Source organism: Alkalihalobacterium elongatum (assembly GCF_019024285.1).
Lineage (GTDB): Bacteria > Bacillota > Bacilli > Bacillales > Bacillaceae_F > Alkalihalobacterium > Alkalihalobacterium elongatum.
The window spans coordinates 1-109,501 of record NZ_WMKZ01000013.1 but is presented as its reverse complement, the minus strand read 5'-3'; the positions used below and the strand labels follow the sequence as shown (position 1 = coordinate 109,501).

108 protein-coding genes, 6 tRNA genes, 1 rRNA gene, 1 other RNA gene, 1 pseudogene and 1 riboswitch are annotated in these 109,501 nt (G+C 36.5%); of the genes and pseudogenes, 98 read left to right on the top strand and 19 right to left on the bottom strand.

The annotated features are described in order from the left end of the window. The first annotated feature begins 393 nt into the window (after window positions 1–393). Together GKP30_RS14105 and GKP30_RS14100 are read left to right on the top strand one after the other, a co-directional pair. Complete coding sequence (locus GKP30_RS14105) at window positions 394–960, top strand: ComE operon protein 2 (RefSeq protein WP_216830081.1); 567 nt, start codon at window positions 394–396, stop codon at window positions 958–960. A gap of 18 nt (window positions 961–978) precedes the next feature. Beyond that, on the top strand, window positions 979–3,324 hold the full coding sequence (locus GKP30_RS14100; RefSeq protein WP_216830080.1) for a DNA internalization-related competence protein ComEC/Rec2: 2,346 nt from the start codon (window positions 979–981) through the stop codon (window positions 3,322–3,324). A 24-nt stretch (window positions 3,325–3,348) separates the two neighbouring features. Here the strand turns inward: GKP30_RS14100 and GKP30_RS14095 are convergent, their stop codons facing one another. After that, window positions 3,349–3,486 (bottom strand): YqzM family protein, encoded by a 138-nt coding sequence (locus GKP30_RS14095; protein ID WP_209122973.1) that lies wholly within the window; start codon window positions 3,484–3,486, stop codon window positions 3,349–3,351. Between the two features lie 467 nt (window positions 3,487–3,953). Here GKP30_RS14095 and holA point away from each other — a divergent pair, with 467 nt between their 5' ends. Next, window positions 3,954–4,973: a DNA polymerase III subunit delta gene (gene holA, locus GKP30_RS14090; protein ID WP_216830079.1), complete on the top strand. Its 1,020-nt coding sequence runs from the start codon at window positions 3,954–3,956 to the stop codon at window positions 4,971–4,973. A 132-nt stretch (window positions 4,974–5,105) separates the two neighbouring features. On the opposite strand, the gene rpsT is transcribed toward holA, so the two are convergent. Continuing rightward, window positions 5,106–5,372, bottom strand: coding sequence for a 30S ribosomal protein S20 (gene rpsT / locus GKP30_RS14085; RefSeq protein ID WP_216830078.1), 267 nt, complete (start codon window positions 5,370–5,372; stop codon window positions 5,106–5,108). Between the two features lie 167 nt (window positions 5,373–5,539). On the opposite strand from rpsT, the gene gpr reads away from it, so the two are divergent. From gpr to deoC, 13 genes are all read left to right on the top strand, one after another. Next, window positions 5,540–6,664, top strand: coding sequence for a GPR endopeptidase (gene gpr / locus GKP30_RS14080; protein WP_216830077.1), 1,125 nt, complete (start codon window positions 5,540–5,542; stop codon window positions 6,662–6,664). A 302-nt stretch (window positions 6,665–6,966) separates the two neighbouring features. Next, window positions 6,967–8,139: a stage II sporulation protein P gene (gene spoIIP / locus GKP30_RS14075; protein WP_216830076.1), complete on the top strand. Its 1,173-nt coding sequence runs from the start codon at window positions 6,967–6,969 to the stop codon at window positions 8,137–8,139. Between the two features lie 43 nt (window positions 8,140–8,182). Then, a complete protein-coding gene (locus GKP30_RS14070) occupies window positions 8,183–8,590 on the top strand; it encodes a DUF3679 domain-containing protein (RefSeq protein ID WP_216830075.1) in 408 nt (135 codons plus the stop codon). 204 nt (window positions 8,591–8,794) lie between these two features. Continuing rightward, the gene (gene lepA / locus GKP30_RS14065; protein ID WP_407928619.1) at window positions 8,795–10,630 is read left to right on the top strand and encodes a translation elongation factor 4; all 1,836 of its coding nucleotides are present in this window, start codon (window positions 8,795–8,797) and stop codon (window positions 10,628–10,630) included. Window positions 10,631–10,823: 193 nt separating this feature from the next. Continuing rightward, the gene (gene hemW, locus GKP30_RS14060; protein ID WP_216830073.1) at window positions 10,824–11,966 is read left to right on the top strand and encodes a radical SAM family heme chaperone HemW; all 1,143 of its coding nucleotides are present in this window, start codon (window positions 10,824–10,826) and stop codon (window positions 11,964–11,966) included. A 92-nt stretch (window positions 11,967–12,058) separates the two neighbouring features. Further along, window positions 12,059–13,090, top strand: coding sequence for a heat-inducible transcriptional repressor HrcA (gene hrcA / locus GKP30_RS14055; protein ID WP_216830072.1), 1,032 nt, complete (start codon window positions 12,059–12,061; stop codon window positions 13,088–13,090). Window positions 13,091–13,163: 73 nt separating this feature from the next. After that, window positions 13,164–13,763, top strand: a complete 600-nt coding sequence (gene grpE, locus GKP30_RS14050; protein WP_216830071.1) for a nucleotide exchange factor GrpE — start codon at window positions 13,164–13,166, stop codon at window positions 13,761–13,763. A 65-nt stretch (window positions 13,764–13,828) separates the two neighbouring features. Beyond that, on the top strand, window positions 13,829–15,673 hold the full coding sequence (gene dnaK, locus GKP30_RS14045; protein ID WP_216830070.1) for a molecular chaperone DnaK: 1,845 nt from the start codon (window positions 13,829–13,831) through the stop codon (window positions 15,671–15,673). A 186-nt stretch (window positions 15,674–15,859) separates the two neighbouring features. Next, window positions 15,860–16,972, top strand: coding sequence for a molecular chaperone DnaJ (dnaJ, locus tag GKP30_RS14040; RefSeq protein WP_216830069.1), 1,113 nt, complete (start codon window positions 15,860–15,862; stop codon window positions 16,970–16,972). A gap of 34 nt (window positions 16,973–17,006) precedes the next feature. After that, the gene (gene prmA / locus GKP30_RS14035; RefSeq protein WP_216830068.1) at window positions 17,007–17,945 is read left to right on the top strand and encodes a 50S ribosomal protein L11 methyltransferase; all 939 of its coding nucleotides are present in this window, start codon (window positions 17,007–17,009) and stop codon (window positions 17,943–17,945) included. A gap of 61 nt (window positions 17,946–18,006) precedes the next feature. Further along, the gene (locus GKP30_RS14030; protein ID WP_216830067.1) at window positions 18,007–18,759 is read left to right on the top strand and encodes a 16S rRNA (uracil(1498)-N(3))-methyltransferase; all 753 of its coding nucleotides are present in this window, start codon (window positions 18,007–18,009) and stop codon (window positions 18,757–18,759) included. Window positions 18,760–18,764: 5 nt separating this feature from the next. After that, on the top strand, window positions 18,765–20,111 hold the full coding sequence (gene mtaB / locus GKP30_RS14025) for a tRNA (N(6)-L-threonylcarbamoyladenosine(37)-C(2))-methylthiotransferase MtaB (RefSeq protein ID WP_216830066.1): 1,347 nt from the start codon (window positions 18,765–18,767) through the stop codon (window positions 20,109–20,111). A gap of 231 nt (window positions 20,112–20,342) precedes the next feature. Continuing rightward, on the top strand, window positions 20,343–21,017 hold the full coding sequence (deoC, locus tag GKP30_RS14020; RefSeq protein ID WP_216830065.1) for a deoxyribose-phosphate aldolase: 675 nt from the start codon (window positions 20,343–20,345) through the stop codon (window positions 21,015–21,017). A 38-nt stretch (window positions 21,018–21,055) separates the two neighbouring features. On the opposite strand, the gene GKP30_RS14015 is transcribed toward deoC, so the two are convergent. After that, entirely contained in the window at window positions 21,056–21,994 is a 939-nt protein-coding gene (locus GKP30_RS14015) for a Na/Pi symporter (RefSeq protein WP_216830064.1), read from the bottom strand. 312 nt (window positions 21,995–22,306) lie between these two features. Here GKP30_RS14015 and GKP30_RS14010 point away from each other — a divergent pair, with 312 nt between their 5' ends. From GKP30_RS14010 to GKP30_RS13845, 34 genes are all read left to right on the top strand, one after another. Next, window positions 22,307–23,080 (top strand): SDR family oxidoreductase, encoded by a 774-nt coding sequence (locus tag GKP30_RS14010; RefSeq protein WP_216830063.1) that lies wholly within the window; start codon window positions 22,307–22,309, stop codon window positions 23,078–23,080. A 99-nt stretch (window positions 23,081–23,179) separates the two neighbouring features. Continuing rightward, entirely contained in the window at window positions 23,180–23,746 is a 567-nt protein-coding gene (locus GKP30_RS14005) for a TetR/AcrR family transcriptional regulator (RefSeq protein ID WP_216830062.1), read from the top strand. A gap of 66 nt (window positions 23,747–23,812) precedes the next feature. Continuing rightward, window positions 23,813–24,697: a 3-hydroxyacyl-CoA dehydrogenase family protein gene (locus tag GKP30_RS14000; protein WP_216830061.1), complete on the top strand. Its 885-nt coding sequence runs from the start codon at window positions 23,813–23,815 to the stop codon at window positions 24,695–24,697. Window positions 24,698–24,716: 19 nt separating this feature from the next. After that, complete coding sequence (locus GKP30_RS13995) at window positions 24,717–25,130, top strand: acyl-CoA thioesterase (protein ID WP_216830060.1); 414 nt, start codon at window positions 24,717–24,719, stop codon at window positions 25,128–25,130. A gap of 120 nt (window positions 25,131–25,250) precedes the next feature. Further along, window positions 25,251–27,029, top strand: a complete 1,779-nt coding sequence (locus GKP30_RS13990) for an acyl-CoA dehydrogenase family protein (protein WP_216830059.1) — start codon at window positions 25,251–25,253, stop codon at window positions 27,027–27,029. An 18-nt stretch (window positions 27,030–27,047) separates the two neighbouring features. Further along, complete coding sequence (locus GKP30_RS13985) at window positions 27,048–27,812, top strand: SDR family NAD(P)-dependent oxidoreductase (protein WP_216830058.1); 765 nt, start codon at window positions 27,048–27,050, stop codon at window positions 27,810–27,812. An 81-nt stretch (window positions 27,813–27,893) separates the two neighbouring features. Further along, complete coding sequence (locus GKP30_RS13980; protein WP_216830057.1) at window positions 27,894–28,673, top strand: enoyl-CoA hydratase/isomerase family protein; 780 nt, start codon at window positions 27,894–27,896, stop codon at window positions 28,671–28,673. Between the two features lie 108 nt (window positions 28,674–28,781). Further along, window positions 28,782–28,955, top strand: coding sequence for a 30S ribosomal protein S21 (rpsU, locus tag GKP30_RS13975; protein ID WP_003323311.1), 174 nt, complete (start codon window positions 28,782–28,784; stop codon window positions 28,953–28,955). 22 nt (window positions 28,956–28,977) lie between these two features. Then, on the top strand, window positions 28,978–29,421 hold the full coding sequence (locus tag GKP30_RS13970) for a GatB/YqeY domain-containing protein (protein WP_216830056.1): 444 nt from the start codon (window positions 28,978–28,980) through the stop codon (window positions 29,419–29,421). Between the two features lie 229 nt (window positions 29,422–29,650). After that, entirely contained in the window at window positions 29,651–31,003 is a 1,353-nt protein-coding gene (locus tag GKP30_RS13965) for an NfeD family protein (protein ID WP_236035089.1), read from the top strand. Window positions 31,004–31,005: 2 nt separating this feature from the next. Then, on the top strand, window positions 31,006–32,004 hold the full coding sequence (floA, locus tag GKP30_RS13960) for a flotillin-like protein FloA (protein ID WP_216830055.1): 999 nt from the start codon (window positions 31,006–31,008) through the stop codon (window positions 32,002–32,004). 23 nt (window positions 32,005–32,027) lie between these two features. Further along, window positions 32,028–32,549 (top strand): hypothetical protein, encoded by a 522-nt coding sequence (locus GKP30_RS13955; protein WP_216830054.1) that lies wholly within the window; start codon window positions 32,028–32,030, stop codon window positions 32,547–32,549. A gap of 442 nt (window positions 32,550–32,991) precedes the next feature. Further along, window positions 32,992–33,276: a sporulation protein YqfC gene (gene yqfC, locus GKP30_RS13950; protein WP_216830094.1), complete on the top strand. Its 285-nt coding sequence runs from the start codon at window positions 32,992–32,994 to the stop codon at window positions 33,274–33,276. A gap of 24 nt (window positions 33,277–33,300) precedes the next feature. After that, window positions 33,301–34,488 carry a sporulation protein YqfD gene (yqfD, locus tag GKP30_RS13945; RefSeq protein ID WP_216830053.1) on the top strand — a complete coding sequence of 396 codons (1,188 nt, stop codon included), beginning with the start codon at window positions 33,301–33,303 and terminating at the stop codon, window positions 34,486–34,488. A 14-nt stretch (window positions 34,489–34,502) separates the two neighbouring features. Further along, window positions 34,503–35,468 (top strand): PhoH family protein, encoded by a 966-nt coding sequence (locus tag GKP30_RS13940; RefSeq protein ID WP_216830093.1) that lies wholly within the window; start codon window positions 34,503–34,505, stop codon window positions 35,466–35,468. Window positions 35,469–35,687: 219 nt separating this feature from the next. Continuing rightward, window positions 35,688–37,847, top strand: coding sequence for an HD family phosphohydrolase (locus GKP30_RS13935; RefSeq protein ID WP_216830052.1), 2,160 nt, complete (start codon window positions 35,688–35,690; stop codon window positions 37,845–37,847). Continuing rightward, window positions 37,847–38,317 carry an rRNA maturation RNase YbeY gene (gene ybeY / locus GKP30_RS13930; protein ID WP_216830051.1) on the top strand — a complete coding sequence of 157 codons (471 nt, stop codon included), beginning with the start codon at window positions 37,847–37,849 and terminating at the stop codon, window positions 38,315–38,317. The genes GKP30_RS13935 and ybeY overlap by 1 nt, the downstream gene beginning before the upstream one ends. After that, window positions 38,301–38,702, top strand: coding sequence for a diacylglycerol kinase (locus tag GKP30_RS13925; protein ID WP_216830050.1), 402 nt, complete (start codon window positions 38,301–38,303; stop codon window positions 38,700–38,702). The genes ybeY and GKP30_RS13925 overlap by 17 nt, the downstream gene beginning before the upstream one ends. A gap of 26 nt (window positions 38,703–38,728) precedes the next feature. Continuing rightward, window positions 38,729–39,463, top strand: a complete 735-nt coding sequence (locus GKP30_RS13920; RefSeq protein ID WP_216830049.1) for a DUF502 domain-containing protein — start codon at window positions 38,729–38,731, stop codon at window positions 39,461–39,463. A 2-nt stretch (window positions 39,464–39,465) separates the two neighbouring features. Further along, window positions 39,466–39,864: a cytidine deaminase gene (locus GKP30_RS13915; RefSeq protein WP_216830048.1), complete on the top strand. Its 399-nt coding sequence runs from the start codon at window positions 39,466–39,468 to the stop codon at window positions 39,862–39,864. After that, complete coding sequence (gene era / locus GKP30_RS13910) at window positions 39,857–40,768, top strand: GTPase Era (protein WP_216830047.1); 912 nt, start codon at window positions 39,857–39,859, stop codon at window positions 40,766–40,768. The genes GKP30_RS13915 and era overlap by 8 nt, the downstream gene beginning before the upstream one ends. Before the next feature lie 230 nt (window positions 40,769–40,998). Further along, window positions 40,999–41,139: a YqzL family protein gene (locus tag GKP30_RS13905; RefSeq protein ID WP_216830046.1), complete on the top strand. Its 141-nt coding sequence runs from the start codon at window positions 40,999–41,001 to the stop codon at window positions 41,137–41,139. 40 nt (window positions 41,140–41,179) lie between these two features. Then, the gene (gene recO / locus GKP30_RS13900) at window positions 41,180–41,944 is read left to right on the top strand and encodes a DNA repair protein RecO (protein ID WP_216830045.1); all 765 of its coding nucleotides are present in this window, start codon (window positions 41,180–41,182) and stop codon (window positions 41,942–41,944) included. Between the two features lie 415 nt (window positions 41,945–42,359). Further along, a complete protein-coding gene (glyQ, locus tag GKP30_RS13895; protein ID WP_216830044.1) occupies window positions 42,360–43,241 on the top strand; it encodes a glycine--tRNA ligase subunit alpha in 882 nt (293 codons plus the stop codon). After that, window positions 43,242–45,317 (top strand): glycine--tRNA ligase subunit beta, encoded by a 2,076-nt coding sequence (glyS, locus tag GKP30_RS13890; RefSeq protein ID WP_216830043.1) that lies wholly within the window; start codon window positions 43,242–43,244, stop codon window positions 45,315–45,317. A gap of 178 nt (window positions 45,318–45,495) precedes the next feature. After that, on the top strand, window positions 45,496–46,131 hold the full coding sequence (locus GKP30_RS13885) for a helix-turn-helix transcriptional regulator (protein WP_216830092.1): 636 nt from the start codon (window positions 45,496–45,498) through the stop codon (window positions 46,129–46,131). Between the two features lie 32 nt (window positions 46,132–46,163). Beyond that, complete coding sequence (locus GKP30_RS13880; RefSeq protein WP_216830042.1) at window positions 46,164–46,979, top strand: pyruvate, water dikinase regulatory protein; 816 nt, start codon at window positions 46,164–46,166, stop codon at window positions 46,977–46,979. 350 nt (window positions 46,980–47,329) lie between these two features. Next, entirely contained in the window at window positions 47,330–47,836 is a 507-nt protein-coding gene (locus GKP30_RS13875; protein ID WP_216830041.1) for a YaiI/YqxD family protein, read from the top strand. A 17-nt stretch (window positions 47,837–47,853) separates the two neighbouring features. Then, window positions 47,854–49,674, top strand: a complete 1,821-nt coding sequence (gene dnaG / locus GKP30_RS13870; RefSeq protein ID WP_216830040.1) for a DNA primase — start codon at window positions 47,854–47,856, stop codon at window positions 49,672–49,674. A gap of 70 nt (window positions 49,675–49,744) precedes the next feature. Further along, window positions 49,745–50,863, top strand: a complete 1,119-nt coding sequence (gene rpoD, locus GKP30_RS13865) for an RNA polymerase sigma factor RpoD (protein WP_216830039.1) — start codon at window positions 49,745–49,747, stop codon at window positions 50,861–50,863. Between the two features lie 100 nt (window positions 50,864–50,963). Beyond that, window positions 50,964–51,509: a hypothetical protein gene (locus tag GKP30_RS13860; RefSeq protein ID WP_216830038.1), complete on the top strand. Its 546-nt coding sequence runs from the start codon at window positions 50,964–50,966 to the stop codon at window positions 51,507–51,509. A gap of 319 nt (window positions 51,510–51,828) precedes the next feature. Continuing rightward, entirely contained in the window at window positions 51,829–52,203 is a 375-nt protein-coding gene (locus GKP30_RS13855) for a c-type cytochrome (protein WP_216830037.1), read from the top strand. 200 nt (window positions 52,204–52,403) lie between these two features. Beyond that, window positions 52,404–53,114: a tRNA (adenine(22)-N(1))-methyltransferase gene (locus GKP30_RS13850; RefSeq protein ID WP_216830036.1), complete on the top strand. Its 711-nt coding sequence runs from the start codon at window positions 52,404–52,406 to the stop codon at window positions 53,112–53,114. Beyond that, on the top strand, window positions 53,111–54,232 hold the full coding sequence (locus tag GKP30_RS13845; protein ID WP_216830035.1) for a Nif3-like dinuclear metal center hexameric protein: 1,122 nt from the start codon (window positions 53,111–53,113) through the stop codon (window positions 54,230–54,232). The genes GKP30_RS13850 and GKP30_RS13845 overlap by 4 nt, the downstream gene beginning before the upstream one ends. Before the next feature lie 97 nt (window positions 54,233–54,329). On the opposite strand, the gene GKP30_RS13840 is transcribed toward GKP30_RS13845, so the two are convergent. Further along, window positions 54,330–55,277 (bottom strand): 4-hydroxy-3-methylbut-2-enyl diphosphate reductase, encoded by a 948-nt coding sequence (locus tag GKP30_RS13840; RefSeq protein ID WP_216830034.1) that lies wholly within the window; start codon window positions 55,275–55,277, stop codon window positions 54,330–54,332. Between the two features lie 81 nt (window positions 55,278–55,358). Beyond that, window positions 55,359–56,153 (bottom strand): YqfQ family protein, encoded by a 795-nt coding sequence (locus tag GKP30_RS13835; protein ID WP_216830033.1) that lies wholly within the window; start codon window positions 56,151–56,153, stop codon window positions 55,359–55,361. Between the two features lie 193 nt (window positions 56,154–56,346). Between GKP30_RS13835 and GKP30_RS13830 the strand changes: the two genes are divergently transcribed. Beyond that, window positions 56,347–57,657, top strand: a complete 1,311-nt coding sequence (locus GKP30_RS13830) for a DEAD/DEAH box helicase (RefSeq protein WP_216830032.1) — start codon at window positions 56,347–56,349, stop codon at window positions 57,655–57,657. Window positions 57,658–57,728: 71 nt separating this feature from the next. After that, on the top strand, window positions 57,729–58,619 hold the full coding sequence (locus GKP30_RS13825; protein ID WP_328703162.1) for a deoxyribonuclease IV: 891 nt from the start codon (window positions 57,729–57,731) through the stop codon (window positions 58,617–58,619). Between the two features lie 123 nt (window positions 58,620–58,742). Here GKP30_RS13825 and GKP30_RS13820 read toward each other — a convergent pair whose 3' ends face one another. After that, window positions 58,743–59,018 carry a DUF2624 domain-containing protein gene (locus tag GKP30_RS13820; RefSeq protein ID WP_236035088.1) on the bottom strand — a complete coding sequence of 92 codons (276 nt, stop codon included), beginning with the start codon at window positions 59,016–59,018 and terminating at the stop codon, window positions 58,743–58,745. Between the two features lie 318 nt (window positions 59,019–59,336). Between GKP30_RS13820 and GKP30_RS13815 the strand changes: the two genes are divergently transcribed. Together GKP30_RS13815 and GKP30_RS13810 are read left to right on the top strand one after the other, a co-directional pair. Continuing rightward, window positions 59,337–60,092, top strand: a complete 756-nt coding sequence (locus GKP30_RS13815) for a metal ABC transporter ATP-binding protein (RefSeq protein ID WP_216830089.1) — start codon at window positions 59,337–59,339, stop codon at window positions 60,090–60,092. Continuing rightward, on the top strand, window positions 60,092–60,958 hold the full coding sequence (locus GKP30_RS13810; RefSeq protein ID WP_216830031.1) for a metal ABC transporter permease: 867 nt from the start codon (window positions 60,092–60,094) through the stop codon (window positions 60,956–60,958). The genes GKP30_RS13815 and GKP30_RS13810 overlap by 1 nt, the downstream gene beginning before the upstream one ends. Window positions 60,959–61,049: 91 nt before the next feature. Here the strand turns inward: GKP30_RS13810 and GKP30_RS13805 are convergent, their stop codons facing one another. Next, window positions 61,050–63,155 carry an RNA degradosome polyphosphate kinase gene (locus GKP30_RS13805; RefSeq protein ID WP_328703161.1) on the bottom strand — a complete coding sequence of 702 codons (2,106 nt, stop codon included), beginning with the start codon at window positions 63,153–63,155 and terminating at the stop codon, window positions 61,050–61,052. An 85-nt stretch (window positions 63,156–63,240) separates the two neighbouring features. After that, complete coding sequence (locus GKP30_RS13800) at window positions 63,241–64,779, bottom strand: Ppx/GppA phosphatase family protein (RefSeq protein WP_216830030.1); 1,539 nt, start codon at window positions 64,777–64,779, stop codon at window positions 63,241–63,243. A 192-nt stretch (window positions 64,780–64,971) separates the two neighbouring features. On the opposite strand from GKP30_RS13800, the gene GKP30_RS13795 reads away from it, so the two are divergent. The 4 genes from GKP30_RS13795 (at window position 64,972) to GKP30_RS13780 (ending at window position 67,949) form a co-directional block, all read left to right on the top strand. After that, window positions 64,972–65,754, top strand: coding sequence for a metal ABC transporter ATP-binding protein (locus GKP30_RS13795; protein ID WP_216830029.1), 783 nt, complete (start codon window positions 64,972–64,974; stop codon window positions 65,752–65,754). Next, window positions 65,747–66,613: a metal ABC transporter permease gene (locus GKP30_RS13790; RefSeq protein WP_216830028.1), complete on the top strand. Its 867-nt coding sequence runs from the start codon at window positions 65,747–65,749 to the stop codon at window positions 66,611–66,613. The genes GKP30_RS13795 and GKP30_RS13790 overlap by 8 nt, the downstream gene beginning before the upstream one ends. Window positions 66,614–66,681: 68 nt before the next feature. Further along, window positions 66,682–67,539, top strand: coding sequence for a metal ABC transporter permease (locus GKP30_RS13785; RefSeq protein WP_216830027.1), 858 nt, complete (start codon window positions 66,682–66,684; stop codon window positions 67,537–67,539). Next, a complete protein-coding gene (locus GKP30_RS13780) occupies window positions 67,536–67,949 on the top strand; it encodes a Fur family transcriptional regulator (RefSeq protein WP_216830026.1) in 414 nt (137 codons plus the stop codon). The genes GKP30_RS13785 and GKP30_RS13780 overlap by 4 nt, the downstream gene beginning before the upstream one ends. Before the next feature lie 466 nt (window positions 67,950–68,415). On the opposite strand, the gene GKP30_RS13775 is transcribed toward GKP30_RS13780, so the two are convergent. Beyond that, the gene (locus tag GKP30_RS13775; protein WP_216830025.1) at window positions 68,416–68,994 is read right to left on the bottom strand and encodes a hypothetical protein; all 579 of its coding nucleotides are present in this window, start codon (window positions 68,992–68,994) and stop codon (window positions 68,416–68,418) included. Window positions 68,995–69,115: 121 nt separating this feature from the next. Here GKP30_RS13775 and GKP30_RS13770 point away from each other — a divergent pair, with 121 nt between their 5' ends. Then, entirely contained in the window at window positions 69,116–69,520 is a 405-nt protein-coding gene (locus tag GKP30_RS13770) for a DUF4190 domain-containing protein (RefSeq protein ID WP_216830024.1), read from the top strand. Window positions 69,521–69,625: 105 nt separating this feature from the next. Here the strand turns inward: GKP30_RS13770 and ispG are convergent, their stop codons facing one another. Together ispG and GKP30_RS13760 are read right to left on the bottom strand one after the other, a co-directional pair. Then, window positions 69,626–70,714, bottom strand: coding sequence for a flavodoxin-dependent (E)-4-hydroxy-3-methylbut-2-enyl-diphosphate synthase (ispG, locus tag GKP30_RS13765; RefSeq protein WP_216830023.1), 1,089 nt, complete (start codon window positions 70,712–70,714; stop codon window positions 69,626–69,628). A 97-nt stretch (window positions 70,715–70,811) separates the two neighbouring features. Further along, window positions 70,812–71,183, bottom strand: coding sequence for a hypothetical protein (locus GKP30_RS13760; RefSeq protein WP_236035086.1), 372 nt, complete (start codon window positions 71,181–71,183; stop codon window positions 70,812–70,814). Between the two features lie 98 nt (window positions 71,184–71,281). On the opposite strand from GKP30_RS13760, the gene GKP30_RS13755 reads away from it, so the two are divergent. The 3 genes from GKP30_RS13755 (at window position 71,282) to GKP30_RS13745 (ending at window position 74,560) form a co-directional block, all read left to right on the top strand. Further along, window positions 71,282–72,505 (top strand): MFS transporter, encoded by a 1,224-nt coding sequence (locus GKP30_RS13755; RefSeq protein ID WP_216830022.1) that lies wholly within the window; start codon window positions 71,282–71,284, stop codon window positions 72,503–72,505. A gap of 134 nt (window positions 72,506–72,639) precedes the next feature. Further along, window positions 72,640–73,512: a DUF1002 domain-containing protein gene (locus tag GKP30_RS13750; protein ID WP_407928617.1), complete on the top strand. Its 873-nt coding sequence runs from the start codon at window positions 72,640–72,642 to the stop codon at window positions 73,510–73,512. Window positions 73,513–73,924: 412 nt separating this feature from the next. Continuing rightward, window positions 73,925–74,560, top strand: coding sequence for an NfeD family protein (locus tag GKP30_RS13745; protein ID WP_216830021.1), 636 nt, complete (start codon window positions 73,925–73,927; stop codon window positions 74,558–74,560). Between the two features lie 138 nt (window positions 74,561–74,698). On the opposite strand, the gene GKP30_RS13740 is transcribed toward GKP30_RS13745, so the two are convergent. Then, window positions 74,699–75,502 carry a DUF1189 domain-containing protein gene (locus GKP30_RS13740; RefSeq protein ID WP_216830020.1) on the bottom strand — a complete coding sequence of 268 codons (804 nt, stop codon included), beginning with the start codon at window positions 75,500–75,502 and terminating at the stop codon, window positions 74,699–74,701. A gap of 240 nt (window positions 75,503–75,742) precedes the next feature. On the opposite strand from GKP30_RS13740, the gene GKP30_RS13735 reads away from it, so the two are divergent. The 5 genes from GKP30_RS13735 (at window position 75,743) to GKP30_RS13715 (ending at window position 76,192) form a co-directional block, all read left to right on the top strand. Further along, window positions 75,743–75,818: transfer RNA gene (locus tag GKP30_RS13735), tRNA-Asn, on the top strand. A gap of 8 nt (window positions 75,819–75,826) precedes the next feature. Then, window positions 75,827–75,903 (top strand) — tRNA-Met (locus GKP30_RS13730). A gap of 27 nt (window positions 75,904–75,930) precedes the next feature. After that, window positions 75,931–76,006, top strand: a tRNA-His gene (locus GKP30_RS13725). Window positions 76,007–76,011: 5 nt separating this feature from the next. Further along, window positions 76,012–76,088: transfer RNA gene (locus GKP30_RS13720), tRNA-Ile, on the top strand. Between the two features lie 11 nt (window positions 76,089–76,099). Then, window positions 76,100–76,192, top strand: a tRNA-Ser gene (locus GKP30_RS13715). An 89-nt stretch (window positions 76,193–76,281) separates the two neighbouring features. Here GKP30_RS13715 and GKP30_RS13710 read toward each other — a convergent pair. Then, window positions 76,282–77,106: an undecaprenyl-diphosphate phosphatase gene (locus GKP30_RS13710; protein ID WP_216830019.1), complete on the bottom strand. Its 825-nt coding sequence runs from the start codon at window positions 77,104–77,106 to the stop codon at window positions 76,282–76,284. A 261-nt stretch (window positions 77,107–77,367) separates the two neighbouring features. Between GKP30_RS13710 and sodA the strand changes: the two genes are divergently transcribed. The 4 genes from sodA (at window position 77,368) to GKP30_RS13690 (ending at window position 81,809) form a co-directional block, all read left to right on the top strand. Then, window positions 77,368–77,979, top strand: coding sequence for a superoxide dismutase SodA (gene sodA, locus GKP30_RS13705; protein ID WP_216830018.1), 612 nt, complete (start codon window positions 77,368–77,370; stop codon window positions 77,977–77,979). Between the two features lie 134 nt (window positions 77,980–78,113). Further along, entirely contained in the window at window positions 78,114–79,400 is a 1,287-nt protein-coding gene (locus GKP30_RS13700) for an MFS transporter (RefSeq protein ID WP_216830017.1), read from the top strand. 83 nt (window positions 79,401–79,483) lie between these two features. After that, window positions 79,484–79,661: non-coding RNA, 6S RNA (ssrS, locus tag GKP30_RS13695), on the top strand. A 135-nt stretch (window positions 79,662–79,796) separates the two neighbouring features. Further along, window positions 79,797–81,809, top strand: a complete 2,013-nt coding sequence (locus GKP30_RS13690) for a peptidoglycan D,D-transpeptidase FtsI family protein (RefSeq protein WP_216830016.1) — start codon at window positions 79,797–79,799, stop codon at window positions 81,807–81,809. 75 nt (window positions 81,810–81,884) lie between these two features. Here GKP30_RS13690 and GKP30_RS13685 read toward each other — a convergent pair whose 3' ends face one another. Together GKP30_RS13685 and GKP30_RS13680 are read right to left on the bottom strand one after the other, a co-directional pair. Further along, on the bottom strand, window positions 81,885–82,370 hold the full coding sequence (locus GKP30_RS13685; protein ID WP_216830015.1) for a hypothetical protein: 486 nt from the start codon (window positions 82,368–82,370) through the stop codon (window positions 81,885–81,887). 20 nt (window positions 82,371–82,390) lie between these two features. Further along, on the bottom strand, window positions 82,391–82,744 hold the full coding sequence (locus GKP30_RS13680) for a hypothetical protein (protein WP_216830014.1): 354 nt from the start codon (window positions 82,742–82,744) through the stop codon (window positions 82,391–82,393). Between the two features lie 317 nt (window positions 82,745–83,061). On the opposite strand from GKP30_RS13680, the gene GKP30_RS13675 reads away from it, so the two are divergent. The 9 genes from GKP30_RS13675 (at window position 83,062) to GKP30_RS13635 (ending at window position 91,579) form a co-directional block, all read left to right on the top strand. Continuing rightward, the gene (locus tag GKP30_RS13675) at window positions 83,062–85,038 is read left to right on the top strand and encodes a glycoside hydrolase family 15 protein (protein WP_216830013.1); all 1,977 of its coding nucleotides are present in this window, start codon (window positions 83,062–83,064) and stop codon (window positions 85,036–85,038) included. An 83-nt stretch (window positions 85,039–85,121) separates the two neighbouring features. Then, window positions 85,122–85,271 (top strand): 50S ribosomal protein L33, encoded by a 150-nt coding sequence (gene rpmG, locus GKP30_RS13670; RefSeq protein WP_045485842.1) that lies wholly within the window; start codon window positions 85,122–85,124, stop codon window positions 85,269–85,271. Between the two features lie 149 nt (window positions 85,272–85,420). Then, window positions 85,421–85,984 carry a 5-formyltetrahydrofolate cyclo-ligase gene (locus GKP30_RS13665; protein ID WP_216830012.1) on the top strand — a complete coding sequence of 188 codons (564 nt, stop codon included), beginning with the start codon at window positions 85,421–85,423 and terminating at the stop codon, window positions 85,982–85,984. Beyond that, entirely contained in the window at window positions 85,981–86,769 is a 789-nt protein-coding gene (locus tag GKP30_RS13660) for a DUF92 domain-containing protein (RefSeq protein ID WP_236035085.1), read from the top strand. The genes GKP30_RS13665 and GKP30_RS13660 overlap by 4 nt, the downstream gene beginning before the upstream one ends. Before the next feature lie 26 nt (window positions 86,770–86,795). Beyond that, window positions 86,796–87,800, top strand: a complete 1,005-nt coding sequence (locus tag GKP30_RS13655) for a ThiF family adenylyltransferase (RefSeq protein ID WP_216830011.1) — start codon at window positions 86,796–86,798, stop codon at window positions 87,798–87,800. Window positions 87,801–87,909: 109 nt separating this feature from the next. Beyond that, window positions 87,910–88,869 (top strand): L-lactate dehydrogenase, encoded by a 960-nt coding sequence (locus GKP30_RS13650; RefSeq protein WP_216830010.1) that lies wholly within the window; start codon window positions 87,910–87,912, stop codon window positions 88,867–88,869. A gap of 56 nt (window positions 88,870–88,925) precedes the next feature. Next, window positions 88,926–89,123: a hypothetical protein gene (locus GKP30_RS13645; protein ID WP_236035084.1), complete on the top strand. Its 198-nt coding sequence runs from the start codon at window positions 88,926–88,928 to the stop codon at window positions 89,121–89,123. Between the two features lie 148 nt (window positions 89,124–89,271). After that, window positions 89,272–90,021, top strand: a complete 750-nt coding sequence (locus GKP30_RS13640; protein WP_216830009.1) for an HAD family hydrolase — start codon at window positions 89,272–89,274, stop codon at window positions 90,019–90,021. Between the two features lie 4 nt (window positions 90,022–90,025). Next, entirely contained in the window at window positions 90,026–91,579 is a 1,554-nt protein-coding gene (locus tag GKP30_RS13635) for a rhomboid family protein (RefSeq protein WP_216830008.1), read from the top strand. Here the strand turns inward: GKP30_RS13635 and GKP30_RS13630 are convergent. After that, on the bottom strand, window positions 91,568–92,443 hold the full coding sequence (locus tag GKP30_RS13630; RefSeq protein ID WP_216830007.1) for a hypothetical protein: 876 nt from the start codon (window positions 92,441–92,443) through the stop codon (window positions 91,568–91,570). The genes GKP30_RS13635 and GKP30_RS13630 overlap by 12 nt on opposite strands. Window positions 92,444–92,537: 94 nt before the next feature. Between GKP30_RS13630 and GKP30_RS13625 the strand changes: the two genes are divergently transcribed. Next, window positions 92,538–93,584: a M42 family metallopeptidase gene (locus tag GKP30_RS13625; RefSeq protein ID WP_216830006.1), complete on the top strand. Its 1,047-nt coding sequence runs from the start codon at window positions 92,538–92,540 to the stop codon at window positions 93,582–93,584. A 132-nt stretch (window positions 93,585–93,716) separates the two neighbouring features. Continuing rightward, window positions 93,717–95,180 (top strand): spore germination protein, encoded by a 1,464-nt coding sequence (locus GKP30_RS13620; protein WP_216830005.1) that lies wholly within the window; start codon window positions 93,717–93,719, stop codon window positions 95,178–95,180. 343 nt (window positions 95,181–95,523) lie between these two features. Here GKP30_RS13620 and GKP30_RS13615 read toward each other — a convergent pair whose 3' ends face one another. Then, entirely contained in the window at window positions 95,524–95,913 is a 390-nt protein-coding gene (locus tag GKP30_RS13615) for a YueI family protein (protein ID WP_216830004.1), read from the bottom strand. Between the two features lie 101 nt (window positions 95,914–96,014). On the opposite strand from GKP30_RS13615, the gene GKP30_RS13610 reads away from it, so the two are divergent. Then, window positions 96,015–96,527: a hypothetical protein gene (locus GKP30_RS13610; RefSeq protein WP_216830003.1), complete on the top strand. Its 513-nt coding sequence runs from the start codon at window positions 96,015–96,017 to the stop codon at window positions 96,525–96,527. Here the strand turns inward: GKP30_RS13610 and GKP30_RS13605 are convergent. Continuing rightward, on the bottom strand, window positions 96,524–96,751 hold the full coding sequence (locus tag GKP30_RS13605) for a hypothetical protein (RefSeq protein WP_216830002.1): 228 nt from the start codon (window positions 96,749–96,751) through the stop codon (window positions 96,524–96,526). The genes GKP30_RS13610 and GKP30_RS13605 overlap by 4 nt on opposite strands. Before the next feature lie 144 nt (window positions 96,752–96,895). On the opposite strand from GKP30_RS13605, the gene GKP30_RS13600 reads away from it, so the two are divergent. The 12 genes and pseudogenes from GKP30_RS13600 to GKP30_RS23535 all read left to right on the top strand — a co-directional run bounded on the left by GKP30_RS13600 (window position 96,896) and on the right by GKP30_RS23535 (window position 106,763). Further along, window positions 96,896–97,084, top strand: coding sequence for a YqgQ family protein (locus GKP30_RS13600; protein ID WP_216830001.1), 189 nt, complete (start codon window positions 96,896–96,898; stop codon window positions 97,082–97,084). A gap of 13 nt (window positions 97,085–97,097) precedes the next feature. Continuing rightward, a complete protein-coding gene (locus GKP30_RS13595; protein ID WP_216830083.1) occupies window positions 97,098–98,060 on the top strand; it encodes an ROK family glucokinase in 963 nt (320 codons plus the stop codon). A 138-nt stretch (window positions 98,061–98,198) separates the two neighbouring features. Further along, window positions 98,199–99,614 (top strand): aspartate ammonia-lyase, encoded by a 1,416-nt coding sequence (aspA, locus tag GKP30_RS13590; protein WP_216830000.1) that lies wholly within the window; start codon window positions 98,199–98,201, stop codon window positions 99,612–99,614. Between the two features lie 302 nt (window positions 99,615–99,916). Next, window positions 99,917–101,038 (top strand): YqgU-like beta propeller domain-containing protein, encoded by a 1,122-nt coding sequence (locus tag GKP30_RS13585; protein ID WP_216829999.1) that lies wholly within the window; start codon window positions 99,917–99,919, stop codon window positions 101,036–101,038. A gap of 65 nt (window positions 101,039–101,103) precedes the next feature. Continuing rightward, window positions 101,104–101,206: riboswitch (TPP riboswitch) on the top strand. 106 nt (window positions 101,207–101,312) lie between these two features. Continuing rightward, window positions 101,313–101,942 carry a thiamine phosphate synthase gene (thiE, locus tag GKP30_RS13580; RefSeq protein WP_216829998.1) on the top strand — a complete coding sequence of 210 codons (630 nt, stop codon included), beginning with the start codon at window positions 101,313–101,315 and terminating at the stop codon, window positions 101,940–101,942. Beyond that, complete coding sequence (gene thiS / locus GKP30_RS13575; RefSeq protein WP_216829997.1) at window positions 101,942–102,139, top strand: sulfur carrier protein ThiS; 198 nt, start codon at window positions 101,942–101,944, stop codon at window positions 102,137–102,139. The genes thiE and thiS overlap by 1 nt, the downstream gene beginning before the upstream one ends. Window positions 102,140–102,143: 4 nt before the next feature. Continuing rightward, on the top strand, window positions 102,144–102,926 hold the full coding sequence (locus GKP30_RS13570; protein ID WP_216829996.1) for a thiazole synthase: 783 nt from the start codon (window positions 102,144–102,146) through the stop codon (window positions 102,924–102,926). 15 nt (window positions 102,927–102,941) lie between these two features. After that, on the top strand, window positions 102,942–104,051 hold the full coding sequence (gene thiO, locus GKP30_RS13565) for a glycine oxidase ThiO (RefSeq protein WP_216829995.1): 1,110 nt from the start codon (window positions 102,942–102,944) through the stop codon (window positions 104,049–104,051). 103 nt (window positions 104,052–104,154) lie between these two features. Then, window positions 104,155–104,955, top strand: coding sequence for a bifunctional hydroxymethylpyrimidine kinase/phosphomethylpyrimidine kinase (thiD, locus tag GKP30_RS13560; RefSeq protein ID WP_216829994.1), 801 nt, complete (start codon window positions 104,155–104,157; stop codon window positions 104,953–104,955). 124 nt (window positions 104,956–105,079) lie between these two features. Next, on the top strand, window positions 105,080–105,673 hold the full coding sequence (locus tag GKP30_RS13555; protein ID WP_216829993.1) for a hypothetical protein: 594 nt from the start codon (window positions 105,080–105,082) through the stop codon (window positions 105,671–105,673). A 16-nt stretch (window positions 105,674–105,689) separates the two neighbouring features. Beyond that, window positions 105,690–106,370 (top strand): annotated as a pseudogene (locus GKP30_RS23540) (DUF1385 domain-containing protein); the annotation flags it as partial. Window positions 106,371–106,442: 72 nt separating this feature from the next. Further along, a complete protein-coding gene (locus tag GKP30_RS23535) occupies window positions 106,443–106,763 on the top strand; it encodes an MTH1187 family thiamine-binding protein (RefSeq protein ID WP_236035091.1) in 321 nt (106 codons plus the stop codon). A 48-nt stretch (window positions 106,764–106,811) separates the two neighbouring features. Here the strand turns inward: GKP30_RS23535 and GKP30_RS13545 are convergent. Further along, a tRNA-Gln gene (locus GKP30_RS13545) sits at window positions 106,812–106,886 on the bottom strand. A 137-nt stretch (window positions 106,887–107,023) separates the two neighbouring features. Here GKP30_RS13545 and comGA point away from each other — a divergent pair. The 3 genes from comGA to GKP30_RS13530 all read left to right on the top strand — a co-directional run. Next, on the top strand, window positions 107,024–108,097 hold the full coding sequence (gene comGA / locus GKP30_RS13540) for a competence type IV pilus ATPase ComGA (protein WP_236035083.1): 1,074 nt from the start codon (window positions 107,024–107,026) through the stop codon (window positions 108,095–108,097). Beyond that, window positions 108,084–109,121, top strand: a complete 1,038-nt coding sequence (gene comGB / locus GKP30_RS13535; protein WP_216829991.1) for a competence type IV pilus assembly protein ComGB — start codon at window positions 108,084–108,086, stop codon at window positions 109,119–109,121. Before comGA ends, comGB begins: the two co-directional genes overlap by 14 nt. Before the next feature lie 321 nt (window positions 109,122–109,442). Further along, window positions 109,443–109,501 (top strand): 16S ribosomal RNA (locus tag GKP30_RS13530); the annotation flags it as partial.

Genomic DNA, 109,501 nt, shown 5'->3' with positions numbered 1-109,501 from the left:
TGCTGGCTCTCCAGCGCTTGTCGCCGCTAACCAGGCACCTTCCGCTTTTCTATTCTAGCTCCAGCGCCCAGCGTCTAGTAGATTTCGCTCTCCTCCTTACGATAAGACAACATGGACTCGTTTGCACTCATCGTGTTTCCTTTATCTCATACGGAGGGCTCCAGTCTCTACGCCGCTAAACGGTCGCTTTCGCTTTTCTATGTCTAGCTGCAGGTGCCATCGGCTCGAGGTCGCTTCGATCCATCAACGTGTCCAAAACCAGGACACTAATGCTGGCTCTCCAGCGCTTGTCGCCGATACCAGGCACCTTCCGCTTTTCTTTTACCATTGACGCATGTTTTGGTCGTTCGTTAAACTATAACAAAGACGAGATATACTAGGAGTTGAAAAAAGTTGAATCGAATATCATGGGACCAATATTTTATCGCTCAAAGCCATTTACTTGCAATGAGAAGTACATGTACACGATTAATGGTAGGGGCTACGATCGTAAGAGACAAACGAATCATTGCTGGAGGATATAATGGCTCGATCTCTGGAGGAGATCACTGTATCGATGAAGGATGTTACGTTGTTGACAACCATTGCATCCGAACGATCCATGCAGAGATCAATGCGCTTTTGCAGTGTGCCAAGTTTGGTGTACCTACTCAAGGTGCAGAAATTTATGTTACCCATTTTCCTTGTCTTAATTGCACAAAAAGTATTATTCAAAGTGGAATTTCTGCTGTTTACTATTCTAACGATTATAAAAATCATCCGTATGCATTAGAGTTATTTGAACAAGCAGGGGTGAAAGTGAAACAAGTAGAATTAGAAGAATTAATTTTAGATAAAAATTCTAATGAGAAATTACAATTTACAGCATCATTATTAGAAAAACTAGCTGCAAGTGGACTTCCAGAAGATGAGATCATTAAGCTTCGTGATGAGGCAAACAAACTATATACCCCACTCTAATGTAAAGGAGTTATTTTCTTGACAGGACGATGGCATATTGCTGTACTAGCTGCGATTATGGGTATTGTTTTAGCTACAAAAGGATTTCAATATTGGATCCTTTTCCTTGCTACGTATTTGGTTTACTATTTATTTACTCACAGGAAGAGGATGAGGATTGATGGTCTTTTTCTTATCCTTTTCTTATTGTTATTCTACACAAGTAGTTCTTTCGTACATGACCGTAATGAAACAAAGATATCACCTCAACAAACTTCTTTTATCGGTACAGTTAGTTCGATTCCCCAACTTAACGGTGACCGCTTAAGTTTTCAATTTAAGACCTCTAGTGGTGAGAAGTTACAAACAAATTACTTTATAAAATCTGAACAAGAACAACTACTATTACAGACTTTGTCGGTTGGAATGAATTGCCCCCTAAAAGGAACTCTCCGTAAACCTACTCCACCTACTAACTTTTTTGCATTCGATTACCAAAAACATCTCCTTCTACAAAAAATTCATTGGAATTTTCATCCTGAAACTATTCATATAGAAAAGTGTACATCCCCATTTTCATTTCATTATGTTTTGGAAAAGGCAAGACAAAAAGGCATCCATTCAATTAGTGTCCATTATCCCGAAGGCTCAAAGGGGATAGTCACTGCTTTAATTTTTGGAGATCGGACCAATCTAGAGGAGGATGTGTTAGAAGCCTATCAACGTTTAGGTGTTATTCATCTCCTGGCTGTTTCTGGTCTACATGTAGGTCTAATTTTTTCATCAATATTTTATCTTTTAATTCGTCTAGGCATGACACGTGAACGTACGATAGATCTTTTGTTACTGTTGTTGCCGCTTTATATTATTGTCGCGGGTGGTGCACCTTCAGTTATACGAGCTGCATTTATGATGATAATCGTACTCGTTACATTACGGTTGAAAATGATATTACATCCTCTTGACGGTATTAGTTTGGTCTGTTTGATTTATTTACTTGTATCCCCTTATGCGTTATATCAACTAGGCTTCCAATTATCTTTTCTGATAAGTTTTGCTTTAATTGTTTCTTCTCAAGTAATCCTTAAACAGAGTCATTTTTTCAGCAAGTTGTTAACTGTTACCATTATCTCGCAGCTTGTCTCTTTTCCCATCACCATCTTTCATTTTTATGAAATTTCTTGGCTAAGCCTTCCTCTAAACCTACTTTACATTCCCTTTATTTCATTATTTATATTACCTTCTGTTTTTCTTACGTATTTTCTACATTTAATTTCACCTAGTATTAGTGCCCTCATATTAAAAGGTCTTAATCCAATTATTGTTTATTCTCACGAAGGACTAAAGTTTCTTAATGAGCTACCGTTCAGTTCTATACTCTTTGGAAAATTTGAGGTTTGGTTAGTCTTTGTTCTCATTATCATTAGCCTATTTGGTCTATATTTTTATGAAAAAGGAGTATCTAACAAAAGTTGGGCTGGTCTCTGTTTTGTGGCTACTTGTTTTCTTCTTAGTCATGTTGTAAGTCCTTATCTTACTGATGAAGGAGAAGTAACGGTGTTAGATGTTGGACAAGGAGATAGCATTTTCATCGAATTACCTAAGAGAAGGGGAGTTTACTTAATTGACAGTGGAGGGTTGGTGAATTTTGGAAAAGATGAACAGTGGAGAAGGCGGTCACGAGAATTTGATGTTGGTAAGAATATTGTCGTTCCCTTTCTTAAAGCAAAAGGAATTAGGACAATTGACAAGCTTATATTAACACATGGGCATTATGATCATATTGGCGGTGCAGAAGCTTTACTTGATCAAGTGAAAGTGAAAGAAATACTATATGCTTATGGCCCTGTGGAAGGCGAATTTGAGCGATATTTATTGACCGAGTTTCAGAAAAGAGGAACAACGATTCAATTTGTAAAAGAAGGCATGGCTTGGTCTAAGGCGGGGGCTAATTTTTACATTTTATCTCCACAAGGAAATGAGGATAGTCTTAATAATCGCTCAATTGTTTTATATAGTCTGCTTGGAGGTGTTCGTTGGCTTTTTACTGGCGATCTAGAGGAAAGTGGAGAATCGCGATTGGTTCGTGAGTTTAAGCACTTAAATATTGATATTCTAAAGGCAGGTCATCACGGAAGTCGCACGTCATCAACACCGCAGTTCATTGATCATGTTCAGCCAAAGTTGGTGCTTATCTCAGCTGGGAGAAATAATCGCTTTCAACATCCACATGAAGAGGTCATTAAGACCCTTGAGGAACGGAATATCCCCATTTATCGTACGGACGAACACGGCGCTACAAAGATTATATTTACAAAAAAGGGACTCATTAACATAGAAACTAAATTATTTAACCATAATGAAAAAGGGCTACCACAGAGGTAACCCTTTTTCTTTAAGTATAAGTTCTTACATGTTGCCGAATACGTCAACTAGTGAAGCGATAATAAATAAAGTGGCAAAGAAGCCGAAAGAAACGATAAACCCAACACCTGAATCAATTGCGTCGTTGCGTTTACATTGAACTCTTTTTTCGAACTCACTCATTAGTAACCCCTCCTATTTCATTCTTTAGTATAAGGGAAGACAAGAAAAAAATCCATACAATCAACAGTCCTTTTCTTGTAAAGTCTATGCATTGTCAAATTTTTAAATATTGACTTCCACTGCTGTAAAGAGTTGTCACCTATAGTTTTCAACTGCATAGGATATCATAACTAGTGTAGAGGTCGCCAAACATGATTATCGGCATTAGAGGGGTTTCCTAGGGTCCCTTTGATGGCGTTTATCATAAATGGAGGTTAACTCATTTGTTAAACTGGTTCTTAACTTTAATTAATGGATCGACAAGCTCGTTTTCATTATTACGGATAAAGTTAAGAAGCTGAGACATTGGGTTGGCCTCTTTTTCATGCGTAAATTCCTTACAAGTATGGACAAGGCTTTTTATATTACCCATAATAATATTACCAATTCTTTTAGGAATATCCAACCAATGAGGAAGGAACAAAAAAATGTCATACATAGAAACTAAACGAAACATTTTGAAGGAAAAAATTGCTCCGCTCTATTTATTTATTGGTGAAGAACGTTTTTTAGTTGATGATTTAATTCAATCGATCGTTGCTAAGTCATTAACAGAGGAAGAACTTGATTTTAACTTATCAACGTATGAATTAAAAGAGACACCGATTGACGTTGCTATTGAAGATGCCCAAACGCTGCCTTTTCTAGGCTCTAAACGTGTAGTCCTAGCTAAAGACGCCTATTTCTTAACTGCTCAAAAAGACGATAGTAAAATAGACCATAACATAAAATTATTAGAAACTTATATGCAAAATCCTGTTCAAGAAACAGTCTTCATTTTAACTGCACCTTATGAAAAATTGGATGACCGAAAAAAGATCGTAAAATCCTTAAGAAAACAGGCAGAAGTTGTTGATACGAAAGAATTTGATGAAAAGATGTTACACGAGTGGTTAAATGAGCAGGCGATGAGCCGTTCAATTGATTTAACGAAGGAAGGTAAAGAAAAACTAATTCAATTATTAGGTGGAAATTTACTAATGCTTGTAAATGAAATTGAGAAGCTATCTTTATACGTAGGGGAAAATGGAACAATTGATGAAGCTGTTGTAAATGAGCTTGTAGCAAAAACTGTAGAGCAAGATGTCTTTATGTTAATTGATCATATCGTCCATAAACGAATTGAAAAAGCGTTGGAAATTTACTTTGATTTAATGCGTCAAAAAGAGGATCCAATAAAGCTCGTAGCGTTACTTGCTCGCCAAGTTCGAATTATATATCAAGTAAAAGAATTAGTAAAAAGAGGCTATTCACAACAACAAATCGCTGGCCAAATTAAAGTACACCCCTATGCGGTAAAACTTGCAGGACAGCAAGGTAGGGCTTTTCAAGAATCGACATTATTTCGCTTATTAGAGCGACTTGCTGAAACCGACTTTAATATAAAAAGCGGACAAGTCGATAAACATTTAGCAGTTGAGTTGCTTTTGATGGAATTTCACCAGTAATCGATTGTAAACAAATTATCTGTTAAACCAAAATTTTAATAAGAATATAAAAAACGGAGAAACTCAAAAAGAGTTACTCCGTTTTTTACCTTAAAAAAGTTAACTTTTTTAAATCATTAGCCAATCATTCGATTATGCAGAAACTTCGTTTAATTGCTTTTGTAAACGAGACTTTTGACGAGATGCTGCATTTTTATGAATAAGGCCTTTGCTTGCTGCTTTGTCAAGCTTCTTAGCAGCTGTTACATACGCTTCTTTAGCTGCTTCTACTTCTTTAGCTGCAACTTTAGCTTCAAAGTTTTTGATAGCTGTACGAAGAGCAGACTTTTGAGAAGCGTTTTGCACACGGCGCTTGTCGTTAGTTTTTACACGCTTAATCGCAGATTTAATGTTAGGCATTCCTTTCACCTCCCTGATGCAACCTTCACAACAGTGAATAAGTACAACAAACAGCATTCTACCAAAAACGATGAATAATTGCAATAGAAGAATGAAAAGCTTCTTCACGGGTAACCTATTTTCAAAAGGATCACTAATAGAGTGTTTGTAAAAAGGAGGATCTCTTTGTGACGGATAAAGACTTAGATTTAAGTAAATATAACATACGAACAGACCTAGCTGTAGAGGCTCATGAAATTGTTCAAGAAGAAGAGCAAAAAAAAGCTCAAACACAAGAAAGGCGAACAATTGAAGGTGTTATCGTTAAAGAAAGGGAACAAGAGGGAGTAAAAATAACTAGAGTAGAGATAACAGATCAAGGTGCCGAAAGATTAGGTAAAAAAGCAGGCCGCTATTTAACATTCGAAACTCAAGGAATTCGAAAAAAGGATACAGCTCTTCAAGAAAAAGTTGAATCTGTTTTTGCGCGTGAATTTAATTTATTTTTAAATGAACTTAATATTACAAAGGAGTCGAGCTGTCTAGTTGTTGGTTTAGGTAACTGGAATGTAACACCAGATGCTTTAGGGCCGATAGCTGTTGAAAATCTCCTTATTACAAAGCATTTATTTGCGTTAGCACCAGAACAAGTAGAAGACGGTTTCCGTCCTGTTAGTGCCATCGCTCCTGGCGTTATGGGGATTACAGGTATCGAAACGAGTGATATTATCCATGGTGTTATTGAAAAAACAAAACCTGACTTCGTTATTGCCATAGATGCATTAGCTTCTCGTTCTATTGAGAGAGTTAATACAACAATCCAAGTATCGGATACGGGTATTCATCCAGGAAGCGGTGTAGGTAATAAACGAAAAGAGTTAAGCCAAGAAACGTTAGGTATTCCTGTTATTGCCGTTGGTATCCCTACTGTAGTTGATGCTGTTTCCATTACGAGCGATACAATCGATTTTGTATTAAAACATTTTGGTAGAGAGATGAAAGAGGGAAATAAACCAGCAAGAGCTCTTACACCAGCAGGCATGATGTTTGGAGAAAAGCGTGAATTAACGGATGAGGATCTGCCAGATGAATCGAAGCGTCAAACAATTTTAGGTATGATTGGAACGCTAGAAGAAGAAGAGAAAAGGCAGCTTATACGTGAGGTGCTAGCACCTTTAGGACATAATTTAATGGTTACTCCTAAGGAAATTGACGTATTCATCGATGATATGGCAAATGTCATAGCTATGGGACTCAATGCTGCACTTCATGGTGAAGTGGACCAAGACAATGTTGGATCTTATACACATTAAGGATAAGGTTCGGTTATTTTGGTTTGGCTTATAAAATGCCTAGTTCGGATCATAAATTAAAAATTAGGATTATAAAGTGCGTCACTCGGACTATAAATCAAAAATTAGGATCATAAATAGCATTATTCGGATCGTAAATTGATTACAGGACACTAAATGCTTATAAATTCACTATAAAAAGTTGCTTCTTCATGGAAGCAGCTTTTTTGTTTATAAAAACATTAAAAGAACATCACTTTTTTGGTTCTATCAACAACAGCTTGTACATAGATTGTGGTAAGAGTAGTGGAAAGGGTGGGAGTATGAGGAGAAACCGGTTCCATGGTTTAACCATCTCAATAAATAGGACAAGTCTTAGAAAAGTTGCTGTTTTTATCATCGTAGGTATTATCGCCGTTTTTATCTTTACAGGAATGTTAACATCAATTGACCCAGGATATGGCATGGCCTCTTCAACGGTTCATAATTGGACAACCCAAGTGACTGGAGAAAACCTCGTTTATTTAATGGGGATGGAAAATAGGTATTTTCAACAGGCCTTGCCAGAAGAGAGTGAACCTCCCAATTTGTCAAGTATCGCCTTTGAACTCACAACGAGTATAAATCCTGATGATCCGAGGAGTTTGCTGGGGAGGGAGTTACCAGGTTTTGCACTGTTTGACGGAAACATTGTTGTAGCTGGTGAAGGGTCAGATTATACGAACATGCCAATTGAGTCAGCACCACCAATGGAAGTTTTAATGGCTGAACGAGAAGCTTCCACAACTTCATTTGAGGAATTGGACAGGCCAACAGATCAAGCACAACCAGAGATGACAACTGGAGATCGAAAAGTGGTTCACATTATTCATTCTCATACTCGAGAGTCTTTTTTACCTGAATTAAAGGGTGTGACTAATCCTGATGAAGCTTGGCACTCTGAAGTAAATATCTCACTTGTTGGAGAGAGATTAGGCCAATCATTAAAGAAGCGTGGGATAGGAACAGATGTTGATAAAACAGATATTCAAAGTGTACTGAATGAACGTGATTGGAAATATCACCGCTCGTACGAGGCATCAAGAGAATTTGTGAAAAGTGCAATGGATAGAAATGATCAATTAGAATTCTTCTTCGATTTACACCGTGACTCTTTATTACGAGATAATACGACAGTTACGATTAATGGTGAACATTATGCACGGATATACTTTGTCATTGGAAGAGATAACCGAAACAATGAACGAAATAAGAAATTAGCTCAAGACTTACATCACAGACTTGAGAAGAAATACCCTGGACTAAGCCGTGGGGTTGTAGAAATGGGTGGAATAGGAAGAAATGGTGTATACAATCAGGACTTACATGAGAACTCCATTTTGATTGAATTTGGTGGGGTTGAAAATTCTGTTGAAGAAAACTTTAGATCCGCAGATGCATTTGCCGAAGTATTTAGTGAATTTTATTGGGAACAAGCTAAAGTTTCTACAGAGTAAGTTTTAGTTAGAGCAAATGATTAAAAGATGAGGAGGAAGCGTAATGACCAAATTTCTGCTTAAAACATTTTTCGTACTAACGATCTTACTTTTTGGAATTGTTTTTGGCATTCACCAAGCAAATGAAGGGACATTAAGCTTGTTTGGTAAAAAGGAAACAGAACAGGTCGTATCCGTAGCTTCCTCATCTTCAATTGAAAAAGAGGTAATAAAAGAAACGAAGGAGCCCGTACTGCAACCTGAACCCGTACCGCAATCTAAAAAAGAGGAAGCTAAAGTAGAAGGGCAAACAAAAAAAGAATTACAAGAAAAACAACAAATAGCTGCTGATGTCGGTGCTTTTAACTTTTATTCGGAGCTAGGTTCTAATATAGGGGAGTTACTAGAAATTATTGTTTATCATACAGTATCAGCCATTACTGGTATTATCCATGGTTGGCTTAACAATTAAGCCTTGTTAATATCATACATTGGCGCCAAAGATTAACATTATCTAACAGCTTTAACACAGCTACCAAGTAAAGGGATGGACTTAAGACTTCTGCTATTTTAGCAGGGGTTTTTGTTTTTTTACGATCTAGAGCACGTGGGTTATTGAAGGAAGGCCAACACATTGGTATAATCAAACTTAGTGCATATAGGAGTGATAATGACTATGAATAAAGAACAACGATTAGCGCGCAGATCGAAAATTAGAAACTTTTCGATCATTGCTCATATTGATCATGGAAAATCAACGTTAGCTGACCGAATCCTAGAGAAGACAAGTGCATTAACGCAACGGGAAATGAAAGAACAAATTCTTGATTCGATGGATTTAGAACGTGAACGTGGAATTACCATAAAATTAAATGCTGTACAACTAACTTATAAAGCAAGTGATGGTGAGGAATACATTTTCCACCTTATTGATACACCAGGACACGTCGACTTTACGTATGAAGTGTCACGAAGTCTAGCTGCTTGTGAAGGTGCGCTTCTTATCGTTGATGCTGCACAAGGGATTGAAGCACAAACATTAGCGAATGTGTACTTAGCACTAGACAATGATTTAGAAATTTTACCAGTCATTAATAAGATCGACTTGCCAAGTGCTGAGCCTGAACGAGTGAAAAAAGAAGTTGAAGATGTCATCGGTTTAGATGCATCAGATGCAGTTCTTGCGTCAGCGAAAAATGGGATTGGAATCGAGGAAATCTTAGAGCAGGTAGTAGAAAAGGTACCAGCGCCAACAGGTGACCCAGAAGCCCCATTAAAGGCTTTGATCTTTGACTCATTATACGACTCATATCGTGGTGTTATTGCGTATATTCGAATAATTGAAGGTACGGTAAAGCCAGGACAAAAGGTTAAGATGATGGCAACAGGCAAAGAATTCGAAGTTAACGAAGTCGGAGTTTATACGCCAAAACCAACTCGTCGTGATGAATTAACAGTTGGTGATGTAGGTTTCTTAACAGCTTCAATTAAGAATGTAAGTGATTGTCGTGTCGGTGATACTGTTACGCTTGCAGAAACACCTGCTGATAAGCCGTTACCTGGATATCGTAAAATGAACCCGATGGTATTCTGTGGGATCTATCCAATTGATACAGCTGATTATAATGATTTACGTGAAGCATTGGAGCGTCTACAACTGAATGATGCGTCTTTACAGTTCGAGCCTGAAACTTCACAAGCTTTAGGTTTCGGCTTCCGCTGTGGTTTCTTAGGGTTACTTCATATGGAGATCATTCAGGAGCGTATTGAAAGGGAGTTTAATATAGACCTTATTACGACAGCGCCAAGTGTTGTCTATCACGTTTATCAAACGGATGGAGAAGTATTAGAAATTGATAATCCATCTAAAATGCCTGATCCACAAAAGATCGAGAGAATTGAAGAGCCTTATGTTAAAGCTAAAGTGATGGTGCCAAATGATTATGTTGGAGCAGTTATGGAGCTTTGCCAAGGTAAGCGTGGTATTTTTATTGATATGCAATATTTAGACGAGAACCGAGTTTCGATCGTTTATGACATTCCACTATCAGAGATCGTTTATGATTTCTTTGATCAATTAAAATCAAATACAAAAGGCTATGCATCATTTGATTATGAGTTAATTGGCTATAAGGAATCGAAGCTGGTGAAGATGGATATCTTATTAAATGCAGAAAAGGTTGATGCCTTATCTGTAATTGTTCATCGTGATTCAGCTTACGACCGTGGAAAAATCATTGTTGAAAAGTTAAAAGAACTAATTCCACGTCAGCAATTCGAAGTGCCTGTTCAAGCAAGTTTAGGGCAAAAGATTATTGCACGTTCAACAATTAAAGCGATGCGCAAAAACGTTTTAGCCAAGTGTTACGGCGGAGATATTTCTCGTAAACGTAAACTTTTAGAGAAGCAAAAAGAAGGTAAAAAGCGTATGAAGAGTGTTGGTAGTGTAGAAGTACCTCAAGAAGCATTTATGGCTGTATTGCGTATGGACGACTCGAACCCTTCGAAGTAATTGGACTTACTAACCTCTATAGACTAACAGAACCGCAGGCCTAAAATCCTGCGGTTTTTTACCACCTTCGGAAGATTTTTTCGAGTACTAGGTGTAATTTTGCAAAGAAACGACAACTAATTAATAATATGGACGTTAGTTATTTTTTATAGAGCTATATTTTATAATCACCTTTATAGAAAGTAGGAAGACCATGCCGACTGCGATTTATGTTCACATTCCTTTTTGTGAACACATTTGTCATTATTGTGATTTTAATAAAGTATTTTTACAGGGACAGCCTGTCGATGAATATATTCAAGCTATAGATAATGAACTAGAGGCAGCAGCCGACAACTATTTTACCGCACCGATTGAGACGATTTATATTGGTGGTGGTACGCCGACTGCGCTATCAGCTAAGCAGTTAGAAAAGCTTCTATTTAGTTTACACAACCACTTTTCGCTTACAAAGGACTTAAAAGAGTGGACAGTAGAAGTAAATCCAGGTGGGGTTACTGATGACCAACTATATGTGTTGCGAGAGTTCGGTGTCAATCGGTTAAGTATTGGTGTTCAGACATTTGATCCCAATTTATTAAAACAAATTGGTCGAACACACCAGCCACAAGATATTTATAGAACAATTGACCTGGCGCGCCAAAAAGGGTTTGATAACATAACAGTTGATCTAATGTTTGGCCTGCCGAAACAAACAATACAATCATTTGAAGATACATTAAAAGATGCATTTTCTTTAGAGATTGAACATTTCTCTGCTTATTCGCTAAAAGTGGAAGAAAAAACTGTTTTCTATAATCTTTTGCGAAAAGGGAAGCTACCTCTGCCGACAGAAGATGAAGAAGCAGTAATGTATGAACGGTTAATTGAACAAATGAACAAACACGGATATTATCAATATGAAATTAGCAATTTTGCAAAACGTGGGTATGAAAGTAAGCATAATCTCATTTATTGGAATAATGAGGAGTATTTTGGGATCGGTGCAGGAGCGCATGGGTATATCAACGGTGTTCGTTACGCTAATATCGGCCCTGTACAAAAATATATTCAATCGATTAACGATACTAAAAAAGCAAGGATTGAAGCCCATCAATTAACCCAAAATGAAAAGATGGAAGAAGAGATGTTTATGGGCTTAAGAAAGCTTGAAGGGGTCTCACAAAGAAGGTTCTATGAGCGCTTTGGCGTAAACTTAATGGATCTGTATCACAAACAAATTGAAGATTTGATACAAAGTCAATTAATAGAAGTTGATAATGATAAAGTAAGGCTGACGAGAAAAGGTGTTTTCTTAGCAAACGAAGTTTTTGAACAATTTTTAGTAGTAGAGTAGCATCTAACTAGTTGACAAAAAATGACCTTTTTGATAATTTTATTTTAGATTTAGCACTCGATACATTAGAGTGCTAACAGAGGTGATTTGGGATGTTGACAGAACGACAACTTTTAATTTTGCAAGCTATAGTTGATGATTATATTCGTTCTGCAGAGCCAGTCGGTTCACGCAGCATTTCAAAACGTGAGGACGTTGAGTATAGTGCGGCGACCATTCGTAACGAAATGGCTGATTTAGAAGAACAAGGCTATATCGAGAAGCCACATAGTTCTGCTGGACGAATACCTTCACACAAGGGGTATCGCTATTATGTTGACCACATGTTAATGCCTCATCGTTTGACTGGTGAAGAAATTGAGAAGGTGGAGACTTTATTTTCTAATAAGAAAGAGGAAGCCGAACAGGTTATTCAACAGTCTGCGAAAATATTATCACAAGTTACGAGTTATATTTCAATCGTGCTAGGACCTGAAATGTTTGAGGCTTCTTTAAAGCATGTACAAATTATACCCATTTCAGAACGTAAAGCCGTTTTTATTCTCGTAACAGATACAGGCCATGTTGAGAATTTTTCGATTAAAATTCCTGAAGGGCTGAATCCTTCAGAAATGGAAAAAGTCGTTAATATCTTAAATGACCGTCTTAAAGGAGTACCGCTCTATCAATTAAACGAAAAACTTAATAGTGAAGTTGCCAATATTTTTAGAGAGCACCTTAACAACTACGAAGCCATCTTAGAAATGTTCCAGTCAACGTTTCAGACAGATCGAAATGATAAAGTGTTTTATGGTGGGAAAACCAATTTATTAACACAACCAGAGTTTCGAGACGTAGAAAAAGTTAGACATCTAATGAACATACTAGAAGAGGATCGGCTTGTTCAACAAATCTTTCGTTCCGAGTCTTCAGGTATCCAAGTAAAAATTGGTCATGAGACAAACATTGATGCACTGGAAAATTGTAGTATTATTACAGCATCGTATTCCGTTGGCGGAAAGCATATGGGAACTGTTGGAATCTTAGGGCCAACAAGAATGGAGTATCGCCGGGTCATTGGACTTGTCGATTATATTTCTAAAGATTTAACGAAATTATTAACTCACTTGTATCAAAGAGGGTAGGAATGGTAATATTGACAATTAGTTGTGGGGATGTTCCCCCACAGCTAAAAGTCATGTCATTCTAACAATATATATGACTTTATATTTACGGGAGGTGAACAGGTTGGAACAGGAAAAAAATCAAACGGAAACAATCGTAGAAGAACAAATGACTGATGAAGTCAATGAACAACCTGAAAGTGATGTTGAACAAACGGAAGCCACTGAAGAAATTTCGGGGGAACAACAAAAGATAAATGAACTTGAAACACAAGTTGCTGATTTAAATAGTCGCTTATTACGTGTTCATGCGGACTATGATAATTTCCGTCGTCGTACGAAAGAAGAGAAAGAAGCAGCAGCTAAATATAGAGCACAGAGTCTAGTAGAAGAACTTTTACCTGTACTAGATAACTTTGAGCGAGCTTTAGCGGTAGAGCCAGCAAATGAAGAAACAAAAACTTTACTTCAGGGTATGGAAATGGTTTATCGCCAGCTTCGAGATGGACTGCAAAAAGAAGGTGTGGAAGTCATTGAGTCTGTTGGGCAAACGTTTGACCCACATTTACACCAAGCGGTTATGCAAGTTCAAGAAGAGGGACATGAGCCAAATACTGTCGTTGAAGAATTCCAAAAAGGTTACAAATTAAAAGACAGAGTTATTAGACCATCAATGGTTAAAGTGAATGGTTAATACTTTTAATTCACTACATAAATGAACTGAAAAAATTGAACTGATTCGAATGGAGGAGTTACAAAATGAGTAAGGTTATCGGTATTGACTTAGGTACGACAAACTCTTGTGTTGCTGTAATGGAAGGTGGAGAAGCGGTTGTTATCCCTAATGCAGAAGGAAATCGTACAACACCTTCAGTAGTAGCATTCAAAGATGGTGAGCGTTTAGTTGGGGAAGTAGCAAAACGTCAAGCAATCACGAACCCAAATACAGTTATATCTATCAAGCGTTTCATGGGTACAGATCATAAGGAAGAAATTGAAGGAAAACAATTTAGTCCTCAAGAACTTTCAGCAATTATCTTACAGAAATTGAAAGCAGATGCTGAAAGCTACTTAGGTGAAAAGGTAACAAAAGCAGTTATTACAGTTCCAGCCTACTTCAATGACGCTCAACGTCAAGCAACTAAAGACGCTGGTAAAATTGCTGGTCTAGAAGTTGACCGTATTGTGAACGAGCCTACTGCAGCTGCCCTTGCTTACGGACTTGAAAAAGAAGAAGATCAAACGATCCTAGTATACGACCTTGGTGGTGGAACATTTGACGTTTCAATCCTTGAGTTAGGTGATGGCTTCTTCGAAGTTAAAGCGACTTCTGGTGATAACAAGCTTGGTGGAGATGACTTTGACCAAGTGATCATGGATTATTTAGTAGAACAATTTAAGAAAGATAATGGTATTGATCTTTCTCAAGATAAAATGGCGATGCAACGCTTAAAAGATGCTGCTGAAAAAGCGAAAAAAGATCTTTCTGGTGTAACGCAAACACAAATTTCATTACCATTTATTACAGCTGATGCTACAGGTCCTAAACACTTAGAGCTAAGCTTAAGCCGTGCGAAGTTTGAAGAGCTTTCTGCTGACCTAGTAGAGCGTACATTAGGCCCAACTCGTCGTGCTCTTCAAGATTCTGGTCTTTCTGCAAGTGAAATCGATCGTGTTGTATTAGTAGGGGGTTCTACTCGTATTCCTGCAGTACAAGATGCAATCAAAAAACTTACAGGAAAAGATCCTCACAAAGGTGTTAACCCTGATGAAGTAGTTGCTCTTGGTGCAGCAGTTCAAGCTGGTGTATTAACAGGAGACGTTAAAGACGTTGTATTACTAGACGTAACACCTTTATCACTAGGTATCGAAACAATGGGTGGGGTATTTACAAAGTTAATCGACCGTAATACAACAATCCCAACTAGTAAGTCTCAAACGTTCTCAACAGCAGCAGATAACCAAACAGCAGTTGATATCCACGTACTTCAAGGTGAGCGTGAGATGGCTGCCTACAATAAAACATTAGGTCGTTTCCAATTAACTGATATTCCTCCAGCTCCACGTGGTGTTCCACAAATCGAAGTATCATTTGATATTGATGCAAACGGAATCGTAAACGTAAGAGCGAAGGACTTAGGAACAAATAAAGAGCAATCAATCACGATCACTTCTTCTTCTGGTTTATCAGATGATGAAATCGAAAAAATGGTAAAAGAAGCTGAAGCGAACGCTGAGGAAGATAAGAAGCGTCGTGAAGAAGCTGAACTTCGTAATGAAGCAGATCACTTAGTATTTACGACTGAAAAAACGTTAAAAGACCTTGGAGATAAAGTAGAACAAGCTGAAATTGACAAAGCGAACGAAGCAAAAGATAAAGTGAAAACAGCTTTAGAAGGAACTGATCTTGACGCAATCCGTACTGCAAAAGATGAGCTTCAAGAAGTAGTTCAACAGCTTTCTACTAAGCTTTATGAGCAAGCAGCTCAAGCTGCACAACAAGCACAAGGTGAAGCAGGAGCTGAAGGTGCTGGTGCACAACAAGCTGACGAAAATGTTTTTGATGCTGAATACGAAGAAGTAAATGATAACGACAAGAAATAACAGTCTTTAGATACTTCTATTGAAAAAAGTCAAAGTCAGGCTTTCTTGGCTTTGGCTTTTTCCTCTAAATAGGCACGTGTTTCAAGAACAAGGATAAAATATCTAGATAGGAAATGACCTAACCTTTTTGAACGACATCTAATATGTTATGATTATTGTTATGTAAAAAAATCGGGAGTGGATAGGATGAGCAAGCGAGACTTTTATGAAGTGCTTGGAGTAGACAAGAACGCTTCAGAAGATGAAATTAAGAAAGCTTACCGTAAGCTGGCGCGTAAATATCATCCAGACGTCAATAAAGAAGCTGATGCTGAAGATAAATTTAAAGAAGTAAAATCTGCTTATGATACGTTGAGTGACTCACAAAAGAGAGCACACTATGATCAGTTTGGTCACACGGATCCTAACCAAGGCTTCGGTGGAGGCGGCGCAGGTGATTTCGGCGGTTTTGGGGATATTTTCGATATGTTCTTCGGAGGTGGCGGTGGACGTAGAAATCCGAACGCTCCTCGTCAAGGTGCAGATTTACAATACACGATGACAATCGATTTTAAGGAAGCTGTATTCGGTAAAGAAACTGAAATTGAAATTCCTCGTGAAGAAACATGTTCAACATGTTCAGGATCGGGTGCTAAACCGGGTACAAAGCCAGAAACATGTTCGCACTGTGGAGGAAGCGGTCAATTAAACGTAGAACAAAATACGCCATTCGGTCGAATTGTTAATCGTCGTGTCTGTAACCATTGTAGTGGAACGGGTAAATTTATTAAGGACAAATGTTCAACTTGTCGTGGAGATGGTACAGTAACTAAGCGTAAAAAGCTTAAAGTTCGTATTCCGGCTGGTATTGATCATGGTCAACAAATTCGTCATACAGGTCAAGGTGAAGCAGGCGTAAATGGTGGACCTCCTGGAGATCTATATATTGTTTTTAATGTAAAACCACATGAGTTCTTTACTCGTTCTGGTGATGACATCTATTGTGATATGCCAATCACATTCGTGCAAGCAGCACTCGGTGACGAAATTGAAGTACCGACATTAGAAGGAAAAGTGAAGTTGAAAATTCCTGCAGGTACGCAAACCGGAACTAGTTTCCGCTTAAGAGGAAAAGGTGTACCGAACATTCATGGTCGTGGTCAAGGAGATCAGCATGTGAAAGTTAAAGTAATTACACCGAAAAACTTATCAGAGAAACAAAAAGATTTATTACGAGAGTTTGGTAAATTAAGTGGTACAGAAGTTGATGAACAGCATGATAACTTTTTTGCAAAAGTAAAGCGTGCTTTTAAGAGTTAATTATTAATTAAGAAATCGGATGGAGTTGGTAGTTTTGAAATGGACAGAATTTAGTATTCATACAACACAAGAAGCAGTAGAACCAGTTAGTAATATCCTGCACGAAGCTGGAGCAAGCGGTGTAGTGATTGAAGATCCTCATGATTTAATAAAAGATTGGGGCGTCCATCTTGGGGAAATCTACCAACTCTCTCCTGATGATTATCCAGAAGAAGGGGTTATCGTCAAAGCATATTTTCCTGTCAATAGTTTCTTAGCTGAAACAGTTGATGAAGTAAAAGAAGCGATTAATGGGTTACTTTTATATGATATTGATTTAGGTTATAACAAAGTGACGCTTCATGAAGTAAAGGAAGAAGATTGGGCAACTGCTTGGAAGAAGTATTATAAACCAGTTAAGATATCAAACTCTATTACGATTAGTCCAACTTGGGAAGAATATAAACCAGTACGCGAAGATGAGTGTGTCATCGAACTAGATCCTGGTATGGCGTTTGGAACAGGAACACATCCAACAACCGTTCTTTGTGTTCAAGCTATAGAAAAGTACATTCAAAAAGGCGATGAAGTGATTGATGTTGGGACAGGTACTGGAGTGTTAAGTATCGCTGCCGCAAAACTTGGGGCAGGTAGAGTCATTGCTTTAGACTTAGATGACGTTGCAGTTGAAAGTGCTAAGTTAAATACACAAATTAATAAAGTCGATGATGTTGTGACGGTTAAACAAAACAATTTGATCGAAGGTATTGAAGGTCGATACGATGTAATTGTTGCTAATATTTTAGCAGAAATCATCGTCCGGTTCGTCCAAGATGCGGCAAGGGTACTTAAACCAGGTGGAACATTTATCACATCAGGTATCATCCAAAGAAAGAAATTAGAAGTCAAAGATGCTCTGATTTCCCATGGATTAGAAATTAAGGAAATATTAGAAATGGAAGATTGGGTAGCTATCATCGCAAAAAAGGTGTAAAATAAACACTATTGTATTAGGGGAAATTCCCGTACAAGTAGTGATAATTAGGTGAAAAAATATGCAAAGATATTTTGTTGCAAAAGAACAAATGAATGACCATATGGTTCTGATTCATGGTGAAGATGTAAAACATATTACTCGTGTCATGCGCATGTCAGAAGGCGATCAGATTATTTGCAGTAATAATTTAGATCGAGTGTGTTTATGTGAAATTGATCGATTTGAAGATGATCAAGTAGTGGCACTTATCGTTGAGGATCTGCCAAATGAAAGTGAACTACCAGTCAACATCACAATTGCACAAGCTCTTCCAAAAGGGGATAAGCTTGATTATGTCATACAAAAGGGAACTGAGCTCGGTGCAGCTCAGTTTATTCCTGTTCAGGGTGAGCGCTCTATTGTAAAATGGGATGGAAAAAAAGCAGGAAAACGAATTGAACGTCTAAGTAAAATCGCTAAAGAAGCTGCGGAACAGTCACATAGAAGTCGTATTCCTGAAATTGAAAGCCTTCATACTTTGGAACAATTAATAGTGCGTAAGAGCGAATTTAACCACTTATTATTTGCTTACGAAGAAGAAGGTAAAATGGGGAACCATAAACAGCTAGCAGACACTTTTACACAAGCGAGAGAAGGGGATTCCCTATTATTTATAGTCGGACCTGAAGGAGGTTTTTCAGAGTCAGAAGCCGTAAAGCTAAAAGACGCTGGATTTATTCCTACTAGTCTCGGCCCGAGGATATTACGAGCAGAAACAGCACCATTGTATATCCTATCAGCTGTTTCGTATTATTTTGAATTAGAGAGGTGAAATCAATGCCTACAGTTGCATTTCAAACATTAGGTTGTAAAGTTAACCACTATGAAACGGAAGCTATTTGGCAATTATTCAAAGCGGATGGTTATGAGAAAGTAGACTTTGAAAAAACAGCCGATGTTTATGTGATCAATACATGTACAGTTACGAATACTGGAGATAAAAAAAGTCGCCAAGTCATCCGACGTGCGATTCGTAAAAATCCTGACGCCGTCATTTGTGTTACTGGATGTTATGCTCAAACTTCTCCAGCAGAAATTATGGCAATCCCAGGTGTTGATATCGTTGTGGGAACTCAGGACCGGACGAAAATGCTAGAGTATATTGAGCAATATAAGAACGAACGTGAGCCGATAAACGGTGTAAGTAATATTATGAAAACCCGAGTATACGAGGAACTTGATGTTCCTGCGTTTACAGATCGAACTCGCGCTTCGCTGAAAATTCAAGAAGGTTGTAATAATTTCTGTACGTTTTGTATTATTCCATGGGCACGTGGTTTGATGCGCTCACGTAACCCAGAGGAAGTAATTAAACAAGCAACACAATTAGTGAACGCTGGCTATAAAGAAATTGTGTTAACAGGAATTCATACTGGTGGATATGGTGAAGATCTAAAAGATTATAGCCTTGCTCGTTTACTTGAGGATTTAGAAAAAGTTGAGGGGTTAAAACGGATCCGCATTTCTTCAATTGAAGCTAGTCAAATCACTGACGAAGTAATTGATGTGATTGACCGTTCAAAAAAAGTAGTACGTCACCTTCATATTCCGCTTCAATCAGGCTCTGACACTGTTCTAAAAAGAATGCGTCGTAAATATACGATGGAGTTTTTTGGAGAGCGTTTAGATCGTCTGAAGGAAGTCCTTCCTGGATTAGCGGTTACTTCTGATGTTATTGTCGGCTTCCCAGGTGAAACAGAGGAAGAATTCCAAGAGACGTACGATTTTATTGCTAAGCACCAATTCTCAGAGCTCCATGTTTTCCCGTATTCGAAGCGCACTGGTACGCCTGCGGCTCGTATGGAAGAGCAAGTCGATGAAGATGTTAAGAATGAGCGTGTTCATCGTTTAATTGAGTTATCTAATCAGTTAGCTAAGGAGTATGCTTCTCAATTCGAAGGCGAAGTATTAGAAGTAATTCCAGAGGAAATCGATAAAGAGTCACAAGATAGTGGTATGTATATTGGCTATTCAGATAACTATCTAAAAGTGAAGTTCCCTGCTAGTGAAAGTATGATCGGGGAAATTGTTAAGGTTAAAATAAAAAAAGCAGGTTATCCTTACAACGAAGGTGAATTTGTTCGAGTAGTAGAAAATGAACATCAAGCTGTAGTTAATGGATAAATGAGCAAAAGACTAACTTATTAGTAGAGGTTCTTTTTCATATATAGTTACCGCTTTTTGGGTATACTATGTCATGGATGAGTGGCTTAATTACTATAAAGTTAGTCTTTTATTTTAGCTGTTATCGTAAACTTTGGTGCAGCGATAGTTAATGACGTGCTTGCGCAGTTTTACATTCTTATGCTACGATTTAGAGGTACGTACAAGTGAAAAGAGAGTGAGGAATACATAATGAGTATTAATATCGCTGAAATGATCGATCATACATTACTTAAAACAGAAACGACGAAAGCTCAAATCATCCAACTTTGTAAGGAAGCGAAAGAATACAAATTTGCTTCTGTCTGTGTAAATCCTACATGGGTAAAAACAGCATATGAGCAATTAAAAGATACACCAGTAGTAAAAGTATGTACTGTTATTGGTTTTCCTTTAGGTGCAAGCACTTCTGAAGTGAAAGCTTTTGAAACGACAAAAGCAATTGAAGAAGGTGCAACTGAAGTAGATATGGTAATCAACATTGGTGCACTAAAAGATAAAGACGATCACCTTGTTAAAGAGGATATAAGAGCTGTTGTTGATGCTGCAAAAGGAAAAGCATTAACAAAAGTTATTATTGAAACTAGTTTACTGACTGACGAAGAAAAAACGCGAGCATGTAAACTAGCAGTAGAAGCAGGAGCAGACTATGTGAAAACATCAACAGGTTTTTCAACAGGTGGTGCAACGGTTGAAGATATCCGTTTAATGAGAGAAACAGTTGGACCTGATATCGGAGTAAAAGCTTCAGGCGGTGTTAGAGACCGAGACGGTGCAGTAGCAATGATTGAAGCTGGTGCAACACGAATTGGTGCAAGTGCAGGAATTGCAATTGTTACTGGGGGACAATCGCAATCAGATTATTAATGTAAACAAGAGGATGACTTTGGTCATCCTCTTTCACTTTAGTTTGCTCTTTTCCCGTGTAAAAAAATAATAAATTTCGCATACCAATGAACGAATGGCAGAAGGACGAGCGATGAGATAATATTGAAAATCGTACTAGCATGAGCAAGTTGTAAACTAGGTAAATTAGTTAAAGAACTTGCGATATCACTTAACCAACCAATAAAAGGGAAGAATAATAAAACTCCTAATAAATTTAACCAAATATGCGCAAAGGCAACTAACTTAGCTGAATGATTGGCTCCCATACTAGCTAAAAAAGCACTAAAACAAGTGCCGATGTTTGCACCCAACATTATCGCAATTCCAGAAGAGAGTCCAAAAATTTGGTCATTCATAAACCCCATAGCAATAGCGGTAGTGGCTGTACTAGATTGAATAATAGCTGAGAATATCGTTCCTAAACCAATTCCAAATAATTCACTATTATTTGTCCAAGTGAAAAAAGCATGGGCAAATGGCAAAGAGGAGATTGGAAATGCAAGACCCTCCAATCCATGCATGGCAACAAAAATGCACCCTAAACCAAAAGAAATACAACCAATTAGGTACGTGATTTCATTTCTTAGAAAAATTAAGAAAACCCCGATTAGCAATAAAGGCATAATAAATGAAGAAAGGTCAAAGGCTAAAATTTCCAATGTTAGGCAAGTACCGATATTGGTTCCGAGTATGATCCCAATCGACTGCTTGAAAGTAAGTATTCCTGCAGCTACTAAACCAACTGCCATAATCATTACAGCTGAACTGCTTTGGAGTAGTGCAGTTATTCCAGCACCTAGTAATAAACCTTTCCAAGGGCTATCTGTCATTTTTTCTAATGTATTTTTAAACCGATTACCTGCCAAATTATGAAGACCTGCTCTCATAATCGTCATCCCAAATAGGAATAAGGCGATAAAAACAACGAATAAAGTGAATAATTCTTTGTGAGTCATACAATCACCTCTAATACATCATATGGACAAGACGATACAAGCATGACAACTTCGTGATTTTAATAAATAAAACTTGAATATTCAGAAAATATAGTCTATTATAATACAAGAATAAGCCTTTACAGACAGTCATATATTTTTTTATCTCTTACATACTAACCGGTTAGTTAGAGGAATTTACACAGCCATTATGAAGAAACATTTATTTTTCACTACTGATCAAACCCTATTACAAGCAACTGCTTCTAACACGTAAATGATAATCTTCAAAAATAATGAAAGGGCTTACAAAAAAGAAGTGGAGGACTATCAATGAATGTATTAGACCTTTTTAAGTTGGATGGAAAAACGGCAATAGTAACAGGTGGTGGTAGAGGATTAGGTGCCCAGATGGCAGAAGCTTTAGCTGAAGCAGGGGCAAATGTTGTGATTTGCTCTCGTAAACTCGAACAATGTGAAGAAGTCAGCAAACAGCTAAGGGAAAAGGGAGTACGCTCGTTAGCTTTTCAATGTGATATTAGTAATCCGACTGATGTTCAAGCTGTTGTAGATGGGACTTTAGAAGAATTCGGTAAGATTGATATCCTAATTAATAATAGTGGGGCGACGTGGGGAGCACCAGCTGCTGAAATGCCGCTAGAAGCATGGAAAAAGGTAATGGATGTAAATGTGACAGGAACATTTTTAATGTCTCAAGCTGTTGGTAGAGAAATGATTAAACAACAATCAGGAAAAATTATTAATATTGCTTCCGTTGCAGGACTTGGTGGCACTGACCCTCAAATTATGGATGCTGTCGGTTATCATGCAAGTAAAGGAGCTGTAATTACGTTTACAAAAGACTTAGCAGCAAAGTGGGGACAGTATAACATCAATGTGAATGCAATTGCACCAGGCTTCTTTCCAACGAAGATGTCTAAAGGAATATTAGATCAAGGCGGCAAGCTTGTTAAAGACCGTACACCTTTAAAGCGATTCGGTACTGACTATGACTTAAAGGGAGCAGCTGTCTTCTTAGCATCAAATGCATCTAATTTTGTAACAGGAGATGTTCTTGTTGTCGATGGAGGTACTCACGCTGTTTAGTCAAATGTTAATAGATTGGCAAAATAGGTAAAGCTAAAGGAGGATGAGATTTAGTATGATATAACGTATAAACAGAAAATTATGAGGTGGAGAAGTCCTATGAAAGAAAAAATCTTTGAAAAAAGCATTGAGTTATTTGGAGAACGAGGTTTTAACGAGACATCTATCCAACATATTGTTGATGCACTTGGAGTGACAAAAGGCACCTTCTATTATTATTTCAAAAGTAAAGAAGAGATCCTTTTAGGTATTCACTTGAGGTTTATCGATGATTTGCTAGCCAAACAAAGTCAAATCATTCATGACGGAAACAAAAGTTGTGAGCAAAAACTGTATGAAATCGTTTATATGTTAATAAAAAATGTAGAAACACAAGCACAGAGTGCAAGAGTATTTTTTCGGGAAATGCAAAATCTTTCAGAAGGTCCCCACTCACAAATTTTCCCTAAGCGGGATGAGTTTCGACTAAATTTACAAAGGTTAATTGAAGATGGTATAGCAAAAGGAGAATTTCGTAAAGAAATTCAAGCTGATATTGTAACATTAGGAATTTTAGGTATGTGCAATTGGAGTTATCACTGGTTTGATCCACAAGGGCCATTAACAGATCAAACAGTTGCAAAAATATATATGGATATGATTTTACAAGGAATTAAGACCGACTAAAAAATGCTCCGTCAAGGGGTTTAATAATAACATACTAACTGGTCAGTATGTAGAGGAGGCAAAAACATGAATGTAAATGATGTGAAGAAAATTGCTGTAATAGGTGCGGGGTCTATGGGGCATCAGATTGCGATGCTATGTGCATTAGGTGGGTTCCAAACAACACTTCAAGATATTCAAGAATCGGCTCTTCAAAAGGCACAAGAGAGCTTACAATTTCAAATGAACAAATGGGTAAAGAAAGGAAAGATTAGTCAGGAAAATCTAGATCGTGTATTCGAACGATTAACCGTAACAACTAGTTTAGAAGAAGCTGTAGTAACTGCAGACTTAGTTATTGAAGCGGTAGTAGAAAAACTTGATGTTAAATTAGAGTTGTTTGAAAAGTTAGATCGCTTAACACCACCACATACTATTTTAGCTACGAATAGTTCAACGATTGTAAATTCAAAAATAGCAGAAGTTACAAATAAACCAGACAAAGTATGCAATATGCATTTCTTTTTCCCACCATTAGTTATGGATTGTGTAGAAGTAGTTATGAGTGAACAGACGTCTGAAGAAACTGCACAAATAGCGATGGATGTTTGTGAAAAAATTAATCGAACTGCTGTCCTACTTCGTAAAGAAATTTGGGGCTTTGTTGCAAACCGTTTATTATTTGCCCTTAATAATGAAGCGGTAAGACTTTATGAAGAAGGTATTTGTGACTACAAGGATATTGACATCATTTGTAAAAAGGCATTAAATCATCCATTAGGACCATTTGAGTTAATGGATTTGTCAGGAATAGATGTTGGCTTCTATGCGCAACAAGAACAATACAAAGAATCTGGAGATCCAGTTCATAAACCAGCAAAATGTATCGAAGAAAAAGTACAGGCGGGAACGTTAGGGAGAAAAACAGGTAAAGGCTGGTACGAATACGAGCAAGCGAGTGTAAAAAAGTAACCAAGTAAGGAAGTGAGTTATGAATCAGGTTTCAACCAATACCGTAAAAGTAAGGGTTTGTGAAACAGACGCGCTTGGTCATATTAGTAATATTAGTTATTTTATTTACTTTGAAGAGGCACGTGTTGAGTTTTTTAAGCGCTTATCAGGTGAAGGTGCAATGAAAGACTTGGATATTATTTTAGCCCATACTGAATGTAATTTCGTCAACCAAGGCTATTTTGATGATACGCTAACAGTTACTACCTTTGTTGAACGGGTCGGAAACTCTAGTATTCAACTCATTCATCAAATCAAAAATCAAAAACATCAGCTTATAGCAGAAGGAAAAGCTACAGTCGTTTACTTTGATTTTCAAAGACAACGGAGTATACCTCTCACAACTAAAATGAAAGAACAATTAAATCGTTTTTCTATTAGTACACCTTCATAATGTAAAACAACGCTCTAATAAATCTGAATTTTCTGTATCAAGTTGATTTATTAGAGCTTTACCATGCAGCTAAACGCTTTAGAAAAGACAATAAATTGAAAAGTAGCAAGGAGGATTTATATGGGAGATACTACAATCAAACAAAAGGGCGGAAGCTTCTTAATTTCGTCAATTGACGCAAATGATATTTTTACTCCTGAAGACTTTACAGATGAACACAAGATGATCGGTCAAACAGCAAAACAGTTTATCGAGAAAGAAGTAGAGCCACTTCACGAAGAGATTGAGAAACAAAATATGGATAAGGTTGTCTCACTCTTACAACAAGCTGGAGATTTAGGGTTATTAGCTCATAGTATTCCAGTAGCATATGGTGGACTTGGGTTAGATAAGGTGAGTAAAGGACTTGTAGGTGAAATAGTAGGTACGACAAGCGGTTATGGAGTTGCACATTCCAACCATACGTGTATTGCTACATTGCCAATCACGTACTTTGGGTCGAAGGAACAAAAAGAGAAATATTTGCCGAAGATGGCCTCTGGTCAATATTTAGGCGCTTACTGTTTAACTGAGCCTTCTTCGGGGTCAGATGCGCTCGCTGCAAAAACAACTGCAAAATTAAATAAAGAAGGCACTCACTATATTTTAAATGGAACAAAGCTTTATATTACGAATGCAGTATTTTCACAAACGTTTATCGTTTACGGAAAAGTGGATGGCGATAAGTTTACTGCATTTATCGTTGAAAAGGACTATCCTGGTCTTTCATTAGGCCCTGAAGAAAAGAAAATGGGAATAAGTGGATCGTCGACACGGTCGGTAATCCTAGAAGATTGCTATGTCCCTGTAGAAAATGTATTAGGTGAAATAGGCAAAGGGCATCTAATTGCCTTAAATGTACTTAATCTTGGCCGATTTAACTTAGGTTCAGCCTGCATGGGCGGAGCAAAGGCTGCCCTAAAATTAGGCATTTCACATACTAACGAAAGAAAGCAGTTCGGGAAAAGAATAGCTGAATTCGGAGCAACGAAAGAGAAAGTAGCAAAGATGGCAGCTAGAATTTATGCTGCGGAATCTCTTCAATATCGAACAGCTGATTTGTTAGAGAGTGCACTAGGTGAAGTTTATGATACTGAAGATCAACATTTAGTCACGAAAAGACTAATGGAATATGCTTTAGAGTGTGCGATCTGTAAAGTTTACGGTTCAGAGACATTAGATCAAGTGGTCGACGAGTCTCTTCAACTTCATGGAGGAGCAGGGTTTATAAAAGAATACCGAATTGAACAGGCTTACCGTGATTCTCGAATTAATCGGATTTTTGAAGGGACAAATGAAATTAATCGTTTGCTTGTTCCAGGTATATTCTTTAAAAAAGCAGCTAAAGGTGAACTGCCTGCACTTGAAGAGATTTCAAACGCAGTGACTCGACTTAATGTACAAGCAAAAGTTGAGGTAGGAATTGATAGCTTAACTGCTGAACGACAAGTAATACAACAAATTCGTGACGTATTTCTTTCTTTAGCAGGCTTAGCTTATAAAAAGTTCGGTAACGAGCTTAACGAAGAACAAGAGCTTGTCATGAAACTTGCAGATATCGGAATAGAATTATATGCAGCAGAGTCTGCTGTATTAAGATCACAAAAAGCAATTGAAAAACTAGGTCAAGAAAAGGAAAAATTGAAAGAACAATTAGCTAAGATAGTTACCGAAGAAGCTGTGTTAAAAGTTCAAAGACTAGCACAAGAATTTATCGGTGGACTTGAAGCATCAAACGAGGCAGATCAACTTTTAGCAAGCATATCTAAACAATTGTCAACCTATCGAATTGAAAATCGAGTTACGCGATTTAGAGAAGTGGCTGCTTGTTTAAACGAATCTGGTCAATACAGTTGCTAAACAAAAGGAGGAAGGTAAATGTCTCGATTTGACAATCAAGTTGCAGTCATTACTGGTGGAGGCAGTGGTATAGGAAAGGCGACAGCTCAAAGACTAGCAAAGGAAGGTGCCAAAGTTGTAGTTGTTGGACGTACGGAAGCGAAGTTAGTCGATGTTATGAATGAAATTAATACAGAGTTTGGAGAAGGAGTAGCTACAGCTTTTGCTACTGATGTAACAAAGGAAACTGAAGTTATGAAACTCGCAAATTTTGTACGAGAGAAATTTGGCTGTCTCCATATCGTTATTAATAATGCGGGCGGATCTGGTAATTCATCTATTTTAGAAATGGATATAGAAGAGTGGGATAGAACGCAAGATGTAAATTTAAAAAGTGTGTTTCTTGTCTCCAAATACTTAGGTCAATTGATGATTGATACGGATTCAACTGCGGCTTCTATCGTTAACGTTGCTTCACTTTCGGGGTATAAAGCTGGAGCAAAAATTCCCCATTATAGTGCAGCTAAAGCTGGAGTGATTAATTTTACAAGGGCGTTGGCAAATGAATTAGCCCCTTATGATATTCGTGTGAATTCAGTATCCCCAGGATTTATTGAAACACCTTTGACTGAAAAAGGGTTAGAAAATGATCAATTTTTAGCCGCAATTAAAAGAAATACTGCTATGAAGAGAGTTGGCACTGCAACGGAAATTGCTAATGTTATTTCGTTTATAGCGTCAAAAGAAGCCAGTTATATGACTGGATCGGATATTTTAGTTGATGGTGGCTGGCTAATTAAATAGGCTCTTCGCGTCTGTAAGGTGGAGAGTTACATGATCTGATAATACGTTTATACGAAACGATAAATAATAGGGGGTATAAGAATGGCGAACCAAGATCTTCTTAAACAAATTGAATCCGGTGTTATGAAGCTGACATTAAATCGTCCTGAAGCGTTAAATGCATTTAGTGAGGATATGATCACAGGTTTAATTGACTCGATTAGGGAAGCAAAACAAAGTGAGGAAGTAAAAGTTGTCGTTATTCATGGTGCTGGAAGAGCTTTTAGTTCTGGTGGTGACGTCAAATCGATGGGGAAAACTTCAGGTGTTGAAGTTTATGAATTCGTAGGTATATTAAATGAACTGATTCTGGAAATTAAATCGATAAATAAGCCTGTTGTTGCTTCTGTTCATGGTGTTGCCGCTGGAGCAGGCTTCAATTTGGCCTTAGCTTGTGATTTAATCGTAGCCTCAGAGGAATGTAAATTTATTCTTAGTTTTGCGCAGGTTGGACTCATTTCTGATGGAGGAGGTTTGTTTTTCCTTCCTCATGTTCTTGGGCCGTATCGAACAAAAGAATTGCTATTTAGTGGGAAGCCTCTAGAAGCTACTAAGGCAAAAGATTGGGGGGTAGTAAATGAAGTCGTGCCCCTTGAACAATTAAACGAGGTAACAGAGACTCTTTCATTACAACTAGCTAATGGTCCAACAAAGGCGATTGGTCTTATGAAGCAAATTGCAGATGATGCAGCTACGATGACACTTGAAAATGTATTAAGGAGAGAGCAAATAACACAAGCGATGATGGTAACCACAGAGGATCACTTAGAAGGAGTAAGGGCATTTGTCGAGAAACGAAAGCCAAATTTTCAAGGGAAGTAAAAGCAAGAGACAAGTTAAGGTTGACCGAAGCAGTCTTATGTATTATAATCAAAAAAGACTTGTTTTTTTCAAGTCGTTAGTTGGTTGTTTCGGAGGGAGGGAAATAAAATGGCAGAAACTCGTGTTCGCAAAAATGAATCGATCGATGCTGCTCTTCGTCGCTTCAAGAGATCACTTTCAAAAGAAGGTACATTGGCTGAAGTGAAAAAGCGTAAGCACTATGAAAAGCCTAGTGTAAAGCGTAAGAAAAAATCTGAGGCAGCAAGAAAGCGCAAGTTCTAATTCGTAAGAGAGGGTGTATCGATTGAATCTTCTAGATCGTCTTACTGATGATATGAAGGCAGCGATGAAAAACAAAGAGAAGGAAAAGCTCTCTGTTATCCGTATGGTGAAATCTTCGTTGCAGAACGAACAAATCAAACTTGGACGTGAGCTTTCTGAAGATGAAACACTGACGGTACTTAACCGCGAACTCAAGCAACGCAGGGAATCCCTCCATGAGTTTGAAAAGGCCAACCGCGATGATTTAGCTTCAAAGTTGCACGGAGAAATTGAAGTTCTTCAGCAGTACTTACCAGAACAGCTATCTGAAGAAGAAGTAATTCGTATCGTTCAAGAAACGATTAAAGAGGTGGGTGCTACTTCTAAAGCTGACTTTGGAAAAGTAATGGGAGCAATTATGCCAAAGGTAAAAGGCAAAGCTGATGGCGGTCTTGTGAATCGCCTCGTTCAACAGCATTTATCATAAAGTGAGAAAAGAGTCTTGCAATCATGCAAGGCTCTTTTTATTTGGCTGTTTTGCAAACTTTGTTGCTATTGGACCGTTTTTTAACGCTTACACATGAAGATTTATTTTCAAAATTATAATTATTTTTAATGAGAATAATTTACTGTTAAATTATTCGTTAAAAAAGTGAAACCTTGTTATACTAATAACGTATATGTAGTAACAAACTAATTAGAAAGGGGGTTAAGTTTTGAGTAGGAAGCTGATGGTTAGAATGTATTTATTATTTATGGTTACTGCTTTCTGTCTTATACCGATACAATTATTCGTACATAGTCAAACCCCGACATCACAACCTATTGTTTACTACATTCCTGTTGAACAGACAGTGGAGCGAGGACTAGAGGCATTTATGAAACGTTCTATTGAATCTGCTATAGAAGAAGGTGCAGATCATATCGTTTTGGAAATTGATACTCCTGGTGGTGCGGTCGATGCAGCTGGTAATATTGCAAGGTTGCTAAGAGAAACCGACATTCCAATTACGGCGTATATCGTAAAAGATGCAATCTCTGCGGGTGCATATATTTCTTTAAATGCAGACCGAATTGTAATGGCGCCTGGAGCGCTTATAGGCTCTGCTGGTGTCATTGATGCAGCTGGTAATGCTGCGGAAGAGAAAATGCAATCCTATTGGATTGCTGAAATGGAGGAGTCAGCAAAACTAAATGATCGTGATCCTTTGTTCGCAAGGGCTATGGCGGATAATTCAGTTGATTTGCCAGAGTACAATGCTGAAAAGGGTCGATTTCTTACCTTAACATCAGGAGATGCATATGAAGTCGGCTATGCGGATGCGTTAGCGAGCAATCGTGCAGAATTACTTGAGTTTTTACAGTTGGAAAATGCAATTGAAAAAGACATGGAGATTAGTTTTGCAGAACAAATTGCACGCTTTGTAACTCACCCTGTAGTCATTCCTATTCTTTTATCCATAGGAAGTTTAGGATTAGTACTTGAACTTTATTCACCAGGGTTTGGTGTTCCTGGGATTATGGGACTTTCAGCCTTGCTTCTATTTTTCTTTGGACATTTATTTGCAGGGTTCGCTGGATGGGAGTCTGTCATTCTTTTTGGAGTTGGAATCCTTTTAATCCTTATTGAAATATTTGTCCCAGGCTTTGGTATTTTTGGAGTACTAGGGATTGGTTCTATAATCGGCAGTATGATTTTAGCGTCATATTCGACAGTCAATATTTTAATTTCATTATTAATAGCAGTTATAGTTACAACTATCGTATCTATCCTAATATTTAAATACTTTGGATATCGGGGTCCTATGAAGAAAATCGTTTTTACTGGTGCAACTACAACCGAGGAAGGCTATATTTCAAATGTAACAAGGACTGAACTAGTTGGGCAAGTTGGCGAAACTATGACACCACTAAGGCCTTCTGGCATGGCTATATTCGGTAATGACCGTCTTGACGTTGTTTCCGAGGGAGGTTATATTGAACAAGGTAAGAAAGTAGAGGTAGTATATACCTCTGGATCTCGTATCGTTGTAAGAGAAGCTAGAAAACAAACACAAAGGGAGGAATAAAGGTGCCACAAGGAGATATTTTCATTCTCATTATTTTAGGTTTAATTATTGTTGCATTAGCAGTATTATTTACGTTTGTTCCAGTAATGCTATGGATTTCAGCATTAGCTGCTGGAGTAAGAATTGGTATTTTTGAACTAGTTGGTATGAGGCTCCGTCGAGTAATTCCAGCGCGTGTTGTAAATCCATTAATTAAAGCAGTAAAAGCAGGTCTTGATTTAAACACAAGTAAATTAGAGGGTCATTATTTAGCAGGTGGTAATGTTGACCGCGTTGTAAATGCACTGATTGCTGCACAGCGAGCTAATATTGATCTTAGCTTTGAAAGAGCGGCTGCTATCGATCTTGCTGGTCGTGACGTTTTAGAAGCAGTACAAATGAGTGTAAACCCTAAAGTAATCGAAACACCATTTATTGCGGGTGTAGCGATGGATGGGATCGAAGTTAAAGCGAAAGCGCGTATTACAGTTCGTGCCAACATTGACCGACTAGTCGGGGGTGCTGGTGAAGATACTGTAATTGCCCGTGTAGGTGAAGGGATCGTATCGACAATCGGTTCTGCTACTAATCACAAAAAAGTACTTGAAAATCCTGATATGATTTCTCAAACAGTATTAACGAAAGGTTTAGATGCTGGAACAGCTTTTGAAATCCTTTCAATTGATATTGCAGACATTGATATCGGTAAAAACATTGGTGCCGAGCTTCAAACAGACCAAGCAGAAGCAGATAAGAAAATTGCACAGGCTAAAGCCGAAGAACGTCGTGCAATGGCTGTAGCGAAAGAACAAGAAATGAAAGCGAAAGTTGAAGAAATGAGAGCGAAGGTTGTTGAAGCAGAGGCTGAAGTTCCGATGGCTCTTTCTGAAGCTCTTCGTAGTGGTCATATGGGTGTTATGGACTACGTCAACTATCAAAACATCATGGCTGATACAGATATGAGAGACTCAATTGGTAAAGCAACAAATGATAGTGACGATGATAAAAAGTACGGTAAATAATCCTCTAAAAGGAGGAGTTAACATTGAATATCCTTGATTTCTTATTAGGGAATATCTTTTTTGTCATACTAATTCTAGGTGCTTTGTGGAACTTCTTTAGCAGGCAAGCAGAGTCTAAAAAAGAGGCTGAACAAGGGAAAAGGCCACAAAGAGAACAAGAAATTGACTGGAAGGAAATTTTCCGTCAAGAACAAGCTCCTGTAGAAAGAGACAAACCAACGGTAGCTAGAGAAGTTGAGCCTTCTTTTGAACCTTCATTTGAGCCGATTCATAAAGAAGTTGTTACCACTTCGGATCGTCGAACAGAAATGGAGAAACTTCGTAATCAACTAGAAGAAAAACGTAAGAAATTGAAGAAGGTAGAACATGCAACGAATGCTGCGATCAGCGATTCTCCAATTACTAGTAATGAGATAGGAAGAAAAAAGCCTAAACTTGAACTTGATTTTCAAAATATCTCACAACAAGATGCGATGAAAGGGATTATTTGGTCAGAGATCTTAGGGAAGCCTCGAGCTACTCGTTCCTATTCAAGCAAAAGATAAATAGTACATTTAATTAAAACAGGGCTAAGTTAATTCTTAGCTCTGTTTTTTTGTATTAAAGCATAATTTTGAAATACAGTTCTAGATTATTGTTCAACATTTTATATATCTTCAAAAGGATAAATTTAAAAAAGACATGCTCTTTTACCAATTTTGATGAATGTTTTTTTATTTTATCTAGTTTAAGTGAAGCTAATACGCCAACTTCTTCAATCCTCTGTAAAGCAAAAAAGGCTAAGTGGGGGACGATTAAGCGCAGATTAAGGTCGCCTTGTCCACTTGTGTCAACGTCTGTGTCAACCACATCGTGTGGCGGCTTAGCTACCTTGATTGGTTCAACTAATTTTTGTAGGGAAAAAGGAACCCCTCTGCTGAAAAAAGTTTCATTTTATAGTGATAGTCAAACTCTTACTGTCATAAAAATGAGAGGAGAGGAGGTTCTCTGATGAAAAAGTGGCGACAACAAGTGAAGAAATTTCTAACAGACCAGATGGAGCTACCACCTGATGTAATGATGGATCTACCCCGCATTACAATGATAGGACAAATTCATATTTATATTGAAAATCATCGCGGTGTCCTTCAGTTTTCGAATGAAGAGATCCGTTTATTATTGTCTCAAGGTCAGCTTTTAATCAAAGGAGAACAATTTGTCATCAAGACTATACTTCCTGAAGAACTCCTATTGGAAGGAAAGATCGATAAAGTCTTATTTATTAATGAATAGATCATAGTTAGCAGGAGGATGACAATGAAAAATGTTTGGATAAACTTTCTTTATGGCTATGCCAGAATGAGGATAGATGGCCCGTATGGAGAGCGGTTTTTAAATCGATGTATTGAATATGATATTCATATTTGGAACATAAAAAGAGTGGGGGAAGAAAGAATCGTTTGCTATATTGCCTTAGAAGACGTTAAGCGTCTAAGGCCCCTTTTACGTATGACAAGCTGTAAGGTGTCTTTTACAGAGCGGAGAGGGTTACCATTCTTTTATAAGAAGATGTGGAAAAGAGGCGGATTTACTGCAGGTATTATTTCTTTTGTTATCATTCTTCTTATTCTTTCAAATATGGTGTGGAACATTTCAATTGAGGGTGCATCTCCGAAGGTTGAACATCAACTTCGTCTAGCTGTTGGAGAAATGGGGATTGAGCGAGGAAAGTTTATTTTTATGCTTCCTAGCGTGGAAGAAATACAAAAGAAGGTTACGGATAATGTTGAGGATGCGACGTGGATTGGTGTCAAATTAAATGGTACAACCTTTCAATTTAGTGTTGTAGAGCAAACCTTACCTGAAAAACAGGAAAGATTAAATCCGAGACATCTAGTAGCTAAGAAAAAAGCAATTATTCACGATATGTTTATTGAGCAAGGTCAAGTACTTGTACGTAGGAATGAGTTTGTTAATAAAGGTGATTTACTCGTTTCTGGATTTATTGGAAAAGAAGGAAATACGCAGATTGTTCCTGCAAAAGGAAGTGTGCTTGGTGAAATTTGGTACAAGTCTGAAGTGAAGGTACCATTGGTTAACCGTTTTGAAACGTTAACAGGGGAAGGTAAGACTTACCATTATGTAAGTATCTTTAACTTTGACCTACCTGTTTGGGGATGGAAAAAACATTCATTTGAAAACGCGGAGGTTTTTGAAAGAAAACATTCAATAAAACTTTTAAATTGGACGATACCTGTGCAATATAAGAAAAAGCAGTGGTTAGAAAAAAATGAAGTAGAGAGAGAGTACACAGTTGAGGATGCAGTAAAAGTGGGCAAAAAGATGGCCAGAGAAGAATTGATGGAGCGTTTACCAGAGGATGCAACAATAAAAGGTGAAAAAGTTTTGCACCAAGACGTTGAGAATGGTAAAGTTAAATTAAAGCTTCACTACCAAGTTATAGAAGATATTACGACGGAGCAACCGATCATTCAAGGAGATTGAGGCTATTGTCACAAATGAAGAATATTCCATTAGAAATTAAAGATCAGAATGAAGTTCAACGATTATATGGTCCTAATGACGCTCATTTAAAACGGATTGAAGAAAAACTCGGTGTTCAAATAACGACTCGAGGTGAAGACCTTTCAATTAAGGGTGATGATGAAGCGGTTCAAATCGTGAAAGACGTTTTAGAAACGATGTTAAAGCTTTTACGCCAAGGGACATCATTGTCTGAACGAGATGTTGTGTATGCTATTCAATTAGCTGAAAAAGGTATGCTAGAAGAACTTCTTCATCTATATCAAGAAAAGCTGACGGTCAATGCTAAAGGCAAACCTGTATTGATTAAGACGCTAGGACAGAAACATTATGTTTCTGCTATTAGAAAACGCGATCTCGTGTTTGGGATAGGTCCTGCAGGAACTGGTAAAACCTATTTAGCAGTAGTCATGGCTGTAACAGCACTAAAAGAGGGACAAGTGAAGAAAATTGTCCTTACACGTCCAGCAGTTGAAGCTGGCGAAAGCTTAGGCTTTTTACCAGGTGATTTAAAGGAAAAGGTCGATCCATATTTACGTCCATTATATGATGCCCTTCATGATATTTTAGGTGTTGAACAAACGCTAAGACTAATGGAGCGAGGTACAATTGAAGTGGCTCCATTAGCATACATGAGAGGTCGAACATTAGACGATTCTTTTGTTATCCTAGATGAAGCTCAAAATACAACACAAGAACAAATGAAGATGTTTTTAACGCGATTAGGTTTCGGTTCAAAAATGGTAGTAAATGGAGATTTAACTCAAATTGATTTACCTAAAGGAAAAAGATCTGGATTAAAAGTTGGAATTGATGTATTAGGTAATGTACAAGGGGTGGATTTTATTTACTTACAACAATCCGACGTCGTTCGCCATACACTTGTACAACGGATACTAGATGCGTATGATCAATCTGAAAAAAGAGAAAAAGAAAAGTAATTGTTCTGAGGGTGACCCATTTACAAAGTACCAGGCCACGCTATGATACTTAGCTGCTCAAACAAGGTGAGACACTATTATCTAATAAAGCGTTGGCAAAAGTACTTATGAGTCGCCCTCTTTATCCTATTCGTTATTATTTCAGTTGTAGTTTAAAACAATATTTGTTGGACAAACATGAAAGAAGTATTAGGTTTTCAAAATAAGAGGTGACCGATCATGAATAAACGTTCCCCGATCGATCAAATGACGTGGTGGAAAAGAATAAAGGATCACCGTTACTTGCGTGGTGTTCTATTTATCATATTAGCAGTGTTCTTATTTCTTGCAATGCTGGATAATATTATCCCAGAAAAGGTTGAAGTTCGAATGTCCACAGTGGCAGAACAAGATATTCGAGCTCCGATTACAGTGGAAAATAAAATTGCAACGGAACAGAAGCGGAAGGAATTACTTGAATCAGTCCAACCTGTTTATGTATTGAAAAAAGAATATACACAAATGCAAGTTGAAAAAATAAATGATATTTTTGATTTGATTCATTTAGTCAATGAAGAAATGACAAAAACAGAGTCAGAATCAGAGGGAGAAAATGAGAACTTAAGTTTAGAAGATCGTTTAAATTATGTTCAAGAAGTTATTTCTTCTGGGACAACGAATGAACTTTCAGATGAAACGGTACGAACATTATTATTATCTTCTAGTAGTCAATTACAAGTTGCAAGAGAAACAACTACTAATGCCGTACATGCAGTCATGAGCGAGAGAATTGCTATTAACGATTTAGCTCAAGCTAAACGGTCTGTAAAAGATAAGATTGCCATATTAACAGTATCAAACCGTTTGCATGATGCTATGATTGAAACAGCCCAATTCGCCATTATACCTAATTATATTTATGACGATAAAGCAACAGAACGTCTTCAACAAGAAGCAGTTGAATCAGTAGAGCCTGTTATTATTCGAGAAGGTCAGCTACTCGTTAAGCAAGGTGAGTTAATTAACCATGAGATTTACGAACAAATACGGATGGTTGGCCTATTAGATGATGCATTTAATATATATCCTTATTTAGGTTTAGCTCTATTAGTCCTACTAATGGTCGGTATGCTTGCATATTATCTTAACGAAGCACAAACAAGTGTAAAGACGAATAATAGTCATTTGCTCATGTTTATTCTTATTTTCTTTATCGGTGTATCCGTTATGAAAATCACGAGTTTAATTGAAAGGCTTGATATTGTAGCAATAGGTTTAATTGTACCTGTAGCAGTAGGAGCGATGTTGTTAACTACGTTAATTCATCAAAGAATTGCGTTATTTTCCAGCATATTTTTTGCGATAATTGCTAGTATTATCTTTAACAATGATGCAGTAGGTACATTTAATTTTACGTTTGGTGTATACATTTTATTCAGTTGTTTTGCTGGTGTTTATTTCTTAGGTCGATCAACAAGCATGACACGAATTTTAAAAGCAGGACTCTTTGTTTCGTTTATTAATATGGTAACGATTATATCGATCTTATTGTTAAAGGGATTTCAACAAGGCTGGATTGAAATTGGAATGCATTTAGGGTTCGCTTTCTTATCAGGGTTTATTGCCGCTGTATTGACACTTGGTCTAGTCCCATTTTTTGAAGCTGGTTTTGGTATATTATCGACGACAAAACTTATTGAGCTTTCTAACCCAAATCATCCGCTTTTAAGAAAAATCCTATTGGAAGCCCCAGGGACCTACCATCATAGTGTGGTAGTAGGAAACTTAGCTGAGGCAGCTTGTGAATCGATAGGAGCAAATGGATTACTAGCAAGAGTTGGGTCTTATTATCATGATATTGGAAAAACAAAACGCCCGCACTTTTTCATTGAAAATCAAATGAAGATTGATAATCCACATGATAAAATTTCTCCACAGCTTAGTAAGACGATTATCATTTCTCACCCGTATGATGGTGCAGACATGTTAAAGGAATATAAAATGCCAAAAGAAATTATCGATATTGCAGAGCAGCACCATGGTACAACACTGTTAAAGTATTTTTACCATAAAGCTAATCAAGAAACGGAACAGAAGATACCTGAAGAGCAATTTAGGTACCCTGGACCTAAAGCTCAAACGAAAGAAGCAGCGATTGTAGGTATAGCTGATTGTATTGAGGCAGCTGTAAGATCATTAAATAAGCCAACACCAGATAAAATACTGGCGATGATACGTAAGATCGTAAATGATCGTCTTGAAGATGGGCAATTTAATGAATGTGACCTTACTTTAAAAGAACTAGATAAAGTAGCGGTATCGATGTATGAAACTTTACAAGGTACTTTCCATTCTCGTATTGAATATCCTGATGATCCAAAAGAAAAGGGAGCGAAATAATGAATTTAGAAATCGACATATTAGATGAAACGACTAGCATTACAGAAGATCAATTTCAGTTAACAAAAGAGGTTATTTCTAAAGCTGCTGAAATGGAGGGATTAACTGGTCCCATTGAAATTTCCATCACTTTTGTCGATGATGAACGTATAAAAGAAATAAACCGAGATTATCGTGGGAAAGATACACCTACTGACGTTATTTCCTTTGCCTTAAATGAAGCAGGGGAAGAGGAAGTGCAAATTATAGATCCTGAAGGTCCGAATGTTTTAGGGGACATTATCATATCTATTCCACGTACGATCGAACAAGCACAGAGTTATGAACATTCATTTGAAAGAGAACTTGGTTTTCTTCTTGTTCACGGCTTTCTCCACTTACTAGGCTATAACCATCTAACAGATGAAGAGGAGAAAACGATGTTCTCAAGACAAGAGGAAATACTGAACGCTTATGGACTTAAAAGATAAAAATCTCTGGGGATTTAAGAGACTGCTTCGTTCTTTCGTTTACGCATGGACTGGCTTAAGATATGTCATTCGGTATGAGCAAAATATGAGAATTCATTTAATTATGGGCATAGTTGTTATGGCTCTTGCGTTTATATTAAATGTTTCCTTAACTCATAAAATGATCTTGCTGTTAGTAATAGGGGTGGTACTTTCTTTAGAGGTGATGAATACCGCAATAGAACGAACTGTTGATATGATCACAGAAGATTACCACCCACAAGCTAAAGTTGCTAAAGATATTGCTGCTGCTGCTGTATTTATTTTTAGTATTATAACTGTCTTGATTGGGTTATTGATTTTTTTACCACCGATTATTGAGCGACTGTCGAATATTTTAGGTTGAAGTAGGAGAGGAGTTAACTACGAGACATGTGGAAAAGGCTACAAAAAAATATTATTGCTGGGCTTATTTTTCTGTTGCCAGCAATAGCCACAATTTATGTCATTCAATTTTTGTTTACTTTAATTGATGCTTTCCTAGGTTCTTTTATTACTGGCATATTAAAAGGGTTAAATATTATTACAACGCATGACGGTAGTATCTATTTTCTTGGTGTCTACACTCCATTTTCTGAACGAATTTTTGGTATTGGTTTTATATTAACAATTATTTTAATCACATGGATTGGTTCAATGCGCCTAACTGGAAAGGGAAGCGGCATCCTAAATGCAATTGATAGAGGGTTTAGAAGGGTTCCGATAGCAAATTCTATCTATACTTCAGTTGAACAAATCATTCATGCTTTTGCGCAGGAACGTTCTTCATTTAAAAATGTGGTTCTTTTAGAATACCCAAGGAAAGGACTCTATACGATTGGATTTCAAACGGGTGCCTCAAAAGGGGAGGTTCAGCGTCTTACTTCAAAAGAGTGTATCAATGTCTTTTTACCAACAACACCTAATCCAACTTCTGGATGGCTAGTACTTGTGCCTAGAGAGGATGTTATTGTACTTAATATGACAGTTGAGCAAGGGCTGAAATTTATTATTTCTGGTGGCGTTGTTGTTCCACAAGATTCAATGGATGATGTTATTGAAAAAGACGCAATCTATGATCAAACAAACATGAAAGTATACATACGTGAAAAGAGAAAGGAAGAATAATTTTGGAAAAAACAAAGCTTATGGACGAAGCAATGTCTGCTAGAGAAAAAGCGTATGTTCCATATTCTAAGTTTCCAGTTGGAGCAGCTTTACTAACTAAGGATGGACAAGTTTTCAAAGGATGTAATATTGAAAATGCATCGTATGGGTTAACCAATTGTGCTGAAAGAACAGCTGTTTTTAAAGCTGTTTCAGAAGGAGTACATTCATTTTCTGCAATTGCTATTGTTGCTGATACAGAACGCCCAGTGCCACCATGTGGTGCATGTCGTCAAGTACTTACAGAATTTTGTAGTGCAGAGATGCCAGTATACTTAACAAATTTAAAGGGTAATGTACAAGAAATAACTGTAGGTGAACTATTGCCTGGAGCTTTTACTGCGGGGGATTTAAATGAATAATAGAGAAGGATATAAATCTGGTTTTGTTGCCATTATTGGCCGACCTAATGTAGGGAAGTCGACATTATTAAATTATATAATTGGACAGAAAATTGCGATTATGAGCGATAAGCCACAAACAACAAGAAATAAAATTCAAGGTGTATATACGAATAATGACTCCCAGATTGTATTTCTAGATACGCCAGGAATACATAGACCTAAGCATAAGCTAGGTGATTTTATGATGAAAATTGCAAATAATACATTAAGAGAAGTTGACTTAATTATGTTTGTAATTGATGCAGGAGAAGGATTTGGATCAGGTGAACAATTCATCTTAGACCGTTTGAAAGAGTCAAAAACTCCTGTATTTTTAGTCGTTAACAAAATTGATAAAGTTCATCCAGAAAAGCTATTAGATATTATTAACGAATATAAGGATCGACACACATTTGAGGAGATCGTTCCTGTCTCGGCGTTAGAAGGAAATAATGTACCTACTTTATTAGAACAAATTACGAAACATTTGCCAGAGGGACCACAATATTATCCAGCTGATCAAGTGACAGACCATCCCGAACGCTTTATAGTTGCTGAATTGATTCGGGAAAAAGCACTCCACTTAACACGGGAGGAAATTCCTCATTCTTTAGCTGTAGTCATTGAGCAAATGAAGAAACGAGAAGGTAGTGATACTGTTTATGTAGGTGCAACTATTATTGTCGAACGTTCTTCACAGAAAGGCATTATAATTGGTAAGCAAGGTAGCATGCTCAAAGAAATAGGGAAACGTGCCCGTATAGATATTGAAGCATTATTAGGCTCAAAGGTGTTCTTAGAATTATGGGTAAAAGTGCAAAAAGATTGGAGAAATAAAGGAAACCAACTGCGTGATTTTGGGTTTAATGAGGACGAATATTAGGCTGTAATAGTTCGTAAACGGTTGTTAACAAATATTTAACAATGGCTCTGTCTGTAGCCATTGTTTTTTTATAAAAAAATCTCTAAGATAGATGTATGATGTAAATGAATGTTGCATACGACTAGTTGTTATAATTGACAATTATTCCATAACATGATTTTGCAAAACAAGGTCAAGCTATAGAATATAGAGCGGTCTAACAATCCTTAAAACGAAAGGTGGAATTCCGAATGCTTGATTTTTCTTGGAAAGTATTCTCGATGACCGGAAGTGTTGATACCTATTTGTTAATCAAGGAATTGGAAAATGAGCATGGAGATGTTTCAGCTCAAGATATTGAAGAGGAGTACACGAATTTAGACGCTCACTAATCTTGCTTGCACCTCACGACTTCTTTGTGTGGTGACGAGAATGTTTCAAAAAGTTGAAGGTATTGTTATACGTACATCGGATTACGGCGAAGCAAATAAAATTGTAACACTACTTACAAGAGAGATGGGCAAGGTCGGTGTCATGGCGAGAGGTGCGAAAAAACCTAAGAGTCGACTAGCCGCTGTATCGCAATTATTTATTTACGGAACATTTCTAATACAGAAAGGCTCGGGTCTTGGAACTCTTCAACAAGGAGAGATCATTCAATCATACCGAGAGGTTCGAAATGATTTACTTCGAGCCTCTTGTGCATCTTACATAGTTGAATTGACCGATAAGCTTACCAATGAGCGAGAGCGTAATCCATTTTTATTTGAACTACTAATGCAGACGTTGCATTATATTGACGAAGAAGTAGATCCAGAAATATTAGTCCGACTCTATGAAGTAAAGATGCTTTTTGTAGCTGGAATTGGCCCACAATTAAATGGATGTGCTAGCTGTGGTAGTGTTGATGGAGAGTTTTCTTTTTCTATAGGAGAAGGGGGGTTCTTATGCCATCGCTGTTCGGCGAAAGACCCATACAGGTTAAAGGTTTCACCTGGAACGATAAAACTTCTCCGGCTTTTTTACCATTTTGATTTAAACCGTTTAGGAAATATCTCTGTCAAAAAAGAGACGAAGCAAGAACTAAAACAAGTTTTAAACTCTTATTATGATGAATACTCTGGATTGAGGCTAAAGTCACGGTCATTTTTAGACCAGTTAGAAAAAATGAATTGGTTCGATTCAAATGAAAGTTGACAATAGATATCTTTTTGTATATTATGCTTTAAAGAACAACCTTAATATTTAAACATATGGTGCAAAGAAGGAAAAGAAGTATTTATCCTCTCTATAAAAAGCGAACCTAGGACGGTGCGAGCTAGGGGTATAGATGATAAAGAAAGGCGATCTGGAGCACTTCTTAATTTAAAGTGGCTTTTCTCAAGTTAGTTGGGATAAGCAAATAGGGTGGAACCGCGGGTAACTCTCGTCCCTATGCTATAAGGATAGCATAGAGGCGGGAGTTTTTTTATGCTTGGCTCATTTAAAGCAAAGATTACATACTAAGACACCATTAGATTTTAATAGGATCTAGGCTCTATGTTATTTTACAAACAATGTGTAGTTGAAGAATACAGCTACTATAGGAGTTATTCGATAAGGAGGAAAGAAAATGAATGTACAAAATATGATTCTAACGTTACAAAATTTTTGGGCAAACCAAAACTGCATTATTATGCAGGCATACGATGTGGAAAAAGGTGCAGGTACAATGAATCCGATGACTTATTTACGAAGTATTGGCCCAGAGCCTTGGAATGTAGCTTATGTTGAACCTTCAAGACGCCCAGTTGATGGTCGATATGGTGAAAACCCTAATCGCCTATATCAACATCATCAATTTCAAGTCATTATGAAACCATCACCTGACAATATTCAGGAGCTCTATTTAGACAGCTTAAAAGAATTAGGTATTAACCCACTGGAGCATGATATTCGCTTCGTAGAGGATAACTGGGAGGCTCCTACTCTAGGTGCTTGGGGCTTAGGTTGGGAAGTTTGGCTTGATGGGATGGAAATTACACAGTTTACATATTTCCAACAAGTAGGTGGCATTGATGCTAATCCTGTTGCAGTTGAAATCACATACGGGATCGAACGTTTAGCCTCTTACATTCAAGATAAAGAAAATGTCTTCGATCTTGAATGGGTAAATGGTGTAACCTACGGAGATATCTTTTTACAACCTGAATATGAACATTCGAAATATACATTTGAGGTTTCAGATAGCACAATGCTCTTCCAGTTATTTAGTACATATGAACAGGAAGCAAAACGTGCACTTGCAGAAAAGTTAGTATTTCCAGCTTATGATTATGTTTTGAAGTGCTCTCATGTATTTAATCAACTTGACGCAAGGGGAGCTATTTCAGTAACAGAGCGTACAGGGTATATTGGCCGTGTTCGAAATCTAGCTAGAGATTGTGCAAAAGTTTATTTAGCAGAACGTGAAAGACTTGGCTTCCCAATGCTGAAAGATAAGGAGGAAATGTAAATGAGTAGTAGAGATTTTTTACTTGAAATTGGCTTAGAAGAAATGCCTGCAAGATTTGTTACTGATGCGATGAACCAGTTAAAAGATAAACTCGAAAATTGGTTAAAGGGTGGAAACGTTGCCTATGAAGCAATTGAAGCTTTTTCGACACCACGACGTCTTGCAATAGTAATTACTGGAGTAGCTGAAAAACAACAAGATATGATTGAAGAAGCAAGAGGGCCAGCAAAGAAGATCGCTGTTGATGAAGAGGGAAATTGGACGAAAGCGGCATTAGGATTTGCTAGAGGGCAAGGTATTTCTGCTGATGAATTGTTCTTTAACGAAATCAATGGACAAGAATACGTATTTGCTAAAAAGCACATTATTGGCCAAGAAACAAAAACGATTTTACCGCAAGTTGAAGAAATTATTAAAAGCCTTCATTTTCCCAAAAATATGCGTTGGAATCGATACGATTTACGCTATGTCCGTCCGATCCAATGGCTCGTTGCCCTTTATGGAAACGAAGTTATTCCTTTTGAAATTACAAATGTTCAAACAGGAAATAGATCGGTTGGTCACCGTTTCTTAGGTAGTGAGACAACTATTAGTGAGCCTAGTGATTATGTAAAAACTCTCTTAGCTGAGTATGTTATCGTTAATCCTTTAGAGAGAAAAGCAGCAATTAGAACACAAATAAAACAAATTGAAGAACAAAAGGGATGGGTTATCCCAATTGATGAGAATTTACTAGAAGAGGTCAATAATCTTGTAGAATACCCAACTGCTCTTCATGGAAGTTTCGATGAAAGCTTCCTTGAAGTACCTGAAGAAGTTCTAATTACATCTATGAGGGAGCATCAACGTTATTTTCCGGTTCAAACTGAAGAGGGGAAGCTTTTGCCTCACTTTATAACCGTTAGAAATGGTAATCATGAACATTTAGATAACGTTGTAAAAGGAAATGAAAAAGTATTGCGAGCTCGTCTTTCTGATGCACAATTTTTCTATCGTGAAGACCAAAAACTGAAAATCGAAAATGCTTTATCAAGATTAGAAACGATCGTTTATCACGAAGAATTAGGTACACTATCTGAAAAAGTAGGCAGAATTGAAGCGATCTCAAGTACGCTTGCAGCTAAGTTTGAGGTAGCAGACACTTCAACTATTAAACGAGCTGCGAAATTATGCAAATTTGATTTAGTTACACAAATGGTTTACGAATTCCCAGAATTACAAGGGAGAATGGGTGAAGAATATGCTTTAAAAGCTGGAGAAGCCAAAGAGGTAGCTGTAGCTATTAGAGAGCATTATATGCCGCGCTTTGCTAATGATGAGAGTCCCACAACTATTACAGGGACAGTTGTAAGTATAGCTGACAAATTAGATACGATTGTTACTTGTTTTGGTATCGGTCTTATACCGTCAGGCTCCCAAGATCCATATGCACTTCGCCGTCAAGCAGCAGGTATTATCCAAATGATTTTGGATAAAAATCTTTCGTTATCAGTTGAAGAAGTTATCGAAATGGGTCTAGATGTAGCTGAAAATAAAAATTTATTGAAACGTAATAATGAAGAAGTATACAAAGATTTAATTGATTTCTTTAGATTAAGAGTAAAGAATGCACTTCAAGAGCGAGGAACTCGTTATGATGTAGTTGATGCAGTTCTTTCGGAAAAAATTGGCCAGGTAGATATAATTGTTAAAAAGGCTCAACTTCTTATGGAACAAATTGAAACACCACAATTTAAAGAAACAGTAGAAGCATTAAGTCGTGTAACTAACATCTCTTCTAAAGCAGGGGAACTAACTCAGCTTTCGGAAAGCTTATTTGAACAGGAAGAAGAAAGGGCTCTTTATAAGACCTACCTAGAAACGGACCAAAAAGTAAAACAAGCATTAGAGAATAGTGATGTCAAACAAGCTTATAATGCTTTAGTGGACACACAAAAAACAATAAACTTATATTTTGATAATATTATGGTTATGTCAGAAGATGAAAAAGTTAAACAAAATCGTTTGGTCCAAATGAAGTTACTCGCAAACACTATTCAAAGCTTTGCTAACTTTAATGCAATTGTGTTTGCATAAAACATTATAAGGTATAAAGCAGATTCCACAGTTTTTGGAGTTACCTTATATGAAATGGTTGGAGTCTGCTTTACTTTTAATAAATAATGCGCCGCATATTCCATAATTCATTGTATTAGTATATAATAATAGAATAAAAAGCATAACACATTAGGTGTTGTGAAGGCGGTGAACTACAATCGAACTAACTGTTAGACAAGAGCAGATTATAGATATAGTTAAAAGTAGTGGTCCAATTACTGGTGAACAGATTGCAGAACGATTGAATTTAACAAGAGCAACATTAAGACCAGACCTAGCTATATTAACAATGGCTGGATTTTTAGACGCAAGACCAAGGGTAGGATATTTTTATACTGGAAAAACGGGTTCACAGTTGTTAACAGAAAAAGTAAAGAAAATTACGGTACAGCAATACCAATCAATACCTGTTGTAGTTAACGAATCTTCTTCTGTTTACGATGCTATCGTCACGATGTTTTTGGAGGATGTAGGTACGTTATTTGTTGTCGACCAAAACTCATCATTGATGGGGGTTCTTTCTCGAAAGGATTTATTGAGAGCGAGTATCGGAAGTCAAAAAATAGAAACAATGCCTGTTAGTATTATTATGACTAGAATGCCAAACATTACGATGTGTCAAAAAGATGATCTTATTATAGATGTGGCGAACAAGCTCATCGACAAACAAATCGATGCCTTGCCAGTCGTCCGAGAGTTTGATAAAGGATCTGGACTTGAAGTGATTGGTAGATTAACCAAGACAAACATTACGAAAGTGTTAGTGGACTTAGCGAACGATGAACTAATTTAAAAGTGATCGTTTGCGCCAATAAGGAGGTAGTAATGGAGGTATTTAACCATCGCCCGATTGTTTATGTTGTATCAGATTCAGTAGGTGAAACTGCTGAATTAGTTGTACGTGCTGCAGCTAGTCAATTTAGTGGCTCTGGAGTAGAGGTTCGTAGAATACCATATGTTGATGATAAAAGTACAATTGATGAAGTTGTTGGCCTAGCGCAACAAGCAAAAGCGATTATTGCATATACATTAGTTATTCCAGAGGTAAAAGAATATTTAACTGAACAAGCACAGGTAGCAAATGTTGAGGTTGTGGATATTATTGGTCCGATGATGGAGAAAATTGGAGCACTTACACAGAAGGAGCCTCGCTATGAACCAGGACTCGTATATAGACTAGATGAAGACTATTTCCGAAAAGTCGAGGCGATTGAATTTGCTGTAAAATACGATGATGGTCGCGACCCAAGAGGAATTGTTCGAGCTGATATTGTTTTGGTTGGGGTTTCTAGGACGTCAAAAACACCACTTTCTCAATACTTAGCACACAAACGCTTTAAAGTGGCTAATGTTCCATTAGTTCCTGAAGTCGAGCCGCCTGAGGAATTATTTAAAGTGTCACCCAAAAAATGCATTGGGCTTATTATTAATGCGGATAAATTAAACGACATTCGGACCGAACGCCTAAAAGCACTAGGTCTAAAAGCAGAAGCCAATTATGCAAACATGGAACGAATAAAACAAGAGCTTGAGTATGCCGAAAAAATTATGAATCGAATTGGTTGTACAGTTATTGACGTATCTAGTAAAGCTGTAGAGGAAACAGCAAACCTTATATCGAACATGTTTCAAGGGAAATAGAGGCTGATTAGTCAGCCTCTATTGTTTTGTCTAAATCGAAGCTACGGATACCTAATTAAGCTATCCTGCATTGTCGCTAATAAACGAAACCATTTTTACTTTCTAGAAGGAAAATATTTTAAGCATGATAGTAGTCAAATTTAGAAATAATTATTATAATGAAAAATTGTGATGAAAAAAAACTTAAATAATTTAGCATAAAAGAAAAAAAGAACAAATAAATTGAAAAAGTCAAGACTTTTTCTGTGTTTTTTGGTAATGATAGTTATTGATGAGTATTTGTCGACATATTTCATTTCTAATTAGCACTTTAAAGAAGGATTTTGTTAGGAGATGTAGAAATAGAGACCATGTTAACGAAATCGTATGTATATGTTGATGCTGATTCTTGCCCAGTGAAAGATGAGATTTTGGCTATTTCATCCGAGTATAATGTCGAGGTTGTGTTTGTTTCATCATACTCGCATGACATTCGTAGTGAACATGCTAAAATAGTACGGGTCGATTCAGATAAAGAAGCAGCAGATTTATTTATAATGAATCATGCGAAGAAAAATGATGTTATTGTAACACAAGATCATGCACTTGCCTCGATTTTAGTGGGGCGTGGAGCGTCTGTTTTATCACCACGGGGGAAAGTTTTCTCCGAAGATGAAATGATAACGATCCTGCAACTTAGACATTGGTCTCAAAAACAAAGGAGGTCTGGGAACAAGACGAAAGGACCGAAAGCATTTACATCAATGGATCGCAAACATTTTTGTAACAATTTAAGAAAAATATTAGAGGTAAAGAAGGAATTTGCCGAAAAAGGTCGAAATGATATTAACCGGAAAGGTAATCCAAATGAAATGTAGAAATTTGGTGATGAATGATGGGCTACCGCATCCCGGAAGAAAAGATTGAAGAGGTTCGTAAGACAGCAGATATTGTTGAAGTTATTAACGAATACGTTCAACTGAAAAAGCAAGGAAGAAATTATATTGGTCTTTGTCCTTTTCATGGTGAAAAGACTCCTTCGTTTTCGGTTTCACCAGATAAGCAACTTTATCACTGTTTTGGTTGTGGTGCAGGAGGAAATGTGTTCTCCTTTCTAATGGAGTTAGAAGGTCTATCCTTTGTCGAGTCGGTAGTTAAATTGGGAGAAAAGACAAATGTCGAACTACCGAGTGTTAGGGCAGATCAAAAGAAATCAAATGAACACAGTGCTATAGAAGCTGCACATGAGCTAGCAATGAAATTTTATCATCATATCTTACTTAAAACAGACATGGGAACTGTAGGATTAGATTACCTACAGAAACGTGGCTTTACTAAGGAAATGATTGATCATTTCCAAATGGGTTTTGCTCCAAATCATTGGGATAGCCTAACAAGCCTACTAGAAAAAAGAGGATTTAACCTAAAGGGATTAGAAAAAGCTGGCCTTCTTTCTGTACGCGAATTTGACGGGAAAGTGTTTGATCGCTTCCGAAACCGAATTATGTTTCCCATTTGGGACCGACAAGGAAATGTTATCGCTTTTGGTGGTCGAATAATAGACGACGGGAAGCCCAAATATTTAAATAGTCCTGAGACTGTACTATTTAATAAAAGTCGTACACTCTACGGGATCCACATAGCTAGACCTTCAATTAGAAAGCTAAATCAAGCAGTACTATTTGAAGGATATATTGATGTTATATCGGCCTGGGGAGCAGGAGTAAGCAATGGGATTGCAACTTTAGGGACTGCACTTACAGAAGAGCAAGCTAAGATTATTAGGAGAAATGCTGAAACTGTTATTATCTGTTACGACTCAGATGAAGCGGGCATTCAGGCAACTTCAAGAGCCGCCTCGATATTAGTGCAAGCAGGATGTTATGTTAAGGTAGCTTTGTTACCAGAAGGTCAAGACCCTGATGATTATATTCAAGCTCATGGCGGTGAACAGTTTAAGCGGGATATTATTGATGGAAGTCTTACACTAATGTCTTTCAAAATGCAGTATTTAAGACGAGGGAAAAACCTCCTAGATGAAGGAGAAAGGATGAGGTATATCGAAGAAGTACTTAATGAAATATCTGATCTTCCTCGTGCAGTAGAAAGAGATCATTATTTAAGACAAGTAGCAAGTGAATTTTCCTTATCTCTAGAAGCTCTAAAACAAGAGCAATATAGAATATATCGAGAAAAACGAAATAAGGGAGGACAACAACAACAACCAAATGGATCAAAGGCCCGTTCTTTTGTAGAAGTTAAAAAACGAGGATTTGAGCAAAAAAAGTTGCTTCCTGCTTTTCACAATGCTGAAAGAATTCTTTTAGCTTATATGATGAAAGATGCTGAAATAGCTGCTACCATTCAAGAAAAAGTTGGTGGGGCATTTAATATAGATGAGTACCACGCGATTGTTGCGCACCTTTTTGCCTATTATGGTGAAGGGTATGAGCCAAATCCAAGCTTTTTTATTGAAAGACTTCAAGATGAAAAGCTAAGAAGGATTGCTACTGAAGTTGCAATGCTCGATATTAGAGAAGAGTTATCTGATCAAGAATTGGATGATTATATTAATAAGATTGAAACCTACCCAAAATGGGTAGAAATAGAACAAAAAGAAAAACAAAAGAAAGAAGCAGAAAAACGAAATGATGTTCTAGCGGCTGCGCAAATAGCCATGGAAATCATTAAAATGAAAAAAGAACTTAAACGATAGCACCTGCTAGAGAGATGATTATTCATCTAAAGAGAGTTGACGTGTTGTATCAATGGAAGGAGGGGATCGAATGGCTGAGAAACCATTACGCCCACTCGCGGATGGAGATTTGACCATCGATCAAGTGAAAGAACAACTAGTTGAACTAGGTAAAAAAAGAGGAGTACTAACATACGCTGAAATTACAGAAAAGCTTGCAGTATTTGACCAAGATTCCGATCAAATTGATGAGTTTTTTGAATACTTAGGCGAACAAGGTATTGAAATATTAAATGATAATGATGATGTACCGAATATGCAACAAATGGAAAAAGAAGAAGAGGAATTTGACTTAAATGACTTAAGTGTACCTCCTGGAATTAAAATTAATGACCCAGTTCGTATGTACTTAAAAGAAATCGGCCGTGTTCCACTTCTATCTGCTGAGGAAGAGATAAACTTAGCCAAGAAAATTGAAGAAGGTGATGAGGAGTCTAAACGCCGTTTAGCTGAAGCTAACCTTCGTCTCGTTGTAAGTATTGCTAAGCGCTACGTGGGCCGTGGGATGTTGTTTTTAGACTTAATTCAAGAAGGAAATATGGGTCTGATCAAAGCAGTTGAGAAATTTGATTATCGTAAAGGGTATAAATTTAGTACGTATGCAACGTGGTGGATACGTCAAGCTATTACTCGTGCGATCGCCGATCAAGCTCGTACAATTCGAATCCCAGTTCATATGGTGGAAACGATTAATAAATTAATTCGTGTACAACGTCAATTACTTCAAGATTTAGGACGCGAACCAACTCCAGAAGAAGTATCAGAAGAAATGGACCTAACCCCTGAAAAGGTAAGAGAAATTCTTAAAATTGCTCAAGAACCTGTTTCATTAGAGACGCCAATCGGTGAAGAAGATGATTCTCACCTCGGTGACTTTATCGAAGATCAGGACGCGCTAGCACCTTCAGATGCTGCTGCTTACGAATTATTAAAAGAGCAATTAGAAGACGTATTAGATACGCTAACTGATCGAGAAGAAAATGTTTTACGCCTACGCTTTGGTCTAGATGACGGTAGAACTCGCACACTTGAAGAAGTAGGGAAAGTATTCGGTGTAACACGTGAGAGAATTCGTCAAATTGAAGCGAAAGCTTTAAGAAAATTAAGGCACCCAAGTCGTAGTAAGCGACTTAAAGATTTCTTAGATTAAGTATAGTTTAAGGCTGACTCTTAGAGTCAGCTTTTTTTACTTCAATTACTTGCATTCTAGGACGATAATAAAGATAGTTAAGCCTTCAGGAGGGGAATGAATGAACCGAGACCGGAAAGAAATCATCATTAAAGAAATAAGATATTGGAAACAAACTAGACTTCTTCCTGAACAATATTGTAATTACCTCCTCACCCTTTATTCTGAAGGAGAAGAAGATTATATGAAGGTAGAGGATGGAACAACTAGTTCTCGTCGTTATATAAAGTCCATACTCACCTTTTTTCTCGTTCAAATTCTTTTAATGATAAGTGTTGTTGTAATTTATTTTACTGATTTTCCATTTTTATTGCAAATGGCTTCTGGAATATTTTGTGGTGTTATCATATTAAAAATCGCCAAAAAGACCCTGAATACGCTTCCTCATTTAGCACATCTTTATTTTTTAATATCAGCGATTACAATGTTGTTAATTTTAGTTCAAATAACTCAACAAGTACTCCCTGGCAATCGTATCATAATGCTATTAGTTATTTTGATAAATTGTAGTTCATGGTTATTAATTGGAATGAAATTTAAGTTAAAATATTTTATCATTGCTGGAAGTACAGGAATTATTCTCGGTATTGTGTTTTTTATCTATTAGCGAGCTGTTAAATCAATTTATATCAACATTACCTTTAACCCAGCCTCATTTATTTCAAAAAAATCACAAAAAGCAACTAGCCTATAGAAAAGAGCACTAGAAAAGCTCCTAATAAATCTCATAGGCGGTTTTAGTAGTTTATTTTTCCTTAAACTTTGTTAAAATGGAAATGACAATAGAAAACAATGACAAAATAAGCAATTCTTCAGTTAACTCTTTTCTCTTTTACTTTTTTCAAGTAAAATGGTAGAGGGAATTCAAATGGATTCACTTTTTGTTATGAATATGTCATTATTATAGTGTAAAGGGGGACAAGATAGTGAAAGGTAGACCGTTATTTCCTTTTGCAGTAATTGCAATAGCAGGGATTCTTCTAATGGTGGCACTATCATTCCAAGGCTTATTAGCTAGTCAAGCGGATGAAGGAGAAGCTGAAGAAGAAATCGTATTCGATGATCCTATTGCAGCTGGTGAAGAGCTAACACAGCGAAGCTGTTTAAGTTGTCATGGACAAGATCTACAAGGGTTAGCTAGTAATCCTGCAATTAATGCTTTAGAAGGTAAGTATACTGAAGAAGAAATTGTACAAATTATTTTTGGACAATATGAAGGTGTTAACATGCCTGCAATGAGCAATCTTAAGCCTGCTGAAGCAGAAGCAATTGCTACATACTTACTACACGTATCTGAGTAATATTTAAAGAAAGAGGGGGCCTTGTTCCCTCTTTTTTTATTGCGTGCCAAGACAGAGTTCTAGTGCATCTATCATAAGCATATTTGGCGATTAGAGTGTGATCTAAATATAAATTTTTGGTAACTACGGCTTATCTAGTTGCACTTTATAATTAATAATAGGTATGATAAGAAAAAGTTTACATAAAATGTGGTGAAAAAATGAATGAAACAAAACTATCCAAACGGTTAGAAACAGTGGCTGGCTTTGTTCTAGAAGGAGCTAAAGTGGCCGATATTGGTTCGGATCATGCATACCTCCCATCCTACTTATACATTAATGGTCAAATTAGTTTTGCTGTCGCAGGTGAGGTCAATGAAGGTCCATTTCAATCTGCTGTGTCACAAGTTGAAAAATTAGGAATTTCCGATAAAGTTCAGGTGAGAAAAGGAAATGGACTTGAGGTCATTTCTTCTAATGAGGTCGATCATATTACTATTGCTGGTATGGGAGGTGCTCTAATAACTGATATTTTAGAAGCAGGGTCGGATAAACTTCATGGTGTAAAAAGACTTATTTTACAGCCTAATGTGATGGTTGAGCGAATACGAATATGGTTAAGAACAAATGGTTGGGAATTAATTGAAGAAGTCATCCTAGAAGAGGATGAAAAGATCTACGAGGTGTTAGTGGCCGAAAGAGGGAATGGCGACGAACCTTACAGTGATGACAAAGAGCTTGAATTGTTGCTTGGACCGTTTCTAATGAAGGAGAAAAGTTCTCCATTTATAAAGAAATGGGAAAGTGAAGTACATAGTTGGAAGCGAATTTTAAATCAATTCGAGCAAGCAAGAGAAACAACAGAGGTCATAGAAAAAAAAGCAGATTTAATAAAACGCATTTCAAAGGTGGAGGAGGTAATTTCAACATGAGTAAACTTGCCAAGGGACAAACAGTTATCCAGATTTTTGAAAGCTGGTCACCGAAATCACTTGCTGTAGAAGGTGATAAAAATGGCTTAATGGTCGGTACATTAAATAAACCCATACAAAAGGTAATGATCGCTTTAGATGTTCTCGAGGAGGTCATTGATGAAGCCATACAAGAAGATGTTGACTTAATTATTGCTCATCATCCTCTAATCTTTAGACCTTTAAAAAACATTGATACAGGACGTCCTGCAGGCCGCATTATAGAAAAGGCGATCAAGCACGATATTACGATTTACGCAGCCCATACAAACTTGGATGTTACTAATGGTGGAGTAAATGACATGATGGCAAATGCTCTAGGTTTAAGAGATTGTGAAGTCCTTGCACCTACAACTGAAATCTCTTTAAAAAAAGTGGTAGTGTTTGTTCCAGAGAGCCATGCTGACCAAGTTCGAACAGCCTTAGGAAATGCTGGGGCAGGTCATATCGGAAATTACAGTCACTGTACGTATAATAGTAATGGTGTGGGAACATTTACACCATTAGAAGGTACAAACCCTTACATAGGTGAACAAGGAAAGCTAGAAAAAGTCCAAGAGGTAAGGATTGAGACGATCATTCCAAGCCAGCTTCAAAATAAAGTCATTTCAGCTATGGTTAAGGCTCATCCTTACGAGGAGCCAGCTTATGATATTTACCCCCTTGATAATAAAGGTGAAGTGTTAGGATTAGGACGAATTGGAATACTGCAAGAGGAAATGACGTTAGAACAATTTGCCCATCATGTAAAACAAGCTTTTGATGTTAAAGGGGCAAGAGTTGTTGGAAAGCTTGACTCAAAAGTAAAAAAAATAGCTGTCCTAGGTGGAGACGGTAATAAATATATGTCACAAGCATTATTTAAAGGGGCTGATGTTTTTGTTACTGGGGATGTGTATTATCATGTAGCCCATGATGCGATGATGGATGGGCTCAATATTGTTGATCCTGGCCATAATGTAGAAAAAATTATGAAACAAGGTGTACAAAACTACTTGCAAGAACAATTAGCTAAACAAAGTTATCAAACAGAGGTTATTTTCAGTAAAATTAATACAGATCCTTTTACATTTATTTAGTTTAATTAATATAAAGTCAATTTTTAAAAACACATTAAAAAGTAGTAGTTATAAAAAAAGACAGTTGAATCTAATAGATCCAACTGTCTTTCTTTTTTTAGTCTTTTTTTGCTTTAACCTTTGGCAAGATTTTTTGTAATGTGACTTTTCGTTCCTTTTCCCACGTTGTTTCATCTGCACGGTTATATTTTTCTAAGAAGTCAATAACCTCTTTAGTGATCGGAGTTGGAGTAGAAGCGCCAGAAGTAACACCTACTACGTTAACACCGTCTAACCATTCAAGTTTTAATTCAGTTAGGTCTGAAATACGATAAGCTTTTGTACCAGCAATTTGTTCAGAGACTTGTGCTAGTCGGTTTGAGTTATTGCTTTTTGGATCACCAACCACAATGACAAGATCTGCTTCCTTCGCTTGTTTTGCTACAGCCTCTTGCCTTACTTGAGTTGCTAAGCAAATTTCATTATGAACTTCTGCATGGGGATATTTTTTTAGTGCATGGTTCATAATATCTGCAACATCCCATTGGCTCATTGTAGTCTGGTTTGTAATAATAATTTTATCGTTAGTTAATTGAAGGTTTTCTACATCTTCTGTTGACTCGACTAAATGAACGATATCAGGTGCTACACCTATAGCTCCTTCTGGTTCTGGATGGCCTTTTTTCCCAACGTAAATAACATCATAGCCTTCAGCTTTCTTTTCTAAAATAAGGTCGTGTGTCTTTGATACGTCAGGACAAGTTGCATCGACAACAGTTAAACCTTTTTCTTTCGCAAGTTTACGTACTTCAGGGGATACCCCATGAGCAGTAAAAATAACAGTTCCTTTATCAACTTGCTTTATAATGTCTAATCGATTTGGTCCGTCTAAAGAAATAATGCCTTCCTCTTCAAAAGCATCTGTAACATGTTTATTATGAACAATCATACCTAATATATAAATCGGTCGAGGTAAATCAAGGTTTTGGGCGGCTTGTCTGGCAAGGACCATTGCATCGACAACGCCATAACAATAGCCTCGCGGTGATATTTTTAATACTTTCATGCTTGGCCTCCTATTTGTAACATACTAATTAACATTATAAAGGAGGACAGGAGCTTATACAATGAACTTCACTTATGGCTTTTAAATATACATTTTAGGTGCAGGTATATTTCCGTGAGCGGACTTATTAGTGGAGGAAGTCCTTGTAACAGTCGATCTTTTTTTGTTGGCTGAAGGAGTTGCTTTTTTAGTTTTTTTACCACTTGTCACTTTTTTACTTTCTGTTACCTTCAATTTTGTGGTTGTTTTTTTATCTGAACTTGTTTTTTCATTCTTGCTTATCGTTTCTTCTTTATCAGAGGGCTTTGTAGTGGCTCCAATTTCTGAATTGTCTGCGGTATCACTATTCGATGTAGTGGTTTCTTCTCCACCATCAGGATTGCTTTTTAGGATTTGGTATAGTTGCGGCATACTACGTAATAGTGGGCCGTATTGCTGAATCATCGGTGTAACAGATTGTACGACACCCATCACCCGTTGAGCGTTGTTGAGTATTCCCATTAAGTTCATGCCTCCGCCCAACGCTCCACTACTCGCAGCACCACCTGCTAAAGCACCAGGGGCACCAGCACCCATACCACCTGCTAAAGCACCTGGCCCAGCAGCACCCATACCAGCACCTGTACCGCCAAACAAACCTCCACCAGCACCTGGTGCAAATCCTGAACCAAGGCCGCGAGCAGCACCTCTACCAAATAACCGTGCTAATAGGCCACCACCACCGCCGCCACCAGTAGGAGGCATCATACCTGGTGCACCAGTAGGCATGCCGAACATTCCTGTTGGTGGTGTTGGGGGGTGATTTATAAATGGAAAGTTGAAAGGGCCTGGAGAAGATGGCGGCATCATCATTTGTTGTTGGTAAGGTAAAACCATGCTTTTCATCCTTTCGTGCAATATTCATTCTCTATGATTAGGTATATGCACGTCAGAAGGTTTGGTGCAATCAGGAGTTAAGTTCAAAGTCATCAAGTATTTGACAAATTCGCTTTTACATTCTGTTTTTGGTAGAATAAACAATTGCATAGAATATAACCCTTTATAAAGTAAAAGAGGTAGGAGACAGGTTATGACAAATTCAAATTTTGCTCGTTTTGATTTACAATCTTTTTTAATAAACGCAGTCACGGCACAAGGTTTTACGTTACCAACCGAAATTCAGGAAAGGTTAATTCCAGCTATTAAAAGTGGTAAAGATGTTATTGGCCAATCACAAACAGGCTCTGGAAAGACGTTAGCGTTTTTACTACCCATTGTTGATGTTATTGACTCTGAAAGAGAAGAGGTACAAGCAGTAATTACTGCACCAACAAGAGAGCTTGCTTCTCAAATCTTTAATGAGCTCAAGAAGTTATTGGACCATCAAGAAGAGCAAACTATACAAGCAAAGTTACTTGTTGGAGGAACTGACCGTTCACGAATGATTGACAAACTCGAAAAAACACAACCGCATATTGTTATAGGTACACCTGGGCGTATCAATGATTTAATTAAGGATCAAGCTTTAACTGTTCAAGAAACACCGATTCTTGTTGTTGATGAAGCTGATCAAATGTTAGATATGGGATTTTTAGAAGATGTGGATAAATTAGCTTCACGGATGGCGGTTGATTTACAGATGCTAGTTTTCTCAGCAACTATCCCTGAAAAATTACAACCATTTTTACGAAAATATATGAACAACCCGAGACATGTTCATGTAAAGCCAGAACATGCAACTGCACCAAAAATTGAGCACCGTTTAATTGCATTAAGACACCGTAACAAAATTGAAGTGACGATAGAGGTTGCTAAGGTTGTTAATCCATATCTTGCCATAATCTTTACCAACACGAAAGAGCAAGCTGATGAAGTAGCAGATGCGATGCTATCAGCAGGACTTAACGTAGGTCGCTTACATGGTGGGCTACAACCTCGTGAACGAAAACAAGTTATGAAGCAAGTAAATGATGTTAAAATCCAATACTTAGTGGCGACAGATTTAGCTGCACGAGGAATTGATATTAAAGGAATAACTCATATTATCAATTACAATATTCCAAAGGATCTTGATTTCTATATACACCGTGTTGGTAGAACGGCACGTGCTGGAAATGAAGGGCTTGCTGTTACGGTTTATGAGCCACATGAGCAAGAGGCAATTGAGAAGTTGATGAAAAGAGGAATTGCATTCACTTTTACTGACATAAAAAATGGCGAATTAATTACATTAGATAAACCTAAGTTCGGCGGAAGTAAGCCAAAAAGTAAGACTCAAGTTAGTAGTGGAAAGGCAATTGCAAGACCGAAAAAGGTGAAACCTGGATATAAGAAGAAAGCACGATACTTACAAGAAAAACAGGAAAAGAGAGAGAGAAGATTAAATCGTAGAAAGAAATAGTTAAAGATCTAGATTAAATTGCTTTCTTGATAAACATCTATATGAAAAAACTGTAAAGAGGAGTGGAGAAGGTGTTATTAGGATCACACGTTTCAATGAGTGGAAAGAAAATGTTATTAGCATCGAGTGAGGAAGCGATATCATACGGGGCAAACACATTTATGATTTATACTGGTGCACCGCAAAATACTCGTCGAAAGCCAATTGAGGAGCTAAATATTGAAGCTGGGTTAGCTCATATGAAAGAAAATGGGATCGATGAAATTGTTGTTCATGCGCCGTATATTATTAATATTGCAAATACGGAAAAACCAGCTACATTTAGGTTGGGTGTTGACTTTTTACGTAGTGAGATTGAACGTACAGAGGCGTTAGGTGCAAAACAAATTGTTCTTCACCCAGGTGCACATGTTGGAGCTGGGGCAGAAGCTGGCATAAAAAAAATAATAGAAGGCCTAAACGAAGTTTTAGAAAAAGATCAACATGTTCAAATTGCGCTGGAAACGATGGCTGGAAAAGGTACTGAATGTGGCCGTACATTTGAAGAATTAGCGAGCATTATAGATGGAGTTACACATAATGAGAAGTTAACCGTTTGCTTTGATACATGTCATACACACGATGCAGGGTATGATATTGTTAATGATTTTGACGGCGTTCTAGAACAATTTGATAAATTAGTTGGAATAGACCGCTTGAAAGTACTTCATATTAACGACAGCAAAAATGAGCGCGGCGCTAGAAAAGACCGCCATGAAAACATTGGTTTCGGTCATATTGGTTATGATGCACTTCACAAAATTGTTCATCATCCACAATTAACAGAAGTACCCAAAATTTTAGAGACCCCATATGTTGGTGAAGATAAAAATAATAAAAAGGCTCCATACAAACATGAAATTGAGATGCTCAAAAGCTCCAGTTTCAATAATCAATTGAGAGAAGCTATTATGAACTCTTAAACTGTGAAGTTCCCAAAGCAATATTATGTAGAAAAAGACTGTTTCATCCCTGACACATTTAGCGTGGAAAGGAAATGAACAGTCTTTTTTTCGTCTAGGTTATGAATGATAGTTGTTCACTTATTATAGCTGGTTTAGAAGATGTCCGTATTGGTTAAGGAGTTGAGAAATTAACTTGGAAACATAAGGGTCTACCTCAGTTTGTAATCGTTTGATCATCCGTTCGATTTGTGAGCGATTTCCAACATCAATGGGTTCTGATTGAATAACTTGAATTACTTTATTAGCTTGTTCCTCATTAATGGGCATTTGATGTTGATGGGATAAAGCAATTAATTCTTTAGGAGTTAAAGAATTAATCTTATGATTAATCATCTGTTGAAAAAAAGGATTCATCATCAGTTCCTCCTCTGGCTGCACTAATACCAATAGTTTATGAACCCACTAAAAAAATGTGAAAGCTTATAAAAAAAACAAGGAAATTATTTCAAATCGGTTTTGCCATATAAATTTAGTAAAAAATCATTTACAAGGTTTCCTTTTAGCTAATATAATTGGTTATAGTATAAAAAGTTTACCTAAGGAAACTTTTTAAGCACAAAATCCAAATCAGTTTCATAAAATAGATTTAGGTGAATTGCGGATAAACTTCTATTAATACTTAACTTTCGAATGAAACGGTTAATTAAAAAGATGAAAACAGAGAGGGGTTTTATGATGGAACGAATGTTAGAGGTAAATAATCTCTCCGTTTATTACGATAACCTTCAAGCAGTTAATAATGTGAGTTTTACTGCTGATGCAGGTAAATTAATTGGAATTGTTGGACCAAATGGTGCTGGAAAGTCAACATTAATTAAAGCAATACTAGGTTTAGAAAAATCCACTAATAGCGGCATTAGTGCCTTTAAAAAATCAATTAAAAAGGTGAGAAGACAAATTGCTTATGTACCACAACGAAGTCTAATTGATTGGGACTTTCCTGTACTCGTTGAAGATGTTGTTATGATGGGAAGGTTTATTCACTTACCTTGGTATAAACGTCCTTCAAAAGATGATAAAAGAATTGTCAAAGAGGCATTGGAAAAGGTAGGAATGACTGAATTTAGAAAGCGACAAATTGGTGAGCTTTCTGGTGGGCAGCAACAACGAGTATTTATAGCAAGAGCGTTAGCTCAACAAGCAACACTATTTTTCCTTGATGAACCTTTTGCTGGTATTGATGTAACCTCTGAAGAGATTATTTTTAATATTTTAAAAGCACTAAAAGAAGAAAATAAAACAATCCTTGTTGTTCATCATGATTTAAGCAAGGTAGAAGAGTATTTTGATCAAGTGATGTTAGTAAATAAGGAACTTATTGGGTATGGAGAAGTCAGTGAAACCTTTAAACCAGAGCTACTATCACAAACATATAAAGGAAAGATTAAACTTTTCAATGACAACGATCAAATGATGGTGGTGGGTAACTAATGCAAGAAGTTATATCATTTATTGACCAGGTGTCTCGTTATAATTATCTCCAACAAGCTTTAATTGCTGCAATATTAGTTGGGATCATCTGCGGGGTAATTGGGTGTTTTATTATTTTACGTGGTATGGCGCTTATGGGCGATGCTATCTCACATGCAGTTTTACCTGGGGTTGTAATTGCTTATATGGTCGGTGCTAGTTTCTTTGTGGGTGCTGTAATAGCAGGGGTATTAACTGCACTTGGAATTGGATATGTTTCACAAAATAGTCGAATTAAAGATGACTCCGCAATAGGGATATTATTCACAGCTGCTTTTGCTCTTGGTGTCGTTTTATTAACCAATCTGAGAGGAACGTCTTTAGATCTATGGCACATATTGTTTGGTAATGTTTTAGCAGTTTCTAGGAGTGATTTATGGGTAACATTCGGTATCGGAGCATTTGTATTATTAATGATATTCTTATTTTACCGGCCATTATTAATGAGCACTTTCGATCCAACAATGGCTAAGGCTGCTGGTATACCAGTACAAATGATTCATTACTTATTAATGCTACTATTATCATTAGTTACTGTTGCTTCGTTAAAAACAGTAGGGATTATTTTAGTTGTAGCAATGTTAATTACACCGGGGGCCACTGCTTATCTATTAACTGATCGCTTACCAGTTATGTTATTTTTATCAGCATTCTTTGGTTCGATATCAGCAATTCTTGGAATATTCTTCTCTGTTGTCTATGATGTGGCCTCGGGTGCGTCGATCGTACTAGTTGCTTCAGTTATTTTTGGTCTTGTGTTTTTCTTTTCACCTAAACAAGGTGTAGTTACGCGATATTTCCGTTCAAGGGTTCAAAAAACAGCATAAAACGTAAAAGGTACTCATTTTCGTGAGTACCTTTTTATGGAGAAAGGAGAACATCTTAAAGATGTCTAGCTCCTACTGCGTTTTTCTTGTGTTACATATCTTCACTGAAGCGAGCTGCCATTTCATAAAATTTAAGCTGGCTCTGTAATGGTTTCTCATTTTCTTGACAAGGAACATAATGGTATTGCCCATATTTATCTTGTTCTCTTGCTTTCACATTATCTTTTAAGGTTAGATCTAAAACTTCAATTATTCTTCTTTTAATACTAGGGCTATAGATTGGAAATAAAATTTCAATTCGTTTTTCCATGTTTCTTGTCATCCAGTCTGCAGACGAAAGGAAAATTTTCTCTTCTCCACCGTGATGAAAGTAAAAAATCCGACTATGCTCTAGAAAACGATCAACAATACTTCGAACACGGATATTTTCACTCACGCCTTCAACCCCAGGTCTTAAACAGCATATACCTCGAACAATTAGATCTATTTTAACGCCCGCTTGCGAAGCTTCATAGAGCTTTAAGATAATTGGCTTATCAGTCAATGAATTCATCTTAGCAATAATACGACCATTTCCTGATTGTATATGAAATTCGATTTCTTTATCAATCGCTTCAATGAACGTCTCCCTAATTTGGAAAGGTGCGGTCGAAAGATGATTCCATATTGGTTTATTACTATATCCACTCAAATAATTAAAAAAGTTAGTTGCATCAATTCCAAAGCCCTCATCTGAAGTAAGGATACCCATGTCTGTATATAGTTTTGCGGTTGAGTCATTGTAATTACCTGTTCCTAGATGAACGTAACGCTGAATATTATCATTCTCATGGCGAACGACTAGGGTAATTTTACTATGTGTCTTTAAAGCTGTAATCCCATATATAACATGAACACCAGCTTTTTCTAACTTCTTAGCCCATTGAATATTGTTCTCTTCATCAAAACGTGCTTTTAGTTCTACAAGTACAGTTACTTGTTTACCTTGTTCAGCCGCTCTTGCTAACGCATTAATAATTGGAGAGTCCCCACTGACTCGATATAGAGTTTGCTTAATGGCAAGCACATTCGGATCATCGGCTGCTATACTTAGAAAGTCAATAATTGGTTGAAATGACTCATATGGATGATGAAGAAAAATATCCTTTTTATCAATCGCATGAAAAATATTATCTTCGTTTACTAAATCTTCAGGTGTTTGTGGAACTAAATTTTCATTTGCTAAATGCTCGTATTCTAAAACTAATTTTCCATAGAGCTTAAATAAAAACGACAAATCTAAAGGTCCTTTAAAAGAATAAACATCCTTACTATGAACTTCTAATACATCAAGTAAAAGATTTAAAACTTTAGGTTCCATCAACCCTTCTTGAATTTCAAGGCGTACAGTAGAGCCCCATTTACGCTTCTTTAATTCTTTTTCAATCTCTCTTAAAAGATCACGTGCTCCTTCTTCATGTATTGTTAAATCGGCGTTACGAGTAATTCGAAATGGTGATACCGATTGCACTTCATACCCTTGAAATAACATCCCAATAAAGTGACTAATGACATTTTCAAGCAAAATATACTGTTGTTTTTCACAAGTGCTAGGTAACTGAATAAAGCGGTTTAAAACACTAGGAACTTGTACAATTGCTAAGCGTTCTTTTTTCTGATCATCCTTAAGCAAGACGGCTAAGTTTAAACTTTTATTTTGTAACATTGGAAATGGGCGATAGGCATCGATTGCCATTGGCGTTAGAACTGGAAAAATGTAATGCATAAAACGATATTCTAAAAATTCCATCTGTTCATTATTTACTTCATCAATAGCTAAAAACTGAACGCCTTCATGATAAAGCATTGGTAATAATGTCTCACAAAACATATTATCTTGAAGACGAACAAGTTGTTGCGTTTTTTCTGAAATTTTTTTTAATTGTTGTTTAGGTGTTAATCCAGCTTTATTTTCAGGTTTGTTAAATCCAGCCTTTACCTGGTCTTTTAAGCCAGCGACACGTACCATAAAAAATTCATCTAAGTTTGAGCTAAATATGGCTAGAAACTTTAACCTTTCTAAAAGCGGGTTTCTTTCATCTATAGCTTCTTCTAATACTCTCTCATTAAAAGCTAACCAACTGAGTTCACGGTTATTGTAAAAGGCTGGGTTATTTAGATCAATGGGCATGTTTTGTTCGATGTATTTTGTCGACATAATTATCAACCTCTCCAAAATAAAAGTATCTAATCTAATTCCATAATATCAATTGATTGTAAATTTTATGTAAACATTGTGTAAATTAGTTATTATTTTGGAAATGCAACTCGAAGTTAAAATTTAGTCTTTTCTCAATATGCTTTTTGTATTTTTGGGCTTGTTCTTCTTCGAAAAAATAGTCATTATTACATAGAAGCTGTAGTTGTATATTTCTCTTTGATGGTTTTGTAACGAAACATTTGTAAATGACGTTTCGTCGTGTTCGATTAAGTGAGTATGCAAGTTTAAGGATTGCTCCAAGTAGTTCATAACGTTTTAATTGTTGTTTTGATAGTAGTTCACTGTATGGAGTAGCGAACTGTAATAAATAGGATTTTGACTTAAAAGAAGAGATAAGTGCTATTGCTAACCTCTGTGAGTGTGAAAGCCCATCAATTGTCTTATTGGATAACAAATAAAATGTATGTTGGCTACTGGCTTCATTACTAATATACTCCCCCATATAGAGGACTCTTGCGCTATACCTTAATAGCTGCATGTTTTCTTCATCATTATATTTTTCAAGAAGGTATGGAGAAAGTTCTTTATAAATAGCCGAAGCAAGTTTAGACACTTGCTTAACATGTTCATTATCAATTTGATAATTGTAGGATAGTTGGAAGAAACTTTCATCAGCAACGTTTGGAAATTGATCAATCCCAATTTGCTGTAAGACTTCTTCATAAAATATCCCGTCTCTTAATCCTTTATTACTCATAATAAACTGTGGTGCATTAGTTACCTTGATAAGAGAAGCAATAGCTTGAATAGCTGGGATAATAATGTCTGTACGATCTTTTGATAAGCCTTGTATATTTTGTCTTTCACTGAAAGGACGCTCAACTAATGATTGTTGAACTTCTTGAATGTCATTTGGCTGTAATTCATATTGATGAAGACCTGGCAATGGGTAGTTAATCTTACGCTGATGCATTAAACATAAGTTTCTAGCGGTACCCCCAATTCCAACGACAGGAAGTTCTGTATTGACAATCCAATTTAATGAAGAAAATTGGTTTATTAAAAATTGTTGTAGATTGTTCATCTCTTCTAAGGTTGGAGGATCACTTTCAATAAATCGGTTTTTTAAAGTGATTGCACCGAATGGAAAGCTTACATATTTCAGCAATTTTCTGTTTTTAAATAAAGTTACTTCAGTACTTCCACCACCAATATCAACGGAAATGCCGTCTTCAATATTTGTAGAATTCGTTACAGCTAAGTAACCGTAGTAGGCTTCTTCATAATCACTTAAAACAGTAAAGGATAAAGCTGTTTTTTTCTTTATAATATTAATTACTTCTGTTTGATTTGGAGCAAGACGTAAGGCAGCAGTTGCTACCCCTTTAATTTGATCAATTTGGTGGGCTTTTATAATTTCATTAAAGCGGGATAAAGTCTCTACAATTATTTCAATACCCTTATCTGAAATACTGCCATCCTCTTTAGTGTGACTACTTAATCGTGCAACGACTTTAAAATTATGAAGCTCATGGTAACAGCCGTTACTTTTAATTGTATAAATGACGAGGCGAATGGAGTTAGAGCCCATATCAATGATTGCTAACTTTCTTTCTGCCATTAAAAATTCACATCCCTGTTGTTCTGAATTGGAATTAAGATGTATTTGTCTTATTATATAATTTTCTACAGCTATTTGCATTCATGTGTAAGTCGACAATTTTTATATGGCAAAAGTCAAGAAAAGCCAATGGATAAGAACTATTCTTATTTATGCTATAATGTAAAAATAGTAATGATTTGGAGGAAAAGTATGACTGATCAACAAGCTTATGCGATTGAAGTCAATAAAGTATACTTTCGCTATGATAGCAAGGAAGTTTTAGAAAATGTAAATTTGAAAATAGGAAAAGGTGCGTTTTTAGGACTTGTTGGCCCGAATGGTTCAGGAAAATCAACATTAATAAAATGCATTCTTGGTTTATTAACTCCACAAAGTGGTGAGGTTCGATTATTTGGTCAGCCGATACACAAATTTAAAGCATGGAATAAAGTTGGCTTCGTCTCCCAAAAAGCCAATAGTTTTAATTCGGGCTTTCCTGCAACTGTTTTTGAAGTAGTGTCGATGGGCTTATATGCGAAGATAGGCTTATTTCGTTTTATGACTAAAAAAGATAAGGAAAAAGTTCGGGAAGCGATAAAAAGTGTTGGGATGAGTCAATTTAGTAATCAAACGATTGGCGAGTTGTCTGGTGGACAGCAACAACGCGTTTTCATTGCGAGAGCTTTGGTAAGTGACCCCGAGCTATTAATTCTAGATGAGCCTACTGTTGGTGTTGATGCAAGCTCAGTTCATTCGTTTTATGAAATGTTGATTGACTTAAATAAAAATAAAAAAATTACCTTATTATTAGTAACACATGACATTAGTAAAATGGTAGAACATGTAACTGATATTGCTTGTATTAATACAACCATTCATTTTCATGGGGATCGCCAAGAGTTTGAGAAAAATCATAACCTGTCTTCATTCTTTGGTCATAATGTTCAACTTTTAAGCCATAATCATTGTGACGGAGGCTGTGAGCATGATTGAGGCTTTTTTTAGGTATGAGTTTTTACAAAATGCGTTTTATACAGGGTTGTTAGTAGGCCTTATAGCCCCGATGCTTGGTGTCTTTCTTGTTGTGCGTAGGATGTCTCTTATTGCAGATGCTCTTTCGCATATAACCTTAACAGGAATTGCAGCTAGTTTATTATTAGGAAAGTATTTCATTTTTTTTCAGGGACTTAATCCTTTATATATGGGAATGGGTACTGCGGTTGGAGGTTCATTACTAATAGAGAAGATTAGAAATGTATATAGTTATTATCAAGAATTAGCTATACCCATCATTTTATCTAGTGGAATTGGTATAGGAGTCGTATTCATTTCTTTAGCTGATGGCTTTAATAATGATTTGTTTAACTACTTATTTGGAAGTGTAATTACAGTAAGTCGTTCCGATCTATATGTGGTCTTAATGACATCTGTTCTTGTCATTTTAATAACACTCTTCCTATTTAAAGAACTGTTTTATTTAGCATTTGATGAAGAACATGCAAAAGTTTCAGGTTTAAATAAGTCATTTGTTCATATCATTTTTGTCATTATTGTTGCTCTTGTTATAGCTGCTTCAATGAGAATTGTTGGGATCCTGCTTGTCTCAGCTTTAATGACACTTCCAGTTGCAGCAAGTATGCGTATTGCTAAAAGCTTCAAGCAAATGTTTGTCTATTCTATTTTATTTGGAGAAATTGCAGTTATTGGGGGTTTAATTACTGCATTTCAATTAGACTTAGCTCCAGGAGGAACAATTGTTATCATTTCTGTACTCATTTTAGTCATTTGTTTATCCATAAAAAAGTTAAAGGACAAACTCCTATATAAACAAAAGACAAGCATAAGTATATAACCAAGTGTGTTCATTGTTGTATCGGAGTTTTTTCTAAAGTAAAATCAAATAACAGTAGGAGCAATATGATGTTGGATATTTTAGTGAATTTAACCTTTATTGAACGAGGGATGGTTGCTGCATTTTTGATTGGAATGATTTGCCCTTTATTGGGTTCATTTCTGCTTGTTCGTCGAATATCAATTATCTCAGAATCTTTATCACATATAACATTAACAGGGATAGCTGCAGGTGTATTGCTTTCTCAAACTCTCGCTATTTTTACTGATGTTAATCCATTATACTTTGGACTTTTGTTTGCATTTTTTGGAGCTATAATGATTGAAAGTTTAAGACAGGTATATAAAGACTTTCAAGAAATAGCTATTCCAATTATATTATCTGCAGGTGTTGGTCTAAGCGCTATTATTATAAGTGTGTCTAAAACGGGCTACAATCAATGGTATATGTATTTGTTTGGAAGTATTGTTAGTGTTACATTACAGGATTTATATTTCATGCTTGTTACATCATTGGTAGTCCTTATTATATTGTTTTTATTCTATAAAGAATTTGTGGCGATATCATTTGATCAAGAGTTTGCAAAAGTTTCGGGGTTATCGATTCGTCACTTGAATTTTATTTTTTCTTTTTTAATTGCTTTAGTTATTGCCATTTCAATGAAAGTCGTCGGTATATTACTTGTGGGTGCCATGATTGTCTTGCCTGCTGCTGCTGCAATTGTTTTTGCTAAAAGTTTTAAACAACTACTACTTTTATCCGTTTTTTTCGGTCAGCTAGCGATGGCAACTGGATCTTATGCATCTTACCATTTAAATATAGCGACAGGTGGAGGAGTTGTGTTGTTTGCAACGATTTGGCTTATTATGGCACACGTCCTACACCGTTTGATTAGAGGGAAACGAAAGGAGAGACTATCCTTATGAACGTGACACAAGCAATGGAATTGTTAAAGGAAAAAGGGTATAAATATACGAAAAAGCGAGAAGAAATGTTACGACTGTTTGCTGATGAAAAGCGGTATCTTTCAGCAAAGGATGTTTTGGAAAAAATGTATAAGGATTATCCCGGTTTGAGTTTTGATACCATATACCGAAATTTAGCGACCTTCGCACAATTAGAAATACTTGAAGTGACTGAATTGGAGGGGGAAAAAAAGTTTCGTTTTTCATGCTCTACAACACAACATCACCATCATTTAATTTGTTTAGAATGTGGAAAAACGAAAGCTGTGCATAATTGCCCTATGGAAGATATTAATATTACATTCCCTGATTTTGAAGTAACAGGGCATAAATTCGAAATATATGGCTATTGTAAAAGCTGTACACCATGACAACCCAATTCATAAAAGAAGGAAAGGCAGAGTGACAACTCTTACCTTTCCTTTTTGTTATTTAGGAGGGAATGTTATTAAACGGAGTTACCATGTAAGGTTTCGGTCCAGCAAATGTCCAAAGAACAGGACACTAATTGCTGGCCCTCCAGCGCTTGTCGCCGATAAACGACACCTTCCGCTTTTCCTATGTCAAGCTCCAGCGCCCAGCGACTAGAGGACTTCGCTCTCCTCCTTACGATAAGTCAACATCAGCTCGTTGGCACTCACTGTGTATCCTTTATCTCATACGGAGAGACTCCAGTCCATACGCCGCTAACCGGGACGATTCCACTTTTCGATGTCTAGCTCCAGGTGTCATCGGCTCGAGGTCGCTTCGGTCCATCAAACGTGTCCAAAGAAACAGGACACTAATTGCTGGCCCTCCAGCGCTTGTCGCCGATAAACGACACCTTCCACTTTTCCTTTACCCCTCATTTTTTAGCCATTGGTCGACCCATTGCCTTGCTTGGTGCCAGTTTTCAACTCTAATAACGTTTTTTGGAGCAGAGAGACGGTTATAAGGAGTATCAAATAATACAACAGGGATATCACACTCTTCAGCAATATCACAGGCATTGTCATGCTTATCTTCAAAAAAGATGTCAAGTTGATGTTCTTTAACTGAATTGATTTTATCATGACTGCCAATTAAATTAATGTGATCGTAGGGTAGCTTTTTCGCTTGGAACCACTGTTCAGTTAAATCATATAAGTGATTACCACGTGCACTAATATAAACCATCTTATGAGTATCTTTCCAATTATGTAGTGCATTTTTTGCATGAATGGCTAAATCTGCTTGTGAATAAATATGACCTTCATGTTCTTTTAACCATTGCCAAAACTGTTCTGATGTCACACCTAACACTTGGGTTAAGTCATACTCAGTAATATCATCTAGTGTAATATTTTTATTAAAATGCTTATTTAAATAAGGTACAAATGTAGCTGGGTCTGTTACTGTTCCATCGATATCAAAACCGAATATTTTAGATTTTTTCATAATTCACCTCGTATACTTAAATAAATCGTTTCCTTTGCATGTAATCATTGTCACCTATATTCAAAGCAACGTGAGTCATACTATTAATGCTCCCCCAAATATAGAAAGCGAGGGATTAGTTTTGGCTGACAATAATAATTTCAACAACAACTTTAACGATCGAGATACGCGCTCGATTGATTTAAGGCCAGAAGAAAGAGACCGTGAAAGAGTAGACACATTTGAAGAAGAAACGGCTGCTGAAGTTACACCAATAACAGGAGCTTTTGGTGGTCGCACAGAAGAGCGGGAAGAAACAGCTGAAGCAAATTATGATGATGCAACAGCATCAGGCCGTGGTGTCGGTACATTTGCTATCGTGCTTTCTATCCTGTCATTATTCTTTTTGCCGATCCTTTTAGGTGCGTCTGGGATCATTGTCGGGTTCGTTGCGAGAAGAGCAGGAGCTAATGCACTTGGTAACTGGGCTATTGGTATCGGTGCATTATCAATTATTTTAACCGTCTTCTTCTCACCATTCTTCTAGTTAGGGTCAAAGCAGGAATCCAAATCACCTAAAATTTTGAAGGGGAGTTATTGAATAAGCACACGCGACTAGCGTGTGCTTATTATTTCATTATTAAAACAAGTATTACTCTTGTTTAGCTAATTTTTCTTGTGCAATTTTATCAATTTCTTTTTTTAGTTCTTCAACCATTATTTCCTCGGGAACTTTTCGTACTATTTCACCGTGTCTAAATAATAAACCTTCACCACGTGCACCTGCAATTCCAATATCAGCCTCTCGTGCTTCACCTGGTCCATTTACAGCACAACCTAGCACAGCAACCTTAATTGGTGCTTTGATCGTTGAAATATAATCTTCAACTTCATTAGCAATTTTAATTAAGTCAATTTCTATTCGACCACATGTAGGGCAAGAGATTAATGTAGCTGCATTTGCTGCCAATCCGAATGATTTTAATAACTCTCGAGCAACCTTTACTTCCTCTACAGGATCTGCACTAAGTGAAATTCGGACTGTATTACCGATCCCCATGTTTAGAATTGCACCTAATCCAGCTGCACTTTTAATTGTGCCTGCAAATAATGTTCCTGATTCGGTAATTCCCAAGTGAAGCGGATAACTAAATGCTTTAGCAGCTTTTTCATACGCTTCAATTGCTAAATTAACATCAGACGCTTTCATTGAAACAATAATATCATGGAAATCAAGGTCTTCGAGAATGCTAATGTGATGTAGTGCGCTTTCTACCATGCCATCAGCAGTAGGATAACCATATTTATCTAGAATTTTCTTTTCAAGTGACCCAGCGTTAACTCCAATTCGGATAGGTATTCCTTTTTCCTTTGCGGCTTTAACAACAGCTTCAACCTTTTCACGCTTCCCAATATTTCCTGGGTTAATTCTTATTTTATCTGCTCCACCCTCAATAGCTTTTAAGGCGAGCTTATAATCAAAATGTATATCAACAACTAGAGGGATGTTAATTCTTGCTTTAATCGCGGAAATTGCCTCAGCAGCACGCATATCAGGGCACGCTACTCTAACAACTTGACAACCAGCCTCTTCTAAACGATGTATTTCAGCAACTGTTGCTTCAACATCGTGAGTTTTAGTCGTTGTCATACTTTGAATAATTACTTCATTATTTCCACCAATCGTTAGCCCACCAACTTTAACAGGCCTGGTTTGGGTTCGGTGTGTAATTTGGGTCATGAATCATTCGCCCCTTTTTATTTTTCAACTATAGATATTGTATAAACGACATACGTCCTTATTTTATCAGTCTCCTAATTTATTTGGCAAGGTATTGTTACTCTGATTTAGAATAAAGCGGAAATAAATAAGTTTTACCAACCTGTATATTATCAGCGGTAACACCGGGGTTTAGTTCTTGAAAATCGTAAACAATTTGCTGTATTGACGCAGGTACAGGCCCTTCATGGAGATGTTCGACAATAGAAAGGACGGTGTATCCATTCTGAACAACTACTTCTTGGGCAGGAAAGTGTTCTTCTTCTTCAATGGTAACATTACTATAATGATCGCCAGTTGTTTCCTCTATAGAGGATTTGTCTGCTTTGGGTAAAGTGCCCGTAGATAGATCATAATAAATGCTATAACCTACAATAAATAAAATAATGATGAAAATGATACTATGTTTAAAGCTAAATTGGGTACGCAATAGCTTGTCCTCCTAGTATAAATAACTATCTAACAATATATATGCATGAGTTATAAAAAATATTCCTAAAATATTTTCTTTTTTCAGGAGGTTGAAGAATGAAAAAAGAGAGGTCAACTACAATAGTTATATACATCATTGGATTACTTCCGTTCATTATGGTGGTCGGGAATTCGATGTTCATACCGATCATTCCAGATATTCAGCATGAGTTACAGCTTACAGCAATTGAAGGAGGTCTTGTATTAACTGTATTCTCTATTCCAGCAGCACTGATGATTCCAATCATTGGTTTCATTTCAGATAGAGCTGGTAGAAAAAAAGTAATTTTAACCTCGTTAATCTTAATCATGTTGGGTAGTGTTATGTCAGCAGTCGCCCCAGTTCTCTTAAGCGGACAAGCCGCTTTTTCAATGTTATTATTAGGTCGTTTTTTTCAAGGTGTAGGAGCAGGGGGAACAGCTCCAATGGCAATGGCCTTGGCTGGTGATTTATTTGAAGGTTTAGATAGAAGTAAAGCTTTAGGTACTGTTGAAGTTTTTAATAGTTTAGGAAAAGTAATAAGTCCTATAATTGGTGCATTTATTGCTGTTTATTTATGGTTTGGAACGTTTTATATTTATTTTTTATTAGCATTCATAGCTTTCTTTGGAATAAAGGTATGGATTAATGAGGGGGACAAACAAAATAATCCATTACGCATTAAAGAGTACCACCGATCTATTAAGAAAATCCTTGTTAGTGAGTTTAAATGGCTTATTCCCATATTTCTTGCTAGCGGAGTCGGCTTATTATTATTATTTGGTCTGATGTTTTATATGTCTTATAATCTAGAAGAGGGGTATGGGATTTACGGTACTCTCAAAGGTATATATCTTGCACTCCCTCTTGTTGCTTTGACCGTGTTTTCTTATTGGACAGGTAAGAATATGGGAGATAATAGAGATAAAGTAAAACAATTTTTAATAATAGGGTTAACCCTATTATTAATTAGTTTTGCTTTGCTTATTTTTTTCCATGGACTAGTAAGTTTATTGCTATTGATTTCCCTGGCGTCAATCGGGTTAGGTTTCTTCCTACCTGCTGCAAATACCGCAGTTACATCCTCGGTAGGGAAGCAGGAAAGAGGCTTAGTTGTTTCTTTATATTCGATGATTCGGTTTTTAGGTGTTGCTCTTGGGCCTATTACTTTTAGTATTTTAATGTACGACCCAACAGAGTTGTTTTTCTCTTCATTTTTTCTAGTTGGAGTTTCGTTTATTATACTAATTTCATCATGGACATGTATACCAATATTAAAGGAATGCTCACCCAAAATATAGAAAAGAATGGAGGAGTTTTAGATTTTTACACAAATAAATAGGTCGAAAGTCACTTTTAAATTCCTTCAAAAAATAGTTTTCTTAAGTTTAGGATGTCACTAATTAGATTGAAGTCTTCAAAGGAGATGGATGAAATGAATTTTATGAAAAAGAAGATCATACCGCTATTACTAGTATTCACAATATTGATACCCAGTTTAGTTGCAGCAGATGCAGCACCAGGAGATATGATTATTACATTAGGTGAGAATTTATCTGCAGAACAACAACGAGATATCTTGAATGAAATGGGTGCTCCCGAGGATGTAGAAATTATTTATGTTACAAACGAAGAAGAACACCACTACTTGGGGAATTATGTTAGTAGAGCTCAAATTGGGACGAGAGCCATTTCTTCTTCAATGATTACCTTAACAGAGCCTGGTTCTGGTCTTAATGTGGAAACGAATAATATTAGTTGGGTTTCTGAAGGTATGTACGCAAATGCACTTGTGACGGCTGGGGTTAAAGATGCTGATATTTATGTAACAGCACCTTTTTCAGTATCTGGTACAGCTGGTCTAACAGGTATTATTAAAGCATATGAAATTACTGCTGAAATTGAAATTCCAGAAGAACAAAAACAGATTGCTAACGAAGAAATGGTTAGAACAGGGAAGCTTGCTGAAAGCATTGGGATGGAAGAAGCAACGGAGTTAATGAACCGTATTAAAGAAGAAATAGCAAAAAATCCTGTAGAGTCAGAAGAGGATCTCCGTGCACTTATACAAAGAGTTGCTCAAGAGTTAGGAGTTACATTAACAGAGGAGGAGTTAAATGGATTAGTTTCTCTTTTCATGCGTTTAAAAGATTTAAACATTGATTGGAATCAAGTCCAAAATCAAATTGGGAAAATTCGTGATAATTTAGGCGACTTCCTGAATCGAGAAGATACTCAATCCATTATTGCTTCTTTATTAGATATACTTGATCGTTTTATAGAAGCTATTAAAGGGTTATTTAAATAGAGGTTGGGCTGACTCATAAGTTTATTTTTATCCATAGTTAACAGAGTAATTGTTCCTAAGCAGAATATTATTTTGTTAAAATATGGTGAAACTTTTGAGTCAGCCTTTTTCAATGGCTCTATTCTAAGGATTCCGAGAGCAGCCTTTTGAATACACCACCTTTTTGTATGTATTTTTCCTTAGCTTTTGTTACAATTTTAAATAAGGAGAGGTTTAGTTTTAACTGTTGCAAACGCGTTTGTAGTTGTAGGATGCTCCTTTTTTAATACTTCTGTTAAAGGTATAGTTTGCTGATTGGGTTTACTTATATTTTTTTTCATAATTTTCACCTCATATATAGCTTAACCAAAAAATGAAATGAAACTTATTTCATTTCATTTCGTATATTTAAAAGGATTGGAGGTTGAAGTTAATGGATGTACTTAATATTGCTAGTATTGGGTTTCTCGTAGTTTTTTTAGGAACACTTTTCTTGTTCGGAGAATTACTTGTTAAGGTTAAAGGGATATTTGGTATTTTAGGTATTGCTATTATGGCGGTTTATTTTTCCCATCATATTGCTGGAGATACAGGAATATGGGTTGTATTGCTTTACATCACTGGACTCATATTAATCATTGTTGATGGAAAGGCAATCAGTGATGGAACAATTGCTTTTTTAGGAGTTGCTCTTATGATAATCGCTTTAGCAATTCCAGCACCAACTTTTATTTATGGGGCATTAGTTGCGATGGGTTTAGTACTTGGTGCGGCAACTTCATTACTATTTCTTAAAGTATTCCCTTCGAGAAAGCTCTGGGCGAAAATGACGCTTAGAGATCGATTAACAGGAGATCTTGGATACAATTCAATTAATACAAGTTACAAAGAATTAATTGGGAAAAGGGGAAAAACTGTAACTCCGTTTCGTCCGATAGGGACAATGGAGGTAGACGGAAAACAATATAGCGCTACGAGTGAAAATAATTGGTTAACACAAGATACTGTTATTGAAGTTGTATCTGTTGATGGAACTAGAATTGTTGTGAAAAAAGTTGAGGGTGAATAGAGATTGTAAGAAGTTGATGTTAACTATAAACTCGGCTTTAAGCGAATACAGAAAAAGTAATAAGCAGTGATTTCAAAGTGTAAGGTGTATAGAAAGAAAGGAGAGGCTGATCGTTTGTGATCAGCCTCTTTGCATTCATTATTCGGTTTTGGGTGCGTAGTTCTCACTATCTTCTCGAGGTTTTGGTTTAGGGACATATTGAAGGACACGGTACAACATGAAAATAGCAATAGCCCAATAAAATAAAAAGGAAAATGGAATTATAATTCCTAGTGCTTCAGTAAAAGCAAAGAAAGCAGTTGGTAATGTGACCGTATAAGCAGCTAAAATCCATAAGTGGCGATACTTAAGATTTAATTGAGCTTTATTTTTTAACATTAATCCAATTAAAGCTAATACAGTTACCCCAATAAATTTTAATGCTGTATAGAAAAGATAAAGTATTAGTAGAAAAACTGTTAAGATAACTGGAAGTACTTCAGCGATACTATTAACCAAACTGGAGATTTCTTCCTTTGTTAAATTTAAATTGCCTAAGTCTCGATATCTAAATGTTTCCGTTATCCCATCTGTTATAATAACTGCTTCTCGCTCAAGCAAAGCTAGACCATTTTGATAATCAGAGACATCAGCGACAGTTAACTGCCCAGTTGAATCGAGTATGAATACCCCATCTTCATCACCATCAATAAAAGGTTCTGTTAAATCAGAGGTTAGAACACCGTTTTGAAAAGCGAAATTAGGTATCTCATCTTCTAAAGATGTGGCTAAATAGTTGACACCTTGATAAGCAGTGGTTGAAAAACTAATCGCACTTGGTATTGAAATAATAGCCATTAATAGGAAAATATAGAAAATGGTTTTTCCAATACCTTGAAACCTAAATGTAGCTATATCTTTAGGTGAATATAAGCTCCTTATCAGCTGTTTAAATATGTTCATTTAGTTATGTCTACTCCTTTTCCTTTAATTAGCAACTCCCATCATATATTTTACAAGAGATAAAAAGATGCTACAAGTGATGTGTTACGTGAGATACTAGTATAAAAAATACTTGTCAATATAGCTAGTTTATGATATATTACTTTTCGTTAACACCAATTTCCATAAGTCAATAAAATTGCATTATCAGGTGTTGACTAAAAGCACTAATTTAGTTATAATAAAAATCGTCGTTAATATTCCACAGTAGCTCAGTTGGTAGAGCAATCGGCTGTTAACCGATCGGTCGCAGGTTCGAGTCCTGCCTGTGGAGCCAAAAAATTTGGCGGTGTAGCTCAGCTGGCTAGAGCGTACGGTTCATACCCGTGAGGTCGTGGGTTCGACTCCCTCCGCCGCTACCAAATTTTTAAAACTTAAATATGAATATGGCGGTTGTGGCGAAGTGGTTAACGCACCGGATTGTGGTTCCGGCATTCGTGGGTTCGATTCCCATCAGCCGCCCCATTTAAGGACCCTTAGCTCAGTTGGTCAGAGCGGTCGGCTCATAACCGATTGGTCGTAGGTTCGAGTCCTACAGGGTCCACCAATATTGTTTGTGGAGGAATACCCAAGTCCGGCTGAAGGGATCGGTCTTGAAAACCGACAGGCGGGTTAAACCGCGCGGGGGTTCGAATCCCTCTTCCTCCGCCATAATACATACAAAGATGCTTATGATTGAGTTCACAATCATAAGCTTTTTTTAGTTGATTTATCAAATTTTATTAAACTAAAAAGAGGGATTAAATCGTTATATCTTTAAGAAAAATCCAGGTGATGGTACCGAGTGCTATACAATAAATGGCGAAGTATGTTAGTTTTGCTTGGTTTAACATTTGAATGAGCCACTTAATACCGATAATTGCAAATATAAATGAGGCTAAACAGGCAATTGCAAGTTCAAATCCAACTCCTGCAAAAGTTTCGGCTGTTAATTCAGGAAGTTTTAATATCGTAATTCCTAAAATAACTGGAATCGAAAGTAAAAACGAATAACGGACTGCAGTTTCCTTGTCCAAACCACACCACAGTGCAACAATTAATGTACTTCCTGCTCTAGAGATTCCTGGTATAACAGCTAAGGCTTGCCCAAAACCGATAATTATGCAATCTTTCCAGGTCATCTCCTTTACAGTACGGTTTCCGACATTAATTCCATGCTCAATAAGTATTAGGAAAAGTCCTGTCACAATGAGGGCGGCCCCAATAGTTGATGCTTGTGTAATTCTATCACCAATAAATCCTTCAATTCCTTTTCCTACACCCATTGTAATTAATGTTGCGCCGACAATTAACCAAGCAAAACGATAATTTGTTTTTGCTTTTTCTGTTTTATGAATAAGGTAAGAAAAAAAGTCTTTAATGATTTCGAGTAAGTCTCTCCAAAAAAAACATATGACTGCTAACAGTGATGCTGCATGAAGAAGTACTTCGAAAGTCAAGTTTCCAGTGGACATGGTTATTCCAAGCAGTTTTTCAGCAATAACTAAATGTGCTGAACTAGATATAGGAAGAAACTCTGATATTCCCTGTATAATTCCTAAAAGAAGAGCTTCAAACCAATTCAATTCTACACCCCCAATCTATGTATGTAATTCACAATATGGGGTTTGTCCGTTAAATATGATTGTTTTGATTAGATTTTTAAAATTAGGGTAATGTAAAAAGTGGGAAAAGTATAAAAAGCAGTATACATATTAATTGCATGTTCTAGTTTTTTTTGATAATGTAATTATTGAGCAACTTAGTAAACATTTCTGTTGCTTAAATATATTAACTGTATTGTAATACTTTACCAATTGAAAACAATTGCTTAGGGAGGAATTAAAATGGCAAAATATGAATTACCTGCATTACCTTATGCTCCAAATGCACTAGAGCCACATATCGATGAGCAAACAATGAACATTCACCACGGGAAACACCATAACACATATGTAACTAACTTAAATGCTGCATTAGAAGGTCATGATGAGCTTTCTAGTAAATCAATCGAAGACCTAATCAGCAATTTAGATGCTGTGCCTGAAAACATTCGTACAGCAGTAAGAAACAATGGTGGCGGTCATGCTAATCACTCATTGTTCTGGACTCTTTTAAGTCCTAATGGTGGTGGGGAGCCAACTGGTGACCTAGCGACAGCTATTAACAACAAATTTGGTAGCCTAGACAGCTTTAAAGAAGAGTTTGCAAAAGCTGGAGCTACACGTTTTGGTTCTGGTTGGGCTTGGTTAGTAGTGAACAACGGTGAGCTAGAAGTAATGAGCACACCAAACCAAGACTCTCCAATCATGGAAGGTAAAACACCAATCTTAGGATTAGATGTATGGGAGCATGCATATTACTTAAACTATCAAAACCGTCGCCCAGACTACATTAGTGCATTTTGGAATGTAGTTAACTGGGACGAAGTAGCTAAGCTATTTAGCCAAGCGAAATAAATATCATAACAAAACACCGCTAACTGCATATAGTTAGCGGTGTTTTATTATAAAGAGGTTTTTGACCTGTGATAATTGTTGAATAACGTCTATCGAAAATCGCCAAACTACACCTAAGGTGGTGTAGTGACGGCATGAAAATGTTGCAAAAGATAGTTGGGGATGTAGAAGTAAACCGAGATTTAGTCCTACTCTTAACAATTGGAGGACTGTATGCTTTGAGTATTGCATTATCTAATACGTTTGTTAATGTATATTTATGGAAGCAATCTGGGGAGTTTCTTGACATTGCTCTTTATAATTTATCATCTGTTGTTATGCAGCCGATAACATTTATTCTTGCTGGAAGATTTGCAAAAAAAATTGATCGGGTTATCGTGCTGCGGCTAGGAGTTAGCTTCCTATCCGTTTTCTTTTTTACAGTCCTTTTCTTAGGAGAAAATGCAGCACAATACTTAATTTTATTAGGTTCGCTATTAGGTATTGGGTTTGGGTTTTATTGGTTAGCCTTTAATGTATTAACTTTTGAAATCACAGAACCCGAAACGAGAGATTTTTTTAATGGATTTTTAGGTTTATTGACTTCATTTGCGGGAATGATCGGTCCAATATTAGCGGGCTTTATCATTACCAGAATGGAGAAGCTTTTTGGTTATAAAATTATTTTTGGTATTTCATTAAGTTTGTTTGTCATTGCGGTAATTACAAGTTTATTTCTAAAGCGAAGACCTGCATCAGGGAGCTTTTCTTTTCTTGCTGTATTAAAAGAGAGAAAGCGAAATGATAATTGGAGGCATATTCTTCATGCCCACTTTTTCCAAGGATTGAGAGAAGGCACATTTATTTTTGTAATAGTCGTCTGGGTCTATATTGCAACTGGAAGTGAGTTGGCAATCGGTACCTATGGATTGGTTGCTTCTGCGGTTTCGTTTGTTTGTTATTTTATTGCAACTCGTCTGATGAAGCCTTCTTTTCGAAAAAAATCGATACTCATAGGGGGGACCATCCTTTACTTAGCCGTATTCATTATTATAACTGACTTGAATTTTACTCGTCTTATTATATATGCCGTTGTAATCTCAATTGCCTACCCAATGCTTTTAGTTCCATACGTTTCCTTGACGTATGATGTCATAGGAAAAGGATGGAAAGCAGCAGAAATGCGGGTTGAATACATCGTCGTTCGTGAACTGTTTTTAAACTCTGGAAGGATTGTTTCAGTACTTGCCTTTATCTTTACAATTACAGTTTTTAATGAGGAGTATGGAATTCCAGGACTTTTTATGATACTAGGGGCAGGTCACTTGGTGATATATTTCTTTGTTAGAAAAGTAAAAATACCGCTTAATAAAGGCGGCGAAACCTATAGTTTCTCTCGACAACAAAAGGGGGAAGGGGATAGTGGCGGAACATCTGTCTAAATTTGTTGAAAAAGTATAGCAAAACAAATCTAAACTTTAAACATGATCGTTTAATGTGCTATAATACTTATATAAAACATAATAACAACCTGCCGTGTTTGTTAGCTTCTAATTGTTTCGAACCGTGGATTTAAAAAGGGAGTTCTATATTAAAGATTTAACAACATGCCTTTTTATAGGACGTTGGAGAATTTTTTGCGGACACCCACCTACGAGTGTAGGTTCTTGAAACAATAGGGCAACGGCATACGCGGGTTTTTTTACTGTAAAAAATTAAAAGGGCTGACTAAAAAGTGTCTGTGTTCCTATCTTAGGGTACCTGACACTTTGTTTATGAGCTCAGCCATTGTTTCATTTGGGAATAATGAAAAAAGTGTCTCTAGAGAGGAATTAAACATGACAAATCAAAAAAAGAGCAAAAATCATGTGCCTGCGCGGTTGAATTTATTATTTTTTGCTGTGTTTATATTATTTTCTGCACTTATACTTCGACTAGGAATGGTCCAAATTGTAAAAGGAGAAGATTTTACGCGAGACCTTGAGAGCACGGCGAACCAGAAGACAATGTTAGATGCTCCTAGGGGATTAATGTATGATCGTAACGGTAGTATTGTTGTCGATAATGAGGGCGAACTTTCGCTTTATTATACACAGCCTCCACGACCTTCAGAGCAAGAAAAGTTAAAGGTTGCCGAGAGGTTGACAAACTTTATAGAATTAGATACCAAAAGTATTACAGAACGTGATTTGAAAGATTATTGGATTCTTACTCGACGTGAACAAGCGCTTGAAAAAGTAACTGTTGAAGAAAGAAGAGAATTAGATAATACAGAAGAGTATCAACTAACTCTAGATCGTATTACGGAAGATGATCTATCAGAAATCTCCAAAGATGAGAAGCAAATATTAGCGATAAAGCGGGAAATGGACAGAGGGTTCTCACTGACTCCGCAAAGAATTAAACAAGGATTGACTAAAGAAGAAGCTCACGCTATTATGGAACATCTAGCAGAGCTACCAGGTATTGAAGTTTCTGCTGATGCGAAACGTAAATACGTTTATGGGGACACATTTAAAATGTTCTTTGGTCGTACAGGAGCAATACCGAAAGAAAGTTTAGATTATTATTTATCAAGAGGATATGAAAGATCTGACAACGTCGGTAATAGCTACCTTGAACAACAATATGAGCAAGCATTAAGAGGACAAAAGGCAATTGTTGAAAATATTACGAGCCGAGGATCAGTAATTGGTACATCGTTAAATAGACTAGGACAAAGAGGAAATGATCTTGTCCTTACAATTGATATGGAGTTGCAACAACAAGTTGATGACATTTTGCGTCGTGAAGTAGAAAAAAGCAGGGGTGCTTATCTTCGTGATCCTGCTGCTTATATCGTCATGCTCGATCCAAAAACAGGAGAAGTATTAGCGATGTCAGGTTATGAAGGAAATGATTTTGATCACCTTGGTGTTGTGAACAAAGCTTTTGTTATGGGTTCTGCTATCAAGGGAGCTACTGTATTAGCAGGTTATCATTCAGGGGTTGTCAGTCCAGGTACAATCATTCATGACTCACCGATCCAATTGCCTGGTACTCCAATTAAAAGATCGGTTAGAAATTGGGGAAATATTAACGATATTACAGCTTTAGAGGTTTCTTCAAACGTTTATATGTTCCAAATTGCTATGAGGATGGCAGGTTATAATTACAGTACAAAGTGTTGTTGGAATGACCTTCCTGGTGCTTATATGGAATTTAGAAACTATTTAAATCAATTTGGTCTAGGTGTTGAAACAGGTATTGATATACCATCAGAGGCTATTGGTTATAATGGTGGTGTACAAATGGGTGGTAATCTGCTTGACCTTGCAATTGGTCAATTTGATACGTATACGCCGCTTCAGTTAGCACAATATGTTGCGACAATTGCAAATGATGGCTACCGTATGAAGCCACAGCTTGTCAAAGAAATAAGGGAACCAGGACCTTCGAAAGAGGAGTTAGGTAGGGTCATTAATCAATTTCAGCCTACCGTATTAAATCGTGTCCAAATGAATGATGCACATATTAAACAGGTTCAGCGTGGTTTCAGACAAGTTATTGTAGGCTCACGAGGGACGGGACGACAATTTGCAGACAAACCATATCAAGTAGCAGGTAAGACAGGAACAGCACAGGTTGGAGCTAATAATAATGGAAATAACCAAACATTTGTAGCATATGCTCCATACGATGATCCAAAAGTTGCAATTGCTGTCGTAGTTCCATATGTGAATAAAAACTCAAATGCTACTATTTCAAGGAACATTCTTGGTGCTACTATGGATGCATTCTTTGAATTACAAGAAAAACGACAAAACCCTTCCATTAATCTTCCTTCAGAAGATGACGAAATTGAAGATTAGACTGTTACAAGAAAGAGGCTGACTCAAAAGTCAGCCTCTTTCTTTATTCTTTAGTGCATGTATCCTGTATCTTTTTTATTGGGTAATTGTTAATGCAATTTCTTCCACGGTCATCAAACTATTTAGTTCGAATTCTCCTGCTTTAATTTGGTGCGTGAGTTCATTGTCACGTAAAAACTGCAGAAATTGCTCTGTATCGTCCAAGACATTTACTTTTTCCAAATAATTTGCAACATCCATACTACTCATGCCACTTTGTATTTTAATAATTGTATAATGAATCGTTTGCGGGCGAGGCTCTCTTTCCTCTTCTTGTGAATTTTCTCGCTGAGCTTCTTCTCTTCCTTTTAACAATAGTTGGTATTCCTCTTCACCTAAGATGATAAAACCTTGGTCTTTAAGAATATCCATCATCTCTTCACTACTTAGTTCTATTTCTGGTATTTCAATATCTTCTTGCTCAATTTCAGCGTGTGTTGTTTGAAAAAAATACATATAAGCAAACACGCTAGTAGCTAACAGAATTCCAGCTGCTAGTCCTTGGACTGTTTTTTTCGCCATGTTATCCCTCGTTTCTATCTTCAGCCCTTTCGTTGATATGTAGCAATCAATCCAAGGACTTCACTATCTGATAGGGTAGTTAATTCCGCAATTTTTTCTATACTATAACCTGCTTCGTAGTATGCGGCTACCTCGTTTAAAAGTCCAGTTGTTGTGTTTTTCTCCGGTTGTATATAGTAAGCATCGTCGCTGCCAGATAAGAGTTCTTCTTCAAGTATAGTAATTTTTTTCTTCATTTGATAAATTTCTTGCATGAAAGTCATCGAAAACCCTTCTAATTGGTTTTCGAGTTCTTTTGTATGGTCCTTCATAAAAAAAGAACTTATTACTAATAGGATTGCTAAGATGAAAAGTACAATGATGACGGTTTCCATATAAATCCCCTTTCCCGTCTTCAACTGCTGATTATGTTATATTGTTTCTCTTTTCATTATACATGTCTAGTCAATACTTTAACTGAAGTTTTCCCATATTAACCCAATATTCTTCATAAAAGGTGTTATTGTGCGCGAAATAAGACGAAAAACTTTTTTTGCACTCTTTACCCCTTATCAATTGTACGTGCGACAAGATAAGACAAAATAGACTTCTTGTGTCAAAAAGAGATGCTCATTAAGATAAATAGTGGAATTATTTTTAATTAGTCATAAATGTAGTTACTATATATATTAATTTTCAGGAGGTTTTTATTGTGCCTAGAGAGCTCGTAGTAGGGAACGGTAAACTACTTGTCAATATTGATAAAGATTTACAAGTTAGAGATATTTATTTTCCATATGTCGGTCATCAAAATCATGTTCAAGGTCACCCAAATAGAATTGGAGTTTTGATAGATGATGCCTTCTATTGGTTAAATTCTGAACACTGGACGATTCAAACAAATTATCATGATGACTCTCTCGTAACAAATAGTTTGGCAGTATTGCAGGAACAAAATATTGCGATACGAATTGAGGAAGGAGTTCATCAACGTGAAATGGTATTTATTCGTAAGTTTTCAGTAGAAAATCTAGCAAATGAACATCGTGAAATTCGATTGTTTTTTCACCAAGATCTTGCTATTTATGAAAACGAGGTGGGAGATACAGCATTCTTTTCTCCTAAGGACCGTACAATGATCCATTATAAAAGAAATCGTTACTTTTTATTTAATGGTAGCTTTGGTGAAAGTGGAATTAAACAATATACAACTGGAGTTAAACGTTTCCATGCCCAAGAAGGAACCTTTCGTGATGCTGAAGATGGAAAATTACATTTCAATCCAATAGCACAAGGGTCAGTGGATAGTACGTTCTCTCTAGAGGGACAACTTGAACCAAACTCTACAGAAGAAGCTTATTATTGGATGACAGTCGGTAAGTCATTAAAAGATGTACAAGCTCTAAATGAGTATGTGCTGGAAACGGGTATTCAGCAAGCGTTAAATAAAATACATACGTATTGGAAAAGCTGGGCTAATAAAGGAGAAGTTCTAACAGCAAATTTGTCTCCTGAAATGATTAGCTTATATAAACGAAGTTTACTTGTAGTACGAACCCAAACAAATGAGAATGGTTATATTATCGCTGCAAATGATTCGGATATTCTCCAATATAATCAAGACCATTATAGCTATATGTGGCCAAGGGATGGTGCCCTTATTGCACAAGCGATGGTAAAAGCAGGGTATCATGGTATGGTACGTAATTTCTTTAGAAGATGTAGTGAAGTTTTATCAGATGAGGGTTACTTATTCCATAAGTACAACCCCGATGGTTCGATTGGATCAAGTTGGCACCCTCTTGTTGGGGTTAACGGAGAAGAACAGTTACCAATTCAAGAAGATGAAACAGCTCTTGTATTATGGGCTTTTTGGGAGGACTATGCCGCTACAGGTGATATTGAGTTTGCTCAATCTTTATATCGCCCTCTTGTACGACCTAGCGCTGAATTTTTATTACGGTTTATAGATGAAGATTTAAATTTACCTTCTCCCTCTTATGATCTATGGGAGGAACGTCGAGGGACCTTTACATTTACTGCTAGCGCTGTGTATGGTGGACTCCTAGCTGCTTCTCGATTTGCAAAACTATTAGGTGAAGAGGAAAGTGCTGAAAGCTATGAACTTGGTGCAAAGAAAATTAAAGAAGGTGTTGAAAAATATCTTTTTGATGAAAGTAACGGTACATTTTGCCGTGGCTTATATAAAGATGATGTAACAGGTGAGATCACACTAGATCAAACACCAGAGAGCAGCTTATATGGTCTTTTTGCTTTTGGAATGTATGATGCAAAAGATGAAAAGGTAAAGAAAACGATGCAAGTTGTTAGTGAAAAACTGCGAGTTAAGACCGAAGTAAATGGTTACGCTCGTTATGAGAATGATATGTATTTTAAACAAGCCGATGATATAGAGGAGGTACCTGGAAATCCTTGGGTTATATGTACACTATGGATGGCAAAGTGGCATATTCTTCAAGCGGAAAGTATTGAAGATTTACAGCCAGCATACGAAATTTTTCAATGGGTGTGTGAACATTCACTAAGTAGTGGTTTACTTCCTGAACAGATCCATCCATATACAGGTGAACCTCTCTCGGTAGCTCCACTCACATGGTCACATGCAACTTTTGTAGATGTCATGAATGACTATAATCAGGCATTTGAGCAATTATCTTTAAAAGTGTAAAAAAGATACACTTGCTACCTTGGCGTATCTTTGCTATCATTTAAAGGTATGAATGAAAACAAGAGGTTTGGAGGGAGAACATAATGCGCGTACAAGTAACTTTAGCTTGCACTGAAACTGGTGATCGTAACTACATCACTACTAAAAATAAACGCACAAACCCTGAGCGTATTGAGCTAAAAAAATATAGCCCAAGACTTAAGAAACACACTTTACATCGTGAAACGAAGTAAGGAAATCAAATGAGACCGCAAAAACCTATATTTGTAGGATTTGCGGTCTTTTTTGTTAGATTTTAATATTGTAGCAATTATTATTTCATCCTTCTAAAGCATCAACATAATAGAGCCTAACATTATAAAGTTAATCTGGTGGTGTAAGCATGCAACCAAAAAACGTTATACGAACATTAATCAAAAACAAACTAAAGGAAATGACTCAAGAGGAATATAAAAGCAAGAGCAAGAAAATATTTGAACAGTTATGTTCAACTTCATTATGGAAAAATGCTACAACAGTCGCAATTACAATTTCTAGAGGAAATGAAGTAGATACATATCCGATAATTGAAAGAGCTTGGAGAGAAGGGAAGAAGATCGCTGTACCAAAGACCTATCCTGAAACGAGCGAAATGGTTTTCTTTCAAATAAAAAACTTTAATGAGCTTGAAAGTACATATTTTCAGCTGAAAGAACCAATACAAACGATTTGTGTTCCAGTTGACAAGGACCAATTAGATTTAATATTGGTCCCAGGGGTCGCATTTGATAAAAACGGTAATCGATTAGGGTATGGTGGCGGTTATTATGACCGTTACTTGGAGGATTTTCGGGGTGAAACCTGTGCCCTCACATTTGAGCAGCAACTGGTTGATGACATACCGTTAGAACCATTTGATATTCCTGTTCAAATGATTGTAACAGAAGATCAGGTGTATATGTGTTGATTATTCATATATTAGGTGTATTGTTATTAGCATGTATAGCTTATCTGTTTAAGAAATTATCATTATCCGGGATGATGGTTGCAATAGTGATAGGTGTTTGTATAGCACTAGGTTTAGGACTTGAAGGCCTTTTCGTGTTAGCTGCCTTTTTTATTTCTTCAACTTTTTGGAGTTCGTATAAAAAGAACCTAAAAGAGACTGAAATAGTCGAAAAAGATGGAAGAAGAGATGGATGGCAGGTGATTGCAAACGGTGGAGTAGCAGCTTTTTGTTCACTTCTATTTCTATTAACAAAAGAGCCTCTTTGGATTGGTGGTTTTATTGGAGCTCTAGCTGCAGCTAATAGTGATACTTGGTCGTCGGAAAATGGTAGTCTTAGTAAGAGTTCTCCTTATCATATATTAAAAAGGAAGTATGTTGAACGAGGTACTTCTGGAGCTATTTCAATTCAAGGACTATGGGCTGGGGTTTTAGGAGCTTTTTTTATTGCTGCAACAGGGACTTATTTATTATATGAAGTTCACTTTAATGGCATATTAATGTTAATCTTGCTTTTTACAATTTCAGGTCTCATCGGTAACTTAATGGATACATTATTTGGTGCAGTTTATCAAGTCGAATATCGGTGTACGATTTGTAAAAGAACTACAGAACAATTAAAGCACTGTCAGCGAAAAACAGTCCAAATCAAAGGTATTTCATTTGTAAATAATGATATAGTGAACTTAGCATGTACACTAACTGGTGCTGCTTCTGGAACAATAATCTTCGTATTAATAAGCTAATAAAAGGTAAAGTAAGGTGGATAAAGATGAATGAACGTTATTCTAGACAAATATTATTCTCTCCGATCGGGGAGGAAGGTCAAATTAAACTAGCTCAAAGTAAAGCTTTAATTGTTGGGATGGGAGCTCTTGGAACTGTATTAGCCAATCATCTAGTACGTGCTGGAGTTGGATTTGTACGAGTAATTGATAGAGATTATGTAGAAAAAAGTAATTTACAAAGACAAATGCTCTTTACAGAAAAAGACGTTGAAGAAGCATTCCCAAAAGCAATTGCTGCTCAACAAAAGCTAGCACTGATTAATTCTGATGTAAAGGTTGAAGGAATAGTTAGTGATGTAACTCTGCATAATATAGATGAATTTATAGAGGGAATGGATATTGTTCTTGATGGAACTGACAATTTCCAAACTCGATTTCTTTTAAACGACATCTGCTTCAAAAAAGGGATTCCTTTTGTTTACGGAGGAGCTGTAAGCTCTAGAGGAATGTCGGCCTTATTTGTACCTGGTGAGACTCCTTGTTTACGCTGCTTTATAAAGGAAGGGGAAACAGGTGGACAAACGTGTGATATGATTGGGGTTATTTCACCAGTTGTCGATATTGTCGCTTCGTATCAAGTTGTTGAAGCGATGAAATTTCTTGTTGGGGCTAAGGAGCAACGTAGAAGTTTGATTACGTTTGATGTGTGGAGAAATCATACATATGAACTAAAATTCTCTTCTTCTGATAAGGACTGCCCGACGTGTCAACAGAAAAAGTATCCAGCTCTACAAGTAGATAAAGAAGAAGTTACATCTCTTTGTGGACGCGAAACAGTTCAGTTCCATATTAGAAAAGCATTTGATTTAACGGAATGGGAAACGCGATTAAATAAAGTGGCTACTGTTCAAAAAACGCCGTTCTTATTAAGAGCACACTTAAACGAAGGTGAGCGGATCGTCTTGTTTACAGATGGTCGTGCACTTATACAAGGAACAGAAGACATTGTTAAAGCAAAGGCCATTTACTCAAAATATATTGGTTTATAATACCAGTGTAACAAAATTGCCACGTTGATACCGTTTACAATAACTAAAAATGTTTGTGAAATAATGTACAATCGTATTATAAGTAATCCAAATGAAGGGTGGCATTATAATGAACAACTTAAAAAGTAGTCGTGTTGTGATTATCGGTACTGGTTTTGTAGGATCAAGTTATGCCTATGCACTCCTTAATCAAGGTGTTACAGATGAATTGGTATTAATTGATCTGAATAAAGAAAAGGCTGAAGGGGATGCAATGGATTTAAATCATGGTTTACCTTTTACGACACCTATGAAAATTTGGGCTGGTACATATGCAGATTGTAAAGATGCCGATATCGTAGTAATTACTGCGGGAGCTAATCAAGCCCCAGGAGAAACACGTCTTGATTTAGTAGAAAAAAATACGGCAATTTTTAATAAAGTTGTTTCAGAAGTAATGAGTTCTGGATTTAATGGAATTTTTCTAGTTGCTACTAATCCAGTAGACATTTTAACCTATGCAACATGGAAATTTTCAGGTTTACCAAAAGAACGAGTAATTGGTTCAGGTACGATTTTAGATACAGCGCGATTTCGTTTCTTATTAGGTGAGTATTTCGATGTAGACTCTAGAAATGTTCATGCCTATATTATGGGTGAACACGGTGATACAGAGCTGCCGATCTGGAGTCATGCAGATATTGGCGGTAGACCAATACTTCGTTATGTTGAGGATGAGCAATCGAACATTACAAAAGAAGGATTAGATGAGATTTTTGTGAATGTTCGAGATGCTGCGTACCATATTATCGAGCGTAAAGGTGCTACTTATTATGGGATTGCTATGGGGCTTGTTCGTTTAACAAGAGCGATCTTACGTAATGAAAACTCAATTTTAACAGTATCAGCATTACTCGAAGGACAGTATGATTTAGATGATATTTATATTGGAGTGCCAGCAATCGTTAATCGGAATGGTGTACGAGAAGTCGTTGAGCTAGACTTAAATGCAGAGGAGAAAGAAAAACTTAGCCATTCTGCAGCAGTATTGAAAAAGGCAATGGCACCAGTCATAAATTTTAATAAATAGAGATCGAATAATAACAGTATAAAATAGGCACATTATGAGCGAAGGAGGAGATTAAGTTGATATCCCGTTTATTTATGCTTATAGCTGCCTATTTTGTTTATCGCTTTCGTTATCGATTACTAAATGTACTCCTTGGCCAAAGCTGGATTAGAAAATCGGCAGTACGGTTAACAATGAAAATACCTGGCTTAAGACAAAAATTCATGTCTGAAATGATGTTTGGACCTAGAACAGGAACGGTTAATAATCCATAATTTAAGACGAAAAGGAGGCACTGTCATCAAGACAGTGCCTCCTGCTATTTAAAAGCGTGATGCCCAAACTTAACAATAAACCTAACCGTGCCTCAAAAGGTGAAGGAATTTATGAGAGTTGATATAATATGGAAAGAGGAGGTTGGCTATGCGTTGGAGAACGGTTTGTTTTGATCTAGACAATACATTGTTTAGTCACGAAGATGCTTTTGAAAAGGCAATATGTTATTGTTTTGAAAAACTTCAAGAACAATGGCTTCAAGAAAACAGAATAGAAAGCCCAATTGACGTTGCTATGTGGTTTAAAACTTTTAAAAAATATAGTGATTTACACTGGAACCAATTCGAAACACGAAAGATTACAGCTCAAACGTATAGACGCTTGAGGTACCATGATACAATGAAGGAATTTCAAATGCCTTATTCTGATAAAGAGGCCGACGCCTTTCATGCTCAATATTATGATATTGTCGACTCTTTTAGTGAACCTTTTGAGGGTTTAGACGAATTGATGAATGAACTTAAAGAAAGAAATGTTAAAGTTGGAATTATTACGAACGGTGGAGTAGATACTCAATATAGAAAAATAGAAAAAATAGGATTGTCGAGCTTTATTAATAACGATCAAATATTTGTATCCGATGAGCTTGGTGTCGCAAAGCCAAACCGGGAGATTTTTGATTTAGCGTTAAGAAAATTAGGGGTAACAAATGAGAAGTTATTTATTGGGGACTCTTGGGAACATGATGTCTGTGGTGCAATAGATGCAGGCTGGGATGCAATCTATTTGAATACAAGAAAACAGCCAGCAAGTACGGACCATGAGCCAGTTGCTACTTATACTAAATTAACACAAGTCTTAAATCTGATAAAAAACGATCAAACGATGAAAGGGTGAGGGAATGGACGTTTTGCAACATGATTTATTTTATTGGCAACTTGTCCACCACCTTGTGACCCAAAAAAATTTCCGTGTCATTGAAGTAAATCCAAGTCTTAATGAGATTTGGTTGGAAGAGGAAAATCCTAAATCACCCAAAATTATCCGAGTGACTAGAAAAGATGTCAATTGGAGTAATCGACTTAAAGAAGATATGGATAATACGATCGTAAAATTTAATGGCTTACGAAGACAACTTAACATTCGAAAAATTTTTGCTGAAAATATATACGTTTCTACTTATAGTCCCGTAGACTCCTGGCATCATCTAACAGGAAGTCCTTTAACAATAGCACAGGAAAAAACAGTAATGCACACTTACTTGATCGAAGCAGATGTTGTGAGTAAAGCTCATGAACTTGAACGATTAAAAATAGATGTAAACACCGAAATGTTAGTTACTAAAAGTAATGACTATTTTCTTCTTAATGAAGTCGAAGGTGAGATAAAAAAGTTAAAAGATGAGGTTTTACAGAAAGCGGAGGAACGGCTCAAGGCAGAGCAGGCTATATTTCAATTTGGTAAGCCTTATTTTACATATATTTTATTATTGACTGTTGCTGCTATGTTTGTATTGCTAGAACTTAATGGCGGGAGTATGAGAATATTAACATTAGTTGATTTTGGAGCAAAGTATAACCCGCTTATCGAAGCGGGTGAATATTGGCGACTATTTACAGCCATGTTTTTACACATTGGATTTCTACATTTCTTTATGAACTCCTTAGCCCTTTTTTATCTGGGTAGTGCAGTAGAACGAATTTATGGTAGTTGGAGATTTTTACTTATCTACATAATTGCAGGCTTATTTGGATCCATAGCTAGCTTTGCCTTTAATGATCAAGTTGCTGCTGGAGCATCAGGAGCCATATTCGGATGTTTTGGAGCGCTATTGTACTTTGGAATAAACCATAGGAAATTATTTTTTAGAACAATGGGGATGAGCGTTATTGTCATTCTTATTATTAACCTTTCTTTAGGTTTTCTTGTTCCGATGATTGATAATGGAGCACATATTGGTGGGCTAGTTGGTGGCTTCTTAGCGTCTTTTGTTGTCTTGCTCCCCAAACAAAGCTTTAAAGTAAGACAACTGTTCCTTTTAGCTTTTGTAGGGTTAGTAGGATATGGATTATTCCTTTACGGAATGGTAAATGATGAAAAAGCTGGTGCGCCAATTGTTCATCTACAACTTTCACAGGAACTTTTAGAGGAAGACCAGTATGAAAGGGCATATTCATTATTGTTAAGTATGAAAGAGAGGCAACTTGACATACCTGAACTCTACTTTTTGTTAGGATATACAGAGGTCCATTTAAATAAGTATTTGGAAGCTGAAAAAAACTTTATTAGAACTGTTGAATTACGTGCTGATTTTCATGAGGCTTATTATAATTTAGCTCTCATCTATGTACAGCTAGAAGAGGAAGAAAAGGCCCTCCAAGCAGTTAATAACGCATTAGGCTATGCACCAGCAGAAGAGCCTTATATTGAGTTAAAAGAAAAATTAGAACGGTAAAGTCACCATATGTTGGACTTTTTCTCCTTTTAAAGTTTGAAACATAATAATAAAATGATCGTTATTATTTGAAAGTAAGATAAGTGGAACTGTACTTCCTACTGGTTTAATACCTAGGTTATGTTCATTTTGAATACCTGAAAAGTACTCTTTATAAATACTCTCGCCAATTTTATGAATGACGAAGGTCGTTTGATCTTCATTCATGTTTGGTAAAGGGCTTTCCTTATAGTTACAGATAGAAGTCAATGGAAATGCCATATAGTTGTCTGCAACAATGTTATACTCACCTAGCATATCTTTCCAAATATATGCGAGTTGTTGTTCAACAATGTAATCTAAGATCCTTTTACCTTCTAACTCTTTTTCATTAGAAGGAACTTTAAAGGATTGAATCGGAGCTAATGGTGAGTCAATAACGTATAGATCATCACAACTAATTGTGAGACGACTTTTAATTTCGTCATTTGGATAATGAATTTCTGAATGGTGGAAAGATACAGCTTGAAAGTGGCCACTATCTTCACCATTGATAACTTTTCTAATATTCATCTCTTGTTTGTTTTTATCCCATTTAGATAGCACTTCAGTAAGCCTACCATCTTCGAATAGGAAGGAAATGTCTTTACGTAAATACGCTTTTTGGTTCAATTGTGATGAGATGTTCCATTCGATTGTGTACTCATCTTCATCTTCAATTGTTAAAAATTGAAGTGAAGTATCAGCATTTATATACTCTACTTTATGGTCAATAGGCTCAAAGGTAAGAGTTTCTAAATAAGCAGCTTTCTTATCAAGGAAGATGAATAATATAATGGCAGTAATGAAAGTGAATGTCCCAATTAAAAAGATTTTTTTGATCATGTATGCTACCTCCAGTGGACAGCCTTTTATTCTGTAATTTTTATGTCCCGAAATAAACGAATATGATAAATAAAGATGAAAAGGGGAATTTTTAATGAAAAGATTTAATGTTGAAGACGTCATCGAGGTACTAAAACAGCTTGTGAACATCCCTAGCCCTTCTGGAAATACTGATAAGGTGATAACTGCAGTGGAGAACTGGTTAGAGCCATTAGGTGTAGAGATGCAAAGGAATCGAAAGGGTGGCCTCATTGTTACCTTGCCAGGGAAAAATAATACTGAACACCGGATGTTGACAGCTCATGTTGATACATTAGGAGCGATGGTTAAAGAGATAAAGAGTGATGGACGTTTAAGTTTAACAATGATTGGTGGGTTTCGTTGGAATGCAGTAGAAGGGGAATATTGCAAAATTGAAACGAGTGAAGGAAAGGAATTTACTGGAACAATTCTTATTCACCAATCTTCTGTTCATGTTTATAAAAATGCAGGAGAAGTAAAGCGTGATGAAAAGAATATTGAAGTCCGTATCGATGCAAATGTGAAAAATGCTGAAGAAGTACGTGAATTAGGAATTGAAGTGGGTGATTTCGTCTCATTTGACCCTAGGTTTCAAGTGACTGACCATGGGTTTATAAAATCACGACACCTTGATGATAAAGCGAGTGTTGCCATTTTATTGAACACTATTAAATTACTTATTGAAGAACAACGTCAATTACCTTATACAACCCATTTTTTAATTTCAAATAACGAGGAGATAGGTTATGGCGGTAATTCAAATATCCCACCCGAAACCGTCGAATATCTAGCTGTTGATATGGGGGCAATAGGTGATGGGCAAACGACAACAGAGTATTGTGTATCTATCTGTGCCAAGGACTCTAGTGGACCGTACAATTTAGAGTTTAGAAAGAAATTAGTACAAATAGCAAAGGACCAGCAATTAAATTACGCTGTTGATATATATCCTTTCTATGGTTCAGATGCTTCTGCTGCAATTCGCTCTGGACACGATATTATTCATGGATTAATTGGACCTGGGATAGATGCTTCTCATTCACACGAACGAACACATAGAGATTCTCTAGAAAATACTTCGAAATTAATCTATCACTACTTATTGTCAACGATGAAATAAAAATTTGTTAGTGGTGGTGTCAGGCACTTATGGGTGCCTGACATCATTTTTATTTTGTACCCACTTCTTTCTTTTTTTTGCATTAAAAGCACCTTTTTTGCAAAAAATGTACTTGAAGTGGAGGCGATTCTTTTGGTAAATAAGAATATACTACATCCAGTGTCTAAACAGATAAATGAAAATATAGATTATTTAAAAGAGGCTTTGGGTGTGGAGAAAAGTTTCGATATAATTCATCTTGATTTAGAGTATGGGGAAGTTCCAATGGCCATTTTTGTAGTAGATGGCTTTGCTAAAGACTTTTCTTTAACACAAATTCAGCGAGAACTACTTTTACTTAAACCAGAAGATTTAAAGGAAAACCCATTAAAAGCTCTTACTCAAACGCATATACCTTATATTGAAATTGATACTAACGATGATTTAGATGCAATTGTAGATGATGTATTAGCGGGGCAAGCTGCTTTAGTAGTCGACGGTTTAGATAAAATCATCTTAGTTGATACGAGAACATACCCTGTGCGAGGACCTGAAGAACCTGATACTGAACAAGTAATTCGTGGTGCAAAGGACGGCTATGTTGAAACATTGGTCGAAAATGCAGCTCTAACAAGAAGGCGAGTTCGAGACCGAACCTTAAGAATTGAGTATAAACGTGTTGGAAGACGTTCCAAATCTGATTTATGTATTGCGTACATAGAAGATATAGCCGATCCAGAAATTGTTGAAAAAATTAGCCAATCACTTGATAAAATTGATACTGACGGATTACCGATGGGTGATAAGACGATAGAGGAATTTATATTCGGACGGCACCTAAATCCCTATCCAATGGTACGATATTCAGAACGACCAGACGTTGTTGCTTCTCATCTATTTGAAGGGCATGTTGTTATTATGGTCGATGGTTCCCCAAGTGTCATGATTACGCCGACAACGTATTGGCACCACTTGCAGCACGCAGAGGAGTACCGTCAAAAGCCAGTAATTGGTGCTGCTTTAAGAGGGGTTCGTTTCGCAGCTGTATGGGCTTCAATCTTTCTACTACCACTTTGGTATCTGTTTGCAACTAATCAACACCTTTTACCAGAAATGCTTGCTTATATAGGACCGAATGATGAAGGACAAGTCCCCATCTATGTCCAATTTATATTAGCTGAAATTGGGATTGAAATGTTAAGGATGGCAGCTATTCATACACCTAGTGCCCTTGCAACTGCTCTTGGATTGGTCGCAGCGATCTTAATAGGTGAAGTAGCAATTGAAGTAGGGCTGTTTTCACCAGAAGTTGTTTTATACTTAGCAGTTGCTGCTGTTGGTTCGTTTGCAACACCAAGTTATGAATTAAGTCTCGCTAATCGTTTAATAAGAGTTCTCTTATTAATAAGTACTGCAATATTTGGACTAGGTGGTTATTTAGTAGGAATTGTATTGTTTATCCTTTTATTAACAAGTATGAAAGCTTTCGACACACCTTATCTGTGGCCTTTCTTACCATTTTCATATAAGGGTTTTAAAGATGTTTTATTACGTTCCCCGATCCCGCTGAAAAGCCAAAGACCACGAGCCATTCATCCACTTGACCCTGATCGTTAAGTACCTTATAGACTAAAAAGTAAGCTAGGCTTCTGCTTAGCTTACTTTTTTTTTCTTCATCAAGAAAGTATGCTTTTTCCTAGCTTCCAGGTGCCATCGGCTCGAGGTCGCTTCGGTCCATCAAACGTGCCCAAAGAGCAGGACACTAATTGCTGGCCCTCCAGCGCTTGTCGCCGATAACCAGGCCCCTTCCGCTTTTCTATGTCTAGCTCCAGCGCCCAGCGTCTAGTGGACTTCGCTCTCCTCCTTACGATAAGTCAACATCAGCTCGTTCGCTGTGTATCCTTTATCTCATACGGAGGGCTCCAGTCCATACGCCGCTAAACGGCCCCTTCCGCTTTTCTTAATTAAAGTCCATTGCATAAAAGTCGTCTTTTATAAATATTTCAGGTTTATTGATGGCTTGAAACTCTGTGGCGATAACTAGTCCGATTGGTGTTTTTTCATTTGCATTAACTATTGTAAATGGGACAGAATGTTTGTTTGCTTCCTTTACATAATTCGAATATAACTGATATGAGAGATTTCCATTAATATACAGGTGTATATTTTGTGCAGTTTCTAATATTTTGACGGCTTGATCATACATTCCTTGATGAATGACTTGTTTTTTTGTTAAAGCAAGATGAACTCGCTCAATAATCGTTGTCAGAAAAATATTTCGTTCTTCTGGCTTAATTTCTGGATTACCGTAAAGCCCTCGATTAATTATGTCTTTTAATTTGTCTTCCATGTTGTGCGGACTCCTTTTAATCTGAGTGTCTTTTTCATCTTTTCTATACATATAGATGGTAAAAACAGCTTGTTTCACTTTTTAAAGAGGAGGATAATGAAATGATTAGTTCCTTAATAGGGATGTTTTATACGATTGCTATAAGTTTTAGCATTGGCGGGTTAATGATATCAAAACGAATGATGCCATCAAGGTTACAAGTATTTTTTGTTACTTTATTCTTTGCATTTACAGTTTATTTAGGTATAATTGTCGGGCGTTTAGTTGAAAAGATAATAGCCCTGCAATTTATAGAAATTTTACTCGGGCTAGTCATTATAGCTTTTATAGTACTCGCTTTTATAAGTTTTCATCCTACAATGGGTTTTTTTCATCAACAGTCAAGAATATTATGGAGTATAATATTTTTACTGTTCTTCTTATTCGGGATTGAGTGGAATATTCGTGAAGCAAATATTTGGCTTCATTTTGTTTCATCTGTCTTTTTTTATTTTTCCATTCTTATAGGACAACTTATTCAATATGAGGTGTTACAAAAAGTATGGAGATTTCAGTATATTTCATTTCTACCATTAGTTTACTTATTCTTCATAGCAATTTTTAAAATTTTCTAGACGTTCTTTGGCTTTAACATTTCCAGAACTGTTTCTTTACTTGAATAGTAATCGCGTTCGTGATGTTCTGTGTTAAATAAGCCAATAAAGGCTAATATAAATCCAGCAGCCAATAAAATAATAGGAATAATAAACGATTTCTTTTTAACAATACAAATAACAGCAATTACTACAGCGATTACTAAAACGAGTAATCCTAACATAAAAAAAGTAAAGCTTTCCATAGGTAAGTACCCCCTTATTATTGTTCTCTTCTTATGTTAGAACAAATAAGGGCTTTTTTATGTGACAAATTATGAAACAATTATATATTGAAATATTTCTTGGTGAAAAGGAAGTTGATATAATGGGGGAGGTGGGTGATAAACATGAAGACATATTATGACGTTCAACAATTATTGAAAAAATATGGTACTTTTATTTATACTAAAAATCGTCATGTAGATGCTTTGATGATGGAAGAGGAAATACGTGAGATGTATGAGTTAGGTATGCTTGATAAACAATTATTTCAAGAGGCCATACTAATCTTAAAGAAAGAACAACGTGAGAAATAGAAAGGTTGATGACATGACAACAAAATGGTTTGTAGGAGTAGATCTTGGTGGTACTACAATTAAATTAGCTTTTATTGATCCTTATGGTGATATTGTTTATAAAGGTGAAGTTCCAACAAATACTACAAACGGTGGAGGAGAAATTACAACAGATATCGCTAAGTGGATTGATCAATCGTTAGAACATTTAGGACAAACAAAAGATCAATTGCATTCAATAGGTATGGGAGCACCAGGTTTTATTAATATGGAAACTGGTTATATTTATCATGCAGTTAATATCGGTTGGAAGGACTTCCATTTAAAGGATCGTCTAGAAATGGATACAGGCCTTCCCGTTATAGTTGACAATGATGCTAATATCGCTGCATTAGGAGAGATGTGGCGGGGTGCTGGTGATGGTGCCAAAAACTTGCTTTGTGTTACTTTAGGAACAGGGGTAGGAGGAGGCATTATAGCCAATGGTAATATTCTCCATGGTGTTAATGGGATGGCTGGAGAGATCGGTCATATAACAGCTGTACCAGAGGGCGGATATCAGTGTAATTGTGGTAAAACGGGCTGCCTTGAAACGATAAGTTCAGCTACAGGAATAGCAAGGATTGCAAAAGAATTCATTAATAAATACCCTCATAGCTTATTAGCAAGTGAATATGCTAAAGATGGTCATATGACCGCAAAATTGGTAATCAGTTGTGCGGATAAAAAGGATCAATGTGCATTAAAAGTTATAGAAGATGTTACATACCATTTAGGTTTTGCGTTAGCTAATTTGGCAAATGCATTAAACCCTGAAAAAATTGTCATTGGTGGTGGTGTTTCAAAAGCTGGTCAAACCTTGTTGCAGCCACTAGAAAGGGCTTTTCAGAAATTTGCCTTACCAAGAGTGTTTGAAGGTGCTTCAATCGTCACAGCCACATTAGGAAACGATGCTGGGGTAATTGGCGGTGCTTGGTTAGCGAAAAGCCAAAAATAGACGAAGTTTGTGCGTTACTAATAAACGACAAAAAAATGCTGACATATAATAATATTAACTACTGAGAAAAAAGGTGCATTGAAATACATTATAGATAGAAAACTAAATTTAATTTAGTCAATAAAAGGGGAATTTTACATGGAGAAACATAGAGTTGAACGAGATTTAATTGGTGAGAAAAAAGTACCAGTTGATGCTTATTACGGAATTCAAACGATGCGGGCGAAAGAGAATTTTCCAATTACAGGATATCCTCCGCATGAAGAGTTGATTAAAGCCTTTGGATATGTAAAAAAAGCAGCAGCTATGGCAAACCGAGATGTCGGTGCACTAAATCCTCAAATTGCTGATGCAATTGTAGAAGCTTCTGAAGAAGTTATAGAAGGAAAATTAAACCAGCACTTTATCGTCGATGCTATTCAAGGTGGAGCTGGAACTTCCTTTAATATGAATGCCAATGAAGTTATTGCAAATCGCGCGATTGAATTTCTAGGTGGACAGAAAGGTGAATATTTAAAAGTCAGTCCAAATACTCATGTAAATATGGCGCAGTCAACAAATGATGCGTTTCCAACAGCTATTCATATTGCCTGTCTAAATTTAGCTAAAGGTTTAACGAAGGAATTACAAGATTTAATTCAAGCACTTTCAGAAAAAGAACAAGAATTTGATGATGTAATAAAAATGGGCCGTACGCACCTTCAAGATGCTGTACCAATAAGGTTAGGCCAAGAATTTGGTGCATATCGTCGCGCAATTACAAGGGACTTACGCAGGTTAAACGGTTCTTTAAGCGAACTATATAAAATAAATATGGGAGCAACTGCGGTCGGAACTGGTTTAAATGCATTACCCGAATATATTCAAAAAGTGGCCAAATATTTAGCTGATATTACACAATTACCGTTTGAAACTGCAGAGGATCTAGTTGATGCCACACAGAATACAGATGCGTATACAGAATTATCAAGTGCATTAAAAATCTTAGCAATTAACTTATCAAAAATAGCCAACGATTTGAGGTTAATGAGCTCTGGACCAAGAACAGGGTTAAAAGAAATTAACCTACCAGCACGACAACCAGGCTCATCTATAATGCCAGGAAAAGTTAATCCAGTTATGTGTGAAGTTATTAATCAAATATCCTTTCAGGTAATTGGAAATGATCATACGATAAGTCTGGCTTCTGAAGCTGGGCAATTAGAATTAAATGTAATGGAACCTGTGTTAGTATTTAATTTGTTACAATCCTTATCGATACTTCAAAATGGGATAAAAGTATTCAGACAATATACAATAGAGGGCATAACGGCTAATATTGAAAAGTGTAAAGAGATGGTTGAAAGAAGTGTTGGAATTATTACAGCAATAAACCCGCATGTAGGTTATGAAACAGCAAGTCGAATTGCTAAGGAAGCGATTCAGACAGATCGACCAGTTAGGGAAATTTGTATTGAAAGAGGCATCCTTTCAGAAGAAGAGCTAAACGAAATATTAGATCCAAAAGAAATGACTAATCCTGGGATAGCTGGGGCTAAATTTTTATATAATTAACACGGCATCTCCAAAATCAAATCCTAATTTTATGATTTTTAGCCTATAACTAAAAAAGGAAAAGGGTGCGCGCTTTAGGCACCCTTTTTATGTCAATATTATGTACGTAAATTTAAATCATTGAGCATATGTATGAAACATGTAATAATGAAAATTAATTCTCTAATAAGAGAACTAAATAATTGTTGAAAACACTGTAAAAAAACAAAATTATAAAAGGCTCTTTGCTAAAGGATTTACTTTTGCCAAAACAGTCTAATAAAAAAGAATAATATTATTAGAAAATTTAAACGGAGGTTCAAATGAAAAGTAAATCTCTGTTTTTCGTAATAACCTTCCTTATAGTTTTCATTGTCGGATGTACTACGAAAGATAAAGTCAGGATAGACCAACCTCAAAAAAATCTTAATTTAATTCAAAAAGAATTGAATTTATTAATTGAAACTAAATTTGAAACTCCTTTACAAATCAATCCTTATAGTTTTGTTGAAATAAGTGAATGGTATGACAGTCAAACAATTCTCCTTTTAAAAGATGAAAATGCAGTATCCTACATAGATAAAATCAATTTAAATACTGGAGAAATTAGTGAATTTTTTCAAAGTGAGGAACCCATATTCTCGGTAGAAGCAAACTATGACCATTCATACTTTGCAATACAGACATCTACTTATGATTTAACAGCTCCTCTGTATTTTATAAATAAAGAAGGAGAGGTTGTTTATAAATTAAGTGAGATTGGGGAAGATTTTTCTTTATTTTGGAATCAGTATGATCGTGATGAACTAATTATTATATCGTTCCTTCCTGACTGGGAATTCGATGTGTATCGACTCAATCTTAAGGATGGTAGGTTAGTTCAACTTGATCTTGAAAAAATGTACTTTCAGTGGCTCAATGAAGATGAAGTAGCATTTCTAGAATGGTCTTCTTTTGCTCCTAGTTTTTTCGCTCCGATATACAAGTATAATCTTGAAACGAATCATACAGAAGAAATCTTAGAAGAAGTGATAGCATTCGTCACCTTCGGTGAAAATATCCTTGTTGCCATTTCAGTTGATTCTTTAGATGCTGAAATGTCATTATATCAATTTTATAAAAATAATAACCCAATTGGAGAACTACAAATTCCTACGCTAAACACATACTCTGAACAGTGGTGGATACCGTTTCATCAATATGATTCGAGTGAACATTTATTTTATTTTTTAAGACCACTTTATAGCGGTGATTTCTTTAGTTATGATGCCCCTTTTGAATTAACGCAGTTTAACGTCGAAACTGGTACTGAACAAAAAATTTTAGATCTAGAACTACAAGCGCCGATAAAACTTTCCCCAAATGGAAATTGGATGTTGTACGGTAATCAATACGAATGGTTAATTGATTTGACTAATAAAGAGGTCCATTCGCTAATAGAGTAATTGAACATAGGCTTTTTCGGTTGTAATCTATAAAAATTATGTCATAATGAAAAAGAGAATTATATATGAGTGACTAGGGGTGCCTTTAATTAGGCTGAGAAAAAGGATTCCTTTTACCCTCGAACCTGATCTGGTAAAACCAGCGTAGGAAAGTCGAAGAATTGATTTGATATCAATATCTAACCGTAATCCGTCGTTGGATTACGGTTTTATTTTTACGTTACAAAAAACTTTTTTAATAAGTCCCAAACACGTGAAAGGAGACAACAAGACTATGAAAGATTTTAAGCTCTATACAATTACTGGTGAAGAATTTCACCCTAATCGAGATATGATAACAGTTATGGAAGAAGCGATAAAAGGTGGATCTGACATTATTCAATTAAGAGATAAAACGAGCTCTAAAAAAGTCGTTTTTGAAAAGGCAAAGCAATTGCGTGAAATAACTAAGAAATATGGAGTTACGTTTATTGTAAACGATCATATTGATGTGGCTTTAGCTGTTGATGCGGATGGTATTCATATTGGTCAGGATGACTTACCAATAGAAGAGGCTAGAAAGATCGTTGGAAACAAAATCATTGGTTTATCTACACATGCAATCGAGGAAGCTCGTGCTGCACAGAAGAATGGAGCGGATTATATTGGAGTGGGCCCAATTTTTCCAACGAAGAGTAAGGTGGATGTTGTTGATCCCGTAACGACCGATTATATTCGCCAAGTTGTTAAAGAAATTACCATTCCTTTTGTTGCTATTGGTGGGATTAAGCTTCATAACGTAGATCAAGTTCTAGAAGCAGGAGCTAGTCGTATTTGTGCTATTAGTGAAATTGTTGGAGCAGAAGATATTCAATCTGTTTGTAAACAGTTCATAGAAAAAATTGATCAAAAGGTGAAAATATAATGGAACTTTATGTTAATGGTGAGACGGTTGAATTAGAAGTGAATACACTTACGGATGTTGTTAAGCATTACGGGTTGGAAAAGAACTTAGTTGTTACCGAAGTGAATGGTGAAATTATTGATAGGAATAACTGGGAAGCTACTATCGTTGAACCTGGAATGAAAATAGAATTAGTTCATTTTGTTGGAGGAGGATGATCATATGAACAGCAAGGATAAATTAATCATCGGTGGAAAAGAGTTATCTTCACGTTTCTTTATAGGAACAGGACGTTATCCTAATCCATTTGTACAGAATGAGGCAATTAAAGCATCGGGTTCTGATGTTTTAACTTTTGCTATCCGACGTGTTAATTTAGATGCTCCTGATGAGGATGCGATCTTACAACATTTAGAAGGACAGACATTTACGTATTTACCTAATACCTCAGGCGCAAAGACAGCTGAAGAAGCTATTCGTATCGCTAGATTGGCAAAAGCAAGTGGACTAAGTGATTGGATTAAGGTTGAGATTAGTGTAAATGAAAAAACTTTATTACCAGACCCAATTGAAACCTTAAAAGCAACCGAAGTTCTTGCTAAAGAAGGGTTTGTTGTACTTCCTTATACTTCTGACGACCCTGTTTTATGTAAAAGGTTAGAAGAAGCAGGTGCAGCTGCAGTTATGCCAGGTGGAGCGCCAATTGGAACAGGCTTAGGCATTTTAAATCCTTATAATTTATCTTTAATTGTAGAGGAAGCTAATGTTCCAATTATCGTTGATGCTGGGTTAGGGTCGGCCCGAGATGTTGTCCAAGCGATGGAGCTTGGTGTCGATGGTGTTCTAATGAATACACCAGTCGCCAAAGCAAAAGATCCTGTTAAAATGGCAACTGCGATGCGTTATGCCATTGAAGCTGGTCGAATGTCATATTTGGCTGGTCGAATTCCACAAAAACGGTATGCAACAGCAAGTAGTGCTTATGAATCGTTGATCTTGAAATAGAAAGAGTGAATATAAATGGGAGAACGAATTGTTGTACTAGGTGGGGGTATTATTGGACTTGCAACAGCTTTTGAGTGTCAAAGAAGAGGACATGATGTGACGGTCTTAGAAAAAGTAGCTTGCGGAGGACAGGCTTCTGGTGCAGCGGCTGGTATGCTTGCACCATTTTCTGAGATAGGCGAGGACCCAGATGACTTTTTTAGATTATGCCTTGAAAGTTTAAAACTGTATCCGAAATGGCAAAAGGACGTTAAAGATGTTTCTGGAATGGACTTTGAGTACAGTAACTCTGGGAGTTTGCATTGTGTATACCATGAAGCAGATCTGCTAGCATTGGAAACGAGACAGCAATGGCAAGGACAGTTTGGCGCAAAAGCAGAGATATTATATGGAGAAGAACTATTTAAATTAGAAAAAGAACTTTCACGTGATATGATCGCTGCCATGTACTATCCAGAAGAAAGCCATGTTTATGCACCAGATTATGTAAAAGCATTAGAAGAAGGCTGCTTAAAGTTAGGTGTAAAGATTTTTGATCATCTTGAAGAAGTGTCAGTGCAAAGTTGGAAGTCAGAAATAAGTATTATTGCAAAAAGCGGACAAACCTTTTCTGGTGACCGTCTTGTAGTGAGTAATGGTGCATGGGCAAAAGAATTAGAAAATGTGTTTGATCTAAATATTCCCGTTTATCCTATAAGAGGCCAAATATGTGCTTATAACATACCAGTAGGAAAGGTAAAACATATTATCTACACCAGTCAAGGATATTTAGTTCCAAAGGCAAATGGAACACTCGTTAATGGTGCGTCAGAGGATATTGCTGGTTTTGATACAACGGTAACAGAAAAAGGGATTCGTAGATTAACAAATTGGAACAAAAACGTATTACCGTTTCTTGAAATGGAAGTTCCGTTCCATACTTGGGCTGGGCTTAGACCAGCAACGCAGGATGGTTATCCATTGATTGGCCAGTTATCAAATAAACCAGAGATTATTTTTGCTGCGGGACATTATCGAAATGGAATACTGTTGAGTCCAGTAACAGCACATATTGTTGCAGATCTTCTTGATGAAAAACAAGAGATCGTACCATTAGGTTCCTTTGCTCCAGAACGTTTTAGTTAATAGTTCAAAAAACAGAACAAAAACAACTAAAGAATAGGACTGCAAAGTTTTATGAATAAACTATTTTGCTGTACTTTTGAACAATAGGAAGGTGAAATTCGTTATGAATAAAGCATTAACAATAGCAGGCTCTGATAGCGGTGGTGGGGCTGGGATTCAAGCTGATTTGAAGACATTTCAAGAATTAGGCACTTTTGGGACGAGTGTAATCACTGCACTGACTGCCCAAAACACATTAGGTGTTCATGGAGTTTTTCCACAAACAATTGAGGCGATTGAAGCTCAACTAGATGCTGTATTATCAGATATTGGAGCGGATGCGGTAAAAACGGGAATGTTATTTTCTGATGAGATTATTGAATTAGTTGCCCAAAAGCTCAAACAGTATAATGTGAGTAATATTGTTGTCGACCCTGTAATGATTGCCAAGGGCGGTGCATCATTATTACAAGATGCTGCTGTTGAAGCGCTTGTTACGAAACTACTTCCACTTGCAACAGTTATTACTCCTAACTTACCTGAAGCTGCAAAAATATTAAATGTACCTGAAATGGCTACATTAGATGAAATGGAGGCAGCGGCTAAAAAGTTACATGCGTTAGGGCCGAAGTATGTAGTATTAAAGGGCGGACATCTTGAAGGAGATGAAAAGTCTACTGATATTTTATATGATGGAGAAAACATAACTCTATTAGAAGCGGAAAGAATCAGTACTAAAAATACACACGGTACTGGGTGTACATTCGCTGCTGCAATTGCTGCTCAATTGGCAAAGGGTGATGAAATAGCAGTTGCTGTAAAAACGGCTAAGGAATTTATAAGTGCAGCTATTACTCATTCGTTATCAATCGGCAGAGGCATTGGTCCAACGAATCATGGTGCATATCGATTAAATAATGAATGATTGTAGAGGCTGGTCTAAAGGAGGTATCCATGATCAGCCTCTAATCTTTGTAGTAAAACGATAGACAAATAATAAAAATTTAGAGACAATAAAGTGATATATATTAAAGATAAGGTGGTTGTTTATGTTTAGAGGAAATGCTGCAGTCATCATATTACCTCTCATTTTAATGGGATTTATCTTTTATGGGGGCTATCATTATTTAAATACTTCCGACCAGATTACGAATGAAGAACTAGATAGTGTTGTTTCGCTAGTTGTCGAAACTAGTTCAAATGGAAATAAGCAAACAATTAGTGGGTCTTGGGATTGGAAGGAAATGCCAATTGATGGGGTTGTAGGCCAAGACTATATTGGTGTTAAATTAGTTGAAGAAGAAAATCAACAACTGGTTAATTCTGATTATATATTAAGTTCAAAGTTAACGTTAAGGCATAGCGGAAAGGAAATATATGAAACAAATGGTACTTTTGTTTTTGACGGGATTATTTTCGAATTTCCCAATGAAGTTCAAGAACATATAGGTTATGGGAATTTGGGGACGTTTGAAATTGTATTAGACGGAGAGCAGTTTGCAGGAAATGAAATTTCAGTTAGTTACCTCCATACATGGGTGGAGCATGATGGGCTTTTCTTTGAACAAGCTCGCTTGTCTGAAGTAAGTTTAGACATTGATTATTGGACGATTGAACGCTTTACGACTATTCCACAACAATGAGAGAGGATTGGACAACATGATTAAAGGTTTGTCCTATCAAAATGGGATTTTTTTTATTGGAAAAGAATTTGTAGCTTGTGCGTATAACGATAATGGAAGAATTTCAGACTGGGTAAGGCCACTTAACCTGAAAACAATTTTTCTGATGGCGCGACAAGTTTTTACATCGATGCCTTTGTTGTTTAAATTAGTTACAATTGTCTTCATGGCCCTTGTTTTTGTGCCTAAGCTCTTATTGTTCTTCATTGATTTGTCAATTTGGCGTGGTTTACCTTATTACTTTTTGTTTTACTACATGTTTGGCACACACTTTTTGTTTCCGAAGACATTAAAGCAATACCATGGGGCAGAACATAAAGTTTTCAGTACTCGCGGGAAAATAAAGCAATCACGACTTTATCAAATCCGAAAAGCGGCAATAACCAACCCTCATTGTTCAACAAATGCTGTTGTTATTTATTTTAGTTCGGTTGTGGTACTTACATTGATCCTAATCCCTTTTAATACATTCACAGCGGCAATCATGTGGGGTTCATATGGAGCTGTACTGATCGTTCTCCTCCTAAATCAAACTATAAATAAAAGACCGATGCGTATAGTTACGAAATTAGTGTTAAAAGTCTCATATTATTTACAGAAGCATATAACAACAACTGAACCAGAACGTGTACATTTATTAACGGCTGTACGTTCTTATAGAAAATTGGCCCAACAAGAATTTCCACACTTAATAGAGGAAAAGAAATATGTAAAGAAGGAGGAAAAGAAAATGGCAATAGTTGATGTAACGATTATTCCAATTGGTACGAATTCTCCTAGTGTTAGTCACTTTGTAGCAGACATACATGAAGTTCTAAAAAAATACGAGGATAAAGTGAAATATCAATTAACACCAATGAGCACGATTATTGAAGGAGAATTACCTGTTCTTTTTGAAGTAATTCAAGCGATTCACGAAGTGCCTTTTGAAGCAGGGGTACAACGAGTTGCGACGAATATTAGGATTGATGATCGCCGAGATAAAAAGACAACTCTTGATGGAAAATTGGCATCTGTTAATGAAAAGTTAAATGAAAAAAATCAACTTTAAAATAAAAACACCTCCAAATCCGATGATTTAGGAGGTGTTTTTTATGTATGGCTGGGCTAGCAGGATTCGAACCTACGCATGACGGAGTCAAAGTCCGTTGCCTTACCGCTTGGCTATAGCCCATTGCAACTGGTTGACAGTCATTATTATGTTCGATTATTAATGAAATATACAATTTTTTTATAAAAACTTTACTTTAAATCATTGAAAATCGATAGTATCGTTAAAATGAAGACAATAATACATAAGGTGGTGTTTAATTGGAAGATATAATGCAAAAAAGTAAACTAATTCTTAATGAAGCTTCGAAAAGGAATGCAAGTGATATCCATATTGTTCCTAGTAGAAAGATAGCCAATATTTATTTTCGTATCAATCAAAAATTGATTTTATTCGATGAAATCTCAAGTGCGGTTTGCGAAAAGCTTGTTAGTCACTTTAAATTTTCTGCTTCAATGGATATTGGTGAAAAACGAAAACCTCAAAATGGTACATTAGAATTTTCTTTTCAATCGAGACGTATTAGTCTACGCCTCTCTTCTATACCTACACCTTTTCAGGAAAGTTTAGTAATAAGGCTTTTACCTCAAGACGATTCCTTAAAAATTGAACAACTTTCCTTATTTTCAACTGACTCATTACTTCTGAAACAACTAACTAAAAAAAGAAATGGCTTAATTATTATTACTGGGCCGACTGGATCAGGTAAAACGACGACTTTATATTCCATGATGTTAGCAGCAAGACAAGCTGACCAATTAAACATCGTTACTCTAGAAGATCCAATTGAGAAGAGAACAGAAGGTTTAGTTCAAATGGAGATAAATGATAAAGTTGGACTTACATATAACGAGGGCTTAAAAGCCATACTTCGTCATGACCCTGATCTTATTATGATTGGTGAAATTCGCGACAACCTGACTGCCCAATTAGCAATTCGCTCAGCAATGACAGGTCATCTTGTTCTTACAACAATGCATACAAAAGATACAGTGAGTGCCATCTACCGACTATTAGAATTAAACATTCCTAAACATGATATTGAACAAACACTCATCGGTGTCATTGCTCAAAGGTTAGTTGAGAGAAAGTGTCCTTTGTGCAAAGTGAATTGCTCATCCTTTTGTGAAAAGTTAAATAACAGTAAAATTACAGCTATTTATGAGATGTTGGTAAGTACTAACTTAGAAAAAGCGATGTACGGAATTTTTGAAGAGCGCCCAGATCCAATCAAATTCAAAACTATACAAAGTCAATTGATTAAGGCATATGCACTTGGTTATATTACACGATGTTCCTTAGAGAAATGGGGTGACATTAGTGAAATGGCGTAAGGAGATTAGTGGTATGAAAAAAGGGGAGTTACTGAAACGATTGGGGTACTTGTTGCATCAAGGGTACAGTCTTTCCGATGGTTTAGAACTTCTTTTGATATCACAAAAACAACCTTTAAGAGTAAAAGTGTCAGAAGTACTGCAGGATTTAAAGGAAGGACAAGCTTTCCATAAGGCGCTTGAGAGCCTAATGTTACCAGCAGAAATCTCCTCGTTTATTTATTTTTCAGAACAAATCGGCAAACTCCCAAGTGGGTTAATTGAGGGAGGTACATTGTATATTAAGCAAGAACAAACGAAAGAAAAGGTAGGGAAGTTACTGAGGTATCCATTATTCCTAATATGGACCCTCATGATTGTAATGGTCATAATGGCGACTTATTTGTTTCCTCATTTTAAGAAATTATTTGATACAATGTCTGTTGAGTTACCGTTCGTTACGATTCTATTTCTTAGATTAATTGATTGTTTCCCCTATCTAATTTTATTGGCGTTGGTTTTATCTCTAATTGGCTTAGTTTACTATTTAACAAAGTTTCGCCACTATACTCCCCACAAGAAAATGAAATTAATACTCAAACTTCCTTTTCTTTCTTCATTTACCTCCTCATTTATCACTTATTATTTTTGTGTACAGCTAAGTAGTTTGTTAAAAGGTGGTTTATCTATTTCTCAAGCTCTAAATATTTTTAAGGATCAGAGTATTATGCTATTTCTTCAAGATGAGGCCGCTTGGTTAATTCATCGGTTGGAAGAAGGAGAAGCGTTTGCAGCAATTATAGCAAGAAGACCATTCTTTAACGATGAACTAGCCCTAGTAATTGAGCATGGACAAAAACGTGGAGCGCTAGATCTAGAGTTACTGAACTACAGTGAGCATTTATTCTTTTTAATAGAAGAAAAAACAAAGAAACTAGTCATGATTGTACAACCGTCGATGTTCTTTATTATAGGCATGATTGTACTATTAATGTTTTTAGCTATACTTGTACCTATGTTTCAATTGATTAATTCATTAAGCTAATTAATTAAAGGTGACAAATAGTTAATGTCACCTTTTTAAATTGTATTAGAGTAGCGATTAAATTTTTTCGGAAAAACACTTGATTATTAATTTATTAAATGATATATTATTATTCGTCGCTGATGAACAGCAACAGTAATTATAAAAAAAGCACTTGACTCACCTGAATTTTATGTGTTATTATATAAAAGTTGCTGTAAAACGCATCAACGTAAGTTCTTTGAAAACTGAACAAAAAGCCAAGCGAAATAAAGAGATAGATGATATCTCGTCAATGTTTTAAAAACGTCACGTTTGTGACAATGAGCTATATCAAACACTTTTATGGAGAGTTTGATCCTGGCTCAGGACGAACGCTGGCGGCGTGCCTAATACATGCA

Excerpts from the sequence above, each read along its gene's own strand:
- GKP30_RS14095 (WP_209122973.1), bottom strand. The coding sequence starts at position 3,486 with ATGAGTGAGTTCGAAAAAAGAGTTCAATGTAAACGCAACGACGCAATT.
- holA (WP_216830079.1), top strand. The coding sequence starts at position 3,954 with ATGTCATACATAGAAACTAAACGAAACATTTTGAAGGAAAAAATTGCT.
- rpsT (WP_216830078.1), bottom strand. The coding sequence starts at position 5,372 with ATGCCTAACATTAAATCTGCGATTAAGCGTGTAAAAACTAACGACAAG.
- spoIIP (WP_216830076.1), top strand. The coding sequence starts at position 6,967 with ATGAGGAGAAACCGGTTCCATGGTTTAACCATCTCAATAAATAGGACA.
- GKP30_RS14070 (WP_216830075.1), top strand. The coding sequence starts at position 8,183 with ATGACCAAATTTCTGCTTAAAACATTTTTCGTACTAACGATCTTACTT.
- lepA (WP_407928619.1), top strand. The coding sequence starts at position 8,795 with ATGAATAAAGAACAACGATTAGCGCGCAGATCGAAAATTAGAAACTTT.
- hemW (WP_216830073.1), top strand. The coding sequence starts at position 10,824 with ATGCCGACTGCGATTTATGTTCACATTCCTTTTTGTGAACACATTTGT.
- hrcA (WP_216830072.1), top strand. The coding sequence starts at position 12,059 with ATGTTGACAGAACGACAACTTTTAATTTTGCAAGCTATAGTTGATGAT.
- grpE (WP_216830071.1), top strand. The coding sequence starts at position 13,164 with ATGACTTTATATTTACGGGAGGTGAACAGGTTGGAACAGGAAAAAAAT.
- dnaK (WP_216830070.1), top strand. The coding sequence starts at position 13,829 with ATGAGTAAGGTTATCGGTATTGACTTAGGTACGACAAACTCTTGTGTT.
- dnaJ (WP_216830069.1), top strand. The coding sequence starts at position 15,860 with ATGAGCAAGCGAGACTTTTATGAAGTGCTTGGAGTAGACAAGAACGCT.
- GKP30_RS14030 (WP_216830067.1), top strand. The coding sequence starts at position 18,007 with ATGCAAAGATATTTTGTTGCAAAAGAACAAATGAATGACCATATGGTT.
- mtaB (WP_216830066.1), top strand. The coding sequence starts at position 18,765 with ATGCCTACAGTTGCATTTCAAACATTAGGTTGTAAAGTTAACCACTAT.
- deoC (WP_216830065.1), top strand. The coding sequence starts at position 20,343 with ATGAGTATTAATATCGCTGAAATGATCGATCATACATTACTTAAAACA.
- GKP30_RS14015 (WP_216830064.1), bottom strand. The coding sequence starts at position 21,994 with ATGACTCACAAAGAATTATTCACTTTATTCGTTGTTTTTATCGCCTTA.
- GKP30_RS14010 (WP_216830063.1), top strand. The coding sequence starts at position 22,307 with ATGAATGTATTAGACCTTTTTAAGTTGGATGGAAAAACGGCAATAGTA.
- GKP30_RS14005 (WP_216830062.1), top strand. The coding sequence starts at position 23,180 with ATGAAAGAAAAAATCTTTGAAAAAAGCATTGAGTTATTTGGAGAACGA.
- GKP30_RS14000 (WP_216830061.1), top strand. The coding sequence starts at position 23,813 with ATGAATGTAAATGATGTGAAGAAAATTGCTGTAATAGGTGCGGGGTCT.
- GKP30_RS13995 (WP_216830060.1), top strand. The coding sequence starts at position 24,717 with ATGAATCAGGTTTCAACCAATACCGTAAAAGTAAGGGTTTGTGAAACA.
- GKP30_RS13990 (WP_216830059.1), top strand. The coding sequence starts at position 25,251 with ATGGGAGATACTACAATCAAACAAAAGGGCGGAAGCTTCTTAATTTCG.
- GKP30_RS13985 (WP_216830058.1), top strand. The coding sequence starts at position 27,048 with ATGTCTCGATTTGACAATCAAGTTGCAGTCATTACTGGTGGAGGCAGT.
- GKP30_RS13980 (WP_216830057.1), top strand. The coding sequence starts at position 27,894 with ATGGCGAACCAAGATCTTCTTAAACAAATTGAATCCGGTGTTATGAAG.
- rpsU (WP_003323311.1), top strand. The coding sequence starts at position 28,782 with ATGGCAGAAACTCGTGTTCGCAAAAATGAATCGATCGATGCTGCTCTT.
- yqfD (WP_216830053.1), top strand. The coding sequence starts at position 33,301 with ATGAAAAATGTTTGGATAAACTTTCTTTATGGCTATGCCAGAATGAGG.
- GKP30_RS13940 (WP_216830093.1), top strand. The coding sequence starts at position 34,503 with ATGAAGAATATTCCATTAGAAATTAAAGATCAGAATGAAGTTCAACGA.
- GKP30_RS13935 (WP_216830052.1), top strand. The coding sequence starts at position 35,688 with ATGAATAAACGTTCCCCGATCGATCAAATGACGTGGTGGAAAAGAATA.
- ybeY (WP_216830051.1), top strand. The coding sequence starts at position 37,847 with ATGAATTTAGAAATCGACATATTAGATGAAACGACTAGCATTACAGAA.
- GKP30_RS13925 (WP_216830050.1), top strand. The coding sequence starts at position 38,301 with ATGGACTTAAAAGATAAAAATCTCTGGGGATTTAAGAGACTGCTTCGT.
- GKP30_RS13920 (WP_216830049.1), top strand. The coding sequence starts at position 38,729 with ATGTGGAAAAGGCTACAAAAAAATATTATTGCTGGGCTTATTTTTCTG.
- era (WP_216830047.1), top strand. The coding sequence starts at position 39,857 with ATGAATAATAGAGAAGGATATAAATCTGGTTTTGTTGCCATTATTGGC.
- GKP30_RS13905 (WP_216830046.1), top strand. The coding sequence starts at position 40,999 with ATGCTTGATTTTTCTTGGAAAGTATTCTCGATGACCGGAAGTGTTGAT.
- recO (WP_216830045.1), top strand. The coding sequence starts at position 41,180 with ATGTTTCAAAAAGTTGAAGGTATTGTTATACGTACATCGGATTACGGC.
- glyQ (WP_216830044.1), top strand. The coding sequence starts at position 42,360 with ATGAATGTACAAAATATGATTCTAACGTTACAAAATTTTTGGGCAAAC.
- glyS (WP_216830043.1), top strand. The coding sequence starts at position 43,242 with ATGAGTAGTAGAGATTTTTTACTTGAAATTGGCTTAGAAGAAATGCCT.
- GKP30_RS13880 (WP_216830042.1), top strand. The coding sequence starts at position 46,164 with ATGGAGGTATTTAACCATCGCCCGATTGTTTATGTTGTATCAGATTCA.
- GKP30_RS13875 (WP_216830041.1), top strand. The coding sequence starts at position 47,330 with ATGTTAACGAAATCGTATGTATATGTTGATGCTGATTCTTGCCCAGTG.
- dnaG (WP_216830040.1), top strand. The coding sequence starts at position 47,854 with ATGGGCTACCGCATCCCGGAAGAAAAGATTGAAGAGGTTCGTAAGACA.
- rpoD (WP_216830039.1), top strand. The coding sequence starts at position 49,745 with ATGGCTGAGAAACCATTACGCCCACTCGCGGATGGAGATTTGACCATC.
- GKP30_RS13860 (WP_216830038.1), top strand. The coding sequence starts at position 50,964 with ATGAACCGAGACCGGAAAGAAATCATCATTAAAGAAATAAGATATTGG.
- GKP30_RS13850 (WP_216830036.1), top strand. The coding sequence starts at position 52,404 with ATGAATGAAACAAAACTATCCAAACGGTTAGAAACAGTGGCTGGCTTT.
- GKP30_RS13845 (WP_216830035.1), top strand. The coding sequence starts at position 53,111 with ATGAGTAAACTTGCCAAGGGACAAACAGTTATCCAGATTTTTGAAAGC.
- GKP30_RS13840 (WP_216830034.1), bottom strand. The coding sequence starts at position 55,277 with ATGAAAGTATTAAAAATATCACCGCGAGGCTATTGTTATGGCGTTGTC.
- GKP30_RS13835 (WP_216830033.1), bottom strand. The coding sequence starts at position 56,153 with ATGGTTTTACCTTACCAACAACAAATGATGATGCCGCCATCTTCTCCA.
- GKP30_RS13830 (WP_216830032.1), top strand. The coding sequence starts at position 56,347 with ATGACAAATTCAAATTTTGCTCGTTTTGATTTACAATCTTTTTTAATA.
- GKP30_RS13820 (WP_236035088.1), bottom strand. The coding sequence starts at position 59,018 with ATGATGAATCCTTTTTTTCAACAGATGATTAATCATAAGATTAATTCT.
- GKP30_RS13815 (WP_216830089.1), top strand. The coding sequence starts at position 59,337 with ATGGAACGAATGTTAGAGGTAAATAATCTCTCCGTTTATTACGATAAC.
- GKP30_RS13810 (WP_216830031.1), top strand. The coding sequence starts at position 60,092 with ATGCAAGAAGTTATATCATTTATTGACCAGGTGTCTCGTTATAATTAT.
- GKP30_RS13805 (WP_328703161.1), bottom strand. The coding sequence starts at position 63,155 with ATGTCGACAAAATACATCGAACAAAACATGCCCATTGATCTAAATAAC.
- GKP30_RS13800 (WP_216830030.1), bottom strand. The coding sequence starts at position 64,779 with ATGGCAGAAAGAAAGTTAGCAATCATTGATATGGGCTCTAACTCCATT.
- GKP30_RS13795 (WP_216830029.1), top strand. The coding sequence starts at position 64,972 with ATGACTGATCAACAAGCTTATGCGATTGAAGTCAATAAAGTATACTTT.
- GKP30_RS13790 (WP_216830028.1), top strand. The coding sequence starts at position 65,747 with ATGATTGAGGCTTTTTTTAGGTATGAGTTTTTACAAAATGCGTTTTAT.
- GKP30_RS13785 (WP_216830027.1), top strand. The coding sequence starts at position 66,682 with ATGTTGGATATTTTAGTGAATTTAACCTTTATTGAACGAGGGATGGTT.
- GKP30_RS13780 (WP_216830026.1), top strand. The coding sequence starts at position 67,536 with ATGAACGTGACACAAGCAATGGAATTGTTAAAGGAAAAAGGGTATAAA.
- GKP30_RS13775 (WP_216830025.1), bottom strand. The coding sequence starts at position 68,994 with ATGAAAAAATCTAAAATATTCGGTTTTGATATCGATGGAACAGTAACA.
- ispG (WP_216830023.1), bottom strand. The coding sequence starts at position 70,714 with ATGACCCAAATTACACACCGAACCCAAACCAGGCCTGTTAAAGTTGGT.
- GKP30_RS13755 (WP_216830022.1), top strand. The coding sequence starts at position 71,282 with ATGAAAAAAGAGAGGTCAACTACAATAGTTATATACATCATTGGATTA.
- GKP30_RS13750 (WP_407928617.1), top strand. The coding sequence starts at position 72,640 with ATGAATTTTATGAAAAAGAAGATCATACCGCTATTACTAGTATTCACA.
- GKP30_RS13745 (WP_216830021.1), top strand. The coding sequence starts at position 73,925 with ATGGATGTACTTAATATTGCTAGTATTGGGTTTCTCGTAGTTTTTTTA.
- GKP30_RS13740 (WP_216830020.1), bottom strand. The coding sequence starts at position 75,502 with ATGAACATATTTAAACAGCTGATAAGGAGCTTATATTCACCTAAAGAT.
- sodA (WP_216830018.1), top strand. The coding sequence starts at position 77,368 with ATGGCAAAATATGAATTACCTGCATTACCTTATGCTCCAAATGCACTA.
- GKP30_RS13700 (WP_216830017.1), top strand. The coding sequence starts at position 78,114 with ATGAAAATGTTGCAAAAGATAGTTGGGGATGTAGAAGTAAACCGAGAT.
- GKP30_RS13690 (WP_216830016.1), top strand. The coding sequence starts at position 79,797 with ATGACAAATCAAAAAAAGAGCAAAAATCATGTGCCTGCGCGGTTGAAT.
- GKP30_RS13685 (WP_216830015.1), bottom strand. The coding sequence starts at position 82,370 with ATGGCGAAAAAAACAGTCCAAGGACTAGCAGCTGGAATTCTGTTAGCT.
- GKP30_RS13680 (WP_216830014.1), bottom strand. The coding sequence starts at position 82,744 with ATGGAAACCGTCATCATTGTACTTTTCATCTTAGCAATCCTATTAGTA.
- rpmG (WP_045485842.1), top strand. The coding sequence starts at position 85,122 with ATGCGCGTACAAGTAACTTTAGCTTGCACTGAAACTGGTGATCGTAAC.
- GKP30_RS13665 (WP_216830012.1), top strand. The coding sequence starts at position 85,421 with ATGCAACCAAAAAACGTTATACGAACATTAATCAAAAACAAACTAAAG.
- GKP30_RS13655 (WP_216830011.1), top strand. The coding sequence starts at position 86,796 with ATGAATGAACGTTATTCTAGACAAATATTATTCTCTCCGATCGGGGAG.
- GKP30_RS13650 (WP_216830010.1), top strand. The coding sequence starts at position 87,910 with ATGAACAACTTAAAAAGTAGTCGTGTTGTGATTATCGGTACTGGTTTT.
- GKP30_RS13640 (WP_216830009.1), top strand. The coding sequence starts at position 89,272 with ATGCGTTGGAGAACGGTTTGTTTTGATCTAGACAATACATTGTTTAGT.
- GKP30_RS13635 (WP_216830008.1), top strand. The coding sequence starts at position 90,026 with ATGGACGTTTTGCAACATGATTTATTTTATTGGCAACTTGTCCACCAC.
- GKP30_RS13630 (WP_216830007.1), bottom strand. The coding sequence starts at position 92,443 with ATGATCAAAAAAATCTTTTTAATTGGGACATTCACTTTCATTACTGCC.
- GKP30_RS13625 (WP_216830006.1), top strand. The coding sequence starts at position 92,538 with ATGAAAAGATTTAATGTTGAAGACGTCATCGAGGTACTAAAACAGCTT.
- GKP30_RS13615 (WP_216830004.1), bottom strand. The coding sequence starts at position 95,913 with ATGGAAGACAAATTAAAAGACATAATTAATCGAGGGCTTTACGGTAAT.
- GKP30_RS13610 (WP_216830003.1), top strand. The coding sequence starts at position 96,015 with ATGATTAGTTCCTTAATAGGGATGTTTTATACGATTGCTATAAGTTTT.
- GKP30_RS13605 (WP_216830002.1), bottom strand. The coding sequence starts at position 96,751 with ATGGAAAGCTTTACTTTTTTTATGTTAGGATTACTCGTTTTAGTAATC.
- GKP30_RS13600 (WP_216830001.1), top strand. The coding sequence starts at position 96,896 with ATGAAGACATATTATGACGTTCAACAATTATTGAAAAAATATGGTACT.
- GKP30_RS13595 (WP_216830083.1), top strand. The coding sequence starts at position 97,098 with ATGACAACAAAATGGTTTGTAGGAGTAGATCTTGGTGGTACTACAATT.
- aspA (WP_216830000.1), top strand. The coding sequence starts at position 98,199 with ATGGAGAAACATAGAGTTGAACGAGATTTAATTGGTGAGAAAAAAGTA.
- GKP30_RS13585 (WP_216829999.1), top strand. The coding sequence starts at position 99,917 with ATGAAAAGTAAATCTCTGTTTTTCGTAATAACCTTCCTTATAGTTTTC.
- thiE (WP_216829998.1), top strand. The coding sequence starts at position 101,313 with ATGAAAGATTTTAAGCTCTATACAATTACTGGTGAAGAATTTCACCCT.
- thiS (WP_216829997.1), top strand. The coding sequence starts at position 101,942 with ATGGAACTTTATGTTAATGGTGAGACGGTTGAATTAGAAGTGAATACA.
- GKP30_RS13570 (WP_216829996.1), top strand. The coding sequence starts at position 102,144 with ATGAACAGCAAGGATAAATTAATCATCGGTGGAAAAGAGTTATCTTCA.
- thiO (WP_216829995.1), top strand. The coding sequence starts at position 102,942 with ATGGGAGAACGAATTGTTGTACTAGGTGGGGGTATTATTGGACTTGCA.
- thiD (WP_216829994.1), top strand. The coding sequence starts at position 104,155 with ATGAATAAAGCATTAACAATAGCAGGCTCTGATAGCGGTGGTGGGGCT.
- GKP30_RS13555 (WP_216829993.1), top strand. The coding sequence starts at position 105,080 with ATGTTTAGAGGAAATGCTGCAGTCATCATATTACCTCTCATTTTAATG.
- GKP30_RS23535 (WP_236035091.1), top strand. The coding sequence starts at position 106,443 with ATGGCAATAGTTGATGTAACGATTATTCCAATTGGTACGAATTCTCCT.